This window comes from Acinetobacter shaoyimingii (assembly GCF_011578045.1).
GTDB classification, from domain to species: Bacteria; Pseudomonadota; Gammaproteobacteria; order Pseudomonadales; family Moraxellaceae; genus Acinetobacter; species Acinetobacter shaoyimingii.
Map to the genome: position 1 here is coordinate 2,076,169 of NZ_CP049801.1, position 115,343 is coordinate 2,191,511.

The 115,343-nt window shown below is 38.4% G+C and carries 105 protein-coding genes, 1 tRNA gene and 1 pseudogene (2 of these 107 only partly in view); 45 read left to right on the forward strand and 62 right to left on the reverse strand.

The window, feature by feature from the left end; all coding sequences use genetic code 11:
• The 3 genes in view from G8E00_RS09295 to entS are tightly spaced (at most 2 nt apart) and all read left to right on the forward strand, a layout consistent with a single transcriptional unit that may run on beyond the window.
• Positions 1–141: the 3' portion of an MbtH family protein gene (locus tag G8E00_RS09295; protein ID WP_166223970.1), read on the forward strand. Its footprint begins 84 nt before the window's first position; 141 of the gene's 225 nt are visible here — the last part of the coding sequence; the start codon falls outside the window, past its left edge; it ends in the stop codon at positions 139–141.
• A 2-nt stretch (positions 142–143) separates the two neighbouring features.
• Entirely contained in the window at positions 144–7,349 is a 7,206-nt protein-coding gene (locus tag G8E00_RS09300; protein WP_166223973.1) for a non-ribosomal peptide synthetase, read from the forward strand.
• Positions 7,349–8,602 carry an enterobactin transporter EntS gene (gene entS / locus G8E00_RS09305; RefSeq protein WP_166223976.1) on the forward strand — a complete coding sequence of 418 codons (1,254 nt, stop codon included), beginning with the start codon at positions 7,349–7,351 and terminating at the stop codon, positions 8,600–8,602. The genes G8E00_RS09300 and entS overlap by 1 nt, the downstream gene beginning before the upstream one ends.
• 75 nt (positions 8,603–8,677) lie before the next feature.
• Here entS and G8E00_RS09310 read toward each other — a convergent pair whose 3' ends face one another.
• Positions 8,678–9,418: a 4'-phosphopantetheinyl transferase family protein gene (locus G8E00_RS09310; protein ID WP_166223979.1), complete on the reverse strand. Its 741-nt coding sequence runs from the start codon at positions 9,416–9,418 to the stop codon at positions 8,678–8,680.
• Between the two features lie 163 nt (positions 9,419–9,581).
• Here G8E00_RS09310 and G8E00_RS09315 point away from each other — a divergent pair, with 163 nt between their 5' ends.
• The 4 genes from G8E00_RS09315 to G8E00_RS09330 all read left to right on the forward strand — a co-directional run bounded on the left by G8E00_RS09315 (position 9,582) and on the right by G8E00_RS09330 (position 12,701).
• Entirely contained in the window at positions 9,582–9,836 is a 255-nt protein-coding gene (locus tag G8E00_RS09315) for a hypothetical protein (RefSeq protein WP_166223982.1), read from the forward strand.
• Positions 9,836–10,135, forward strand: a complete 300-nt coding sequence (locus G8E00_RS09320; RefSeq protein ID WP_166223986.1) for a hypothetical protein — start codon at positions 9,836–9,838, stop codon at positions 10,133–10,135. Before G8E00_RS09315 ends, G8E00_RS09320 begins: the two co-directional genes overlap by 1 nt.
• A complete protein-coding gene (locus G8E00_RS09325) occupies positions 10,132–11,739 on the forward strand; it encodes a PepSY-associated TM helix domain-containing protein (RefSeq protein WP_166223990.1) in 1,608 nt (535 codons plus the stop codon). The genes G8E00_RS09320 and G8E00_RS09325 overlap by 4 nt, the downstream gene beginning before the upstream one ends.
• 218 nt (positions 11,740–11,957) lie before the next feature.
• Entirely contained in the window at positions 11,958–12,701 is a 744-nt protein-coding gene (locus G8E00_RS09330; protein WP_196781982.1) for a thioesterase II family protein, read from the forward strand.
• Positions 12,702–13,237: 536 nt separating this feature from the next.
• Here the strand turns inward: G8E00_RS09330 and G8E00_RS09335 are convergent.
• Entirely contained in the window at positions 13,238–15,154 is a 1,917-nt protein-coding gene (locus G8E00_RS09335; protein WP_320077578.1) for a TonB-dependent receptor plug domain-containing protein, read from the reverse strand.
• 415 nt (positions 15,155–15,569) lie between these two features.
• Between G8E00_RS09335 and G8E00_RS16420 the strand changes: the two genes are divergently transcribed.
• Positions 15,570–15,719, forward strand: coding sequence for a TM2 domain-containing protein (locus tag G8E00_RS16420; protein WP_227591431.1), 150 nt, complete (start codon positions 15,570–15,572; stop codon positions 15,717–15,719).
• 270 nt (positions 15,720–15,989) lie between these two features.
• On the opposite strand, the gene G8E00_RS09345 is transcribed toward G8E00_RS16420, so the two are convergent.
• Positions 15,990–16,066 (reverse strand) — tRNA-Ile (locus G8E00_RS09345).
• Positions 16,067–16,413: 347 nt separating this feature from the next.
• Here G8E00_RS09345 and G8E00_RS09350 point away from each other — a divergent pair.
• The 4 genes from G8E00_RS09350 (at position 16,414) to G8E00_RS09365 (ending at position 18,888) form a co-directional block, all read left to right on the forward strand.
• Positions 16,414–16,974, forward strand: coding sequence for a 1-acyl-sn-glycerol-3-phosphate acyltransferase (locus tag G8E00_RS09350; protein ID WP_166009558.1), 561 nt, complete (start codon positions 16,414–16,416; stop codon positions 16,972–16,974).
• Between the two features lie 120 nt (positions 16,975–17,094).
• Positions 17,095–17,790, forward strand: coding sequence for a hypothetical protein (locus G8E00_RS09355; protein WP_166223993.1), 696 nt, complete (start codon positions 17,095–17,097; stop codon positions 17,788–17,790).
• 21 nt (positions 17,791–17,811) lie between these two features.
• A complete protein-coding gene (locus G8E00_RS09360; RefSeq protein WP_166223996.1) occupies positions 17,812–17,991 on the forward strand; it encodes a hypothetical protein in 180 nt (59 codons plus the stop codon).
• Positions 17,992–18,138: 147 nt separating this feature from the next.
• Positions 18,139–18,888 (forward strand): YebC/PmpR family DNA-binding transcriptional regulator, encoded by a 750-nt coding sequence (locus tag G8E00_RS09365; protein WP_166223999.1) that lies wholly within the window; start codon positions 18,139–18,141, stop codon positions 18,886–18,888.
• Between the two features lie 90 nt (positions 18,889–18,978).
• On the opposite strand, the gene G8E00_RS09370 is transcribed toward G8E00_RS09365, so the two are convergent.
• Together G8E00_RS09370 and G8E00_RS09375 are read right to left on the reverse strand one after the other, a co-directional pair.
• Positions 18,979–19,449 carry an Lrp/AsnC family transcriptional regulator gene (locus tag G8E00_RS09370; RefSeq protein ID WP_166009552.1) on the reverse strand — a complete coding sequence of 157 codons (471 nt, stop codon included), beginning with the start codon at positions 19,447–19,449 and terminating at the stop codon, positions 18,979–18,981.
• A 632-nt stretch (positions 19,450–20,081) separates the two neighbouring features.
• Positions 20,082–20,846, reverse strand: a complete 765-nt coding sequence (locus tag G8E00_RS09375) for a glutathione S-transferase family protein (RefSeq protein ID WP_166009549.1) — start codon at positions 20,844–20,846, stop codon at positions 20,082–20,084.
• A 387-nt stretch (positions 20,847–21,233) separates the two neighbouring features.
• Between G8E00_RS09375 and G8E00_RS09380 the strand changes: the two genes are divergently transcribed.
• The 8 genes from G8E00_RS09380 (at position 21,234) to ychF (ending at position 30,068) form a co-directional block, all read left to right on the forward strand.
• Complete coding sequence (locus G8E00_RS09380) at positions 21,234–22,436, forward strand: SfnB family sulfur acquisition oxidoreductase (protein WP_166224002.1); 1,203 nt, start codon at positions 21,234–21,236, stop codon at positions 22,434–22,436.
• 11 nt (positions 22,437–22,447) lie between these two features.
• A complete protein-coding gene (locus tag G8E00_RS09385) occupies positions 22,448–23,683 on the forward strand; it encodes an SfnB family sulfur acquisition oxidoreductase (protein ID WP_166224005.1) in 1,236 nt (411 codons plus the stop codon).
• A complete protein-coding gene (locus tag G8E00_RS09390) occupies positions 23,683–25,098 on the forward strand; it encodes an LLM class flavin-dependent oxidoreductase (protein WP_166224008.1) in 1,416 nt (471 codons plus the stop codon). The genes G8E00_RS09385 and G8E00_RS09390 overlap by 1 nt, the downstream gene beginning before the upstream one ends.
• Positions 25,099–25,154: 56 nt before the next feature.
• A complete protein-coding gene (locus tag G8E00_RS09395) occupies positions 25,155–25,997 on the forward strand; it encodes a MetQ/NlpA family ABC transporter substrate-binding protein (protein WP_166009541.1) in 843 nt (280 codons plus the stop codon).
• Positions 25,998–26,009: 12 nt separating this feature from the next.
• Positions 26,010–26,861, forward strand: a complete 852-nt coding sequence (locus G8E00_RS09400) for a MetQ/NlpA family ABC transporter substrate-binding protein (RefSeq protein ID WP_166224011.1) — start codon at positions 26,010–26,012, stop codon at positions 26,859–26,861.
• A gap of 11 nt (positions 26,862–26,872) precedes the next feature.
• Positions 26,873–27,943, forward strand: a complete 1,071-nt coding sequence (locus G8E00_RS09405) for a methionine ABC transporter ATP-binding protein (protein ID WP_166224014.1) — start codon at positions 26,873–26,875, stop codon at positions 27,941–27,943.
• Positions 27,924–28,583, forward strand: a complete 660-nt coding sequence (locus G8E00_RS09410) for a methionine ABC transporter permease (protein ID WP_166009535.1) — start codon at positions 27,924–27,926, stop codon at positions 28,581–28,583. Before G8E00_RS09405 ends, G8E00_RS09410 begins: the two co-directional genes overlap by 20 nt.
• A 393-nt stretch (positions 28,584–28,976) precedes the next feature.
• Positions 28,977–30,068 (forward strand): redox-regulated ATPase YchF, encoded by a 1,092-nt coding sequence (gene ychF, locus G8E00_RS09415; RefSeq protein ID WP_166009533.1) that lies wholly within the window; start codon positions 28,977–28,979, stop codon positions 30,066–30,068.
• A gap of 57 nt (positions 30,069–30,125) precedes the next feature.
• Here the strand turns inward: ychF and G8E00_RS09420 are convergent, their stop codons facing one another.
• Entirely contained in the window at positions 30,126–30,731 is a 606-nt protein-coding gene (locus G8E00_RS09420; protein WP_166224017.1) for a hypothetical protein, read from the reverse strand.
• A 224-nt stretch (positions 30,732–30,955) separates the two neighbouring features.
• On the opposite strand from G8E00_RS09420, the gene G8E00_RS09425 reads away from it, so the two are divergent.
• Positions 30,956–31,567, forward strand: a complete 612-nt coding sequence (locus G8E00_RS09425; protein ID WP_166009529.1) for a superoxide dismutase — start codon at positions 30,956–30,958, stop codon at positions 31,565–31,567.
• An 84-nt stretch (positions 31,568–31,651) separates the two neighbouring features.
• Here the strand turns inward: G8E00_RS09425 and G8E00_RS09430 are convergent, their stop codons facing one another.
• Positions 31,652–32,131, reverse strand: coding sequence for a hypothetical protein (locus tag G8E00_RS09430; protein WP_166224020.1), 480 nt, complete (start codon positions 32,129–32,131; stop codon positions 31,652–31,654).
• Positions 32,132–32,322: 191 nt separating this feature from the next.
• On the opposite strand from G8E00_RS09430, the gene G8E00_RS09435 reads away from it, so the two are divergent.
• The 5 genes from G8E00_RS09435 (at position 32,323) to dapC (ending at position 38,633) form a co-directional block, all read left to right on the forward strand.
• On the forward strand, positions 32,323–33,009 hold the full coding sequence (locus G8E00_RS09435) for an AzlC family ABC transporter permease (protein WP_171522921.1): 687 nt from the start codon (positions 32,323–32,325) through the stop codon (positions 33,007–33,009).
• A complete protein-coding gene (ygaH, locus tag G8E00_RS09440) occupies positions 33,009–33,350 on the forward strand; it encodes an L-valine transporter subunit YgaH (protein WP_166224026.1) in 342 nt (113 codons plus the stop codon). The genes G8E00_RS09435 and ygaH overlap by 1 nt, the downstream gene beginning before the upstream one ends.
• Positions 33,351–33,494: 144 nt before the next feature.
• Positions 33,495–34,715, forward strand: a complete 1,221-nt coding sequence (purT, locus tag G8E00_RS09445; RefSeq protein ID WP_171522897.1) for a formate-dependent phosphoribosylglycinamide formyltransferase — start codon at positions 33,495–33,497, stop codon at positions 34,713–34,715.
• A gap of 36 nt (positions 34,716–34,751) precedes the next feature.
• A complete protein-coding gene (gene glnD, locus G8E00_RS09450; RefSeq protein ID WP_166224032.1) occupies positions 34,752–37,418 on the forward strand; it encodes a [protein-PII] uridylyltransferase in 2,667 nt (888 codons plus the stop codon).
• A gap of 39 nt (positions 37,419–37,457) precedes the next feature.
• Positions 37,458–38,633, forward strand: coding sequence for a succinyldiaminopimelate transaminase (gene dapC / locus G8E00_RS09455; RefSeq protein WP_166224035.1), 1,176 nt, complete (start codon positions 37,458–37,460; stop codon positions 38,631–38,633).
• 70 nt (positions 38,634–38,703) lie between these two features.
• Here the strand turns inward: dapC and pyrF are convergent, their stop codons facing one another.
• The 28 genes and pseudogenes from pyrF to G8E00_RS09595 form a co-directional block, all read right to left on the reverse strand.
• Complete coding sequence (pyrF, locus tag G8E00_RS09460; protein WP_166009515.1) at positions 38,704–39,399, reverse strand: orotidine-5'-phosphate decarboxylase; 696 nt, start codon at positions 39,397–39,399, stop codon at positions 38,704–38,706.
• Positions 39,400–39,568: 169 nt separating this feature from the next.
• A complete protein-coding gene (locus G8E00_RS09465) occupies positions 39,569–39,931 on the reverse strand; it encodes a LapA family protein (protein ID WP_166009513.1) in 363 nt (120 codons plus the stop codon).
• Between the two features lie 18 nt (positions 39,932–39,949).
• Positions 39,950–40,255, reverse strand: coding sequence for an integration host factor subunit beta (locus G8E00_RS09470; protein ID WP_166009511.1), 306 nt, complete (start codon positions 40,253–40,255; stop codon positions 39,950–39,952).
• A gap of 160 nt (positions 40,256–40,415) precedes the next feature.
• Positions 40,416–42,092 (reverse strand): 30S ribosomal protein S1, encoded by a 1,677-nt coding sequence (gene rpsA, locus G8E00_RS09475; protein WP_166009509.1) that lies wholly within the window; start codon positions 42,090–42,092, stop codon positions 40,416–40,418.
• A 105-nt stretch (positions 42,093–42,197) separates the two neighbouring features.
• Entirely contained in the window at positions 42,198–42,887 is a 690-nt protein-coding gene (gene cmk / locus G8E00_RS09480) for a (d)CMP kinase (protein ID WP_166224038.1), read from the reverse strand.
• Between the two features lie 11 nt (positions 42,888–42,898).
• A complete protein-coding gene (locus tag G8E00_RS09485; protein WP_166224041.1) occupies positions 42,899–43,333 on the reverse strand; it encodes an SRPBCC family protein in 435 nt (144 codons plus the stop codon).
• Positions 43,334–43,419: 86 nt separating this feature from the next.
• The gene (gene tadA, locus G8E00_RS09490) at positions 43,420–43,947 is read right to left on the reverse strand and encodes a tRNA adenosine(34) deaminase TadA (protein ID WP_166224043.1); all 528 of its coding nucleotides are present in this window, start codon (positions 43,945–43,947) and stop codon (positions 43,420–43,422) included.
• A gap of 6 nt (positions 43,948–43,953) precedes the next feature.
• Entirely contained in the window at positions 43,954–45,075 is a 1,122-nt protein-coding gene (locus G8E00_RS09495; protein WP_166009501.1) for an enoyl-CoA hydratase/isomerase family protein, read from the reverse strand.
• Entirely contained in the window at positions 45,072–45,785 is a 714-nt protein-coding gene (ung, locus tag G8E00_RS09500; protein WP_166224046.1) for a uracil-DNA glycosylase, read from the reverse strand. Before ung ends, G8E00_RS09495 begins: the two co-directional genes overlap by 4 nt.
• A 36-nt stretch (positions 45,786–45,821) precedes the next feature.
• Complete coding sequence (locus G8E00_RS09505; protein WP_166224050.1) at positions 45,822–46,418, reverse strand: 6-pyruvoyl trahydropterin synthase family protein; 597 nt, start codon at positions 46,416–46,418, stop codon at positions 45,822–45,824.
• Positions 46,419–46,579: 161 nt separating this feature from the next.
• On the reverse strand, positions 46,580–47,539 hold the full coding sequence (gene gspK, locus G8E00_RS09510) for a type II secretion system minor pseudopilin GspK (protein WP_166009495.1): 960 nt from the start codon (positions 47,537–47,539) through the stop codon (positions 46,580–46,582).
• A gap of 69 nt (positions 47,540–47,608) precedes the next feature.
• A complete protein-coding gene (gene gspJ, locus G8E00_RS09515) occupies positions 47,609–48,292 on the reverse strand; it encodes a type II secretion system minor pseudopilin GspJ (protein ID WP_166224053.1) in 684 nt (227 codons plus the stop codon).
• A gap of 2 nt (positions 48,293–48,294) precedes the next feature.
• A pseudogene (gene gspI, locus G8E00_RS09520) lies at positions 48,295–48,663 on the reverse strand (type II secretion system minor pseudopilin GspI); the annotation flags it as partial.
• A gap of 292 nt (positions 48,664–48,955) precedes the next feature.
• On the reverse strand, positions 48,956–49,537 hold the full coding sequence (locus G8E00_RS09525) for a type II secretion system protein (RefSeq protein ID WP_166224056.1): 582 nt from the start codon (positions 49,535–49,537) through the stop codon (positions 48,956–48,958).
• A gap of 10 nt (positions 49,538–49,547) precedes the next feature.
• The gene (locus G8E00_RS09530; protein ID WP_166009486.1) at positions 49,548–50,159 is read right to left on the reverse strand and encodes a TetR/AcrR family transcriptional regulator; all 612 of its coding nucleotides are present in this window, start codon (positions 50,157–50,159) and stop codon (positions 49,548–49,550) included.
• A gap of 44 nt (positions 50,160–50,203) precedes the next feature.
• A complete protein-coding gene (locus G8E00_RS09535; protein ID WP_166009484.1) occupies positions 50,204–50,980 on the reverse strand; it encodes a TatD family hydrolase in 777 nt (258 codons plus the stop codon).
• A gap of 33 nt (positions 50,981–51,013) precedes the next feature.
• On the reverse strand, positions 51,014–51,355 hold the full coding sequence (locus G8E00_RS09540) for a PilZ domain-containing protein (protein ID WP_166009482.1): 342 nt from the start codon (positions 51,353–51,355) through the stop codon (positions 51,014–51,016).
• A 27-nt stretch (positions 51,356–51,382) separates the two neighbouring features.
• Positions 51,383–52,363 (reverse strand): DNA polymerase III subunit delta' C-terminal domain-containing protein, encoded by a 981-nt coding sequence (locus tag G8E00_RS09545; RefSeq protein ID WP_166009480.1) that lies wholly within the window; start codon positions 52,361–52,363, stop codon positions 51,383–51,385.
• Between the two features lie 15 nt (positions 52,364–52,378).
• Positions 52,379–53,143, reverse strand: coding sequence for a 3-deoxy-manno-octulosonate cytidylyltransferase (gene kdsB / locus G8E00_RS09550; RefSeq protein WP_166224060.1), 765 nt, complete (start codon positions 53,141–53,143; stop codon positions 52,379–52,381).
• A gap of 16 nt (positions 53,144–53,159) precedes the next feature.
• Positions 53,160–54,170 carry a tetraacyldisaccharide 4'-kinase gene (gene lpxK, locus G8E00_RS09555; RefSeq protein WP_166224063.1) on the reverse strand — a complete coding sequence of 337 codons (1,011 nt, stop codon included), beginning with the start codon at positions 54,168–54,170 and terminating at the stop codon, positions 53,160–53,162.
• 5 nt (positions 54,171–54,175) lie between these two features.
• The gene (gene msbA, locus G8E00_RS09560; protein ID WP_166224066.1) at positions 54,176–55,900 is read right to left on the reverse strand and encodes a lipid A export permease/ATP-binding protein MsbA; all 1,725 of its coding nucleotides are present in this window, start codon (positions 55,898–55,900) and stop codon (positions 54,176–54,178) included.
• The gene (locus G8E00_RS09565) at positions 55,900–56,322 is read right to left on the reverse strand and encodes an ExbD/TolR family protein (protein WP_166224069.1); all 423 of its coding nucleotides are present in this window, start codon (positions 56,320–56,322) and stop codon (positions 55,900–55,902) included. The genes msbA and G8E00_RS09565 overlap by 1 nt, the downstream gene beginning before the upstream one ends.
• A gap of 17 nt (positions 56,323–56,339) precedes the next feature.
• The gene (locus G8E00_RS09570) at positions 56,340–56,972 is read right to left on the reverse strand and encodes a MotA/TolQ/ExbB proton channel family protein (RefSeq protein WP_166224072.1); all 633 of its coding nucleotides are present in this window, start codon (positions 56,970–56,972) and stop codon (positions 56,340–56,342) included.
• A gap of 37 nt (positions 56,973–57,009) precedes the next feature.
• Entirely contained in the window at positions 57,010–57,900 is an 891-nt protein-coding gene (locus G8E00_RS09575) for a ParB/RepB/Spo0J family partition protein (RefSeq protein ID WP_166224075.1), read from the reverse strand.
• Positions 57,897–58,679 carry a ParA family protein gene (locus G8E00_RS09580; protein ID WP_166224078.1) on the reverse strand — a complete coding sequence of 261 codons (783 nt, stop codon included), beginning with the start codon at positions 58,677–58,679 and terminating at the stop codon, positions 57,897–57,899. The genes G8E00_RS09575 and G8E00_RS09580 overlap by 4 nt, the downstream gene beginning before the upstream one ends.
• A 25-nt stretch (positions 58,680–58,704) precedes the next feature.
• Entirely contained in the window at positions 58,705–59,337 is a 633-nt protein-coding gene (gene rsmG, locus G8E00_RS09585) for a 16S rRNA (guanine(527)-N(7))-methyltransferase RsmG (protein WP_166224081.1), read from the reverse strand.
• An 87-nt stretch (positions 59,338–59,424) separates the two neighbouring features.
• Complete coding sequence (gene murU, locus G8E00_RS09590; RefSeq protein ID WP_166224084.1) at positions 59,425–60,114, reverse strand: N-acetylmuramate alpha-1-phosphate uridylyltransferase MurU; 690 nt, start codon at positions 60,112–60,114, stop codon at positions 59,425–59,427.
• Positions 60,114–61,127, reverse strand: coding sequence for an aminoglycoside phosphotransferase family protein (locus G8E00_RS09595; protein ID WP_166224087.1), 1,014 nt, complete (start codon positions 61,125–61,127; stop codon positions 60,114–60,116). Before G8E00_RS09595 ends, murU begins: the two co-directional genes overlap by 1 nt.
• Positions 61,128–61,247: 120 nt before the next feature.
• On the opposite strand from G8E00_RS09595, the gene G8E00_RS09600 reads away from it, so the two are divergent.
• Together G8E00_RS09600 and G8E00_RS09605 are read left to right on the forward strand one after the other, a co-directional pair.
• Positions 61,248–63,692, forward strand: coding sequence for an LPS-assembly protein LptD (locus G8E00_RS09600; protein WP_166009458.1), 2,445 nt, complete (start codon positions 61,248–61,250; stop codon positions 63,690–63,692).
• On the forward strand, positions 63,692–64,996 hold the full coding sequence (locus G8E00_RS09605) for a peptidylprolyl isomerase (RefSeq protein ID WP_166224124.1): 1,305 nt from the start codon (positions 63,692–63,694) through the stop codon (positions 64,994–64,996). Before G8E00_RS09600 ends, G8E00_RS09605 begins: the two co-directional genes overlap by 1 nt.
• A gap of 327 nt (positions 64,997–65,323) precedes the next feature.
• Here G8E00_RS09605 and hfq read toward each other — a convergent pair whose 3' ends face one another.
• The 4 genes from hfq to tsaE all read right to left on the reverse strand — a co-directional run bounded on the left by hfq (position 65,324) and on the right by tsaE (position 69,422).
• Positions 65,324–65,842 (reverse strand): RNA chaperone Hfq, encoded by a 519-nt coding sequence (gene hfq, locus G8E00_RS09610; RefSeq protein WP_196781983.1) that lies wholly within the window; start codon positions 65,840–65,842, stop codon positions 65,324–65,326.
• Between the two features lie 88 nt (positions 65,843–65,930).
• Positions 65,931–66,875, reverse strand: a complete 945-nt coding sequence (gene miaA / locus G8E00_RS09615; protein WP_166224130.1) for a tRNA (adenosine(37)-N6)-dimethylallyltransferase MiaA — start codon at positions 66,873–66,875, stop codon at positions 65,931–65,933.
• Between the two features lie 6 nt (positions 66,876–66,881).
• The gene (mutL, locus tag G8E00_RS09620; RefSeq protein WP_166224133.1) at positions 66,882–68,873 is read right to left on the reverse strand and encodes a DNA mismatch repair endonuclease MutL; all 1,992 of its coding nucleotides are present in this window, start codon (positions 68,871–68,873) and stop codon (positions 66,882–66,884) included.
• A gap of 72 nt (positions 68,874–68,945) precedes the next feature.
• The gene (gene tsaE, locus G8E00_RS09625) at positions 68,946–69,422 is read right to left on the reverse strand and encodes a tRNA (adenosine(37)-N6)-threonylcarbamoyltransferase complex ATPase subunit type 1 TsaE (RefSeq protein WP_166009448.1); all 477 of its coding nucleotides are present in this window, start codon (positions 69,420–69,422) and stop codon (positions 68,946–68,948) included.
• Between the two features lie 264 nt (positions 69,423–69,686).
• On the opposite strand from tsaE, the gene G8E00_RS09630 reads away from it, so the two are divergent.
• The 3 genes from G8E00_RS09630 (at position 69,687) to G8E00_RS09640 (ending at position 71,554) form a co-directional block, all read left to right on the forward strand.
• Positions 69,687–70,604, forward strand: a complete 918-nt coding sequence (locus G8E00_RS09630) for a pseudouridine synthase (protein ID WP_166224136.1) — start codon at positions 69,687–69,689, stop codon at positions 70,602–70,604.
• Positions 70,605–70,711: 107 nt separating this feature from the next.
• Complete coding sequence (locus tag G8E00_RS09635; protein WP_166009444.1) at positions 70,712–71,017, forward strand: type II toxin-antitoxin system RelB/DinJ family antitoxin; 306 nt, start codon at positions 70,712–70,714, stop codon at positions 71,015–71,017.
• Between the two features lie 93 nt (positions 71,018–71,110).
• Complete coding sequence (locus G8E00_RS09640) at positions 71,111–71,554, forward strand: GNAT family N-acetyltransferase (protein ID WP_166009442.1); 444 nt, start codon at positions 71,111–71,113, stop codon at positions 71,552–71,554.
• A gap of 179 nt (positions 71,555–71,733) precedes the next feature.
• Here G8E00_RS09640 and G8E00_RS09645 read toward each other — a convergent pair whose 3' ends face one another.
• Positions 71,734–72,465, reverse strand: a complete 732-nt coding sequence (locus G8E00_RS09645; protein ID WP_166224139.1) for a pseudouridine synthase — start codon at positions 72,463–72,465, stop codon at positions 71,734–71,736.
• Positions 72,466–73,147: 682 nt separating this feature from the next.
• Here G8E00_RS09645 and G8E00_RS09650 point away from each other — a divergent pair.
• The 3 genes from G8E00_RS09650 to G8E00_RS09660 all read left to right on the forward strand — a co-directional run bounded on the left by G8E00_RS09650 (position 73,148) and on the right by G8E00_RS09660 (position 74,954).
• The gene (locus G8E00_RS09650; RefSeq protein WP_166009438.1) at positions 73,148–73,399 is read left to right on the forward strand and encodes a hypothetical protein; all 252 of its coding nucleotides are present in this window, start codon (positions 73,148–73,150) and stop codon (positions 73,397–73,399) included.
• Between the two features lie 57 nt (positions 73,400–73,456).
• Positions 73,457–74,341 carry a hypothetical protein gene (locus G8E00_RS09655; RefSeq protein WP_166009436.1) on the forward strand — a complete coding sequence of 295 codons (885 nt, stop codon included), beginning with the start codon at positions 73,457–73,459 and terminating at the stop codon, positions 74,339–74,341.
• Positions 74,342–74,495: 154 nt separating this feature from the next.
• Positions 74,496–74,954, forward strand: coding sequence for a DUF441 domain-containing protein (locus G8E00_RS09660; protein WP_166009434.1), 459 nt, complete (start codon positions 74,496–74,498; stop codon positions 74,952–74,954).
• Positions 74,955–75,049: 95 nt separating this feature from the next.
• Here the strand turns inward: G8E00_RS09660 and G8E00_RS09665 are convergent, their stop codons facing one another.
• The 3 genes from G8E00_RS09665 to G8E00_RS09675 form a co-directional block, all read right to left on the reverse strand.
• Positions 75,050–76,252, reverse strand: coding sequence for a mechanosensitive ion channel family protein (locus tag G8E00_RS09665; RefSeq protein WP_166009432.1), 1,203 nt, complete (start codon positions 76,250–76,252; stop codon positions 75,050–75,052).
• A 353-nt stretch (positions 76,253–76,605) separates the two neighbouring features.
• Positions 76,606–77,523: a LysR family transcriptional regulator gene (locus G8E00_RS09670; protein WP_166224142.1), complete on the reverse strand. Its 918-nt coding sequence runs from the start codon at positions 77,521–77,523 to the stop codon at positions 76,606–76,608.
• A gap of 604 nt (positions 77,524–78,127) precedes the next feature.
• Entirely contained in the window at positions 78,128–78,478 is a 351-nt protein-coding gene (locus tag G8E00_RS09675) for a hypothetical protein (protein WP_166009428.1), read from the reverse strand.
• Positions 78,479–78,792: 314 nt separating this feature from the next.
• Between G8E00_RS09675 and G8E00_RS09680 the strand changes: the two genes are divergently transcribed.
• Positions 78,793–79,941, forward strand: coding sequence for an aldose epimerase family protein (locus G8E00_RS09680; RefSeq protein WP_166224145.1), 1,149 nt, complete (start codon positions 78,793–78,795; stop codon positions 79,939–79,941).
• Between the two features lie 80 nt (positions 79,942–80,021).
• On the opposite strand, the gene gltS is transcribed toward G8E00_RS09680, so the two are convergent.
• Entirely contained in the window at positions 80,022–81,236 is a 1,215-nt protein-coding gene (gene gltS / locus G8E00_RS09685; RefSeq protein ID WP_166009424.1) for a sodium/glutamate symporter, read from the reverse strand.
• Positions 81,237–81,847: 611 nt separating this feature from the next.
• Between gltS and mqo the strand changes: the two genes are divergently transcribed.
• The gene (mqo, locus tag G8E00_RS09690) at positions 81,848–83,488 is read left to right on the forward strand and encodes a malate dehydrogenase (quinone) (RefSeq protein WP_166224148.1); all 1,641 of its coding nucleotides are present in this window, start codon (positions 81,848–81,850) and stop codon (positions 83,486–83,488) included.
• A 237-nt stretch (positions 83,489–83,725) separates the two neighbouring features.
• Here the strand turns inward: mqo and G8E00_RS09695 are convergent, their stop codons facing one another.
• Positions 83,726–83,941, reverse strand: a complete 216-nt coding sequence (locus tag G8E00_RS09695) for a hypothetical protein (RefSeq protein WP_166224151.1) — start codon at positions 83,939–83,941, stop codon at positions 83,726–83,728.
• A 458-nt stretch (positions 83,942–84,399) separates the two neighbouring features.
• Here G8E00_RS09695 and G8E00_RS09700 point away from each other — a divergent pair, with 458 nt between their 5' ends.
• On the forward strand, positions 84,400–86,352 hold the full coding sequence (locus G8E00_RS09700; protein WP_227591353.1) for a multicopper oxidase family protein: 1,953 nt from the start codon (positions 84,400–84,402) through the stop codon (positions 86,350–86,352).
• Between the two features lie 90 nt (positions 86,353–86,442).
• Here G8E00_RS09700 and G8E00_RS09705 read toward each other — a convergent pair whose 3' ends face one another.
• From G8E00_RS09705 to G8E00_RS09740, 8 genes are all read right to left on the reverse strand, one after another.
• Complete coding sequence (locus tag G8E00_RS09705; RefSeq protein WP_166224157.1) at positions 86,443–86,655, reverse strand: hypothetical protein; 213 nt, start codon at positions 86,653–86,655, stop codon at positions 86,443–86,445.
• 27 nt (positions 86,656–86,682) lie between these two features.
• Positions 86,683–87,213, reverse strand: a complete 531-nt coding sequence (locus tag G8E00_RS09710; protein WP_166224160.1) for a 3'-5' exonuclease — start codon at positions 87,211–87,213, stop codon at positions 86,683–86,685.
• Positions 87,213–87,992 carry a hypothetical protein gene (locus G8E00_RS09715; RefSeq protein WP_227591354.1) on the reverse strand — a complete coding sequence of 260 codons (780 nt, stop codon included), beginning with the start codon at positions 87,990–87,992 and terminating at the stop codon, positions 87,213–87,215. Before G8E00_RS09715 ends, G8E00_RS09710 begins: the two co-directional genes overlap by 1 nt.
• A gap of 74 nt (positions 87,993–88,066) precedes the next feature.
• Positions 88,067–90,706, reverse strand: a complete 2,640-nt coding sequence (locus G8E00_RS09720) for a bifunctional aconitate hydratase 2/2-methylisocitrate dehydratase (RefSeq protein ID WP_166224163.1) — start codon at positions 90,704–90,706, stop codon at positions 88,067–88,069.
• 369 nt (positions 90,707–91,075) lie between these two features.
• Positions 91,076–91,345: a hypothetical protein gene (locus tag G8E00_RS09725; protein WP_166009408.1), complete on the reverse strand. Its 270-nt coding sequence runs from the start codon at positions 91,343–91,345 to the stop codon at positions 91,076–91,078.
• A gap of 219 nt (positions 91,346–91,564) precedes the next feature.
• Positions 91,565–91,930, reverse strand: a complete 366-nt coding sequence (locus G8E00_RS09730) for a hypothetical protein (protein ID WP_166009406.1) — start codon at positions 91,928–91,930, stop codon at positions 91,565–91,567.
• Positions 91,931–92,099: 169 nt separating this feature from the next.
• On the reverse strand, positions 92,100–96,638 hold the full coding sequence (locus G8E00_RS09735; protein ID WP_166009404.1) for a translocation/assembly module TamB domain-containing protein: 4,539 nt from the start codon (positions 96,636–96,638) through the stop codon (positions 92,100–92,102).
• A 53-nt stretch (positions 96,639–96,691) separates the two neighbouring features.
• Complete coding sequence (locus tag G8E00_RS09740; RefSeq protein WP_166224166.1) at positions 96,692–99,430, reverse strand: autotransporter assembly complex protein TamA; 2,739 nt, start codon at positions 99,428–99,430, stop codon at positions 96,692–96,694.
• A gap of 175 nt (positions 99,431–99,605) precedes the next feature.
• Between G8E00_RS09740 and G8E00_RS09745 the strand changes: the two genes are divergently transcribed.
• Positions 99,606–100,928 (forward strand): MFS transporter, encoded by a 1,323-nt coding sequence (locus tag G8E00_RS09745; protein ID WP_166224169.1) that lies wholly within the window; start codon positions 99,606–99,608, stop codon positions 100,926–100,928.
• 1 nt (position 100,929) lies between these two features.
• A complete protein-coding gene (gene coq7, locus G8E00_RS09750) occupies positions 100,930–101,565 on the forward strand; it encodes a 2-polyprenyl-3-methyl-6-methoxy-1,4-benzoquinone monooxygenase (RefSeq protein ID WP_166009398.1) in 636 nt (211 codons plus the stop codon).
• A gap of 69 nt (positions 101,566–101,634) precedes the next feature.
• Here the strand turns inward: coq7 and G8E00_RS09755 are convergent, their stop codons facing one another.
• From G8E00_RS09755 to G8E00_RS09785, 7 genes are all read right to left on the reverse strand, one after another.
• A complete protein-coding gene (locus G8E00_RS09755) occupies positions 101,635–102,177 on the reverse strand; it encodes a DUF2799 domain-containing protein (RefSeq protein WP_166224172.1) in 543 nt (180 codons plus the stop codon).
• A 183-nt stretch (positions 102,178–102,360) separates the two neighbouring features.
• A complete protein-coding gene (locus G8E00_RS09760; RefSeq protein ID WP_166224175.1) occupies positions 102,361–103,251 on the reverse strand; it encodes a MaoC/PaaZ C-terminal domain-containing protein in 891 nt (296 codons plus the stop codon).
• Between the two features lie 243 nt (positions 103,252–103,494).
• Positions 103,495–103,941 carry a 2-amino-4-hydroxy-6-hydroxymethyldihydropteridine diphosphokinase gene (locus G8E00_RS09765; RefSeq protein WP_166224178.1) on the reverse strand — a complete coding sequence of 149 codons (447 nt, stop codon included), beginning with the start codon at positions 103,939–103,941 and terminating at the stop codon, positions 103,495–103,497.
• On the reverse strand, positions 103,898–104,278 hold the full coding sequence (gene folB, locus G8E00_RS09770) for a dihydroneopterin aldolase (protein ID WP_166009390.1): 381 nt from the start codon (positions 104,276–104,278) through the stop codon (positions 103,898–103,900). The genes G8E00_RS09765 and folB overlap by 44 nt, the downstream gene beginning before the upstream one ends.
• A 121-nt stretch (positions 104,279–104,399) precedes the next feature.
• Positions 104,400–105,698: an ABC1 kinase family protein gene (locus G8E00_RS09775; protein ID WP_166224182.1), complete on the reverse strand. Its 1,299-nt coding sequence runs from the start codon at positions 105,696–105,698 to the stop codon at positions 104,400–104,402.
• A 39-nt stretch (positions 105,699–105,737) separates the two neighbouring features.
• A complete protein-coding gene (locus G8E00_RS09780) occupies positions 105,738–106,481 on the reverse strand; it encodes a HesA/MoeB/ThiF family protein (protein ID WP_227591418.1) in 744 nt (247 codons plus the stop codon).
• Between the two features lie 376 nt (positions 106,482–106,857).
• Positions 106,858–107,628, reverse strand: a complete 771-nt coding sequence (locus G8E00_RS09785) for a 3-hydroxyacyl-CoA dehydrogenase (protein ID WP_166224188.1) — start codon at positions 107,626–107,628, stop codon at positions 106,858–106,860.
• 378 nt (positions 107,629–108,006) lie between these two features.
• On the opposite strand from G8E00_RS09785, the gene G8E00_RS09790 reads away from it, so the two are divergent.
• Both G8E00_RS09790 and G8E00_RS09795 read left to right on the forward strand, forming a co-directional pair.
• Positions 108,007–108,966, forward strand: coding sequence for an aliphatic sulfonate ABC transporter substrate-binding protein (locus G8E00_RS09790; protein WP_166224191.1), 960 nt, complete (start codon positions 108,007–108,009; stop codon positions 108,964–108,966).
• The gene (locus tag G8E00_RS09795) at positions 108,963–109,808 is read left to right on the forward strand and encodes an ABC transporter permease (RefSeq protein WP_406741439.1); all 846 of its coding nucleotides are present in this window, start codon (positions 108,963–108,965) and stop codon (positions 109,806–109,808) included. The genes G8E00_RS09790 and G8E00_RS09795 overlap by 4 nt, the downstream gene beginning before the upstream one ends.
• A gap of 292 nt (positions 109,809–110,100) precedes the next feature.
• Here the strand turns inward: G8E00_RS09795 and prmC are convergent, their stop codons facing one another.
• Both prmC and prfA read right to left on the reverse strand, forming a co-directional pair.
• A complete protein-coding gene (gene prmC, locus G8E00_RS09800) occupies positions 110,101–110,925 on the reverse strand; it encodes a peptide chain release factor N(5)-glutamine methyltransferase (RefSeq protein WP_166009379.1) in 825 nt (274 codons plus the stop codon).
• Positions 110,925–112,013, reverse strand: coding sequence for a peptide chain release factor 1 (prfA, locus tag G8E00_RS09805; RefSeq protein WP_166009377.1), 1,089 nt, complete (start codon positions 112,011–112,013; stop codon positions 110,925–110,927). Before prfA ends, prmC begins: the two co-directional genes overlap by 1 nt.
• Before the next feature lie 398 nt (positions 112,014–112,411).
• Here prfA and G8E00_RS09810 point away from each other — a divergent pair, with 398 nt between their 5' ends.
• The 4 genes from G8E00_RS09810 to yiaA form a co-directional block, all read left to right on the forward strand.
• Positions 112,412–112,825 (forward strand): hypothetical protein, encoded by a 414-nt coding sequence (locus G8E00_RS09810; RefSeq protein WP_166224194.1) that lies wholly within the window; start codon positions 112,412–112,414, stop codon positions 112,823–112,825.
• A 381-nt stretch (positions 112,826–113,206) separates the two neighbouring features.
• Positions 113,207–113,662 carry a hypothetical protein gene (locus tag G8E00_RS09815; protein WP_166224197.1) on the forward strand — a complete coding sequence of 152 codons (456 nt, stop codon included), beginning with the start codon at positions 113,207–113,209 and terminating at the stop codon, positions 113,660–113,662.
• 162 nt (positions 113,663–113,824) lie between these two features.
• Positions 113,825–114,829 (forward strand): LLM class flavin-dependent oxidoreductase, encoded by a 1,005-nt coding sequence (locus G8E00_RS09820; protein ID WP_166224200.1) that lies wholly within the window; start codon positions 113,825–113,827, stop codon positions 114,827–114,829.
• Positions 114,830–115,003: 174 nt separating this feature from the next.
• A protein-coding gene (yiaA, locus tag G8E00_RS09825; RefSeq protein ID WP_166009369.1) for an inner membrane protein YiaA crosses the window boundary here: on the forward strand, positions 115,004–115,343 show its 5' portion. The gene runs 143 nt beyond the window's last position; 340 of the gene's 483 nt are visible here — the first part of the coding sequence; the start codon lies at positions 115,004–115,006; its stop codon lies off the right edge, out of view.

Below are 115,343 nucleotides of genomic sequence, written 5' to 3' on the forward strand. Positions count from 1 at the left end.
TATAGCTTATGGCCAACCCAACATCCGACTCCAGAGGGATGGGATATTCAATTTGGTCCAGATTCAAGAAAAGCATGCATTGAATACGTAGAAAAATACTGGACATCCATTAATCCCTTTCAAATGAATGTAGGAGAATAACGATGAATCATCCATCCAACTATGCTCTGAAACCTGATGAATCAGCCTCTGTGCAGTATCCGCTCTTATCTACTCAACAGGGTATTTTCCTAGCCGATCATTTAAATGAAACTGAAGATTTATATGCCATAGCTCATTGTATTGAACTGCCCAATTCAATTCAGCTCAATATTTTTAAACAAGCTATTCAACGAGGTATCACTGAAGCACAGACCATTACAGCAGCCTATTCAAAAGAACCTGAACAGGCTTATTTCAAGACATCCACAAATGTTCAAATTGATATCGAGATGCTGGATTTTTCACATCTTTCTACTGAAAAAGCCAAACAAAGGGTTTGGGACTGGATGGCGACCGACCGTAATCAGGCCAAATCGCTTAAAACTCAAGGAAAACGTCTATATCGACAAGTCATTTTTATCACTCAAGACAAACTTTATTGGTATCAGCGTTACCACCACATCATGTTGGACGGCTATAGCTTTATTCAATTAACCAAGCGTATTGTCGAGTTATATCAAAAGTTGTCTCAAAATGAGAATGTTGATGCTTCTCCGTATATTGCGATAGATGAGGTCATTCAGGAAAGACTTGACTATGAACAGAGCGAACAATTTCTGCAAGATCAATTGTTCTGGAAAGACTACTGCAACAATCTCGCTACACCCGTCACCTTAAGTATCCATCATAGCGCACCCAAAACGACGGCGCGATTTATTAAACATCAGTTGCGTATCAGCACTGGAATTTTAAAAAATATTCAGTCGCTTGCAAAAAACCATAAAGTTGCTTTGCCTGATTTGATGATGTCCTTGGCATTACTTTATCTCAACCAAATGACCGATAAAAATACTCTCGTCGTTGGTGTGCCATTTATGCGTCGTTTGGGATCAAAAGCGCTTCGCTCTCCTCTACCGACCGTCAATGTTTTGCCCGTTGAATTTAAAGTCAATGAACAAGATTCATGGATTAGTCTAGCGCAGCATATTAAAGCACAGCTCAATATCATCCGCCCACATCAAAAATATGATGCTGAGCAGATCCTTCGTGATCTTAAAGCTGTCGATATCCATGAACGTATCTACGGTCCAATTCTTAACTACAAGGGTTTTGATCAAGACCTGACCATTGAGAACCAGCCTTTATATACCCATCATATTTCAACAGGACCAATAGATGATTTTGAATTTTCGTTTATTTTACAAAATCAGGAACTGATTATTGAATTACGTGCCGATGCAATCCGTTATCAAGCTGATGAGCTGGCGATGCATGGCGAACGAATCAGTTTATTGTTGCAATCAATTTTAGCTCAGCCTGAACAGCCATGTCTTCAGGTCAATATCACCTCAGCGAATGAACAGACTTTACTGCTCCAAAATGGTACTGGTCCTGACATTCAACATGTCGAAAAATACAATAATATTCTCGATATTTTCTACGAGCAGGTCCATCAACATCCTGATCGTGTAGCTTTAGTCAGTGGCAATATTGATGCCCCTGATCAACTCACTTTTTCAGAATTAGCATTAAAAATTAATCAATTCACGCATTATTTAAAACTGCATGGAGCTGGGAAAAATACAGTCATCGCAGCAGCCATTCCACGCTCTGCCGAGTCGATTGTTGTGATGTTATCGGTATTGAATTCAGGTGCCAGCTTCTTGCCTCTGGATTTAGATTATCCGATCGATCGTATGCAAATGATGTGTGAGGATGCCCACCCCCTATTTGTTTTGACCACTCAGGATATTGCCACACAACTTCCTTCCACGCTAAAAAAGGTATATCTGGATGACACTCAGACCATTGCTGATATAGCTGCTCAGAGTACCGCTGAGATTCCAGCCTCTGAACGTCAATTTGGATTTAAAGATGTTGCATACGTGATCTTTACGTCGGGCAGTACGGGTCGTCCCAAAGGGGTCATGAATACCCATGGCTCATTATTGAATCTCATATTATCCCATCAGCATACCATTTACTGGCCAGTGCTTCAGGCCGTGCAGCAACGTTACCCACATCGTCCTTTACGCGCTGCACATACACATTCATTTTCTTTTGATTCTTCTTGGCTACAAGTGTTCTGGATGATTTGGGGACAAGAACTACATATTTTTGATGAGAATATGCGCCGTGACGCATGGGGATTGGTACAAGAAATCCAAAAACGTCACATTGATACCTTAGATTTACCACCATCATTCTGCGCACAAATGATGACCAATGGTTTATTTGAAGCAGGCAAGCATCATCCCAGTCTAATTCTTATTGGAGGTGAGGCTGCGCCTCTTGCTTTATGGCAACAACTCAATGCACAACCTAACCTGTTCGCCCATAATCTATATGGACCAACTGAATATACGGTCGATACCTTCCGCGCAGAACTCAAGTTGACTGAACGTCCCGTAATTGCCAATCCAATTGGAAATACACACGCTTATGTGCTGGATCGACATTTAAAACGGTGTCCTATTGGCGTTATTGGTGAGCTTTACATTTCTGGATATGGTATTGCCAATGGTTATCTAGGACGTGCCGATTTAAGTGCAACACGCTTTGTTGCCAATCCATTTCAATCTGGTGAGCGTATGTACCGAACTGGAGATCTGGTACGTTGGAATTATGACGGTAAGCTTGAATTTATGGGTCGATGTGATGACCAGATCAAAATCCGTGGTTATCGTGTTGAAATTGGTGAAGTCGAAAATGCACTTTCAGTTTTACCAGATATTGAAAGTGTTGTAGTGATTGCTGAACCCATCAATAACAGTCACCGTCTGCTTGGCTATTGTGTTGTGAAAAATCTGCAGTGGGATGAAGAAAAAGCGGAAATGCTCAGTGAATATTACCTCAGCATATTACGCCAAAAAATTCCTGAATATATGGTTCCATCCGCTTTAACTGTGCTCGATCAATTTCCTCGTAATGTCAGTGGTAAGGTAGATAAAAAAGCACTCCCACGCCCCCAAATCCGTACTGGTAGCCGTCAGGCACAGACGCCTCAACAACAGTTGTTATGTAAGATCTCTGCCGAGATTCTGAAATTGGATCACATGGGTATCGATGATGATTTCTTTATGACAGGTGGTGACAGTATTTCAGCGATTATGTTGTGCACACAATTACGTCAACATGGTTATCTTTTAAAACCGAGTGATGTATTTCAATTGAAAACCATCGCGGCAATTGCTACGCAGCTCAAACAGCTTGAAACTCTATCGCCTGCTGTGTCCCGCCAAATTGTGGATGATGAATTACAACAGCATGTACGCTTGAACTACGGTCAACACTATTACGCTTTACCTTTACTGCCCTTACAAAAAGGCATGTTATTTCATACACAGGCTGAACAACATGCAAATTACCATGCATTTACCCAGATCAGTCTAAAAGGCGATGTTAATTTTTCACGTCTTCAGCTGGCGCTTAACCGTGTTCTTGAAAAGCATCCTCAGCTGTCAGGCTGGTTTGATCACCAGACTAGTGAAGAACCTATTTTTGTTTATGCAACGCAGCCACAACAAGCTTGGCCTTTACAATATATTCCATGTGAAGCACAACATCTTGAAGCCAAAATACAAGAACTTCTGAACGTGCCGATGCATATTGATCAGGAAAATGGTTTGATTCAAGCCGCTTTGCTTCAACATCAGCCTGATCAATATGAATTACTCCTGCTTGTGCATCACTTATTAACTGATGGCTGGTCAACCCCGCTCTTTATGCAAGATCTCATTGAGGCATACCAAGATCCAGAAACTGAGCTACCTGTATTGCAATATAGTTATCAGTCTGTGATTGAACAATTGGCTGGTCGTGACCAGCAAGTTGATCTAGAGGTCTGGCAACGTGATCTTGCCGATGCTCAAGCACTGATTCTATTTGATGGCTATGAAAAACAGGCGGTGCAAGAACATAGCATTCAATTGAGTCCTGAAACATCAAAGTCCTTACAACAGCGTTTGCGTCAATCTGGCATCACCTTAAATGTCTATATGCAAATGATCTGGGCAATGACCTTGCACATGTATGCACATCGAGATGATCTTATTTTCGGAACACCAGTTTCTGGGCGTACCGCTGCTATTTCTGGATTGGAACAACAGATTGGTTTATTTCTAAACACCATTCCTGTGCGTGTTCAGCTCAACATGCATCTCAGTCTATGGCAACAATTGGCAGAACTTCAAAATCTACATAGCCAACATTTGGAACACGATGGCGTGGGACTCAGTGCTATTCAACAGCATTTGGGTATGGGTCCTTTATTTGACACACTATTGGTGGTTGAGAATTATCCTGATCATGGTTATTTACAGCAACAATTCGGCGAAGCACGGATTCAACAATTGCTGAACCGTGGTTACAGCCACTATCCATTAACATTGCTGGTGATTCCTGATGAATCGGTTGAGTTGTTATTGGAACAACGTGGGGTGATAACGGCGCCAGAACAATTCTTGGCACGTATGGTTCAGATGATTGAAATTTCATTACAGTCACCAGAGAAAATGCTATCTCATTATCCTTTGCAGGATAAAACCGAACAATTATTAATCCAAAAAATCAATTCGACTTCACATCCTGTACCTAGGACTACACTACAACAATTGCTACGTGATGCCATGCAACAGCATACCCATCAAATTGCACTCATTGAAAATGACAATGAGTACAACTTTGCTGACGTTGAGCAACAGGTTTTCACTTTAAGTCAAAAATTGCAATCTTTAGGTGTTCAATCTGGTGATCTTGTTGCCATTGCTCTGCCCCGTTCTGCACGACTCAGCATTGCGATTTTGGCAATCATTGAGACTGGTGCTGCGTATTTGCCTATCGATTTACAGCATCCAATCTCTCGTATTCAATATATGTTAGAAGATGCACAGCCACGTCTTTTAATCACTGCTTCAGGATTGCTTGAAGAGACCAGTATCAAGCGTTACGACTTCGATGAAATCTTAGCTTTACAGCATTTACAAGTTTCAACAGCACCTGCGATCAGTCCATCACATCCGGCTTATATGATCTATACGTCTGGAACAACAGGACAACCCAAAGGTGTATTGGTGTCTCATCAAGCCATTGTAAATCGGATTTTGTGGATGCAAGCGCAATATCCATTAACCGTCAAAGATCGTATTTTGCAGAAAACCCCTTGTACTTTCGATGTATCAGTCTGGGAATTTTTCTGGTCCTATTTGACAGGTGCACAACTGGTTATTGCGCCCGTCGATGCACATAAAGATCCAATCATGCTCCTAGATTTAATTCAGCATCATGGCATTACGACATTGCATTTTGTTCCTTCCATGCTCAGTGTATTTGAAACTGCCGTAAGTGAGGTTTTATCAGAAAATCAAATCCAAGCTTTACAACTGAAACGTGTATTCTGTAGTGGTGAGGCTTTAACTACGGCCGTTGCGAAACGTTTCAAAACTCAATTTAACTGCGAATTGCATAATTTGTATGGTCCAACGGAAGCAGCCGTCGATGTTAGCTCGATGGAAGTCACTCAGGAGCAGATTGCCAAATATCCGCATAGTATTCCGATTGGCTATCCAGTTTGGAATACCGAGTTATATATACTTGATCAATATTTACGCCCTGTTCCAATGGGTGTTGAAGGTGAACTGTATATCGCTGGGTCGCAATTGGCGATGGGTTATTTAAACCGATCAGAATTATCCGCAACACGTTTTGTGGCCAACCCATTCCAGCTTGGGCAACGCATGTATAGAACGGGTGATATTGCACGCTACAATTTAGATGGCAGTATTCAGTATATTGGACGTACAGATGATCAGCTGAAAATTCGTGGTCAACGTATTGAACTGGGTGAAATTGAACAGCAGATTCGTCAATTTAGCGGTATCTCCAATGTTGTTGTCCAGCCAGTGTCTTTGAGTGGCAATGCATCAAGCGATCATGAAACGAAAAATGATGCAACGGGAAATAAAACAACTCAAAGTAATCCAAATAGCGATACAGATATACAGCTCGTCGCTTATTTGCAGACCCATGAACAAATTGATATCGCAGTACTGAAGAAGAAGTTAAAACAGAGCTTGCCTGAATACATGTGTCCAGCTGAGTTTATCTGCTTAGAAAAATTTCCACTGAGTCATAACGGAAAACTAGACCGTAAAGCCCTACCGAAACCAGATCGAAAAGATCAAACCAAATCACAGCGTTTTGCTAGCAGTGAACTCGAACATCATGTTTGCGAAATTTTCCAAAAGTTACTCAACATCGATTCACCCATTGCAATTGATGAAGACTTTTTTGCAATAGGCGGTCATTCAATACTGGTCATGCGTCTAGCGATAGAAATCAAAAAAGCGTTCCATCAAACTATTTCCATTGGCGAACTCATGGTCAATGCCAGCATTGAGAGAATTGCGGCTTTACTCTTGTCTAAAGAGCATTTGGCTGAAGTTGAAAAGACAGGAATGCAGGACATCTTACCTATTCGTTCAGGTTCAAGTACGCCATTGTTTTGTTTCTATCCGGGTTCTGGCTCCGCTTGGCAATATACGGTATTAAACCGTTATCTAGATCCTGAAATTCCAATTATTGGTTTTCAATCATCACGTCCAAACGGTTTATTAGCAAAATGTAAAAGCATGGATGAATTGATTGAAAAACAAATTGCCCTATTGTTTCTACAACAGCCACAAGGTCCATTCCGATTACTCGGCTATTCTCTTGGAGGAACAATTGCATATGCAATTGCTGTCAGACTACAAGAGTTGGGTTATGAGGTTGATTATTTAGGATTACTAGATACTTATCCAGCTGAAATTCATCAGTGGCAAGAAGAATCCGTGGAAGAAAAAAATGCTGAAGCGGAACAGATGCAGTTTTTTGCAGACTTAATGGCAGATGCTGATAGTGACTTTCATCAACAGGCAGTAAAAATTCAAGAAGATATTTTTGCGAATTATAATGATGCCGTACGTCTGCTCAAGCCATACAAGATGCAGAAATTTAATGGCAAAATGCATTTATATGTCGCATGTAAGGACCTGCTTCCTTATATACAACCTCAAGCACAATGGACACCTTTGGTCAATGAACTCGAAATTACCTATTTAGAGCATGTTGATCATACCAATATTTTGTCACCTGAAAAATTAGTCCATTTAGGTCCAATTTTAAATCAACATATAAAAAATGAGATGTTAAACGTGGAGCAAGTGTAATGAAACTTGCTTCTCTGCTCACAGATTTCAGCTTGCTGAAAACCAACGCTAATTTTCGCAATGTATTTATTGCTCGGACATTATCACTACTCACGATTGGTATGCTGGTGGTTGCAATTCCCAAGCAAATCTACGATATGTCGGGCAGTTCATTTGATATTGCTATGGCTGTTGCCCTCGAAGGGATTGCCATGTTTATTGGCTTATTGTGTGGCGGTGTACTATCGGATCGTTATGACAGAAAAAAGTTAATCCTGCTCGCACGTAGCCTGTGTGGGCTTGGTTTTATTGCTTTGGCCATCAATGCCATGCTCTCTGAAGCCTCCTTATCCCTGATCTACATTTTAGCGGCATGGGACGGTTTTTTTGGTGCTTTGGGGGTAACGGCCATGATGGCCATTATGCCCATGATTGTAGGACGCGAAAATGTCACACAAGCACGTGCCATTAGCATGTTGTCTGTGCGTTTAGCGACGGTTATATCGCCCGCCATTGGAGGTATATTGATTGCCTTTGGGGATATTTCGAGTGTCTACTGGATTGCTGCGATAGGCACATTACTTACCGTCATCACTTTATTGGGTCTACCTGCGCTAAAACCTCAACATACCCGTGATCAAGAATCGCCTATACAGCAGTTAATAAAGGGCTTTAAGTTTGTATTTCAACATAAAATTGTTGGTAGTACGATTTTGATTGGCACATTACTTGGATTTAGCAGTGCCATTCGTATCTTTTTCCCTGAAATGGTAGAAAAGCAATTTCTGGGTGGCGCTTTTGAATTGGGATTGATGTATTCAGCAGTACCTCTGGGCGCAACATTAGGGGCACTGTTAAGTAAATGGGCCATTCATTTACAACATCCGGGTAAGATCATGCTCTACCTGTGCCTAGGGGTATTTAGTTGTATTATCTTGATTGGACTAGTTCCCTGGTTCTATCTCTGTTGTATGTTATTGATTGTCTTTGGTTATTTGATGTCTATTGCCAACTTATTGCAATATAGCATTGTACAAGGTCATACACCGGATGATTATCTGGGCAGAATAAATGCCATTTGGTTAGCCCAAGATGCATCATCAGACTCTATTGCAACCACAGGGATTGGTTTATTAACACGCGTTATACCTATCTCGACGGCGATCCTTTATATGGGAGCTGTGAGTCTAGTATTAGGCTTAGTCTGTCTAATTCAGCTCAAAAGTATTCGCCAAGCGCCATTAAATGATCCTAGCTTACAAGACAGTCCTTAATCATTGTCAATCGATACTCAAAGCGTTCACACCAAGATCGCTTTGAGTATTTATCGTTGAGTATCATCTTTCTGCTTAGATATCTGTAATCCATGTCAAAACATAGTCTTCTTCACTTCGCCAAAACCCTTGGTACTCGTGCTTTAAATAAAATTTCTTTTGTAAAACAGGGTCAAATTTTAGTGTTATTTTTTGCTTTAAACAGTCTATCTCAGTGATATGAACTTCCAAAAAATCAATATATTGCTGCACTTTTTCATAGACAGCTTTATACAAACTCTCTTTTATAGAAAAACTTAAAGTCAGAAATTGAACAAAGTTTAATTTTGCGCCAGCTTGTAATTCCCAAAGCAGTATTTCCGTCTGATTTAGAATTAAATGTACACTTTGCTCTGCAAAATCTTGATCTACCCAATGCTCAATATCTATTCCTAAATCATGTACTTGAGTTGAAACAACTACAACCACTTTATTTTGGGAATGGCTGATTGAACCTTTAATTCCTAATGGCCACTGTGGCAGCTTCTCAGTCAATGACGTAATCGAAGTCGTAACTTTGAAATGACGTCTTAACATCATCTGTGCCAGCAATCTTGCACTACAGAATTCAATGATTCTTTTTTTACAGGCCTGTCTTAAATAGGTTGGATGATGTTCATCAAAGTTAAGACTTAAAGTATTTAAACTTTCTAAATCAATTTGGTAAGTGATAAATGAAGGATCAAGTAAAATTTCTTCTGCATAATGACCTATCGTATCAATGAATATCGGATCAAAAATTAACCTGTTCGTCGTCATGATTGCACGCTCTTTCACTCCTTAAACAAACCCAAAAATCACTTTTTCTTGCGCAAACAGCCTGTGTACAGGATTATGTGTCGTTATTCATATAATTAATAGTAAATAATTATTATATACATTTGATAATGATTATCAATTCTATATACTATACAACGAAATTGAATAATACGCTTATAACATGAATATCTTGGGTATCTTCCTGACTACTTTGGGCGCAGTGCTGTTCTATTTTAGTCATCCAAATCAGTATTTACTGAAACAACCTTTGCCATCTTTTTTTAGAATTTTGGCAATTTCCAGCTTGCTCATGGGCTTGGTTTTACTACTTTTATGCATGTCAAAAGTGACTGCTGTATTCCTATGGTTGGTATTGATGATCTGTATTTGGTCATTCTTTCCATTTATTCCCCTTTTTAAGCGGAGTATTCAGTAATGGCAAAGCAAATCAAAAATCATATTCAACCAGACTGGATCAGTAAGACCATCGCTGGTGGTGTTTTAGGGCTCAGTTTCTCAGTTGCTATTGCAAATTTACTCGTGCTTTTCGGCAAAGATTACCTTGAACTTAGCCTGATTAGACAGTTTGGCATGTGGACCATTCCATGGCTGTGGATGACGATATTTTTCGCCACATATTTTATTCCTAAAGGTAAAACCGCTTTATACATCTTTGTGGTGGCGAATGTCATCGCTTATGTATTGTTATTCAGTTTTCGGGGGCAATCAGCATGAAAGTACGTTCAGATGTAATGAAGCTTTCGAAAAGTATGCATACATGGGTGGGTATTACATCAGGTATCTTATTGTTTATCTGTTTTTTTGCTGGTGGATTGAGTATGTTCCAATATCAATTCAGCAAATGGGCCACACCACAGCAGCAAGTCCTGAATAAGATTCAACCAGATCAATATCAGCAACTTATTGATAAAGTGCAACAGCAATTTCCTGAAACTCAACAATCTTTCAGCTTAAGTTTTCAAGACAATGAGTTTTATTATGCGCCTCTGAGTTGGAAAGAAAAACGTGGCAGAGGGTTCAACCGCGATCAGACCTCATGGCTAGCATCATTGGATGAAAATGGCGAGCTTGTGACACGGCAGGAAAATTTGTCAAAAGCAGGCTGGCTCATCGAGCAACTCCATGAAACCGCTGGTATACCAGGCATTATTGGACATGAAGGTTTGGGTGTCTATGTCATGGGCGTTGTGTCTGTGCTGTATTTTCTTGCCATTATGTCGGGTCTATTTATCTTGCTCCCGACATTGGTGAAAGACTATTTTGCCATCCGTCCTGGTAAAAATAAAAAACGCTTCTGGTTAGATACACATAATGTTGTAGGCATTACCAGTTTACCCTTTCACATTATCATCAGTATTACAGTCATCGTATTTGCTTTCCATGATTTGTTTTACGACTCGATTAACCATCTTGCTTTAAATAATGCCAGCAGACCTAAACCTCCTGTGGCAGAGCGCATGATTGAAACAAGTCCCTCGCAGCTAAGCATTGAAAAAATTCTACATAAAGTTAAAGAAGTTTCACCAGAGTATACAATAGATTATATTGAATTCAGTGACTTAGAAAATCCTGAAAAAGCCAATGCGCGTATTGCACTGTATAGTGGTGAACAAATGCTACGTGGTGCGAGCAATGACTTTATGCGTATGAACCCATATGAGGTTGATCGTTATAATCATAGTGGCATCCACACCCAAGCTGGTGCTGGTGAAACCGCCATCAATGCAATGTTTAGCCTGCATTTTGGTAGTTATGGTGGCAATCCTGTTCGCTGGATTTATCTAATCTTAGGACTAGGTGGAGCATTCCTCTTTTATTCAGGCAATATCTTGTGGATTGAAACACGTGCACGAAAACAAAAACGTCCCCAAGATCCGATTCCGACTCAGCGCAAAGATGTGGTGTTCATGGCCAATCTCACCATTGGAACTTGCTTAGGTTGCATTATCGGGATTATCGGCGCACTCGTCATTGGACGATGGGTTTTGGCATTGTGGTCAGTTCAAAGTGCCAATCACCTGTTTATGAACAGTTATTATGGTCTTTTTTTCTTGAGCATCATTTACACCTTTATTACGGGCTATGCCAAAGCGCTTCCACAACTATTACTCAGTATTAGTATCCTGTTATTTGCGATGCCTATAACATCTGCGATTGCGGTTATTTTTCCCGACTTAGGTTTGGGCTCATATCATGCATATTTAAGTACTTTAGACATTGTTGCCTTGTTATTTGCCCTCGCCTTTCTACGTTTCTATCAACAGGCGAAAGACCGAAAACAAGCTGCGACGGCAGGCTCTTTATGGGCGGTTAAATAATACCTGCATTCCTAAATCACAACTTCTTAAATATAGATCGAAGTCACCAGTCCTTACATTGAATGATTATCCATTTTGTAAGGGCTAGTTGATCTCGATAGTGATTAACCAAATTGGAAATGCGCATTTGGGCGCTCATAAATGTGAATCACTGATTCAGCATTTTTCAATAGGTCAGGCTCAGTACATTATTCCTCATAAGAATGGAGAACGATGCTATGCAAGATACATGCTTTAATATGTTTTGCCTTCCTCCTGCAGGATGTAACGCAAATATTTATTTTCCATGGAAAAAACAAGTTTCGGATGACATCAATATTATTCCGCTGGAATATCCCGGTCACGGTACAAAACTTTCTCAACCCTTCATCAATCATGTTGATTTACTTGCAGAACACCTTATGAATGAGATGTTGGCCTATTCAGATACGCCCTTTATTCTGTTTGGACACAGTCTAGGCGGTGGTCTAATCTGGAAAATTCTGGAAAAGCTTCAGCATCACCCCATGCTACAACAACTCAAACTCATAATGATCAGTAGCCGACCTGAACATGATTATGCTCAACATCTGACTCAAAAGCATCTGCTGAATGATCAAGATATTTTACAGGAAATACGCAAGTACAATTACTTACCTGATCAGGTCTTAAATAATCCATCACTGTTACAGTTTTGTCTCAAGGTCATTCGTCATGATTTTGCTTTAAGTGATCAGCTGATTGCCGAAAAGGTTAAGCAAACTTCGATACCCTTAATGGCATTTTATGGAAAGGACGATCCAGATATACCGAATGCCATCATGATGGAGGCATGGCAAAAACATACGACCGCGTGGTTAGGTTGCCAAATACTATCAGGAAATCATTTTTATTTTACTGAACCCAGGGTACTCAAACAACTGCTCCAATATATTCAAGATATTGTTCAACAACATCTAATGCCACCCCAATCCATCCTTTGAAATATCAATCTATATAAATCGATATAATTTGAGGTCATCTCGACAAGGGAATAACCCTTGTTATCAATTCATGTCTTATTTGTGTTGTTTATACCTAAAACACTTTGTTTATACCTAAAACACGTTGTTTATACCTAAAACACAAGGCATGGTTGAAACACCAACAAGCGCTAGATTCCACATTGATGCATTCGATGTATTTATTCAAAAATTCACAATAATAATCGGGCTAAACATTCAAACCTTAAACATTCAAAATGCATTCAGAGATAATTTAAAGTGTAAAAACCTTCATGATACCCCCACTCTGAGCCGGATGTGGCGCAGAACAAGGGAGTATCATTGATCATTTAGATACGAGTCAATGAGCTTTGATTTGAAAGGATTCTATTGCTAAACAAATGAAATAATGAATAATTTAATCATCTTTTATAGCCTCAAACATTCCTGCTTTTACAGCTAATAAACCCAAACTTCATTATTTATCGATAAAAAGAATATCATTCTATCAAATTGATTTTTATATTTTTTATAAATCAGAAACTATAAGCCAATTTAGCAAAATAGTTACGACCATAAACTTTGGTATTAAAGGCTGTATCTTTATCTTCAAGATCTACATCTGATAGATTTTTAATACCATAATCCAACTTCAAATTTTGGCTTAAATTTGAAGAGAAAGCTAAATTATAGAGGGTATAACCGCCAAGTTCTTTACCTGTATTGGCATTAAGGGTTTGTTTACCAATATAATTGGCATCTGCAACAACGCGGAAATTATTCACTGGTTCCCAGTTTACTGCCAAGTTCGCCATCCATTCAGGTCGTTCAGTTAAATCAACTTTTTTAGGTTTAGAGACATCTTTCGCATCAAGATAAGTCGCATTTGCTTTAAAGTTCAGTTTGTCATTGACGTTATAACCACCCGTTAATTCCACGCCTTTAATTTTAGCTTCAGAAATGTTTTCCCAGATATTGGGGAAAAGATCTTCATAACGTGGATCAGACTTAGCCAAACTTACACGACTAATTAAATTATCTACTTCATTCTGGAAGAGTGTAACTCCTGCATTCCAGTTCTGACGTTTGATCAATAGTGAAGCTTCATAGTTGGTACTTTCTTCAGCTTCTAAATCTGGATTTCCACGAATTTTACATGTACCGCCACAACTCACCATATTATAGTCATAATTTAATTGGTAAGCTGAAGGAACCTTATAGGCTTGACCAAATCCCCCCTTGGCAACGATACCATCTGCAATTTCATAGCTCAAATAGCCTTTACCGGTAAATTTACCATCAAAATTGTCATAATCATCATAGCGACCACCTAAAGTCAACGTCAGACGATCGTTAATATGGGTATCATTTTGAACAAAAACACCGATGTTTTCTTGCTCAGTACCACCTGATAAATAAGAGACTTTATCTGTTATTTCTTGTTTTTTATAGTCAGAACCTACAGTCATGTTGTTATTTAACCAATTAAAGTTGGTAAACAAACGTGCATTTAGATTGTCTTGTTTATAGTGACGTTGCTGAGGATTATCATATTCACTGTCATAGTCATCAATTTTACCGGACTCTTTACCAATATAGGCTTCCGTTTTACCCCAAGACCAGTTCCCCCGATGGGTAATACCAATATTGGTCCGCTCCATTTCCATTGCTTGCCAAGACGTTAGACTATCTCGAGTCAGTGGGCGCTTATCTTTATTATAGGTTAGATCCAAATCGAGACTTTGTTGGTCATTCACATCCCAAGTCAAAGCACCTTGAATATTTTGAGTGTCTTTTTCAACAAAATAATATTCTTCAGGGTCTGAACCAGGACGATTCCACGCATCACGATGGTAGACATCTCCAGATAAATTAAAACTAAGCTGATCTGTTAAACCACCACGCAAGTTAAATCCGTAGCGGTGTTGATTTTTACCTTCGCCATTTTCAGCACGATTAAATTGAGTAAAGACTTGACCGTTAAGTTGTCCAACCTCGCCCTTTTTGGTAATGATATTGATGACCCCACCCATAGCATCAGAACCATATAGCGATGACATCGGACCACGAATCACTTCAATACGTTCAATACTATTCAGCGGAATCGAACTCCAGTCAAAATCATTACCACGCCACATCGCACCACTGGAAGTAGTCCGTTTACCATTGACTAAGATCAACGTATAAGAACCAGAAGTATCCTGCATTCCTCGAATAATGATTTTGTCTTGTCCAGAATTGTAGTTATACACCCCAGCTTCTCTGTTCAATACTTCAGCAATATTGGTTGCAGCACTTTTTTCAATATCCTCAGCCGTGACCACGCTGATCGAAGCAGGTGCTTTCGTCAGATCCTGTTCTGCTAAAGAAGCTGAAACGACAATGGTTTCCAGACGTTGAGAATCGCTTGGAACATCAGCAAAAGCATGTGCAGTAATAAGCCCGACACACACAGCTAAAATTGAACGTTGAAACACCAGAAGCTCTCCCTTTCATTGTAATTTGAATGATAATGATATTAATTATCATTTACTAAATGCGCAGATAATACCCTTATCATTTTTTAAAAACAAGTGAAAATGCGTTGAGTAATTGATCAAATCATCAATAATGTGATGGTTCTGAATCAATATATGAAACTGCAAATTTGAAATACAAACTGGAAATCAAGTAAATATGTTAAATGATACAAAAATAGGGCTATAAACTACCGAAAGCCTAGCATCTTCGAATTTCAATGAAAAAATCTACGTGAACATTGGGACAATAACTCAAGAACCAACGAGATCCCAGCGTTACCCTCTTATCAAAAAAAGGTTGTTGCTAAAGTGCCTTATATTTTATTGGCATTATTTTTAGGTGGATTTGGTGCTCATAAGTTCTATGCTGGAAAAAATCGGCTTAGGTATTCTTTATTTAATTTTCTGTTGGACGTATATTCCATCAATTTTTGCTTTTATTGAAATGATTGTTGCATGTTGCAAAACATCTGAAAGTAATGGTCAAATTGTTGTTTAATTCTAAATTAGCCTGAAAATGTTCAGGCTATTATTTTTTGTAAGATTGGGGTCTATTGAAAATTCACAGAAGGTTGCGATGACCAACATTTCGAAAATGACTTCATTCAATAAGCCAAACACTTGTAAAATAATTTTATAAGAATTTGAAATTCCAGAAGATTCCGATCTGGGTTAATCCCAACCTTCAATACAAAATAAAAAACCTCAACTGCATAATTCAAAGCAATTGAAGTTTTAGAAATCATATAAATGATACGATTATAAAATTTGGTGGGCCCACACAGACTTGAACTGTGGACCAACGGATTATGAGTCCGCTGCTCTAACCAACTGAGCTATAGGCCCTTTAAATACTGATATATCAAGTATTTCGGCTTCAGATACTAGCTAAAATAAAAATGAAATACAAGAACTTTCATAGACAAAGCGACATTATGACTAAATTATAAACAAAGAATTTACGCTTTGTTAAATGACTGAAAAAAAATCGTGCAGATGCTCTTTTTTCAACATCATAATTGCTAATTTTATTGCTGTTTTTGTAGCTCAACTTTGCTTTCAATATCCTAAAATATATAGCCAATGACGATATTTTGTCTGAGAAATGCGTAAATTTGATTTCTTTAGTTGTAATTTCTCAGACTTCATTTCAAACTTAGCCCGAAATTTTCACTTGCAAAAATGTAAAGGTTATGAAAAAACAACTCGGTGAACTTGCTTTTAAACTTGCTGGTGTTCAATACCACGTCGAACCTAATGTACTTGAAAATAAACAAGTGATCATTGGTTTCGAACACACCACAATGATGGATGCAGTACTTTCAATTGCATTGTTCCAAATTCATGGTATTAAAATTCATACCCTCATCAAAAAAGAGCTGTTTAAAGGTCCATTTAAGCCATTATTAGAAGGGATTGGTGGAATTGCAGTTGACCGTAAGTCAAATCGCGATATCGTGACTCAAATGGTTGAGCAATTCCAAAATAATGACACCTTTAACTTAGTGATTGCCCCTGAAGCTACACGTGCAAAAAATGGTGAAGAACGTAGACCGATCCGTACTGGATTTTGGCATATTGCCAAAGCAGCCAATGTCCCTATTGTGTTTTTATTCGTCAATCAAAAAACCAAAAAAGGCGGAATTTTTGGGAAAATTTACCCAACAGATTTAGATTCTGATTTAGCCAAAATCAAAGCCATGTATAAAGAATATACAGGCCTAGATATTGTGATACCAGAACCTAAAAACTAAAAGTATTTGACATAGTTCTCTATTTTTATTAGTATTTTTAAATAGAGCTCATTCTCTGAGCTCTTCTTTTGTTAAATGTTAAAAAACAATAATCAAAAAAAAATAAAATAGAGAATAAACATGGCTAATATAAGCCCCCAAATACAGTATGAAACATTACAACTTTTCCTAAACTCTATAGGTGCCTCTGATTTACCAGATCGCTTAACCGATCTTTTACTTCAATACAATTATGATCTCATCGACATCAATGGTTTTTTCCCAATCACTGTTCAAGATGCAGATGACAAAATCCATTCAGCGCAATTTATGATATTGGATGGTAAAAGTCATCATATGCAACATGACCTGCATATTTTACCATTTCACCAAAAAGGTACAGAAACCAGTCTAACCGATTCAAGCCAAAGTGCTTTGGAGCATGCAAGTCTTTTAGAATTGAATGAAGCGCTCAAAAGAGCAATTACAGATCACCCTCATGATCATTGTTATTTTCAACTCACTTTTAATTTAGACAATACCAAGAACAATCCGAATGATCATACACTTATGGTGTCTTTTCAGCAGATGACTGCTTATGCCCGAATTATTTATAGTCTGATGAACATCTCCTCTCCTCATGATCTTTTGACCGATCGATGGAAAAAAACGCCACTAAAAAAAATTCGTTCAAAGCTTTATCAATATGCGTTAGATCATGCTGAAATTTCAAAATTATGGGTGTGTATTATTTCAACATCGCTGTTTGTTTATTATGAAATAGAGGGGCATCAGAATGAACATATACATCAGCATAAAATGGAAAGTATTTTATAACCCTATATTCATGATCCATTATTGTTTGTGATTTCCCCTATTACTGAATGTTTTGACCTAGAAAGTCCAGAAGACCAAGAATGCTTAAAACACTACGCACTCTTGTACGATCGGTCAAAATGGCAATTTTGGCTAATCAACTGGTTCCGTATACATAAAGCCACCACCATTGTTGAAATTGAACGAACCCAAGCCGCCTAATCTGCTGAATATTGCACCAGCTTGGTATTTTTTTTGTGGTATATGTTCAAATCAAAAATGAAGTACTTTCTCTCAAAAAACCCCTTATGATAGAATTCGGTTTATTTTGATTCGGCACAACGCCAATCTACAAGGAGCATATTTCGCATGGCGGGTCATTCCAAGTGGGCTAATACTAAGCATCGTAAAGCAAAACAAGATGCGAGTCGCGCTAAAGTATTCACCAAATTTATTCGTGAGATCGTTACTGCTGCTCGTTTAGGAGGGGGTGATGTTGCATCTAACCCACGCTTACGTGCTGTGGTTGAAAAAGCATTAGTAGCAAACATGACACGCGATACGATCAACCGTGCAATTGCACGTGGTGTTGGCGGTGAAGAAAACGATGACTTAAAAGAAGTCACTTATGAAGGTTATGGTGTTGGTGGTGTTGCCGTTATTGTTGAAACAATGACAGACAACTTAAACCGTACTGTTCCAGATGTACGTCACTGCTTCTCTAAAACTGATGGTAACTTAGGGACTAATGGTTCGGTTGCGTTCTTGTTTACTAAGCGTGGTGAAATTACATTTGAAGATGTATCACTTGAAGACCAAATCATGGAAGTGGCGCTTGAAGCTGGTGCAGATGATATTGAAGTCGATGAAGATGAAATCTTAGTCATCACTTCACCTGAAGCTTTCGGCGCAGTTCAAGATGCATTAACCGCTGCAGGTCTAAAATCTGACAATGCTGAAGTGGTCATGAATCCATCGACAAAAGCAGAAATTACAGACATCGAACAAGGCAGAAAAATCATGAAAATGATTGATATGCTTGAAGACCTTGATGATGTTCAAAATGTATATACCAACGTTGAATTTTCTGACGAAGTCTTAGCTGCTTTAGATGAATAAAATATTCTGACTTAAAAAACGCACCACATGGTGCGTTTTTTATTTATTCAAACAATGATGTATGTAAGAAGCTGAATGTAATTAAAAAAATTAAACTCTGCTCAACAAACCACTACAGTTAAACACCTTATATTCTTTAATCACAAAACTAGAATGTAGCGCCACGACAAATTCAATTTTACCTATGCGTTTAAGTAAAATTTCACTGTAATTTTCCATATCTCGTGCGACCACTTCCACAATAAAATCTGCCGACTGCCCTGTCACCAAAAAAGCATTAATCACTTCTGGAATGCTTTCAAGCTCTTCTAAAAATTTGGCAAAAGTGTCTGTATCATGCTTACTTAAAGAAACTTGCAGCAATACATGTAGGCTAAATCCCAATTTTTGATAATTAATATCACGCTTTAAATTGGTCATGATATTGGTTTCAATAAGATGTTTGATCCGACGATGTACAGAACTCACAGACAAGCTAATCCGTTCAGACAGTTCATTCAGGTTTAAATCTTCGTGGGTCAATATTTCAAGAATTTGTTTATCGTAACGATCAAGTTCCATCACAGGCTCCAATAGGTCATTGTATTTACTTGGATGATGAAACATAGATGATGAAGTTTGATCTTCAAATGCATTCAACTAAATCAAAAACAGTCAAATACGTTATTGTATTTTTAGGGTCAGGGGAAAACTTTACGTTTACTCCAACAACTATACGTTTATAACCTATAGCATATGCCTATAAACTTATGGTCTATAGCGTCCAAAGCCGAATTGAGATCTTGTGGATATATGAACATATTGTCTCCCAAAAACATGTTCAAAACTCGCTTCGATCCCCTTCTCACCCTTGGACATAAGGTTAGCAACATCCGTTGTATATTATTTCTCTAAAATGCAATAATTTCTAGTCAATCTTATGATTATTTTTCACTAACTAGCATTTTGACGATATATTTTCCCAAATAAGAATATTTATTGAATTTTAATTGCAAATAATAAAGAAACCACGCAAGTTTTTTCTTTAGTTAAAATCAAAGTATTTATCCTTTTTTAGATGTAGCAACAACATACTAAACAGTGTTCAGGAGAACATTTTAATAAATAAAAAAGATCTGAAAAAATACATATGCAATTTAAAAATGTGTCAAAGATTAATCAGACTTTCTATGCACACGCAATGCGGAGTGATTTTAGATACCACGCCAATCGACTCGAGCATTTCTTTCATTGGCATAGATACGTTTAATATATTGCCCAAGGGGTAAATCCAATAATTGCATTTTATATTCTTGGTATTCTGTCTCGTGCGTAGCATCGATATCACGCTCCCAAGGCGTGCCTTCAATTTCTAAAAGTGGTGCTAACATTGAGCAAACCGCAATATCTGCAAGTCCCAAACGATCACCAACCAAATAACGACCGCCATTTTCAATCAGGCGCTGATTTAAATCAGCAACGATTTCATCCATTTTCGTTTTGGCTTCACTGACTTTTTCCGAATCCAACTTGTAGCCCTTCGCCACCAAATTTTTAATGATCGGTTTGGAGAAACGTTGAAATTTACGTAAATAACCCTTTTCACCAATCATAATTTCCAGCGGTTCATCACTCACTGTGAATGTATGTGCAAGTCCCCAACGGCGTACATAGCGTCCGAGTTCATTGCATATTTGATTGATGTCTAAGGCTTGTTGACGCAATTTTGGATCAAATCTGAGTAAGGCGTGCTCAGGATATGTATCATCTAAATACAATGCAATTTGCGTTGAATCTGCAATCCAGCGGTCATTATCTTTTAAAATAGGAAGTGTATTTTGACCTGTTTTTAATTGTGCAAATGCCCGATGCACACCCGGAATTAAATTATGCGCCACAAAATCAAGCTCTTTGTGGTCCAATAACCAGCGGGCTTTCTCACAAAAATGTGATAGAGGAAACTGGTAAAGTAATCGCATAAAATCTCCCGATAAGTTTTTGATTTAAAATACAACAAATTGATCTAGCTGTGTACTTTAGAGAGCCAATATTAAAAAGGCAATGAACTTTTTGTTCAATTTTTCACACAAAATGCGCAAGCCATTATAGAAATACTTATTTAAGATTATATATTTTCAGCAGTAGCTTATCTTTTTTAAAAATATAGCAAAGCAATTATAAAACTCCAATTGAGTTGTGGTTGTATTTTATTATTTTAATTCAATTGCTTAGTATATTACATTTAAAACCAAACTTAGCAGATTAAATCTTAAACATTTTTTTTGCATTGTACATCTTTATCTTTCATTTAAATTTTTATAGTGACAGCGTTAGCGTGATACATAGATTTAACCATGGGTATTATCATGTCTCGCTTAATCACTGAATCTGTTCATATTATTGAAAATGATCAAGATGCAATAAATGCAGCCTACCAGGTTGCAGATTTTGCACTAGAAGGTCGTAACCAACGCGATCAAAATCGCAGTCTGCCCTTTGCAGAAGTCGATTTATTCAGTCAAAAAGGCTTAGGTGGTATTCGTATTCCGAAACAATACGGCGGCGCCTATGTATCCAATAAAACCCTTGCGCACGTGTTTCGTATTATCAACAAAGCGGATTCAAGCTTGGGGCAAATTCCGCAGAACCAAATTGCACTTTTAAATATGATTCAGATCATGGGCACCGAACAACAAAAGCAATTTATTTTTAATGAAATTTTAAACGGTAAACGTCTTGCCAATGGTGGTCCTGAACGCAATACCAAAGACACCAAAACTTTAGCGACCACACTCACAATTGAAAATAATCGTCACTATGTTGATGGTGAAAAGTTCTATTCAACTGGCAGTTCATTCGCTCATTGGCTGGCGATTAAAGCGGTACATCCAGAAGGTCATGTGGTGCTGACATTGGTCGATCGTCATGCAGCTGGCGTTGAAGTCATCGATGATTGGGATGGTTTTGGACAACGTACAACATCAAGTGGCACAGTCAAACTGAATCATGTCGAAATTGATCCATTTTTAATATTTGATGAACGCTTATTGGCAAATCAAACCAATTACCGTGGTGCGTTTTCTCAGCTCATGCAAGTGGCGATTGATATTGGTATTGCTGAAGCAGCTTTTCAAGATACCTTATCTGCTGTACACAAAGCCCGCCCGATTATCGATGCGCAAATCGATAAAGCCAGTGATGAACCTTACACTTTACAAGAGATTGGTAAATCAAATGTGTTACTCGATGCTGCCATTTTACTCCTCGATGAAGCTGCTGAATATTTAGATGAATTAGATCAACTGGAAGATGTCAGCGATGAACAAGCGGCCAAAGCATCGATTTTAGTGGCTGAAGCCAAAGTCTATGCCAATGATGCTGCTTTAGAGATTTCAGAAAAACTGCTTGAGTTAGGCGGTAGTCGTTCCAGCCTCAGTATCCATAATCTAGATCAGCATTGGCGCAATGCTCGTGTACACACCTTACACGACCCTGTGCGTTGGAAATTTCACATTTTGGGGGATTACTACCTCAATCATAAATTTCCTGCTCGTCATGCATGGGTTTAAGGAGAATAATCATGACTTCCTATTTAGATCTTCAAGCATCAAAAGCTCATCAAACTTCATTTAATCTTGCAAAAGCACATATTATTCAGTCCGATGAAGAAGCCTTAGAAATAGCTCAAGCTCTGGCTGAACAGTTTAAAGCGGAAGCAATCAAACGTGATGCAGAACGGGTTTTACCTTTCGATGAAATTGAAGCCTATAGCCAATCAGGACTTTGGGCAATTACTGTACCTCGGCAATACGGTGGTGCAGAAGTATCAAGTTTAACTGTTGCAAAAATCATTGCCCTGATGAGTGGTGTCGACGGATCAATTGGGCAAATTCCGCAAAACCATTTCTATGCCTTAGAAGTGCTACGTAATACAGGCTCTGAATCTCAAAAACAACATCTATATGCAGAAGTATTAAAAGGCGCGCGCTTTGGTAATGCCTTGGCAGAATTCAAAACTAAAAATTCAACTCAGAAACATACCCTACTCAGTAAAAATGAACAGGGCTATGTGGTCAATGGTGAAAAATTTTATTGCACAGGCAGTTTGTTTGCACATCGCATTCCAACCCTAGTCAAAGACGAGCAAAATCGTGAGTTTTTGGTGTTTATTCCGAGAGAATCAGAAGGCTTAGAAGTGGTAGATGACTGGTCTGGTTTTGGACAAAAAACCACGGGTAGCGGCACGGTTAAATTCAATCAGGTTCAAGTTGCTGAAGACGATATTATTCCTTTCGATAAGGCATTTTCCGAACCTACGCTGGTGGGACCATTTGCACAAATCATGCATGCAGCGATTGAAGTCGGTATTGCACGTGCAGCATTTGAAGAAACCTTAGTTCGGATTCGTCAGGCTCGTCCTTGGATTGATTCGGGTGTCGATCATGCCACCCAAGATCCATTAACCATTTATGAATTGGGTCGAATTGGTGCAGATGTTCGTGCCAGTGAAGTATTACTTAAACAAGCAGCACGCTCTATTGATACAGCCAAACCTACACCAAATGCTGAAAATATTGCACGTGCATCCATTGATGTCGCAAAAGTTCGTGCCCATAGCACACAGACCGCTTTAAAGGCATCTTCAAAGTTGATTGAACTGGCGGGTAGCCGTGGCAGTCAACGCCGTGATGGTCTAGACCGTTTTTGGCGTAATGCCCGTGTGCATACCCTGCATGATGCTTCTCGCTGGAAATATTACTTCATTGGGAATTACGTATTGAACGGCACATTGCCTCCACGCCGAGGGACTTTGTAATGTCGAATCTAAACCCAACACCCAAGAAGATCTTACTCAATGCTTTTGACATGAACTGTGTCGGGCATATCAATCATGGTTTATGGACACATCCACGAGATGAATCGCACCGTTTTAATGAGCTGAGCTACTGGACAGATTTAGCCAAAACGCTTGAAGATGGTTTGTTTGATGGATTATTCATTGCAGATATTACTGGGGTTTATGACGTCTATCAAAACAATATTGATCTCACTTTAAAAGAATCAATCCAACTGCCTAGCCATGATCCGAGTACTTTAGTTTCAGCCATGGCTGCCGTAACCCAGAATTTGGGATTTGGTATCACGGTCAATTTAAGCTATGAATCGCCTTATCAATTTGCTCGACGTTTTGCGAGTCTCGATCATTTGACTCAAGGTCGCATTGGTTGGAATATTGTGACGGGTTATTTAGATAGCGCACAACGACTTATTGGGCAAAGTGGCTTAAAAGATCATGACCTTCGCTATATACAAGCCGAAGAATTCTTAACACTTTGCTATAAGTTTTGGGAAGGTTCTTGGGAAAATGATGCGATTTTAAAAGACAAGAAAAATCGTATTTTTACTGATCCTACTAAAGTGCACCAAGTTCAACACAACGGTCAGTTTTATCAAAGCCAAGGTGTGTTTCAAGTTTCACCATCGGTACAACGTACCCCTGTTCTCTTTCAGGCAGGTGCTTCACCTCGTGGTCTTGCTTTTGCGACAGGTCATGCAGAAGGCATTTTCATTGGTGGCGACCAACCTGAAAAAATTAAGAAGCAAGTTGATCAAATTCGTCAATTGGCAAAAGAACAAGGGCGCAATCCTGATGACATCAAAATCTTTGTTGGTATTACTGTTGTTACAGATGCAACCGATAAGTTAGCGCAAGAAAAATTGGCTGAATATCAGCGTTACGCAAGTCCTGAAGCAGGACTCGCTCATTACTCGAGCTCTGTGGGAATTGACCTTGCAAAATTTGCAGATGATGAAGCCATTCCCTACCAAAAAACCAATAGCATTGCTTCAGTGAATAACAAATTCAAAGAGCAAAAAATCACACGCAATGATTTAAAAGCACAACACAGTTTAGGTGGTCGCTATCCGCTGATTGTTGGTAGTGGAACAACTGTAGCTGAAAAACTGATTCAGTTGATTGATGAAACAGGTATAGATGGTTTCAATTTGACCCGCACAGTTGCCCCAGAATCGCATCATGATTTTATTCGTTTTGTTATTCCAGAGTTGCAACAGCGAGGTCGTTTTAAAACTCAATATGAACACGGAAGCTTACGTCATAAATTAATTAATCATGGCGATCGACTCCCTAAAAATCATCCAGTCGAACAATTCCGATGTCCATCATCAACAGGATTATTACGACAAACTGTACAGACTGAATCTGCGTAGACATAAATCAAAACGTATTGAATGACATATTAAGCTTAAACATTTTGAGGTGCATCATGGCACAAATATCGAAAACAAAATTTGCAATTTTCGGGGTAATTTTCGCCTTTTTTCTTGTGGGGATTGTGGCGTGTTCACAAAATAAAAAAAATGAGGTGGGAGAACTTGTGATTGGCACCAGTCCGTCATTTGCAACACCATTACAAGTGGCTGTTGAAGAGGCAAAAAAGCAAGGGATTCAGGTTAAATTGGTGGAATTTTCAGATTGGAATACACCGAATATTACCTTGAACCACGGCGATATTGATGCCAACTATTTTCAGCATCAACCCTTCTTAAACAATGTGTTAAAAGAAACAGGATTCAAGCTGAAATCATTAGGTACAGGCATTGCCACTCATGTTGGTTTATATTCTTTGAAATATAAATCTTTAAATGATGTGCCTGAAAATGCACGTGTCGTTATTCCAAATGACCCTGTGAATCAAGGGCGTGCTTTATTGTTATTACAACAAGCAAAACTGATTACACTAAAAGATTCGAATAATCATTTGTCTAAAATCAGTGATATTTCTAGCAATCCTAAACACTTCAAATTCATTGAGGTTGAAGGACCGCAAACTGCACGTGCTGTAGATGATGCAGATTTAGTCTTTAGCTACCCACATTATTTACGTTTGGCGAAGACTATAGATCCAAATGATGCTTTAGTTTTTGATGACAATACCAACACACGTTATGCCATTTTATTTGTGGTTCGTGATGATTATGAAACAAAGTCGCCTGAACGTGCAGAACAACTGAAGAAATTTATCCAGATCTATCAAACTTCGCCTGCTGTGAAAAAAGCGATTGATAATGATGTGGGTGACAAACTTTGGTTTGCGGACTGGAAATAAGGAGTTACTCATATGACTCAGCAATCAACTGCAAGCCAAAATCAAAAGCGTAAGCTTTGGATCATTATCGCCTCTGTGATTGTAGTCGTTGCAGCTTTAGCAATTTACAAATACATTCATAAACAAAATCAGGATGATGTGCTCACTATTGGCATAAATACACCTACAGCAAAAACCATGGGAATTGCAGTAGAAGAAGCGAAAAAACAAGGGATCAATGTCAAGTTGGTGGAATTTTCAGATTGGAACACCCCTAACATCACTTTAGAGCATGGTGATATTGATGCGAACTATTTTCAACATCGTCCATATTTAGACAATACCACTAAAGAACGTGGTTATAAGTTTAAGATTGCGGGTGAAGGCTCTTCTACACATGTGGGACTATATTCAAAAAAATATAAATCTTTAAATGATTTACCTCAAAATGCGAAAGCAGTCGTTCCCAATGACCCTGTCAATCAAGGTCGTGCATTATTGCTCTTTCAACAAGCCAAGTTAATTACATTAAAAGATCCAGACAACTATCTTTCGAGTTTGAAAGATATTCAATCCAATCCTAAAAACCTGCAATTTATTGAAGTTGAAGGTCCACAAACTGCACGTGCCCTTTCAGACGCTGATGTCGCTTTTGGATACCCAAATTATTTAATTCTAGCGAAAAACCACGATCCTCATGATGCTTTGATTTTTGATCCTGCAACGGGTAATCGCTATGCCTTGTTATTTATCACTCGTGATAATTATGTCGATAAAAATCAAAAACTTGAGAAATTCATTCACATCTTCCAAACATCAGCAAAAGTCAGAGCATCAATTGATGAAGACTCAGGCCATGATCTTTGGTATGCGAGCTGGAAATAAGGAGTATGAAGATGGTTAGTTTTGGTTCACAAATTGAATTTGCAGTGCCACATATCACCATTCGAAATTTGGAAAAGTTTTATCATGTGCAGGGCAAACAAGTTCATGCCTTAAAAAATATCAATCTGGACATTCCTGAAGGCAAAATTTTTGGAATCATTGGAAAAAGTGGTGCAGGAAAATCATCCTTAATTCGCACATTAAATGGTTTAGAAAAAATTGATGAGGGCAATATTCATATTCATCAACAATCCTTATCTGAACTTAATCATGGCGATTTAATTCAATTACGTCAGAAAATAGGCATGATTTTTCAACATTTTAATTTAATGTCTGCCAAAACAGTGTATGAAAATGTGGCGCTGCCTTTAAAAATTGCCAATTACAGTACTTCTGATATTCAACAACGGGTCACTGAAGTTCTAGAGTTGGTAGGTTTAAGCGATAAAGCACAGAATTACCCTTCTCAACTTTCGGGTGGTCAAAAGCAGCGTGTCGGCATCGCGCGTGCTTTGGTCAGTAAACCTGAAATATTACTCTGTGATGAAGCAACTTCTGCTCTAGATCCAGAAAGTACTTCTGTCGTTTTAGCATTATTAGAAAAGATCAATCTCGAACTTGGACTCACAATTGTTTTAATTACCCATGAAATGCAAGTCATTCGTGAAATTTGCGATCAAGTCGTGGTGATAGATGCGGGTGAAATTGTGGAGTCAGGTCAAGTCTGGTCTGTATTTTCCAATCCTCAGCAAGCCATAACTCAAGAACTTTTGAATTTGGAACAATTAGATCTGCCTTTTACAGTTTATGAAGAATTAAATGATCTCGTTACTCACAGCATCGTGAAACTTAAATATGCCACTGAGGCGAAATTTTCTCCTAACTTGACTGAAATACTGTCTAGCTTTGGTCAATCGGTACATCTGTATCAAAGTCATATTGATAGCATTCAAGATCATTTAGTAGGCACACTCATTGTTGGTGTTCCAGATTTAAGTATTGACCTTCAAATTTTAAAACAACAATTGAAGCATAAAATTGCACATGTAGAGGTATTGGGCTATGCACGACCAACTCATTGATCTATTGATTACAGGAACCATCGATACCTTAGTGATGGTTGGGGTTTCTGCCTTTTTTGCATTACTGATTGGTCTGCCAATGGCAGTGATTTTAGTGAATACTTCTGAACATGGGATTTATCCATCAAAAACGATTAATCAAGCTTTGGGCTGGGTGGTGAATATCACACGATCTATTCCCTTCTTGATTTTGATGGTGGCTTTAATTCCATTGACGCGCTTTATTGTGGGAACGAGTTATGGCGTTTGGGCTGCAGTCGTACCATTAACACTGGCTGCCACACCGTTCTTTGCTCGAATTGCAGAAGTCAGTTTACGTGAAGTCGATCATGGGCTCATTGAAGCCGCCCAAGCCATGGGCTGTAATCGAAAGCAAATCATTTGGCATGTGCTTTTACCTGAAGCCTTACCTGGCATCGTAGCAGGTTTTACCGTAACGTTAGTCACCATGATTAACTCATCTGCCATTGCAGGTGCCATTGGTGCAGGTGGTTTGGGTGATATTGCCTATCGCTATGGCTACCAACGTTTTGATATGCAAATTATGCTTGCAGTGATTTTAGTTCTGGTTGTTTTAGTGATGTTGGTACAGGCAACGGGCGATGCGTTATCAGCACAGTTAGATAAACGGAAGATTTAAGCGCACATTATAAATAAGAGACTATCGAAAATGAGAAGAATGCTGTGTTTGAGTATTCTTCTCTTTTACTTTTATCAACTTTCAACAAAATCGGATTTTAAAAAATTCATGTATAAATTCTGAACCTAAGGTCACGCTAAGCAAGTCTTAAAGTTTAATATCATCAAAAATATAAAAAATGAATTGGTCTATTTTGAAGATTAACAACACGATAACCAAAAGTATAAAAGTAGCGATAACTTGAATCACAACTAAAATAAGTGTTCACGCTCAGGCATTGATTCAGCACGCATTCATCTACAAACGAAAACTTAAACGCTTAGACCTGACTTTGTCATGGCTTTCATGTAAAATCATCAACAATTTTTATATAACACTTTGTGAGTTTTTTTCATGGGTTTTAATTGCGGTATTGTCGGCTTGCCGAACGTTGGTAAATCTACACTTTTCAATGCATTGACTAAGGCTGCTATTGCTGCAGAAAACTTCCCATTCTGTACCATCGAACCAAATACAGGTATCGTTCCTGTACCTGACTTACGTATGGACAAATTAGCAGAAATCGTTAAACCACAGCGTGTTGTGCCAACTGCAATGGAATTTGTTGATATCGCAGGTTTAGTCGCTGGTGCATCTAAAGGTGAAGGTTTAGGTAACCAATTCCTTGCCAACATTCGTGAAACGGATGCGATTGCACACGTGGTTCGTTGTTTTGAAGATGAAAACGTGATTCATGTAAATGGTAAAATTGATCCATTAGATGACATTGCAACTATTAACACTGAACTTGCACTTGCTGACTTAGAAGCGGTTGAAAAAGCAATTACGCGTTTAGCAAAATCTGCTAAAAGTGGCGATAAAGAAGCGATTGCGGTTAAAGCGATTTTGGAAAAAATTCAACCATTATTAAATGAAGGTAAGCCTGCCCGTGCAGCTGACCTTGATGATGATGAACGTAAATTGGTACGTGGTTATGGTCTGATGACTTTAAAACCAACCATGTACATTGCCAACGTTGCTGAAGACGGCTTTGAAAATAACCCGCATTTAGATGCTGTTAAAAAATTAGCTTCTGAAGAAAATGCGATTGTTGTTCCCCTTTGCAACCAAATTGAAGCTGAAATTTCATTACTTGATGACGAAGACCGTGCTGAATTTTTAGAAGCAATGGGCATGGAAGAACCAGGTCTAAACGTGGTGATTCGTGCAGGTTACTCACTTTTAGGTTTACAAACTTACTTCACTGCAGGTGTACAAGAAGTTCGTGCTTGGACAGTGAAAGTTGGAGCAACTGCGCCTCAAGCGGCTGGTGTGATTCACACCGACTTCGAAAAAGGTTTTATTCGTGCTGAATGTATTGCTTATGATGATTTCGTTCAATACAACGGCGAAGCGGGTGCGAAAGAAGCAGGCAAATGGCGTTTAGAAGGTAAAACTTATGTCGTTCAAGACGGGGACGTTTTACACTTCCGTTTTAATGTTTAATTTGCATTAATCAGCTAAAAAAAGCCTCACATTGTTGAGGCTTTTTTATGATTTCGATCATAGCCATTTCAGTAACCAACGATAGATTTTTTGAAAAATGGATAAATCATTTTGCGGTGAGTTTAACTTTGGAAAAGCAGCCTCTAATGCTTTGCAGGTTGGATATCGATTTTGCAGTTGTTTTAGATAATCGCTTTGATCGCCATTTAAAAAGCCATCTAAAATACCGATATGATTTGTAGTACTTAATTTACATTGATTTTCTTTTCGATCCCAAGCTAAAAACGATCCCAATGTTTTACCAATGAATAACTGATCATCCTTACAGTTTAATTGGGCTAATGCAGAAAGTGTATACAATTCAGGTTTCCGTCCATCAACTGCATAAGCTAAGCCTATGACTAAATCATTCGGATTCAATTCTTGAGGTTCGAATTCACTGTACATAATTTCTGGATGACCCATCGCGAACCATTGATAAAACGACCGAAAAATAAATTTCTGCTCAGTAAAATCTATATCAAATTTTACTGGATCTGCCATTTTGTTCTCAATAGATAGATAACGTGCAATGAAAACATCATTTTGACTATGTGGCATACATGCTGAAGCGTACTGAGTATCAATAAATAAAAATATCGGCATAAAAACCATATATTTCATCATTAGCCCCATTTTCTTTACTTTCAAACGCTTTCCTTTCAAATTATTAAAACAACATTTCATATAAATTCTATTTATATCACCTGAATATATAGCATTTGTATCAATAAATGAACTTATAAATTAAAACAATAATGATAATAATTATCATTATATTTACATTAATTCTATCTTATCTTAAACTCATCTCTACTTAATGTGAAAAGTTTAAAAAGGATTTAAAAATGGCGTATACCCTTCCTCCCTTACCTTATGCTTATGATGCGCTTGAACCACATGTAGATACCAAAACAATGGAAATTCACCATAGCAAACATCATCAAACCTATATCAACAATATTAATGGTGCAATTGCAGGTACAGAATGGGAAAAATCATCTGTAGAAGAATTGGTTCGCAAAGTCAATGAAGTCCCTACCGATATCAAAAATAATGTGATCAATAATGGCGGTGGACATGCCAACCACTCCCTTTTCTGGACAGTTATGAGCCCACAAGGCGGTGGCAACCCAATTGGACAAATTTCATTGGCCATCGAACAAGAATTAGGTGGTTTTGAAAAATTTAAAGAAGTATTTACCAAAGCTGCCATTAGTCGTTTTGGGAGTGGTTGGGCTTGGTTGAGCGTAACGCCTGATAAAAAAATCGTGGTTGAAAGTTCTGCAAACCAAGACTCACCATTGATGCATGGCAATACACCTATTCTTGGATTAGATGTTTGGGAACATGCCTATTATTTAAAATATCAAAACCGTCGTCCTGAATATATCAATGCATTTTATAACGTGATCAATTGGGAAGAAGTCAATCGTCGCTATTTAGAAGCCATCAAATAAGTAGTGTCTCAAACGTTTAATTCATAAAATTTAAAACAAAAAAAAAGCGAGATTTATGATCTCGCTTTTTGAATCAAACTGATTTTAAAAAAGATCCGTATAGGCCTCGGTATTTCCTAACGCTGGATTATCTATTGCATCCTTACACTGCGTTTTATCACGTTCATACGTTGCTTTACGCTGCTCAAGTTGACCTTCATTTTCAACGATCGCACGTGCCCATGAATCAATACTGGTCAAGGCTTTACGACACAATGCATATTTTCCTTCAGTCACAGAGTCAGTCATTTTCACATTGATACGCCAATCTAAATTGAGTTTGCGTACAGGCTCACGTACATCTTTATTGATCTGAGCAACTTGGTTTTGGTACAAAATTGGATCGATCTGATTGATCAAATCCCATGCTTTTTTCGCATATACCGTGGCATCATTGGTTATTTTTGGTGCAGTCTTAATTTCTACCTTTTTCTCAGGTTCATTTGATGATTGACCACAACCTTGCAACACGCTCGAAGCAAGCAATACACACAAGAGTCCAGAACCAGATTTTAAAGTAAACATACTTCAGCCCAAATAAACAATTCGGCACTATGCTAGTAAATTCGGCTACAATACTCAATCTAGATTTTACCTTTTGTTTTATTCTTTACTTTTGTTTCATTTTTTGAATTAGGTGTTTCGTGTCTGAGCACAGTTTTTCCACGGTAAAACCTGCTGGTTTTTGGCAAGGTGCTAAAGACAGTCAAGCCATCATGTTTACTTATCTTCCTGTTTCATTTGCATTCGGTGTATCTGCATCGCAATTTGGTTTCAGTGCATGGGAAGCTTTGTTTCTGTCTTGCTCAATGTATGCTGGAGCGAGTCAATTTCTAGTGGTTGCATTACTCGGTAGTGGCACATCTATTTGGATGACGGCTTTAACTGTAATTGCGCTTGATATTCGACATTTGCTGTATGGCCCTGCTCTACAAAATTTAATCAACGATCGTTTAAATCTAAAAAAAACGGCTATTTGGGCTTGGGGACTGACAGACGAAGTTTTTGCAGCAGGTATGATTAAATTATCGCAACGTCGTCAAGAATGGTCTGAATCTTGGATGCTGGGTGTCAGCTTGTTCAGTTGGCTGTCTTGGGCTTTTGGATCGTTTTTAGGCGGCTTATTTGCCGATAAAGTCAGTCATATGCCACAGTTTCTTCAAGCGGCACTTGATTTCCTACTCCCTGCACTGTTCTTGAGTTTCTTATTGGCTGCTTTTGAGAAAAAACATAGTTTTGTCGTTATCGTCAGTTTAGTGGTTGCTGCAATCGCATGTTACACGATCAATTTATCCGCAGCGATCTTTATTGGTATTGCTTCTGGTATTTTGGCAGGTTTATTTAAACATTATGTGCTTAAGCAAGATGACCATGACTTAGAACAACGTACGGGAGAATTTTAATGAACTTAGACATTATTCTCGTTGGCATTATTGTCGGTATCGCCAATTTTGCTTCGCGTTTTGGACCATTTTGGGTCATTCAAAGACACCATGACAATGCTCAAAAACGTGGTTCAGTCTGGATTAAAATTGCACTAGGTTCAATTGGAATTGCTGCAATCAGCTCAATGCTCGTGGTCGCAACACTTCCACCATTAATGGAAACACCAAATAAAAGCTTTGCTATGTTGGTCGGTTTTGTGGTTTTGGCGGGTATTTATTTTAAATATCAGCGTATTGTATTAGCGACACTGACCGCAGCCTTTGTGTATGGGATGGTGTATACCTATTTTGATATCTAATTTAACTTTAGTTATTCATAGATAAAGAAATTTAAGAATTTCTTTATCTAAAATAGTGTTAGACAATATCATTATTTTATGTGAATCAAAGCTTAACTCGTGTGCCAGTTCTGCTATGCTAAAAGCCCATAACTTCAAGCATGGATGAAACGCATGAGCATCACAATTGGCACTCCACTTCAAACTTCAGCCTTTAAAGTCTTATTATTGGGTTCTGGTGAACTTGGAAAAGAAGTGGTGATCTCGCTACAACGTTTAGGTGTGGAAGTACACGCCGCAGACCGTTACGACCATGCGCCTGCCATGCAAGTTGCCCATTATTCTTATACTTTAAATATGGCTGAACCAGTCGAACTCAAAAAATTAATCGAAAATATTAAACCCAATTTAATTGTTCCTGAAATTGAAGCGATTGCTACACAAGTCTTAGTCGAAATAGAAGAACAAAACATTGCCACAGTCATTCCTTCAGCAAAAGCAGTGAACTTGACGATGAACCGTCAAGGCATTCGTAAACTAGCAGCTGAAGAATTGGGGCTTCCTACATCGGCATATCGTTTCGCTGACACATTAGAATCATTCCGTGCAGCGTGTGATGACATTGGCTATCCGAATTTTGTCAAACCTGTAATGTCATCTTCGGGTAAAGGTCAATCTCGTGTTAAAGAATTTTCCGAAGTCGATGCGGCTTGGGAATATGCACAAACAGGTGGTCGGGTCAATCAAGGTACGGTGATTGTCGAATCGCAAATTGATTTTGACTTTGAAATCACTTTACTCACTGTTCGTGCAAAAAATCCAACAACAGGCGAAATTGAAACACATTTCTGCGACCCCATTGGGCACCGTCAAGACTCTGGCGACTACGTGGAAAGCTGGCAACCTCAGGCAATGACACCTGCTGCATTAGAAGAAGCGCAACGCATTGCACATAAAGTGACCGTTGCATTAGGTGGATGTGGTATTTTTGGTGTAGAACTCTTTGTTAAAGCTGATAAAGTGTGGTTTAGTGAAGTATCACCTCGCCCACATGATACAGGGCTTGTGACTTTAGCTTCTCAGTTCCAAAGTGAGTTTGAACTGCATGCTCGTGCGATATTAGGCTTACAAGTCAATACACAACGACACAGTGTAGCTGCCAGTGCAGTGATTTATGCAGGTGTAGATGATACTAATCTATCATTCTCTGGCTTAGAACTTGCTTTGGAAAACCCAAATACCGATTTACGACTATTTGGCAAACCTGAAGGTTTTGTTCGACGTCGTATGGGCGTTGCAACTGCACGTGCCGAAACAACAGATCAAGCGCGTGAGTGGGCATTTGAAGCAGCATCCAAAGTGCGTGTTCAACAAAACAATAGATAGTTAATTTTTAATTTTTTATGGACGGATAATACATTCATGATCAACACGTCTCCACTGTTAAACTACGTTTCAAGTAATCATGACATCAAAGCGATTAATCAATGGCGAACGGATGTTGAAAATCAATTACAAGAACAGTTTGAACAGGGACAACCGATTCGTGAAATTATCCGTGCTCGAGCAAATTTAATTGATGAAGCCTTAGTGTTTCTATGGAACCATGCAGGTTTAGATCAGACGCAATTGGGTTTGTTTGCAGTTGGTGGTTATGGGCGTCGTGAAATGATGCCCTATTCTGATGTGGACATTATGGTCTTATCAGAAGATGAGCTTACCCCCGATCAAGAAACCAAAGTCACCCATTTTATTTCCTCTCTTTGGGATGTGGGAAATTTTAAACCGGGTGTCAGTGTACGCACCATTCAGTCCTGTTTTGAACAAGCAAGCAGTGATTTAACCGTAGCAACTACCCTTATTGAAGCACGCTTAATTGCAGGTTATGAACATTTAGCCAAATGGCCACGTCGTGTTGTGTCACAAACATGGACCGATAAGACCTTTTTTGATGCAAAAATGGATGAGCAAGCTCGTCGTTATGCTCAACACAACAATACAGAAAGCAACTTAGAACCTGATATTAAAAATGCCCCTGGCGGTATCCGTGACATTAACCAAATTGGTTGGATTGCAAAGCGTCATTTTAGAGTCAATCGTATTTATGACTTGGTTCATTTGGGCTTTATATCCGAATTTGAATTGGCTGTTTTAGAAGAGGCTGAAAATTTCCTTTGGGAGATTCGCCATTATCTACATCGTATAACCAAGCGTGATGAAAATCGTCTGTTATTCGATTATCAACGTGAAGTCGCGGCGAAGTTTGGCTATCAAAAGGTCGAAGGCGAACATATCAATTATCCAATTGAACAGTTCATGAAGCGTTATTACCGTGCAGCACAACAAGTATCTACACTGAATGAAATGCTTTTGGCTTATTTCAATGAATCGGTGATTACCCCTCGACTACCAGATTACGAACGTAAAATTGAAGAAATTAATGAAAATTTCAAATTGGTCGATGGCAAGCTGGCTGTTCAACATCATAAAATTTTCGCTGAAAGACCAAGTGCGATTTTAGAAATTTTTTACTTACTCGCCAACCGTCCTGAAATTGAAGGTATACGTGCCCGAACATTACGATTATTGACTCTCGCAGCAAAACGCATCGACCAAAACTTTAGAGACAATCCAACACATCAAGCCTTATTTATGGCCATCATTCGTTCACCACACCGTTTGTACGAAACCATGGTGGCAATGAAACGTTATGGTGTACTGGGCAAATATATTCCTGCCTTTGGTCAGATTATGGGGCTCATGCAATATGATCTATTCCATATCTATACGGTCGATGCACATACATTACTTTTGGTCAGAAATTTAAATCGATTTAAAGAACCTGAATTTGCCAAAGACTATCCTGTTGTCAGTTCTGTATTCCAACGTCTTGCGCGTCGTGACATTGTCTTTTTAGCCGCAATATTCCATGACATTGCCAAAGGTCGAGGTGGCGATCATAGTGAATTGGGTGCAATCGATGCGATCGAATTTGGTCGTGCTCACGGTTTTACTGACCGTGATTGCAATTTGGTCGCATGGCTCATTCAAAACCATTTACTTATGTCGATGACCGCACAGAAAAAAGATATTTCTGACCCTGATGTGGTGAAAGAGTTCGCAGAAAAACTCGGTGATATGGAGCATTTAGATTATCTGTACTGCTTAACCGTTGCAGATATCAATGCCACCAATCCTAAATTGTGGAACACATGGCGCGCATCTTTAATGCGTCAACTCTATACCCATGCGCGTGATGTCATCCGTAGTGGTTTAGGTCGTCCTGTTGAATATCAAATGCTGATTGAAGACACTAAATTTGCTGCCAGTGAAATTTTAGTCAATGACTTCCCGCTTGATGCTGTGGAAAAAGTATGGCAAGAATTAGGGGATGAATATTTCTTAAAAGAATCTGCCGATGAAGTGGCTTGGCATACACGTGCGATTTTAGAGCATGGTGATAATCCTGAACCATTGGTGTTGATGCGTGCACATCGAAAAGCTGCTCAAGATGCCGTACAGATTTTTATTTATACTCAAGATAAACCCAATCTGTTTGCCACAACTGTTGCTGTACTCGACCGTATGAACTTAGATGTTCAAGATGCTCGTATTATCACAGCAACAAAATCATTTAGCTTAGATACCTATGTGGTCCTTGACCGTTTTGGCACTTTGCTAACAGATCGAGATCGCGAAGAAACGGTCAAAGAAGCTTTGGTTACCGCGCTCTGTCAATCAGACAAATATCCTGGACTGATGCAGCGCCGCATTCCACGTCAATTGCGCCATTTTGACATTGAAAATACGGTGGATATTACGTTAAATGAGGCATTGCAACAAAATATGGTTGAAATCTCAACGCTCGACCAACCTGGTCTGCTGGCTAAAATCGGTGGATTATTTATGATGCAAGGTTTAGACATCCATTCAGCGCGCATTGCCACTTTAGGTGAACGTGCTGAAGATATTTTCTTTGTCACCAAAAAAGATGCTACACCTATGAATGATGCTGAAGCTCAAGCTTTTGCAACACAATTAACTGCAGCATTAGATGAGGCTTCAAATCTTGTTTCGAGTCATCATTAATTTTTTTAAGATTGGTTTTTATCACACGGTAATTGTTTCATGAATTCTAGTTTGTCTTTATTACATCCTTATCCTTTCGAAAAATTGAATCAATTGTTTAAGGATGTCAAACCCGCAGATTTACCTTTGATTCCTTTATCTATTGGGGAACCAAAGCACCCTGCACCTGAGTTTGTGAAACAAGCGATTATTGACAATTTCAACCATCTTTCTACTTATCCAAACAGTAAAGGCTTGCCTGAACTTCGTGAAAGTATTGCAACATGGTTAACACGTCGTTTTAAACTCAACACAATCAGTGCTGAAGATCATATTCTTCCTGTCACAGGAACACGTGAAGGGATATTCTCTTTCGTTCAAGCTTTGATTAACCGTGAAGAAGCACCTTATGTTGTGATGCCGAATCCGTTTTATCAAATCTATGAAGGTGCAACCTTACTTGCTGGTGCAAAGCCTTATTTCATTAATTGCACAGAAGAAAATGATTACCTAGGTGATTTTGATGCTGTGCCAGCTGAAGTATGGAAAAAAACTGCATTACTTTTTGTTTGTACACCTGGAAACCCAACCGGTGCTGTTCTTTCAAAAGATCAATTTAAAAAATTAATTGCGCTCTCAGATCAATACAACTTTGTTATTGCTTCTGATGAATGCTATTCAGAGCTTTGGTTCGATGAAGCGCCAGTCGGCTTACTTGAAGTCTGCGCAGAACTCGGACGAGATGATTATAAAAATTGTATCGTTTTCCATTCATTATCAAAACGTTCAAACCTACCCGGTATGCGTTCAGGTTTTGTGGCTGGTGATGCAAATCTACTCAAACCGTATTTAAAATTCCGTACTTATCATGGTGCTGCAATGCCTGTTCAGCATCAGTTGGCTTCGATTGCGGCTTGGAATGATGAAGCTCATGTAGAAGAAAACCGTAAGCAATACCGCGCAAAATTTGAATTATTCCAGCAAGAACTCGGTGATCTACTTCCATTAAAAAAACCAGATGCTGGTTTTTATTACTGGTTAAAAGTCGATAATGATGAAAATTTCGCAAAAATGTTGATGGAACAAGCACACATTAAAGTGCTTCCTGGGCGTTATTTATCACGTGAAACTGAGCAAGGCAATCCTGGTGAAAACCATGTTCGCTTAGCCTTGGTCGCTGATTTAGCACAATGCGAAGAAGTGGTAAGTCGCTTAAAAAGCGTATTAACCAAATAATTGATGTATAAACAAAAATCCACGCTTATGCGTGGATTTTTTATGCTGAGATAAAAAGATTGCTATACATTTAAAGCGTAGCCAGAATATCTTTAAGCGTTTGATTCATATTTTGTGATTGCGTGATTGGTCGACCAATCACCAAATGTGTTGAACCATCCAGCATTGCTTGTTTTGGTGTCACAATACGTTTTTGATCATCTGCATTCGAGCCTTCAGGACGAATCCCTGGTGTCACCAATGCAAAGTCTTGACCCAATGTTTCACGTAGCATTTTTGCTTCTTGCGCAGAACAAACCACACCATCTAAACCTGAATCTTGAGTGAGTGTTGCTAAACGCTTAACATGCTCAAAAGGCTCAATATCTAAACCAATATCTTTTAAGTCTTCACGACCCATTGAGGTAAGTACCGTCACCGCAATCAATTGTGTATTGTAGTTTCCTGCTTTTAAACGCTCTACACAGGTTTCCATCATTTTACGACCACCAGAAGCATGGACGTTCACCATCCATATGCCTAAGTCAGCCGCCGCACACACCGCTTGTGCAGTTGTATTTGGAATATCATGGAATTTTAAATCTAGAAATACATCAAAACCTTGATTTTGTAAAGATTTTACAACAGTTGGCCCTTCATGCGTAAAAAGCTCTTTACCAACTTTAACCCGACATAATGATGGATCTAATTGTTCTGCAATTTTTAATGCATCGATTTGGCTTTTTGCATCTAAGGCAACAATGATACTCAAGAGTCTATCTTCCATCACGTTAAGTTGCGTAATTATAAAGATGTTTCATCTTGGCTGCAAAACTATCATCTCAGATTGTTAAACTTTTAGTTAAAAAATGCTCAAGATGTCAACATCAAAACAAGAACATAAAAAAACGCCTCACTGTGTGGCAATGAGGCGTTTGAGTCAGTTTATGACATGATCACAATGGTGTGGATCTATCTTGTGATTGCACATCTAAAACCGTTTTTTCATGTCTTGCACTTGCAGCAGCTTCTGCAGCAGCAAATTGTGCAGATTGAATCTGCTCTTTACGGAGGTGTTCAATATCCTTGCGCAAACGATTGATTTCCCACCTTGTTTGGAAAACTCTAAACAACTGGACACCAATCAGCAATCCTAGAACAATACCAATCACTAAGGTCAGCAATAATAACAAACCTAAGCGCATAGCTGGGACTTGTGTAAACCATAAGTCTACTGGTAATTCAGTACCGTTAATGAGTACCAAAGCCAGAGAATATACAAATACTGCTACTAGAAGCAGCCCTAAGATAAAGCGCATACGCACCCCGCATTTATTTTATTTATTAATCGTTTCGTTCACCGCATCACGCAATGCTTTACCTGGTTTAAAATGTGGTACTGCTTTAGCTGCAACTTCAACAGATTTACCTGTTTTTGGGTTACGACCAATACGTGGTTCACGGTGGTGTAAAGCAAAACTGCCAAACCCACGAATTTCAATTCTGTCATCTGACGATAACGATGCAATCATTTGATCGATCATTATTTTAACAGCTTCTTCGACTAATGGTTCAGCCAAATGTGGATTTTTGATAGAAATACGTTCTATTAAGTCAGACTTATTAAGTGCTTCAATAGTCATCTGCGACCTCTTTAATTATCAAGCTACTTGAGTAGATTGCTTGATAATAACCTGTTTAAATACAAAACGGTAGCGCAATAAGTTACTACTACGCTACCGTTTACAGTATTTGTGTAAAAAGTATTGATTAAATTACATTAACAATACAATAAACACAGACTTAGTGGTTCATTTGAGCTTTGATCAAATCACCAATAGTCTTAGGACCATTTTCTTGGCCAGCTGCTACAGTTTTCAAGTTAGCAACAGCTTCTTTCTCTTCAGCTTCGTCTTTCGCTTTGATCGACAAGTTGATTGCGCGCGATTTACGATCAACGTTGATGATCTTCGCTTCAACTTCTTGACCAACTTCTAAGAATTTAGTTGCATCTTCAACGCGGTCGCGGTTGATTTCAGATGCTTTCAAAGAAGCTTCAACTTCGTCAGCTAACTTAATTGTTGCGCCTTTAGCGTCAACAGCAGTTACAGTACCTTTAACCAATGCACCACGTTCGTTGTTCGCAAGGAAATCATTGAACGGATCGTTGTTCATTTGTTTGATACCAAGGCTGATACGGTTGCCTTCAGCGTCAACAGAAAGGATAACAGCTTCTACAGTGTCACCTTTTTTGTAACGACGAATTGCTTCTTCGCCTTGTTCGTTCCAAGAAATATCAGACAAGTGAACTAGACCGTCGATACCGCCTGGTAAACCGATGAAGATACCGAAGTCAGTGATAGATTTGATCGTACCAGAAACTTTTTCGCCTTTGTCGTGATCTTTAGCAAACTCTTCCCATGGGTTAGCACGAGTTTGTTTGATACCAAGAGAAATACGACGACGCTCTTCATCAACTTCAAGAACCATAACATCAACTTCGTCACCGATCTGAACAACTTTAGATGGGTGGATGTTTTTGTTTGTGTGATCCATTTCTGAAACGTGTACTAAACCTTCAACGCCTTCAGCGATTTCTGCGAAACAGCCGTAGTCTGTTAAGTTAGTTACGCGAGCTTTAACGATAGAACCTTTAGGGTAACGGTTCATGATCGCTAACCATGGATCTTCGCCTAATTGTTTAAGGCCTAAAGATACGCGGTTACGTTCTTTGTCAAATTTAAGTACTTTAACAGTAACTTCTTGACCAACTTCAACCACTTCTGATGGGTGCTTGATACGTTTCCAAGCCATGTCAGTAATGTGTAGAAGACCGTCAATACCACCAAGGTCAACGAATGCGCCGTAGTCAGTAAGGTTTTTGATTGTACCAGTAACTGTTTGGCCTTCTTCCAATTGAGAAAGAAGCGCTTCACGGTCAGCTGAAGATTCAGCTTCCATAACAGCACGACGAGATACAACAACGTTGTTACGTTTAGCATCAAGTTTGATAACTTTGAATTCTAACTCTTTACCTTCAAGGTGAGTTGTGTCACGGATAGGACGAGTGTCTACCAAAGAACCTGGTAAGAACGCACGAACTGGACCGATGTCAACAGTGAAACCGCCTTTAACCTTACCAGAGATAACACCAGTAACGATTTCGCCGTCTTCAAAGATTTTTTCAAGTTTAGTCCAAGTTTCAGCACGTTTCGCTTTTTCACGTGATAAAACAGTTTGGCCCATACCGTTGTCAAGCGCTTCAACAACAACATCTACTGTGTCGCCAACGTTTACTTCAAGCTCACGTTGTTCGTTTAAGAATTCAGAGCGAGCTACTACACCTTCAGATTTAAGGCCAGTATCTACAGTTACCCAGTCAGAATCGATGCTAACAACGATACCTTGGATGACTGCACCCTTTTCAACGTTTAGATTTAATTCGCTTGCTTCAAAGAGGGCTGCAAAAGATTCGGTCATGATTTACCTAGAAAAGTCAGCGGTCTTGGATCAGACAAGGCCGGTTTAATTAAGTATCCACATAGTCCATATAAACTGATCAAGCTATGCTTCCACTAGTATTTGTTATTTAACCAACTGTGAATCGATATAATCCGTCATCAATTTGAATACTTCATCGATGTTCAACGCTGAACTATCAATGATGTAAGCATCTTGTGCAGGCTTAAGCGGAGCCACTGTTCTTTCCATATCACGCTTGTCACGTGCCTGGATGTTAGTCAAAATGTCGCTTATTTTAACATCTAGCCCCATGCCCTGCAACTGCTTTACACGTCGTTCGGCTCTAGATTCAGCTGAAGCAGTCAAATAAATCTTCGCTTGTGCCTCTGGAAAGATTGAAGTTGCCATATCTCGACCATCTGCAACCAAGCCCGGAGCTTGTGCAAAAGCACGCTGACGATCAAAAAGCGCAGACCTAAGTGCAGGAATTGCAGCAACTTTTGAAGCAAATTCGCCTACACGTTCGGTGCGGATTGTTTCAGTCACATCTGCACCATCTAAATAAATACGAGTGCCTTCTGCCCCAGATACAAATTTAATGTCCAAATTTGTTGCAATATTTGTACTTTGCTCTAGCTCTGTAGGTTGATCTAAAACTTCAATCAACTCACGTTGATGTAATGACAATCCAAGTAAGCGATAAATTGCACCTGAATCAAGTAAATGGAATTGATAATGTTGTGCCAGCTTAGCCGCAAGCGTACCTTTACCTGAACCACTTGGTCCATCAATCGTAATAATCTGAATGGTCATTGTCTATCCAATTAAGCCAAAGTCTTTGCCAATTTCTTGAAGCCAAGTGTAATCGCAAGTTTAAGCTGTGCAAGTATTAATTGACTCACAAAGGGTGCTCTTGCTTGCAATTCAATCGTATAACTCACCAAAGTTTTATTTGCAGCAATCGATTTAAATTCAATAATCCCTAAATGATGCTTAATCAAAGGATTTTTAATAATTTTATATTCAATACGCTCGTTCACTTCAAGCAAGGTTATTTGCTCTTTTAACGGTTTAACAGGTCCAATCCCCATTTTACGTACTGAACCCACACCATCTGGACGCTCAGGATCTGCAGAATCTTTGATTCGAACCACTTGAACAGGCGCAAACACATCATTATATGTCGCATGTTTAGACAAAGCTTCAAACACCGTTTCTAATGGCGCATTAAACTCTTGATTGACCTGAATAGATTTCATGTTCTTTCCTTGATTTATAAATATGAGTATAAATGAGTGAGTAAATTGTAGAATCGAGAATATTATTTGAGCATTTTACATAATCTTCAATTCTTTGAAGATTCATTTTCTATTTTTTGTTGTAAACGCAATTGTCTTTTTTCTTCACGGCGTTTTTTAAAGAAATTTGAGAGTTGCTGTGAACACTGTTCCTGTAAACATCCAGATACAAATTCAAAGACATGGTTATAATAACCATTATTGCTTAAGAGCTGTCGAGCACTGATCAAAGATCCAGCTTTAGGCTCAGTTGTGGCAAAGACCACGCGACGAATACGAGCATGTACTAATGCACCGACACACATGGTACAGGGTTCCAAGGTGACATATAGGGTGGCATCTTCAGGTAACCGATAGTTGTTAATGCTTTGACATGCTTGACGTATTGCAACAATTTCTGCATGAGCAGTAGGATCGTGACCAGTAATTGGTTGATTGAAACCCTGACCAATCACTTGCCCCCCACTCACGATGACGGCACCTACAGGAATTTCATCCTTATCAGCAGCCAATGCAGCCTGCGCATATGCAAGCTGCATCCATTTTTCATCGTCTGTATTAAAACTTTCAGTCATTAGGAATTAAATAACACCATAATGTTTGAGCAATTCATTCCAACTTTCATTATTAGTGACTGGTGGATTTTGACCCAAAATCCCCTTCAGTGACATTGACTCAACTGCTTGCCATTCAGGTGATAGGTCTTTATCAACCAAACGTGCTCGAACACCTTCCACAAAATCTGGATGACGAATTTTCCAATCTGAAATCTGCTTTTCTAAATCAAATACTTCTTGCCAAGGGTGAACTTGACGTCCCCATTGCCACAACAACCAAGTAATTGCAGCAGTACTTGGAGAACCTTTGACTAAATTTTCACTCGCTTGGCGCAACCAGTCACTTCGCGCATCGCTTAAACCAACAATTGCATCATAGTCGGTTTCAAAGTTGGCGCCACGGCAAACACTATGAATTGTATCCAATGAATTCTGTAAAGGCCCTGGAGATACAGGACGATGTAAACTATTTAGAGTGTCATCCAATGCTCTAAAATCGCCTGCTGGGTAATGATCCCAATCAATATTGATCATCTTCTGCAACACGATATCACGCTGTGCATCACAAATGTGAGTTGCCCAACCAATACCATATGCGCCTGCAGCAGTCATAATTGAACCCGTTAATCCTGTAAATAAACCAACAGGTCCACGGTCAGCAAGGAATCGACTTGCGCCCACATCAGGATATAGCCCAATATTTACTTCTGGCATCGCTAAACGAGAATATGGCGTAACTAAACGAAATGGTGCAGCCATAAATAGCCCCAAACCACCACCCATGACATAACCTTCGCCCCAAACAACGACAGGTTTAGCATAATCATGTAGCAATAAATCTAATGCATATTCTTGTTCAAAGAATTTATTCGCTGAATCCGCTTCGTTATTAATCACCAACTGGCGCAATTTACGTACATCACCGCCTGCACAGAACGCTTTTGGTGTGGTTGAATCTAGCCAAATTGCACGCACTGACTCATCAGTGTGGAAATCTTCAAAGACTTGAAGTAAAGCCGTTACAATGGACTCATCAAGAGCATGTAAAGATTTCGGTCGGTTTAAGCGAATGACGCGCCAACCATTGGCTGCTTCTTCGATAATAAGATCGGGGTGATATTGGTTCATCTCGGGAGAAATTGTCATGCGTCCAGCTGCCAGTTTATTGGCTCAATGCCATTTTGTTTAAGATAATTATTTGTTTTAGAAAACGCCTTACAACCAAAGAATCCACCTCGGTTTGCTGCTAAAGGAGATGGATGTGCTGCTTTGAGAACCAAATGCTTATTTTGGTCGATGCGTTGTCCTTTTCGTTGTGCGTATGCACCCCAAAGTATAAATACGATGTGTTCACGTTGCTCATTGAGTACATCAATGACTGCGTCGGTAAAATCTTCCCAGCCACGCTTTTGATGGGATGTAGGTTGACCTGCTTCGACTGTCAGTACACTGTTCAGCAACAACACACCTTCTTGAGCCCACTGTGTTAAGTCACCGTGCTTCGAAGCGGGTATACCCAGATCCGAATTTAACTCATGAAAGATATTACGCAAAGATGGAGGCAATGCAAGCCCCTTTTGCACAGAAAAGCTTAAGCCATGTGCCTGATCTGGACCATGATACGGATCTTGTCCCAAAATCACAGCTTTAACTTGGCTTAAAGGCGTCGTGTTCAGCGCATTAAAAATAAGAGAACTTGGCGGATAAATCACTTTGTCCGCTTGAATTTCTGTTTTTAAAAAATCGCGTAAATCATCCATGCGTTTGCTTAAGAGGAATTCAGATAAGCTATATTTCCAGCCATCTTCCAAACGAACTTGATTGAGTTTCAGCATCTCTTGTTCAGTCAATTGCATTTTGCATTCATCCTAAATATGTGCATCCACGCTTACTTAAATTTTAACTTGTAAATCTACTTCAGGATTTTGAAACCGAATGCCTTGCTGTAAATGGTTATACATTTGAGGATCATTCCATTCAGATTGAATTTGCTCTGAAAAAATAATTTGATCCAAACGCAATAAACCCATTTGTTCGTTATCAATATCTTCTAAAAAGCTTTGTGCGTAACCTGTATCCGTTTCATGCACAATCACTGAATAGACTTCAACATCACCTTCACCATTTTGTGTGATGGTCGAATTCAATACTTGTTGAGCCAAGTAAAAGAAAATACGTGAAAACTGTTCGGCTGAAGGCGAAACAGGGAGTGAAACCCAGCGTGCACTAAATGTTTTGCAGGCTTGGATATACTCTGCACTGTCATTTTGCCAGAAACAAATTGCATGATCGAAACTATCGTATAGGTCTTTGATCACACCTTTGAGCAAGCCAAAGTCGTATACCATTTGTCCATGATCTAGCTTTGATGCTTTAAGTAATAATTCAACTTTGTAGCTATGACCATGAATCGAACGCTTACAACGATCTGACGTGCAATTACGCACAATATGCGCATTTTCAAATTTAAATAATTTACGAATTAACATGTGCCAAAGCTATCAATAAATCGTTAAGAAATTTAATTATAGAGCAATTTTTTCAAAGTCTTCATTAATTTTATCGTTTTTGACAATAGGCAAAAGGTATTAAACAATATCATAACCTAAAAATTTTATTTACTGATTAAAAATCAACACTTTGATTTTATCTAATTAAATGAATTAAATGGCGCTAAACTTCTGGCATAGGTGTAAACATTTTTATCTTCACGCATAAGATAACTGCTAAATTGTCTTTGACGGTCGTGTAGTTTGACCAAAACTTGAATTTTAAACAAACTCGATTTCACATCTAACAATGTCTCAACCTTTGCCCTAGACTCTGTTGAGATTTGATCAAATGGTGCGACATTCCATAAATCGCTCACATTTGAAAAATATTCCATATTGGCCTGTCGTTGTTCAATCATATTTTGAATTTGATTTACATCCAATTTATCATCCAATGCTGCTAAAACCAAAGCAGGCGCCGTATTGATATTGATCTTCATGCCTTGTTTAGGTATGGCTGTGACATAGGGTGCGATTAGCTCATAGTTTTTCCCTTCAAAACCACGAACTTGTTTAAGCTCTTCTGCACTTAAAAAAGGTGCATTGGCTGCCATGTAGGATGATCTTAGGCCTTGATAATAATTACTTTCAGCTCCAGCCGCGCCAATGGTTAAATCATCTGGATCTTGCCAATCAATCACGGCCTCGCTTAAACCAGCAGGTAATCCCACACGTTTTAATAAACGCTCAAAATATGCCTGTGCTTCTGGTTCTGGCGTTCCATCTTCCTTTAAAAGACTATTTAAATTAAATTTTCCAGTTTCATCTTCTAATTTTCCTGCAACCACACCACCCTCTATGGGAAATGGCGGTAATGGTTTTGCCCAAGATTCTTGCAAATAATCTGCATTCGAATTTGATCGAGCATCTTCAGCCAAAAGCTCTGTATAAAATGCTTCGGCACTCTTTGCATAGAGTAAGCTCTGATTTTGACGCATCAAGTAGGCTGTATTTTCTGAGGTAAACTGCTGATGTTTTGCAATAGATGCGGCCAAAATCGTCGCTAAAGCGACCATCACCAATATGGTAATTAATGCAATTCCACGCTGCTGCCCCATCATGACATCCTTGTTCAGTTACTTTTGCATAGACTAAATTTTGCTTAGGCTATATTCATTATAAATCGATTAATTAGATTGTTTGGCTTGAGCTTTTAAGAATTGTGTATTTAACAAACTCATCATCCATTCATATTCAACATCTTGTACTGTGAGCTTTATTCTTAAGCCCCTTGGTAATACTCGTAAATTTTGCAGATTATTCACATCAGTATTTACATCTGGCCATTGAGTTAATGTGTCAGGATTGAGCACTGTAATCTCAAATTGATCTACATTAGACAATAATTCACTTGATACGGGTTGCTGTGTTTGACTGACGTTAATATTGGCATATTTTAAACGATAAAGTTTCTTTTGCTGTGTATCGTATCGGTATTCTATGCGCTCATAGGGTGACAAGCCTTGTTGCAAAGGATCAGACACACCTGACTTGGTAAAGGATAAAGTCTGATTATTCAGCACTAATGCAGGCTGTACCGTTCCTGCAATGTTTGCTGTTAATGGTACAATTTGCAAACTATCTCGTTGAAATTGCAAATATGCATCTTGTAATGCTGCCAAATGTTCTTCATGAACTGCATTACGGTCTCTCACCTTGAGTAAATAATCAAAAACCTTCCAACCCAAAGCAGATAACACGGCAAATATTGCGATTGAGACCAATAACTCAACCAAGGTAAAACCGAGCTCTTGAGTTTTGTGCTTATTTTTATTGTTTAGGGTTTTATTGCTATGTTTAAAATCATTCACAGTTAAGTTTCTTTTATTGGATGGTTATAAAACACCATATTGGTAATACCTGATTCCACTTTTCCCAATTCAGTATTATATAAACTAATCTGAATATCTATTTTTTGTACATTAGGACTCAGCGTCGCTTCAGATTTTTTATCAATTTGCCAAGTTTCACCTTGTGATGTCAATTGCTTAGATTGTGTCCCTTCTAACCATTCACCATTAATCTCCATCTGTGCCACTTCATTTTGTGCCACCATTTGCGCCTTGGTTCTGAGTATGGCATTGCCCGTCGATTGTGTATATTGCTGTGCAACTTTGGTTAAAGCCATAGCCGCAACCGCAAATATAGCCAATGCCACAACCACTTCAATCAATGTAAATCCTGAACGAGGATGAGCAAAACAACGTTTTGCCCGAGTGCAAGATGAGAAACTATGTTTCGAATCATTCAATCGAGCGCTGCTCGATCGTGTCGCAAGACCGAAAGCTGTGCTTGAGGTATGAGAATAACTAGAACAACGTTTTGCCCGAGTGCAAGATGAGAAACTATGTTTCGAATCATTCAATCGAGCACTGCTCGATCGTGTCGCAAGATCGAAAGCTATGCTTGAGGTACGAGAATAATCAGAACAACGTTTTGCCTGAGTAGACGATGAAAAAAGCGGAACTGAATCTTTACTTTTCATCAATGACTTTCCCCAAATAATCGATTTGAATTAAATCGCCTATGGGCTGTTGATCATAATAGATTTGAATACTGACAGGCTTAGCCTCACCATTGCCAAACCAAATCAATTTTGGCGCATTTGAACCCACTAAATCTGTATTTTGAGCATTTTCAAAACGATGATCCTGAGGCTCGATGCTAAAGCTCACATGCTCAGGTAAAGTCTTGTCTGCAAATTCCTCTAAATGAATCCATGTTTTTTGCACATCATTTTGTTTTTGATGGTTTAATAATCCAGATGCATTTCTCATTTGAGCAGGTTGATATTCCTCAACATGATAACCAAATGCAGTTACATCGGTTGCTGGCTCTGTTACTAATGCATAAATACGAGATTGATCATTGGCTTGGCGTGCGATTTGCTTTAAATCCATCATCAACAGTTCACGTGCCTGCATGGCTTTACGCTGATCAACACCGTCAATATTCATCATGACCAAAGCAGCAAGAAGACCAATAATCACAATCACCACCATAAGCTCAATTAGGGTAAACCCTGTTTGCTTATAGGCCAATGATTGCGATTTCATCTATACCGACCTAAGCCATTTCTTCAGCAACAACATGCTTAGGTAACATCAGCGCTTGCTCAATTAATGCGACTCTGAGCGTATCTCGCGAACCTAAATAGCGTTGATAGAAGCTCGAATTGAGTATTGCTCCACCACCATGGGTAATAGACCAAATCGAAGCTAAGTAGTCTCGTGTACTCATTTTGCTACCGATCGTCTCAAGATATTGATCCGTCATACGTATAATTAAACGCAGACGGCTTTTTCGAACTTGATACATTTCATTAAACAGATGATGAAGCCCTTGGCCTGTTGTAGAAAGACGTTCCTCAATTTGATGGAACAATACGGTACGTTCAGGATGATGCAGATGATGCAACATAAAAAAGGCTAAGTGTTCTGGAAATTCTTTTTCAGTATCACGTACCATTTCAAGCAACATGCGCTCATTTCGAATAATGAGCAGCATATACAATTCATCTTTACTCTGAAAATGTTTATAGAGTGTACCCTTTGCCAAATCAAGTTCTGCGGCAAGCGCATCAAGCGTCATGCCTGATTCACCATTTTCTAGAAGAAGTTGCTCAGCTACCTGAAATATTAATGCTTCTCTTGCTCTAAACTGAGCCTGACGATCCATCTTCACTCTATAAACTCTCTTCTTAATATTTTATCCATTAAAACTTAATGCTTCATTTTAAGGAGATTTTCAAAATTTTGCGTCGTAATGAAAGCAATCTCCTCAAGGCTTTTATGATATACATCACTTAAGGCTTTGGCTACATAGGGAACGTACTTTGGTTCATTAGACTTTCCTCTATAGGGCATTGGTGCCAAATATGGACTATCAGTCTCTATGAGTAAACGATCGAGTGGAACTTGCTTCGCAACATCACGCAAATCTTGGGCATTTTTGAAAGATACGATCCCTGAAAATGAAATGTAATAACCACAATCAAGTACCGCTTTAGCTGTATCCCAGTCCTCAGTAAAACAATGTAAAATACCGTGATCTGAGCCTTCAGCACGAATGATATCAATGGTGTCATGCTTAGAAGAGCGAGTATGAACCACCACAGGTTTCTTGACTATTTTTGATGCTTGAATATGTCGTGCGAAACATTGTTTCTGATCTTCCACAAATTCAGTACTGTGAAAATAATCCAATCCTGTTTCACCAATGGCCCAGACTTTATCGAAACGTGCTAGTTCGACTAATGTCTCAACCGTTGCACGATTCATCACAGATGGATCTTCGCATGGATGCACTCCAACACTGTAACCAACATCTGTGTGTCGTGCTGCAATTTCAGATAAAGCGATATGGTCATCTAAGTCGACAGAAATTCCCATCATCTTAGACACACCTGCATCGCGCGCTTGTTGAATTGCCATATCCAAATCTCCCCCATAAGGTTCAAGATTGAGCATGGTTAAGTGACAGTGAGTATCAACAAACACGGAATTACCTCATAGTTTCAAGCGTAGTAAAGCCTACATTGTAAAACTAGGATGGTTCAAAGACATACTCCCTGCAAGTAATTTTTCTGCTTCCATTTTGTAAAAGGCGCCTTTTTCACCAGTCAGCTGAATAGCAAAGCCTTGTGGTTTATCGACATTTTGCTTATATGAGATCCAAATCACTTTACCGGTCAGAGGAATTTTTTGTGATTGTTCTGGTAATGTTGCCAAAACAAAGATTTCTTGACCCATTTTGACTGCTAAATTGGATGGAATAAATAATCCACCCCCATTTACAAACGGCATATAACTCGATTGTAAAATTTTGCGATCTGAAATATTGACTTGGATAATTCCGCCAGTACGTGGATTCATGATTTCCCCTTAGTCATAAATCAAAGCTTAAACATTCATCAGTTGAATAAAAATCTGATCAATGATTAGATTGCTTTGCACATTTTGTTCAACTTGTTTTTTAAAAGCCTGCAATTCTTCGTTGATATTGAACAATACCTCTAAGCTATATTGCTCAACCAATGTCTCTAATTGTAGATCAATATTTTTAATCGGTTGATTCAGCTTGACACAAATTAAGTCACACAACAAGTATTCAAGCATATGAATAAAATCATTGAAACTTAATTCTTTGTTCCATTTTGTCGCATATAACATTGGCATATTTTTATTGATGACCAGCTTTTGCCAATCAACGATAAATTCTGCACGACGTTTGAGCCACTCACTTTCTGCCAACTCCACTGCTTGCAAAGGCATATCATTGGCTAAATTCATCAATAATGGAATGTGTGAAACCTGTTCAGCGGCTAAATGCTGTTTCAAATACACTTCCGCTTGCTCATCTGAAATACGATCCATGGCAAAATGCTGTAATCGACTGCGAATGGTTGCTGGCAATTTTAAGTAATGGTCTGCCAGCAAGATAATTAAAGTACGCTCGCCAGGTTCTTCTAATGTTTTTAATAAAGCATTAGATGACGCGATATTTAATGCTTCCGCTGGCTCGATCATAATCACGCGCCAACCTTCTACAGTCTGTTGCACAAAAGGCTGTAAATCGCGAATTTTTTCAATTTTAATTTTCGCGTTTTGCTTTTTATTGTCTTCATCCGTGGAGATGTAGACATAATTAGGATGGGTATCTGATTTGAGCCATAAACAACTACTACAGACACCACAAGCACCTTGTTTTTGTTTATTGAGACAAAGCACCCAAGTTAAAAAATGTTGAGCGAATGCTTGTTTACCACAACCTTTTTTGCCATAAAACAATAAGCCATGACCCAATTGGGGAAAGCGTTGCGTCAGGCTTTCCCACACAGATTGTTGCCAAGGATAAACATATGAAGATGGTATTTCGCTCATATCTATTGGGCTGTCCTAATCTTCAAACTTTGAAAGCGGTAGCGCATTGAGACGATCTAAATCTTCCTGCGTATCAACACCCGGCGGTAAGTTCACTTGTGCAATATCAATGGCAATGCGATGACCATTTTCCAATACACGTAATTGTTCCAAACTCTCAAGCTTTTCAAGCAAGCCCATATCCCAAGTTACATATTCTTGGAGGAGTTTCACGCGGTAGGCATATAAACCCAAATGTCGAAATGCTTGATCATGTAATTGAGGTTCGATTTGTTTTGCCCCATCACGGTCATATGGAATTGTTGCACGGCTAAAATAGAGCGCTTCATTTAATTTTGACTTGACCACTTTCACAATACTGTCACGATGGAATTCTTCAAGCACGCGAATAGGTTCACACAAGGTTGACATTGAACAATGTGGTTTTGCCACCAAAAGATCAGCAACTTGCTGTACTAAAGCTGCAGGCAATAGAGGCTCATCTCCTTGCACATTGACAATGATATCGTCCGCATCCCAACCTTTAATCTTGGCCACTTCGCTTAATCGATCTGTCCCTGATGGATGGTTTGGATTGGTCAATACTACATTGACCCCTTCAGCACGACATACTTCAGCAATTCGTTCATCATCTGTTGCCACACAGAGATCATCAAAACCTTGCACTTTTTTAGCCTGATCAACAACACGTAAGATCATTGGGCGACCATGAATGTTTAAAAGTGGTTTTCCAGGCAAACGAGAGCTTGAAAAGCGTGCTGGAATAACAATATGTTTCATTCATATCACCTTAAAATTAATCTTTGTGTAAACCGAGTTGTTTCAATTGCTGATTGAGCAAGGTATAACATTCATCAGATAAAATAGCCTCAACAGGCACCACCCAAATGTCTCGGTTAAATTCAGGATGTTGCTTGAGCAATGGCAAGAGTTTTACTGCATCTTTTTCAGTGGTGATGATCGGATTTGCATCTTCAAACTGAATATCATCAATTTCATAATCATAATGATCTGGAAATTCATGACATTGAAAACGCTGAACCGACAAACTCTTTAATGTTTCATAAAACCGTTGTGGAAAACCAATGCCAACGACTGCATAAAAATCTTGCTTTGCATCAAAGATTTCCTCTGCGTCAAAAGCAGGATTGAGCAAATAAGGTTTTCCAACTTGAAGATGCATATGCAAATTCGTTTGTGGATTTTGCGCATGCTCAATCACAGTACTACGCTCTAAACGTTGTACTGGTTCACGCAGATAGCCTTCAGGCAATAAGCGCTGATTGCCTAAACCCCGATTTTTATCCAGTACGATCCATTCAAGTTGCCGATTCAATGCCCAATGTTGTAGACCATCATCACTAATGATCAGATCCAGCTCGTATTGACTCAATAGAAGTTCAATACTGGCTTGACGACTTGGCCCAACAGCCATTGGCACACCTGTTGATTGAACGATTAGACAAGGTTCATCACCAACGGTATTGGGCACCGAGTCTAAAGTCACCATCGCAGGAAAAGGACCCTTTCCTCCATAACCACGACTGATCACACCCGCACGGATATTCTGTAGTTGCAAATATTTGACCAGCTGAATGAGCAGTGGAGTTTTACCACTTCCACCAACCGTAATATTGCCAATCACCATGACTGGAACAGGCGCTGTATACGTGTGTTTTAAACCAGATTTAAACAAGGACTTATTCAAGACAAATCCTGTTTTATACAACCACGACAATGGACGCAAAAGCACCAACCACTTTGCTTGCTTATTCCAAGCATCTTGAATGATTTGCGCAACTGACATGCAAATTATTCCTCAAAATTACGTTGATGTAGTTGATAATAACTACCACGTAATTCCAATAACTCAAGATGTGTCCCTTGCTCAACAATGCGACCTTTATCCATGACCACGATTCGATCTGCATTTTCAATGGTTGAAAGTCGATGTGCAATCACAATTGTGGTTCTATCTTTCATAGCTGCTTCGAATGCACGTTGAATATAAAATTCAGATTCGTTATCAAGAGCACTGGTTGCCTCATCCAAAACAAGGATCGGTGCATCTTTTAAGATGGCACGTGCAATCGCAATACGTTGACGTTGCCCACCTGACAAATTCAAACCTTGTGCACCCAATTGCGTATTGTAACCTTGAGGTAAAGCCATGATAAAGTCATGTGCATAAGCTGCTTTCGCTGCTGCAATCACTTCTTCATCCGTTGCATTTTCAAGCTGTGCATAGGCAATGTTTTCACGAATTGAACGGTTAAATAGCACAACTTGTTGGTTCACCATCGCCACTTGTGTACGTAAACTATTGAGTTCGATATCTTGAATGTTGTAATCATCAAATAAAATTTTACCTGATGATATTTCTTGAAAACGAATCAATAAATTTACCAATGACGTTTTACCCGCACCAGACCGCCCTACAACAGCAACTGTTTCACCTGCATTCACCTTGAGTGAAAAATCTTCAATCGCTTTATGACCATCCTCATAAACCATAGAGACATGATCAAATACGATATTGCCTTTGAGTACTGGTGTTAATGTGCCTGAATTATCTTCTTCTGGCATATCAATCAATTCAAATACTGAATGAGCAGCAGCTAAGCCACGTTGCAGTTTTTCATTAATTTCAGTTAATGCTTTAATCGGCTTACTCAGCATACCTGCCGCAGTGATATAAGATACAAATTGACCTGCATTAGTATCTTGTAAAATCTCAGGTCTAAGAGCAATCCAAATCACCACAGAAAGTGCCATTGCCATGATCAACTGAACAACAGGACTGTTTAACTGTGAAATTGCTGTCATTTTCAGACCACGTTTCAAGTTTTCCAGTGAATGCCATTTAAAACGTTCTTGTTCGTAGGATTGTCCACCAAAGCCTTTGACCACCATATTACCAGCAACGGTTTCTTGTACCACATGGTTTACATCGCCCATGGTATCTTGAACAAGAATGGATAACTTACGCATCTTTTTACCCGCTTTACGGATAAGCACACCAATGAGAGGCGCAAAGATGATAATACATAGGGTTAACATCCAATTTGTATAGATCAAATAACCCAACAAACCTATCGTGATAAAACCTTGTGAAATCAATGTACGAAGTGATTCTGTAGAAGCAGCGGTTAGCTGTTCAACATTAAACATAATTTTCGCAGTGATATGACCACTACTATTGTCTAAAAAATATTGCGAAGGTAATCGCAAAATTTTTGCAAAAACTTCCTGCCGAATATTAAAAACAAGATTCCGTGAAATCACAGAGGTAAAGTATCCGCCGATAAAAGATCCAACGCCTCTAAAGAAAATCAATATCACAACAAAAAGTGGAAAGAGCGAGGTGAAATCAGTATCACGATTTTGAATCGCGTTAATGATTTTCTCCAAAAGCTTCGCCACAGCAACTTCTGTGGCAGCACTGATCGCAAATCCTAACACTACAAGTAATGCTAACCCCCAGTAAGGAGTTAAATATTTGAGAAGACGGCGATAGACCTTAAAATCTTCCTTCACTAATAACCTCGAGTTGGTACCTTGGTACTAATATTGATATTCACAAAGCCTAATTGCCCTGCAACATCCATGACACGAATTACATCTTGATGGGATGCTTTTGCATCTGCTGCAATCACAAACATCAAGTCACGGCGATCATTCGCCGCTTGTTTTACAGCTGCGCTTAAATCCGACACTTCCTTTGTCGATAAAGCCTGACCATTTACAGCGTAGTGACCTGTTGAGTCGACCATCACTTCAATTTTATGATCGAATTCTTTAGGTGGTACACCTTGAGCATCAGGCAAGCTTAAATTTAATCGACTTTGCTGTTGAAATGTAGTACTAAGTAACAAAAACACCAATATAAATAAAATACAATCAATCAATGGTGTTAAGTTAATATGAACATCTTCAACCTGTTTCCGCCTAAATTTCATTGAAGCATTCCTTCAAGTTAACTCGCATTCAAATTTTTTGTTTGATGGCCAGCTTGATAAAACAATGCTGAATGAAATAAAGTCGCTTGCTGCTCCAATTCTACGACATAGTCCTGAACTAAGCGCTGAAAATAGCGATACGAAAAAAGCGCTGGAATTGCGACTGCCATCCCTGCCGCAGTCGTTATTAACGCCTTTGACAGACCAGGAATCATCATTGCTGGATCAGTTCCTGAAGCTAAATCGATCGTTAAAAACGACTCAATTATACCCACAACCGTTCCCAACAATCCGAGCAATGGAGATACAGCACTTAAAGTCCCTAAAAAATTGATATTTTTTTCTAAATAGCCAATTTCACGAGATGCTGCAACTTCCATTTGTGCACGTGCATAAGTTTCACCTTGCGCATATGCTTCTGCACCTTCATTAAAGATTGTGCCCAACGCCGTGTTTTGATAAATCTTATTGGATTGCAATTCATTGATGACGGTTTCAACGTTACGGTCTTTATGCATCAACAAAACATTAGGCATAACCAGTCCACGTTTCAGACGTATAAAGCGTTCAATCGATATCGCTACCGTAAAAATAGAACACAAAACCAGTGGTAGCATTAACCATCCACCTGCCTTAATTAGCTCCCACATTTTTAATTCCCCAAAATTAAAAAATTGTATCGATATCTTACTTTTCAGCCAGACAAATATTTAAAATGCCATCCAATTCATCTAAAGAATGATATTGAATCGTCAACTTACCTTTTCCTTGTTTATTGTGATCAATTTTAACATTGGCACTAAAACGTTCTGAAAGTCGTTGCGTTAATTGCTCCAAATCAGGCGAAGATTTGCTTTTCTCTTTTTCCTGCTTTGGTTTATTCAAATCACGAACCAGTTGCTCTGTTTGACGTACAGATAAATTTTTATCAATCACCGTTTTGGCAATTTGATTCTGATCGGATGCCTTAAGCGTCAAAATTGCACGCGCATGCCCCATATCTAACTGACCGTGCTGAATATGATCTTTAATCGCATCATCCAAACTAAGCAAACGTAGTAAGTTACTCACAGTTGTACGTGCCTTACCTACGGTTTCTGCAATTTCTTGATGGCTTAAACCAAATTCTTCATGAAAACGTTGCAATGCCATCGCTTGATCAATTGGATTTAAGTCTTGGCGCTGGATGTTTTCAATTAACGCCAATGCAATTGCAACTTGATCCGATAAATCACGAACAATAGCTGGAACTGTCTCTAAACCTGCAATTTGTGCAGCACGCCAACGACGCTCACCCGCAATAATTTCATACTGATGTACTTCATCTTCAATCGGACGAATGACAATCGGTTGCATCACCCCATGCTTTTTGATTGAAGCAGCAAGTTCTTGCAAATCTTCTTCTTTAATAAAGCGACGTGGTTGATAATTACCACGTTTCAACACTTTTACGTCAATCTGTTTCAGCTGACCATGATCTAGTGCTTGCACTTCAAGTTGTAATTTTTCTTTTTGGATTGAGCCCAATAACGCATCCAAACCACGACCCTTTGCCAAGCCTCTTTTTTTTACGGTCATGCTTTATTTCCTTTTCTCACATTGGTTTTTTTTAACATCTCAGCTGCAAAGTTTAAATAAGCAACCGCACCTTTTGAACTTTTTTCAAAATAAATAATCGGCAATCCATGTGCAGGTGCTTCAGCTAAACGCACATTACGCGGAATCACCGTTTTGTATAATTTCTTCCCGAAATATTGTTCTAACTCATCTGACACATCACGTGTGAGTGCATTACGTGGATCAAACATGGTTCTCAGCACCCCGACAATTTCTAACTCAGGATTCAACGCTTGCTGAATTTTATCGATGGTTTGGGTTAGATCTGCCAAGCCTTCTAAAGCATAATATTCACACTGCATTGGAATAATCACGCCATTAACAGCCGCCAAAGCATTGACGGTAATTAAACTTAAACTTGGAGCACAATCGACAATAATAAAATCAAACTGATGTTCAATTTCTTTTAAAGCTTCACGCAAAATAAATTCACGACCGTCCAACTCAGCAATTGCAAGCTCTGCACCTGCCAAATCACGGTTTGAACCCAAAATTTTATAGCCGACTTCAGACTTATGAATAGCAGTTTCAATAGGAATCTCACCCAAAAGTACATCCGTCACAGAATAGAGCAAATCATTTTTTTGCACACCTGAACCCATGGTGGCATTACCCTGAGAGTCCATATCCACCAACAATACGCGCTTTTTCAACACTGCCAAAGAAGCAGCTAAATTGACCGCTGTCGTGGTTTTACCTACGCCACCCTTTTGGTTCGCAATTGCAATAATTTGAGCCATGGTAACCCCAGTCCTTAGAAATTTTTTAAATCTGTTTTAATAAAAGTAAATGGCGTTGTTCATCTAATCGTGGAACACTTAACGCAATAATCTGACAATCAAATTCATTTTTCAATTGTTCAACTTCCTCATGCGGGATCAGCCCCTTCATTGAAGCAATTTGACTTTCTGCATGCATAAATGGACGAGATGCAGTGACAAAATCAGTCAAAGACGCAAAAGCACGACTAGTAATCACATCGAACTTACCCAACTCATGAATACTTTCTTCATTTTCTACACGGGTTTGTACAGCAACCACATTTTTTAATTTTAAGTCAGCAATAAACTGCTTCAAAAATCGAATTTTTTTACCATTCGAATCCAATAATACACATTGGCGCTCTGGTTGGCATAAAGCAATGATCATGCCCGGCATACCACCGCCAGTACCAATATCCAATAAACGACCTTCTGGTAAGTCTTTCAAAATACTCAAACTATCAAGTAAATGTTTAACCAACATTTCTTTTGGATCACGAATCGCTGTCAAGTTATATGCTTTATTCCAAAGCACCAAAGCATCTTGATACTTTAGTAATAAACCCAATGCTTCATCACTGAGCGTCAAGCCAAGTTTCTGACTACCTTGTTGTAAGTCTTGAAAAAAAGGATGCATAAAAAGAAAACATCTGAATAAAATTTAAATCAAAGTATACCTATTTATGCACCGTGGAACACTATTTAACGATTAGCGATTACACACTTAATCATAGAACCCATCACGAATTTGCAAATCTAAGTGACTTAATCGTTCAGGCGTACCCACATCGACCCAAGCACCTTGCATTTTTTCTGCTGAAATTTGAGTATTTTGCATCGCTTGAATCAGTAAGGGAGCAAGTGGACGTTTACCGGGTGCCAAGCCATCAAAGAGTTTTGGATCAATCACCGCCACACCGCTATAAGTTAAATTCTCACCGTGTTGATTTTGATCAAAACTATAAGCACGACCATTGGCCAAAGTAAAATCACCATTTGGATGTTGTGTAGGATTATCCACCAAGATTAAATGCGCCAAATTACCCTTTAATTGCACATCCAAGAGTGGAGCAAAATCCATGGTGGTCCAAACATCACCATTGACCAGTATAAATGGCTCAGTTCCCAATAACGGCAATGCGTTGATAATGCCTCCTGCGGTTTCTAAGCCTTCATCTTCTCGCGTCCAACGTATGTCTACACCAAACTGTGACCCATCTCTCAACTTGGCAATGAGCTTATCTGCAAGCCATGCAGAGTTAATCACAATTTCAGTCACACCAATTTTTTTTAATTTTTCGATATGCCAAACAATCAGCGACTTCCCGCCCACTTCTAGCAAAGGTTTCGGTGTATATAAAGTCAATGGACGCATGCGGTTGCCTAAACCAGCTGCTAGAATCATGGCTTTCATTAAGCAACCACCTCATATTTTCCAAATTTTTCTTCGAATTTTGGCAATACTGCCGTACGTATAAAATGCATAAAGTCATCTAACTCAGCATACGGCTGGCTTTCTTCAAGCAAGTACCACATCACACGTGGTAAGTCTTTGAGATAACCTGACTTCCCGTCACGCTCATACAAACGCACAAAGATACCTAAAATTTTAATATGACGTTGAATCGCCATTAAATCTGCATCACGTTTAAATTGTTCAAAGTCACGATCTTGCTTAGCTGACTCTGGTAATAAGTCATAGAACACTTTAAACCACCCGTATACACGTTCCGCATTCCACTGTACGTAGGCATCACGTGTAATTGAAATAAGATCATAAGTGTCTGCACCAATCACAGCATCTTGAAAGTCAATCACACCCTGCTCAACTTCACCTTCAATCACCATCAAATTACGGCTATGAAAGTCACGATGTACAATCACCTGTGGCTGTTTAAGTGCAGCATTTGCCAAAAAATCGAATGTTTTTTGAATGAGACTTTGTTCTTGTTCATTTGGGGTGATTTTCAGTGAAGGCAATAGCCATTCTGTCAGCAATTGCATTTCACTGATCAATTTTTCGCTAGAGTATTTTGGTAATTGATTTTTTCCATCAACACTTTGTAAATGGATCAACTGTTTAAAACTTTGTGCATAGTGAGCATCAACTGTTTCATCATTTAACAAATTTGCCAGCACCACATCACCAAAATCTTCAAGTAAAAGAAAACCTTGAGCTAAATCTTGTGCAATAATATGCGGAACACGCACGCCTTGCTGATCAAGAAACTGATCAATTGCTACAAATGGACCACAATCTTCCTTTGGTGGAGGCGCATCCATGAGCATAAATGTTTTATTATTCAACACAATTCGTGCATAACGACGGAAGCTCGCATCGCCTGCCAGAAAATTTATTTGTATTTGATCTGATTGAAGAACAGATTCAAGCCATGTTTGTATCAATGTTTCACGTTGTGTATTCATTTGCAATAAATTCTAGTACAGGCAAAATATTTGAAGGACTAAGTGTAGCCACTTATCAGTTTTTTCTCTATCATGCGAGTATAATTAATTGCGATTAAGCATACTTGGTTAAAGAGACAAATGAAGCATCAGTTCAATTTTAATCCGTTAGCAGCCGCTATCCTTAGCTTTCTTTGTGGAAGCACTGTATCAAGTTATGCCGAATCAAATACATCTGTTTCGGACATTGACAACAAACAGTTAAAAGCATCGCTCAAAGAAAGCTACCCTGGTCAGAACTTCTTTGAACAATACTATGTCGACAAAGATTCGCCAGAAGCACGACAGCGCGACACAAAAGTTCCTGGTGCTCAATTTTGCCAAAATACATTTGTCACCCCAATTAGCCCAAACACCAAGGCACTTAATCCAGATGAAGCAACATCTGTTCTCACCGCAGAGCATGCTTATTACAATCCAAATGGCGACACTGTTTTAGAAGGTAATGTCATCATTGACCAAGATGGTCGAATGGTGCGTGCAAACCATTTAACCATGGATAAAACCCAGACCTTTGCTAAAGCCTCAGGTAATGTGCAAATGGCACAGGCAGGTTTAATCTCTCAAAGCGATAAAGTTAATTACAACCTTAAAACACAAACAGGTGACTTAACTGACAGCTACTATATTGCAGAACAAGCCCGTGCACATGGTCATGCTGACTTAATTTCTCGTACTTCACCTGATGTGCTCCTCTTAAAAAATGCGTCTTATACCACATGCCCACCTGATGAGAAGCCTACGTGGAAAATTGAAGCTCGCGAAATCGAACTTAACCAAGAAACAGGTCGTGGCAAAACCAAAGGTGCAAAAGTTAAGATTAAAGATCACACTATTGCTACCGTTCCATATTTTAATTTCCCAATTGATGACCGTCGTGTCACCGGGATCTTGACACCAAGCTTAGCCTATACCAACAATGGTGGTTTACAACTTTCAGTTCCAATCTATTTAAACTTAGCTCCAAACTATGATGCAACGGTTACCCCACGTTATATGGGTGACCGTGGTGCAATGGCTGAAGCTGAATTTCGTTTTATGACTGAAAATTTTGGTAGCGGTAATATTCGTGGTGCCTACTTACCTTCGGATGAAAAATATAATAACGAAGACCGTAAAGATTTCCATTTCTTATATGATTGGCAAATCAATAATCAATGGTCTACCAACATTGATTATAACTACGTATCCGATAAAGATTTCTTCAATGACTTAGACACCAACCCAAATACGCGAACTCGTCTAAACCAAAGACAAGCTTGGGAATTAAACTATCAAAATGGTTTGCCAGGTCTTAAAGCCAAATTAAAGATTGAAGATTTCCAAACCCTTGACCCTTTGACTCCATATAAAGACCGCCCTTATGCACGTTTACCACAATTACTTGTTAATTATGTAACTGGCGATGCACACGGCTTAGAATTTGAGTTCAATAACGATACGGCTTACTTTAAAAAAGATTTTGATAGTCAAGCCAATATCTCACAACCAAGTGGTGTTCGCCTTTATAACCAATTTGCAGCACGTTATAACTTCCGTAACCCTTGGGGCTTTGCGATCCCAGAAGTCTCTGTGCGTAGTTTAAATACTTATTACGATCAAGATACACGTGACAATGCAAATTTTAACTCTGATTCCGAAAATAAATCTGTAGTCGTTCCACAATTTACTTTGGATACAGGCTTAACTTTTGAACGTGAAGGTAAGTTTTTACAGACTTTATCTCCACGCGCGTTCTATGCATATTCACCGTATCGCCAACAAAATGGCTACCCAAACTTTGATACAATTTCTGCATCTTTAAATTACGATCAGTTATTTAGCCCATATCGTTTTTACGGACATGACCGCTTAGATGACAATAATTTCTTGTCTTTAGGTCTAAGTTATAGTCTATTTGACACCATCGGTTTAGAACGTTTACGAGCAAGTGTTGGTAAAAGTTATTTCTTTGATGATCGTCGAGTTACATTAAACGATAGTCAAAACAGCAGAACCAGCACTGAAGATGATACTGGCCCTGTGGTCAGCTTATCGAGTCAACTTTCTGAAAATTATACCATTCGTGCCAATTCATATTGGATGTCAAATGGTGATAATGCTCAACGTGATATTCAGCTGTATTACACTGGGGACAAAGGAAACCTCTATAATTTCGGATATTTCAAACGTAGCTATTTAGAAGATAGACAAGATCGATACGATCAAGTAACAGCATCTTTCATTCAACCGATTAAAAATAATTGGAGAATGATGGGACATGTTCAATATGATATGGACAATAATGTTGCGCGTGAATATCTCTTAGGTCTAAATTATGAATCTTGCTGCTGGGGCGTGTCGGTTTACGGTCGTTCATACTACAACGATTTGGATAACGTCAATGATTCAGGCGTTAAAGCAAAACGTGCAGTAATGGCTGAATTTACACTTAAAGGATTAGGTGGTTTAAACAGTAAACTCAGCTCATTCCTTGAAGACCGTGTTCTAGGCTACGATAAGGTTAATCAAAACTGGACAAATTAATGACGACGAAAAACTTAAAAAAAATTTTTAAAGCGACTGCATTGGCATGTGCTCTTTCCATGAGTATGCCGTTATTTGCTGCCCCTACTGATCACGTTGTCGCGATCGTAGGGAAAAGCGTTATTTTAAAAAGTGATTTAGAACAAGGGGTTGCAGAGATTACTCATCAATTGAGTGCACAAAAAAAAGAAGTGCCTCCGCAAAGTATTTTAGAAACTCAAGTTTTAAACCAACTGATCACGCAAAATGCACAGCTTGAACTCGTCAAACGTTATGGCATCCAAGCCGATGAAAAAACGTTAAATGAAGCTGTACTAAAAGTAGCGAATCAGTCTGGAGCAAATAGCCTTGAAGCTTTTCAACAAAAGCTCGATAAAATTGCACCAGGGACTTATGAGTCATTGCGTAGCCGCATAGCACAAGACATCGCAATGCAACGTCTACGCCAACAGCAAGTCATGTCACGTATTAAAATTAGCGACCAAGATGTCGACAATTTCCTAAAATCACCTGAGGGACAAGCTATTGTAGGTGGTCAGGTTCATATCATCCATGTGCGTGTATCAGGTGATGTAGATCCTACTCAGTTGAATCAAACGGCAGAGCAAGTCAAAGCTGCGCTTAGTCAAAGCAATGATTATAAAGCGATTGAAAAACGATTTAATAAAGATGGTATTACCATTACTGCATCGGATACAGGCTATCGCCCACTTTCAGAAATCCCTGCAGAGTTATCGACTCGTGTAAGCTTAATTCAACCAGGTCAAACTACAGATCTCATTCGTGTGAAAGATGGTGTTCATGTTCTTAAGCTGATTGACCGTAAGTCAAATGATCAAAAAGCTTTGGTTCCTCAATTCAATACACGCCATATTTTGATCAAAACTTCAGAAGTGGTTACACCTGAAAATGCGAAGCAAATCATTGATAACTTGTATGAACGTATTAACGCAGGTCAAGATTTCGCAACGCTTGCAGCAACCTATTCCAACGATCCTGGTACTGCACGCAATGGTGGTAGCTTAGGTTGGGTGACACCTGGAACAATGGTACCTGAGTTTGATAAAACCATGCAGTCAATTGCTGTGGGCAAATTAAGTCAACCATTTCAAACACAATTTGGTTGGCATATTCTGCAAGTGACAGATAAACGCGATCAAGATATGACTAAAGAATATCAACGCAATATGGCACGTCAAGTTCTTGGTGAACGTCAGTTTGAAACTGAGCTAGACAGCTGGTTACGTGAGTTACGTGTTAACACTTATGTAGAAATCAAAGATCCAAATTTAAAAATAAACTAATCCTTCTTTAAAAATAAAAAACCTCATCATGTATGAGGTTTTTTATTTGGTTTTAATTCAATTCCATGCTTAGACATATAAAAATCAAAATAAGATGAATACCATGTATTTCTAGAAAACTAAAATTCACTTTGATTATATTTGGATGATATTCGGCAGTGATAATATCTGCTATCACCATAACGAGTACAACTACCCATCTTTCCAAAACCCATCTGTTTGAATGGATTTTCATTGAAAACACTGAAAATAAACATCAAGACTAAGCATAAAAAAAGACGCCAAGTGGCGTCTTCTTAAAAAAATAACTTTAATTAAAATAATTAATTAACGATTATTTTCGTCGTCTTGTGCATCATCAAATTTAGTTTCGCCATCAAAACCAGCACCGCCAGCTTGACCACCAAAACCAGGTTGTTGACCACCGAAGCCACCTTGACCACCGAAGCCACCTTGACTACCGAAACCACCTTGACTACCGAAACCGCCTTGAGCGCCGAAGCCACCTTGACCACCGAAGCCACCTTGGCCACCGAAGCCACCTTGACCACCGAAGCCACCTTGTTGGCCACCGAATCCACCTTGACCACCGAAGCCACCTTGACCAGCAGCAGGAGCGCCAGCAGGAGCACCAGCAGGACGTGGGTTACGTGCAGGAACAACAGTTGAAATCGCGTGCTTGTAAACCATTTGGCTTACAGTATTCTTTAAAAGAACAACATATTGGTCAAATGATTCGATATGACCTTGTAGTTTGATACCGTTTACAAGAAAGATTGAAACAGGGATACGTTCTTTACGGAGAGAATTTAAGAACGGATCTTGTAAAGTTTGACCTTTAGACATTTTATACTCCAAAAATTTAAAATCAGCGCAAAAACTATCTTTGTTTTTCACTTAAAAATTATAAAAAAGATAGTGTGTAAATTTTGCTTTATCCATGTAAGTTTCGCAAGTCTTCTTGAGCTTGCTTGATCGTTAAAAAGTTTTGCATGCTGTGCACTTCTTGCAAAGATCTCAACCAAGTGTATTGACGTTTCGCAAGTTGTCGTGTTGCAAATAAGCTCTTATCCTCCATATCCTGTTTAGATTTGTGACTCCTATCACTATTTGTAAGAAAATCTAAAGCTTGACGATAGCCAACAGAACGAGCTGAAGGCAAATTTTCATTTAAATCGTATTTTTCAATAAGATATTCGACTTCACTCAAAAAACCGATATCCCACATATTTTTCAATCTAATTTCGATTCTATTATGCAATTCTAAACGATCAGGTACTAATGCATAATTATGATAATTGTAACGATATGATAATTGTTTGGGCTGTTCAGCTTGCAATTGCGTAATGGGCTTCCCTGTCAACTTAAAAACCTCTAAAGCACGAATGATCCGCTGACGATCCGACACTTTAAATTTTTCTCCAGCCACTGGATCTACCCGCTTTAACTCTTCAAAAACGGATTCCCAGCCATTTAATGCAGCATTAGCTTCAATTTCTTGACGTACATCAGGACTCGCATTGGGTAAATTAGTCGCGAGACCTTCAAGTAGGGCTTTAAAATACAACATCGTGCCACCCACCAAAATGGGTGTTTTTCCACGTGCGTGAATCTCATCGATGAGACGTGTTGCATCTTCAACAAATTGAGCAGCCGAATAGACTTCCAAAGGACTAATAATATCAATTAAATGATGAGGATATCGTTCCTGCTCTGCTTTAGATGGTTTTGCAGAACCGATATCCATATCCCGATAAATAAGTGCAGAATCAACTGAAATAATTTCATATTCACCACGCTCATAGAGTTCACATGCCAAAGCGGTTTTACCACTTGCCGTTGGTCCCATTATGTTAATGACTGGCATTTTATTTGACATGTACAACTACTCTCCCCGAGCAAATAATTTATCTAATTGAACCAATGGAAATGCACGCCATGTTGGACGACCATGATTACATTGACTGGCAAATTCTGTTTGTTCCATTTGTCTCAATAACGCATTCATTTCTGAAAGACTGAGCATACGATGAGCACGTACTGCACCGTGGCAAGCCATACCAGCAAGGATCTGATCACGCTTTTGTTGCAACATTTGCGCTTCATCATTAGGATCTAAATCATTTAACAATTCATTTAACAAATCCGTCAGATTTGCTTTTTGCAATACCGCAGGAACACCCCGAATAATGACTTGATCATCGCCATACAAATCAACTTCCAAACCCAATCGTTGAAATTGAGGTTTTAAGTCATCAATACGCATTGCTTGCATACGTGTTATAGAGATCACTTTAGGAATCAATAATTGCTGAGATGCCCAAAACTCAGGCTTATCCCATGCAGCTTTCATCTGTTGCAATAAAATACGCTCATGTGCTGCATGCATATCGACAATGATGAGCCCTTCGGTATTTTGCGCCAAAATATAAATACCATGTAATTGCGCTATGGCGATTCCCAAAGGATATTCATCAACTTTTGAAGGGGCGTGATTTGGATCGTTCTCCAAAGATTCATCACCCAACTGCTGTTGTGATTTTAACGGCGCCAAATAACTCTTTAGCGCATTATTCATTTGTGCCGTACCCGAATAGATACTTGGCTGTGCATAACGAATCGATTGAGGCTGACGATCACTAAAATCACTTAATCCATCACCCGATTCTACTTGCGGATCATTATTCTGTAATTGTACAAGAGGTGCTGCATTTGAATGATGAGCATGTAGCGTGGAGTTGTCTTTATGCAGTTGAAACTGTTCTTGATATCGTGGTTGGGGATTTAACTCCACTTGCGGAGCAGATTGCCCATCCAACTTCATCGCTTCTGCTAAATCTGCAGTTGCTGTTTGAAACTGAGACAATGTGTCTTTGGCAAAATGGCGCACAAACTCATGTACTTCTCGCTGATTCAGAAAACGAATTTCATGTTTCGTCGGATGCACATTCACATCAATATTTTCAGGGTCGACTTCTAAAAACAGCAAATAGGCTGCATGTTGATGACCATGTAAAATACCGTCATAGGCCATTCGAAGGGCATGAGAAATGGTTTTATCTTTAACGATGCGTCCATTCACATAAACATACTGTAAATCAGCTTGTGCTCTGGCATCTGATGGATGCCCTAACCAACCAGATAAACGCATACTGATGCTTTCAGCATCGATCCAATAGGCATTTTCAGTAAATGATCGACCCAATAACTGTTGCACACGCTGAAAACGGAGTTCACCGCTGTCTGCTATGGGTAAATTGAGTCGAATGTTCTGATTGTGTTCTAGCACAAAACGGATATCAAAATGCGTCAAAGCTAAACGACGAACGATTTCTTCAATATGTCCAAATTCGGTATTCGGCTTCTTTAAAAATTTACGGCGCGCAGGCACATTAAAGAATAAATCTTGAACACGAATATGTGTTCCGCGTTGCGTTGCAATCGCTTGAATCTCTTGATGATCAAAAGCGGTCCCATTCACTTCAACTTGATAACCAATACCTGACTCATCCTGGCTACTGCTCAGCGTTAAACGTGATACAGCAGCAATAGACGCCAATGCCTCTCCACGGAAGCCGAGACTCACAATTGCATGCAAATCTTCAGCACTTTGGATTTTACTGGTCGCATGTCGCATGACAGCCAAGGGTAAATCTTCTGCATGAATTCCTCGACCATTGTCGATAATCTCAATGAGGGTACTGCCACCTTGCTCTATACGAATAATCAGCTCCGTCGCACCCGCATCAATAGAATTTTCAAGCAACTCTTTGACCACTGATGAAGGACGTTCAATCACTTCACCCGCTGCAATTTGGTTGGCTAAAGCAGGATTTAAGGTTCGAATACGACGTAAACTGATTTCTTCGCGCTGCATATTAAATAGACCTAACTTCTTGTTGCTCTAATGACGTGATATTCGATGTTGCAAATCATCAGAAAATCGTCCCTATCCTGCGGTGTATTCTTGATTTAAAGCATTTTGAAAATCAATCGAATCAAAACTCAGTGTGACTTGACGGAGATCTTCATCATCCATTTTTTCAATTTGAATCACATAGTCGGCTTGTGGAATTTCATCTGCACCTTTCGAAGGCCACTCAAACAAAAATAAAGCATTGGGAGTGTCTAGATAATCACGAATTCCCATAAGTTCAAGTTCATAGGGGTCATTTAAACGGTACAAGTCAAAATGAAAGACGTCTTGTTTTTGAATGGTATACGGCTCAACCAAGGTATAAGTCGGACTTTTTACAGCGCCAGTATGACCCAAGGCTTGCAACCAATAGCGCGTCAAAGTCGTTTTACCTGCACCCAAATCCCCAATCAAATAAATTACACCTTGTGCAATATGTTGACCCAAAAAACTCGCTAATTTTTGAGTATCTTGTTCGTTGGTCAAATTCAATTTAAATGAGTACTGCATAACACCCGCAACATGATTCAATCAAACGAATATGATAACATTGCATTGCTTTAAAACCTACTTTGTGATGATCCAATACTTGCATTTAGCGTATCACTTTTCATGCAATACATTCATTTGCTAGATTTAACGCAATTGTCGCTTGAACGCTTTAATCATTTGATGAATCTTTGGATGATATTTTCATTTAGAAATATCGAATTGAAGATATTAAATCGAATGCTTTTGCGTGATCTAACAATACCTTTTTGATTTAATTTCTATATGCCCAATTTGACAATGACCTCTGAATTCAAACCACCTATGATCAATGGGGTTACTGCCAGCAAAGTCTATTTGCCACATTTAGAGCAAATGCCGAATACATTATTGGATTTTTTATGTCATGAATTTCCACATATTGAGGCAAAAGAATGGCAACAACGTTTTGATGATCAACTCATTATGGATTCAAACGGTCAAATTCTTCAAAAAAATACGGCTTATATCGCCAATCAACATATTTATTACTATCGCTTTTTAGCCAATGAAATTCACGTTCCTTTTCAGGAAAAAATCTTATTTGAAAATGATGATTTACTTGTGGTTGATAAACCACATTTCTTGACCATGAGCCCAACAGGTCAGTATGTGCAAGAAACTTTATTGGTCAGACTTAAAAAAACAACACAAAATGCAGATCTTACGCCGATTCACCGCCTTGATCGTGAAACAGCTGGAGTGGTTTTATTTTCTAAAAGAATTGAAACTCGTGGTGTTTATCAGCAAATGTTTGCTGAGCGAAAAGTACAAAAAATCTATCATGCTATTGCACCTTACAATCCTAAACTTCATTTTCCAATCACTTTAAATTTAAGAATGGACAAAGGCGAACCCTTTTTTACCATGAAAATTGTTGAAGGCACTGCCAACAGTGAAACCCAAATTGAACTGCTAGAACACAATGATCATTGGGCGAAGTACCAACTGAACCCTAAAACAGGGAAACAACATCAATTGCGTGTACATTTAAATTACTTAAATATTCCAATAAAAAATGATGCTTTTTATCCGACTATAAAAAATCGCGATAATACAGATTTTACTAAGCCATTAGCACTTTTAGCGCATCAAATTTCCTTTATCGACCCCATAAATAAACAAGAAATGTGTTTTAATTCCGAAATAGTGTTGACGCTATAATTTCATTGTAATGACAAAAAGTGGAATAATTTAGTGTTTAGACATTGAAATTACATTCACAATGATTAAAATAGAGTCTTAAACTACTCTGCCTTTTGGTTTTATTAATGAGAAAAACAGAAGTCTATCAAGTCCGACTTGACTCACAAGAAAAAAAACAAGCCTTTGCCGTATTTAAAAATTTAGGGATTACACCTGCACAAGCTGTACGTCTTTTTTTCAAGCAAGTGGTATTAACGAAATCCATCCCCTTCGCAATTGAAAACCAGAACATCAACATGGAACAATTGTTGAAACTTAAAAAACTCAAACAAGATCAACAGTCAGAACCTACAGCCAGCAATGTACATTTAGATGATGATGATTTTTTTGCTGAGTTAAATGCCCTTTTGGGTGAAAGTGACAAAACTTAACACTGTTGCATTTTTTCACAATCTTTTCTCCATCAAAACATCGTTTTATGATTAGCTCTATGGCATTGATAACAATAATGCAAGGTGCTGTTCATGATTGTAAGACGAGCTAACTTCGAAGACTTAGAGCAACTTTCTGTATTATTTGATGAATATCGTCAATTCTACGGCGCTTCATCCAATCATCAATTATCTTATGATTTTCTAAAACAACGCTTTTCAAATCAAGAAAGTGTCATATTTATTCATGTGAAAGATGATGTGATTACTGGATTTGTTTTACTTTATCTGGGGTTTTCCTCAGTCGCATGTTCAACCTATTATATTTTAGATGATGTTTATGTCTCGCCAGTTTATCGTCGGCAAGGTTCGGCAAAACAGCTCATTGACACCGCAATTCTATTTGCTCGTCATCAAAATGCCTTACGCATTACCTTAGAGACACAAAAAAATAATTATCAATCTCACAAACTCTATGAACAAATGGGTTTTGTCAAAGACGATGAATTCCAAACCTTCCATTGCTTCTTAAAGTAGCTTCATGTGCAAGAAGCATGTCTAAACCATGCTTCTCCAAAAATCTGTAGATTCAATATTTCAAAGATTATTCAATGCAGCCTATCTAATGCATTGGATATCATATGGCAGAATGAAGGATCTCAATCCTTCAGTGCATCCTTATTTAATTGTTTGAATTTCAACCAAACTCAACAATTTTACAATGTCACATCAGCAACAGGTTCATTACATTGATTTTTAGCAGCCAGTATTTGCGTTTCTGTTAAATACACCCATTCACCTTCCGCTAAGGCTTGAAGTCTTAATTGTCCAATTTGCTGACGGTGTAACCGCTCAACTTTATTCCCGACCGCGGCAAGCATTCGTTTTACTTGGTGATAAACCCCTTGATGAATCGCCATTTGTAATTCATGCAAGGCTAAACGTTCTACATCTGTAGCTGCAAATACGCCTTTCTCATTCCTAAGCTCAACCCCTTGTGTCAGCTGCACAATTTGTTCATCCGTTACAGGGTCAGCCGTTTGCATACGATAAACTTTGGGTACATGTTTCTTCGGATGCGTCAGCGCTTGTAAGAATTGCCCATCATCAGTAAGAAGTAGCAATCCAGTTGTGTCTTGATCTAAGCGACCAACCGTCTGTAGTCCACGATTCATCAGTACGTCATCAAACAAATCAAACACACTAAAGTGATGTGTTGATTGGTGTGAACATTCATAACCAGCGGGTTTATTTAACGCGACATATACTTTCTCGCGGTATTGGTAGCTTTCTCCATACACCTGAAACTCTAGATCATTCAAAGCTAATTTATATTTTGGATCGGTGATGATGAGATCCTGAATTTGAACCGCACCGTTTTTAATCAGTTGTTGGCAGTTTTTTCGAGAACCAAAACCCTGAGACTGCAACATTTTTTCCAACAACATAAATGATCTACCTGAAAATGACGATTTATTCTAATCGAACAATACAACAAACCCAAGTTCTACCAATCCCATAGCGCACGAAACAACGAGTTACTGTACTTTGTTTTAAGTAAAGATCTAAACGCTAGAAAGTAATGCATTTTAATTGATCAAATTTGGCTGTTGTGATCCCTCAAAATTTATCAATATACATATTTATAGTTGGTCTTTTGTTTACTTATTCGTCTTAAAATCAATCAGAATAATCCTTCCATAATGTCTCAAAATTCAGTTTTATGATGAAGATAAAATTTAATCATTATTGTTGAAGTTAAGAAAAATAAATGATAAATCAAATTCCTATGATATTTATCTCTAATTCACGTGAATTTAAATACTTTCTATTGTCACAAAAACATGCATCTTTATCATTGTTGTTGATTACAATTTTTTGCAAAATGTGCAGGATTTTTTGAGCATTGGTTAACATTTTAATCATAGTCAATCCCCTTACAATCTACATAATCATAAGGGCTTAAAAGTCGAAGACATATCAAATGAAACAATACTCAATTTATGTGCTAAGTCTTTAAGTAAAAACAATTCCATTTATACGTGACAAATACCATAACAAATTATTCATCACAAAAAAAAATGAATTCTTCTGTAGTGTATTTGTCATACTTTAAAAGAGAAAAATGCAATGAAGACACTCAATATTAAAGAAATTTATGCTGTGAATGGTGCTGGATTAAGCTTGGGCTTACCACCATTACGCCTACCAATCAAATGTTTTCCACCGATCTCTACTAGAGCTGTCGGTGAAGAAGAAGGCACACCGATCAAAGATCCATGCTTCCCTAAACTTACCACATTGGCCTTAGGCGAAGAAGGTGACTCTGGTTCTTCGCTTCAAGATCTTAAAGTTCAACAGTCTCCTTTTGGAAATTTTTAATTTAAACAATATCGCTGAACAAATCTAAATCTTCGTGATTTTAAACAAGGGTTTTATATGAGTCTTCTGATTGTTGGTGGAGATCGTGACTATAATTTACTAGCACTTGTAGATGCTGCACGCCTTTTACAGCAACCCTGTCAACCCTTTCTTATTCCAGCAAAATCGAGTCCTGAATTTAGCTGGAGCTTTGAAGATAGTCGACATTTGCCTTCAGGCTTAAATTTGTCTGAAAAACCTCAGGCAGCGTTTATTCGTCAAGATGTATTTCACTATTTTGAAGATGCAAGAAATGAAGTCACCAATCGAGCCAATGCTTGGTATGTGGCTTTAAAAGGATGGATACTTAGTCAAAAAGATATTCGTACTTTTAATCGAGACATCCATCAGATGGCTTCATATAAACCCACCGCCCTGTTTTTAGCACAACAATTGGGTCTAAACATTCCGCGAACTTCCATTAGCAACAGCATGAATCTATTGCAATCACTTGATGCGCTACAGCACATTGCTAAACCCGTCAATGGTGGTGGGCATTGTATAAGTCTAGATCAAGCCATATCCGAAATAAAATTAGATTTTCTCCCTGCTCCTGCAATTATTCAGAACAAACTCATTTCACCAGAATATCGTATTTTTATTATTGGAGATTATGAATTTACCTTTCTGGTCGACAGTCCATCTTTGGATTATCGAGAACTTCAAGATGCAAAACTTGCACTGGTTAATAATCCACACCATGAAGTTGGCTTATTACGACAGTTAATGCAGCAGATGCGTATGAATTTCGGTGCAGCTGATTTTAAAACTGATCCAACTACAGGTGAATTGGTTTTTCTAGAATTAAATACTTCGCCGATGTTTGCACTGTTCGATCAAATCAGTCAGGGAAAACTTTGTCAGGCCATGGTGCAACACTTATTGACAGTGTCAGATGCATAGACCTCATCCAATTAAACGAGCCCAGACCAACATAATGTTTAATGGAGCATTTTCCCACTGAAATTATCCTTATCACACAGGATTGAATAGAGTTTTTTTCTCGTCTCTCGAAAGCTTGTATACTTGTTTTAATATTCAAAATTTAGCGTCCTGCATGAGCCTTTCCAGTCTAGACATCAATCTTATCGTTTTGCTTATCCTGCTTGCATGTGGGATATTTAGCCACAATACAGCTGTGACTATTGCTGCTGCTGTTTTAATTGTTTTTAGAATGACCCCATTGAGCGAGTATTTCCCACTTTTACAGCAACATGGACTCAGTATCGGGATTATTATTCTGACCATTGGAGTACTTACCCCTATCGCCAGTGGCACGATCCCAGGACAAGACATTTTAAAGTCTTTTTTGAGTTGGAAATCTTTAGCTGCAATCGCTGTTGGTGTATTCGTGGCATGGCTCGGTGGTCGTGGTGTGACTCTTATGGCTAAACAACCCAATGTTGTAGCAGGACTGCTCATTGGCACTGTCGCAGGGGTAGCATTGTTACGTGGTGTCCCTGTAGGACCTTTAATTGCCGCGGGTATTCTTTCCCTGATTATTGGTTCATCATGATTGAATTCAAACCATCTTAAAAATGCATGACCCATAAAAAAAGCATAGGCATCCCTATGCTTTTTAGCTAAAAGTAGATTGAAATTTTATCGTTGTTACGCGATAAATTTACGTACATCATCACCAGATGGCGCTTGATACACTTTCAAACCAAACTCAGGTGCCATCGCAATAATATGTTCAAAAATTTCAGATTGAATATTTTCATAATTCGCCCATACCGTTGTAGAAGCATAGGTATATAATTCTAATGGCAAACCCTCTGCTGTGGGTTGCTGATGACGAACAATAATGGTCTGATTCTGTGCAATATTGGGATGATGATCTAAATAATCTTGTAAATACTGACGGAAAAGTCCCAAATTGGTTAATCGATACGGATTATTTTCATCCAATTGTTTTGGATCATCACAAATCGATTGATTCGTAGGGAAAAACTTTTTCAGCATGCCCAAACTTTCAGCACCTAGAAAACCAATAGAAGTTTGATCAAAGGTCACAGATCGTAAAATACGTCGACAGCCCGATTCACGCATACCACGCCAGTTTTTAAAACTGTCTGTCACCAATTTATTGGTTGGAACCGTACTTAAAGTTTTATCAAAGTTTTGCACCACAATCGTGTGTAATGAAATATCAATCACATCACCATTGATCCCTAAATTTGGCATTTCAATCCAATCCCCGACGCGAACCATATCGTAAGATGAGATTTGTACGGATGCGACCAGAGACAAAATGGTATTTTGAAAGACCAACATCAGTACTGCAGCCATGGCACCAAAACCTGCCAATAAGGTAAAGACATCTTTCTTTAAAAACGTCGCTAAAATCAATAAACCACAAATCACAAAGATAATCAGTTTAATTAGCTGCAAATAACCTTTGATTGGTTTATTTTTTGAAGCAGGTTTCTTTTGATAAACTTCATTAAATAAATCTAAGAATTCTGCAATTGAACGTGCGATGGTGATAAAAATAAAAGCTTGCGCTAACATTTGAATAATCGAAACGGCACTTGCACTTAAAAATGGAACTGTATGTATTCCATTTAAAATCACAATAGCGGGCACAAGGTTTGAAACCAGATGAATCACGCTATATTCTGCAAAAATGTCTTGATCAATAAAGGGCATTTTTTTGAGTAATACACGAATACCGCGTACCACCACTTGCTTTACAATAACATTCGCAATAATTGCCACACAAATTAATATACTTAAAGATGTCGCCATTTCAAGCCAAGGAAATTGATCTGCCCAAGCTTTAATATGATCAACAAATGGATAGTCTTTCATTTACCAAAATTATTCACTGCCAAAATGAGTCAACAGTTTAGGACGATGTGAACTAAAGTCTAATAAAAGGCTGTAATTTGACGAACAACTTTCTATTTTTTAATCATTGTGTTGAGTATTTATGCAAAACCCATTCTGCTTTGAAACATATTGTTGAAATGCTAAACAATCATAAATTTACTCCATTTCCATATCAATAAATTAAATGTCGTTTTATATAGAGCTGAATAAGATCAAACTCATCCTCAAGCATTTTGACATTCCATTTGATGAGTCTGAAATATAAAACTGCTTATCTCTGGCTAAAATAGAGACTTTTTGAATGTGAAATAAAATGATGTGAATCACAAAGATTAAGCATAATAGTGTTCACGTTTACTTGAAAATTTTTCCAATTGCTTTAAAAAACCTTCGAAATAACTTTTCTGTTTATCCTCACTGCGATACCCCGCATACAGCGTACGGCGTAAACCCTGTTCAGAAACACAGTCTAAACGACGTGACACAACCCAACCTTTTTGCTCGTATTCACGTACCACCCAATCGGGTAAAGCCGCAATACCACGACCACTGGCAACCAATTGAATGAGCATTTGGGTTAAGTCTGTCGTCCGAATCGCCTTGGGCATAATATTCGCTGGAAGAAATAACTTTGCCATAATATCTAGACGATGTTTATCGACTGGATAAGTGATAAAAGTTTCTTCTGCTAAATCTTGTATTGTGATCTGTTCTGCCCGAACCAATGGATGTGTATTGGATAAAACCAAGCGTGACTCATATTCAAAAATGGGGAAATATTCAATCCCTTTCAGTGCGATCGGATCTGCTGTAATCAGTAAATCAAACTCATTATTTTGTAGTAACTCATGAGGATTGGCTTCAAAACCAGAGGCAAAGTCTAAATCAACATCTGGGTATTGTGAGCGGTATTGATTCAATAACGGCATCAGCCAATCAAAACAACTGTGGCATTCTGATGAAAAAATAATACGCCCAGTCTGACCATGCACAATGCGGGTGATATCAGACTGTGCAATTTGAATTTGTGGCAACACATCATCTGCTAACTTTAACAAGCGTTGTCCTACATTAGAAAAGCTCACAGGGCGAGTACGGCGGTTCACAACCTCTACCCCATACCAATGATCCAACTCTTTAAGCTGATGAGAAATGGCCGATGGAGTAAGACATAAATCACTCGCAGCTGCCACCAATGAACCATGTTCACGTAATGCAGTAAGTGTTTTTAAATGACGTATTTCGAGCATGAATGGGTTCCAACAAGTTGCGTAAGAATACGCATTACACTTATGTTTGAAAGTTCAAAAATTTAACCGACATGGTTTTGCTTAAGATTGAAGCTATATAAAGCTTCGATGATCTAATTTGACCTTCAAATTCCACGGTAAAATCTAAGCCTAAAATTCTAGAAACAATAAGATTTGGCATGATCAAATGCGATTAAGAAAATCTATTGATCATCTTAGCATTTGAAACAAAAAATGAATTAAATTCACCATATCATAAATATAATGAAGAATACTAAACAATTCAACTTCATGATCAAGACTGAACATGAATTAAGCTCAATTCAATTCTAAGCAGAACTTTTGCTCAATTTTAATCAATACCATTCAAGGAAATACGAATTTACATGAGATGAATATTAAAAAACCTCTCACATATGCAGAGGTTTGTGTTTTTCTGTTGCTGTTTTTCTATTTCTGTCCTTTCTATTACCAATCCAGTTATCGATCAAAGTCTAAACCATAATTGTCATATCATTTAGTGTTTGAATAAATCCCATTGATCAGTTGAAATCTACATATTGACAGTCTATCTGTATCCAATCCGCTCCAATTCATATCTTATTTATTTTTTTAATTTGGATATACATGCAGCATTCATGAGTAATGCCGATGTCCCTTGCGGTGAATAAGCAGATTTATTGTGTGTGTTAATTTTCGATACTTTGCCATTTTTATAATAGTAAGTCTTCGCATTTTCAAGCAATTGTTGAGTTTGACAATTGAGCTGATTTTCAACAATCAAAGTCTTATGCTGACGAATTTTAGGATCACAATCTACAGCCTTTGCATAATCATATTTCTCACGCAGCTGATTATTTTTCAAGGCATCTTGATCATAAAATACCTGAATATGACAGACATTTTCTTTAGAAGGTACAAAAATCCACTGCTCAGCAACCGACTGTTGGCTCACAGTTAATCCGACTAAGCTTAAGAGTAAAACTAAATTTTTATTTATCATAAATATTTAAAGCACATAAAAATAATGAAATGTTTAATTAAGAAATATTCAATCCTTTTACCCTACTCAAGTTCACTCGAATTTACAGTAAATTAATCGTAATTGCTCTAACTTAAGATTGACGCAATGCTTTTGCATAAAAAACAATCAAACATACAACATAGAGCTTAATTTTATAAGAGTACAGGCATAAGATAGCGTATATGTTTCCGTCGCGTCATCTCTCCCACGACATTCTTAAAACCCCATGCAAAATGGACAACATTATGAAATATCTATTGCCCCTCTCCCTATTGGCATTGAGTATTCAATCCGTTTCAGCAGCAACTGTCACTGCTGCTCCTTTTGGTATCACTGCCAAAGGACAACAAGCAACCGAATACACCTTTAAAAATAACAATGGGATGAGCGTTAAAATCATCAATATTGGCGGTGCAATTCGTGAAATTAATGTTCCAGATCAAAAGGGTCAAACAGCCAATGTCGTGCTTGGTTACTCAGATGCAGAAAGCTATGCAAGCAAAAATGACGTATATTTGGGTGTGTTGATTGGTCGTTATGCCAACCGCATTGCCAATGGTAAATTTATGTTGAATGGTCAAACCTATCAACTACCATTAAACAATGGCAATAATACCCTTCATAGTGGTCCTTCTACTTTTGCGCAAGACTTCTGGGAAGCTAAAATTCTTCCACAGAAAAAAGGCAATACCACAGCGTCTGTTGAAATGTCTTACCTTTCACCAAATGGACAAAATGGCTTCCCTGGCAACGTCAAAACGACTGTTGTTTACAGCTTGAATGAACAAAATGAGTTGTCTATTCAGTACAAAGCCACCACTGACCAAGACACTGTGATTAACCTCACCAACCACAGTTACTTTAATTTAGCCGGTGAAGGCAGTGGCACTGTTGAAAAGCAACAAGTGCAAATTTTAGCATCTAAATACACTCCAACAGATGCAGGTTCAATTCCAACAGGTGAACTCGCTTCTGTCACTGGAACACCTTTTGATTTTCGTCAAATGAAAGCCATTGGCCAAGATTTACGTAGTAATCATAAACAAATGATTCTTGCTCACGGTTTTGACCATAACTTCGTACTCGATGCTTATGATCCAAAATCAAAAGAACCTAAACTTGCGGTGAATGCGATTGACCCTGAATCTGGTCGTTTTATGCAAGTCTTCACCACTGAACCAGGTGTACAGTTCTATACATCAAATTTCTTAGATGGTTCAATCGTGGGAACTTCGGGTAAAGCTTACCGTCAGACTGCTGCTTTTGCTTTAGAAGCAGAACATTTCCCAAATTCGCCTAACCAAGCCAACTTCCCTTCTACAGTGTTGAAAAAAGGACAAACTTTCCAAGCAACCACTGTGTATAAATTTGGCGCGCAATCAGTGACAAAATAAAATTAAATAGCTAAAAAAGCCTCGATTCAGATCGAGGCTTTTTATTTTTAGCGGTACAATGAATCTATCGATAAATACAACTAGAAAAATTTAATAATGGTTTGAATCACCACGGCGTTAATGATATCAATAAAGAACGCGCCACATAGCGGAATAATCAAGAACGCTTTATGCGAAGGCCCATAGGTATTGGTTACTGCTTGAATATTGGCAATCGCTGTAGGTGTTGCCCCCATACCAAAGCCACAATGACCTGCCGACAGAACCGCTGCATCGTAATCACTTCCCATCACTTTAAAAGTCACGAAAATTGTAAATAACGCTAGAGTTGCTGTTTGCAACAACAAGATAATGACCAATGGACCTGCTAAATCTGCCAATAGCCATAATTGCAAAGACAAGAGCGCCATGGATAAATACAGAGATAAAGATGCATTGCCAAACACATCGATGGCACGGTCGAATATATTCACTTTCAATCCATGCTCTAAAGTGTTACGGACCAATACACCACATGCCAAAGCCCAAACAAAGGTTGGCAGTTCAAACCATTGGCCTTTGCTAAATTCAGTCATGCCGTTGGCAACAAAAATGCACAATGCAAACATCCCTAAGGTCGACACTGCATTATTTGAAGTGATTAAACGGGTTTTTCTTGGATACTCAAATGCCGCTGAATTTTGATGTGCAGGTTGATCATCATCCTCATCGTTGACTTGATCAGCTAAATGATGGCGTTTAATTAAAAATTTCGCCACTGGACCACCAATCACTCCCCCAATAATTAAGCCAAAGGTTGCACTGGCCATACCCAACACAATAGCACCTTGAATCCCATGCTGAGTTTCTAAAATTTGCCCCCAAGCACCTGCTGTACCATGACCGCCAGTCAGTGTAATTGAACCCACAATAAGACCAATCAAAGGATCCAAACCAAGCATAGTCGCTAAACTCATCCCCACTACATTTTGCACAAGTACAAATGTTGCAACGCAGACTAAAAACAGTAATAAGCTTTTACCGCCTTCTTTGAGTTTAGAAAAACTGGCACTTAAACCAATAGAGGTAAAAAACATGAGCATCAGGACATTTTGGATTTGCGCATTGAAATTTGCACTTATTCCAAAAAATGAATATAAGGCATAGGCACATAGCGCTGCAATCAGACCACCCACCACAGGTTCTGGAATATTATAGTTTTTAAAAAATGAGATTTTTTGAACCAGATAACGACCCAAAAATAGAAAAACAACGGCTATGACCAATGTACCAAAAGCATCAATTTCTATATTCATTCAATATTCCTGTTATTGTCCATTTTTGTTGTTGTGAATTAAACATGAGAGCAAGCACTTGTTACAGCACTATAAATGTAAAAATTTACATGTGATGTCTAAGGTTTAAACTCAGCATGCATACTCAAATATTTTAACGCTGAATCGTATAACCACAATATATAACTACTGCACAATAAACTACAAAATAAGTTGAGCTACATGTGAAAAGCCAATTCAGAATATATAGATCAATCAACCTCCTTTAAATAAGACATATTTAAATCGATCTTGATCATGTTAAAAGTTTTATATATTTGACAAAATTTATAAAAATTGTGAATTTTCTTGAGTTTAATGATCTATTTATGTTCTAATAGATGCAGTTTGAGATGAGCCTCTTACAGTATTATGGCTTGACCCTAATACGACTAGCCCCTAACCATGGGGCTTTTTATTATTTAAATAAAAATTTCGGTTCAAATTTGAGCCAATAAGTACATGTTGAATCATTAATTTCTCTCCTAAATTGTTTAATTTTTATCTGAAAAAAGTCGAATGATTAAAATTTTTGTTTAAGCTCTGATACAATTGATTAAAAATTATACAATTTAAATGAATAAGGCATATTTATGAAAAAATTTTTAAAATATTTACTCATCATACTGGTCATCCTATTTATTATTGGATTGATCTTCTTATTTAGACCAATTGCCTCGAAACCAGTTAAAACAAATCAAAATGAACCTATTGCAGATGTTGTATTGATCGGTGGTGGAATCATGAGTGCGACTTTAGGTGCTTATCTCAATGAGTTAGAACCAAACTGGGACATCCGCATGTATGAACGCCTAGACCAAGTCGGTCAAGAAAGTTCAGCAGGTTTCAACAATGCGGGAACAGGCCATTCTGGCTTTATGGAAATGAACTACACCTCTGAAAAAGACGGTAAAATGGATATCACCAAAGCGGTTGATACAGCTTCTCAATTTGAAGTGAGTAAACAGTTTTGGGCACATGCGGTGAAAAATGGAGTTTTAGATGAACCTAAAACATTTATCAATCCCGTTCCTCATATTGCCTTTGTCTGGGGCGATGGTGTTGATTTCTTGAAAAAACGTTATGCAGCCATGATCCAAAATCCGTTGTTTGAAGGAATGGTCTATAGCGATAACCCAGAAGAAATTAAACAATGGGCACCTTTAGTGATGCAAGGTCGTGATGCTTCACAAAAGATTGCTGCAACACGTATGGATGTCGGTTCTGATGTCAACTATGGTGCGATTACCACACAGTTGGTTGGTCACTTAAACAAACAACCGAAATTTAAACTTGAAACTCAAACTGAAGTCACGGGTATTAGCCCAAATGCCGACAAGACGTGGACTGTTTCCTTTAAAAATTTAAAAACCAACGCAACCAGCCATATCAAGACACGTTTTGTGTTTATTGGTGCAGGTGGTGCAGCAGTGAAACTATTGCAAATGACAGGTCTTGAAGAGTCTAAGCAATATGCTGGCTTCCCCATTGGTGGCGTATTCCTAATGACTGATAATCCAGAAGTGACATCAAAACATACCGCTAAAGTGTATGGCCGTCCTGAATTGGGTGCTCCTCCTATGTCTGTTCCACATATTGATACGCGTTATGTGGATGGGAAAAAATATGTCTTATTTGGACCATTTGCAACTTATTCAAACAAGTTCTTAAAAAATGGATCTCAGTTTGACTTGATGGATGCGACCAATAAAAACAACGTCATTCCTATGGCAACGATTGGTTTAGAAAATCTAGATTTGGTGAAATACTTGATGAGCCAAGTGGCGATGTCTAAACAAGATCAATTCAATGAATTAAAGAAATATTATCCTGATGCGAAAATCGAAGACTTTACAGCACGTCAAGGTGGTCAACGTGTTCAGATTATTAAGAAAGTTCCAGGTAAAGAAGCCACTTTACAGTTTGGTACTGAAATCTTTGCCTCTAAAGATGGTTCTGTAACCGCATTATTGGGTGCATCCCCTGGTGCTTCGACTTCTCCATATATCATGCTGAGCTTGATGGAAAAAGCCTTCCCAGAGAAAGTAAAAGGTGAATGGAATCCGAAGTTAAAAGCTATTGTAAAATCGTATGGTCAAGATTTAAGTAGCAACCCAGCTTTACTGGATCAGATTCGTACTGAAACCAGTTCTACTTTAGGTTTGAACTACACACCTCGTCGTCAAGCTGCAAATGATGCGACTGCGACTACTCCTGTAGCTAAAGCCAACTAATAAAATCCACGACATATAAAAAAAGCCACGTCATGTGGCTTTTTTTATAAATGTTTTTTGATAGTTAAACTCAGACCGATGCTTTATCAAATTAACATCAATAGTCGAATAACCATTTAAAATCTAAATTTTTAAACAAACATCGAAAAGATAGCTCTAAATTTACTTTATAAATTTTTTGAATTTCAAATAAAATTTAAATAATCAATCTTGACCGCATAAAATTCCAAGCAGAATTTATTGACGATTTTTCTTGTAATTTGGCTGTGCAGGAATTGGGCCTAAATGATGTTCAGAATAGTATCGCTGTTTTTCAAACTCTGACATATTGGCGGTATTTTCACGAATGCTTTGGTTTTTTAAATAGGTATCCATATTTTCTTGTTCTGAAGGAAGACTGGAACAGCCGATCAGTGACAGTAGAAAACCTGAAGTGATGATGATTTTCAACATTTTTATTCGCCTTTTATAAGTTTTAAGTCGTATGCGGAAGTGTTGTATTTGGGAGAAAGCTTCTGTGTTGCAGATTTTAAACAGCTCGCGCTTATATGTTGAGTTTTACTTACACAAAATTACGTCATAGATTGATTCAAGATTCCATAGCCAGATCATGCCCTTATCCTATTGATCAATTTATAAATACGACAAGCCATTAGATGATCTGATCATATTAAAGAAGTGATAGCGGTTAAAGCAATTAAAACTTTACACATAATGTATTTTATAAGAATATAACTCATTAATATTTAAATAATTTTTTTATATTTTTATAACAAAGAGTATGAACATGGAAAAAGTTATACCGTTATGCATTGTGTTTTTTCACTTCATCAGCTTATGCCGCTATTCAAAACCCACCTGTATTTAAGAATAGTAATGCACAGTCAAATGTTGTTTCGATTGATTTAAAGGTGACGGAAAAACAAGGGGAAATGTACAATCCAAGCAGCAATCTCACCGACAAAGTAATTCTTCGTCAATATATTGATCCTAACAATCCACTCAAGAATCAATTCGTTGCACCTACTATTCAGGTTAAGCAAGATTCTGTTCTAAATGTAAACTTAATCAATCAATTGCCTTTGTATGAATATAAAAATGCTCAAGGCAAAATTGAAAAAACTCCAATTTGTAGAGATGCGCATAATACCATTGGCTGTATTAATACCACCAACTTACATACACATGGATTACATGTAAATCCTGGCTACACCATTCCGCCAAATCCAAACAAACCCAATGATCGTGGTCTTGCAGCAGATAATGTCTTTATAAAAATTAATCCTCAAGAACAACAGCAATATCAATTTCATATAAATAAAGATCACCCTGCTGGCACCTATTGGTATCATGCGCATTTACATGGTTCAACTGCCTTACAAGTCACCAGTGGCATGGCGGGTGCATTGATTGTTGAAGGAAATCGAACCCCTTTTTTTGATGGCAAGTCATTTAATCAAGTTGGTGATTTTGATGTGCTTTGGAAAGCAAAAGGATTAAAAGAAGCTTTATCGGACAATATGCATGTACTATCACCAGATGAAAATAATGATCTGGTGACGGTATTCCAACAGATTCAATATGTGTGCGGTAACCAAGAACCCTATAAAACCACATGTTTGAATAATCAAATTGGGCATCTGCAAGGTGATGTTAAATTTATAAACGATGATAATCTCACTGATACTCTACTCAGTCCTACAGGTTGGAAAAAGTCAGGACGCTATACCTCCATCAATGGTAATGTCTTGGGTCAAATTTTTGTAAAACAGGGGGACTATTATCGCTGGCGTATGATTCATGGTGGCGTTCGTGACACTATCGGATTACGTATTTATAAGCTAGACAGCCCAATTCATCCTGATAAAAAACAAGAATTTATTACTGCATGTCAGAACGCTGCAAAAAATGGTAAACCGATGGAATATGCCATCGTTGCGCAAGACGGATTAACCACCTATTCCATCCAAAAGACCAATGGCACATTATTGCAACCTGGCTATCGTTACGATGCAATTTTAAATTTCAATCAAGATGGTCAATACTGTGTTATTGATAATGATCAATTTTCTAATGCATTTAAAGTCAATGCGAACATTAACAATGAAACACTCAATGCTGCAAATGATCCAGACAAAGTTCTGGCAATGATTCATGTAAATACTGCATATCAAAAACCAGTACCACTTCAAGAGTTTTTGAAAGATAAGGTAGATTTAATCAGACAAAGTAATGGTCAATCTTTAGATGAAAGAACTAAAGCCAAAATCAAAGCTGATTTAGATGAAGGTTTACTCACTGCTTTTGCACCACTACAATCTTTGCAAAACATTGAGGCGAATAAACTTGGTCAACAGGAACTGAATTTTAATATTGGTGGTGCAGGTTTTGGCATTAGTAATCAAAAATATAATGCAGATACTGCTCTTCCCTACGGTCAAAATGAAAATCGTTATTTAAGCTTAAATGGTATAGATGAGTGGACTTTAACTTCTACTCTGGCAGGACACCCTTTTCATATTCATGTGAATCCTTTCCAAATTCAATCTGTATATAAAAAGGGAGATGCAAAAATTGAGAAAAATGATATCACACGTCAGGTTGGTACTGACCCATTGTTCAATGGTTTAAATGGGGTTTGGAAAGATACCTTGTTTGTTCCTAAGGATTATGAAGTAATTGTTCGTACTCAATATGAAAATTTCACTGGCGACTTTGTTTTGCACTGTCATATTTTAGATCATGAAGATCAAGGGATGATGCAGAACGTTCGTATTTGTGATCCTAACGATAAAGACTGTAAATCCAGACCATTTGGATCTGAGGTTCCAAAAGCTCTTCAATCACATACGCATGCTCACTAAATTCAGCCAGTTTTGAATTGGATTTATCAAAAATAAAAAATACCCTTAATGGGTGTTTTTTATGTCTACAGACCTATCAAATTTTATTGCTTATTTTCCATAGACCCATTTTTTGGCTTGTTCATCCGTTATAGATTCACAGACGTAGTAATCATGATCCCATTCGTCTTGATGGTAAATCTCCATTTTTCGATAGGTGACTTGTTTAGCATTTTCAGTGCAGACAAAGCTGTCACCTTGGTCTTTAACTTGAGTTCCGTTTAAGAAACCACCAATACAGAGGAATCGAGATTGTTTTGCCATTTTACGTTAACTTTTTAAATTAAATTATTATTTCAATAACATTAAATTTTTAAATACCTTATAGGTAATATCTGCATCCTCAAGTGCACTATGATAATTACTACGCGGTATATTAAAATGTTTGCATGCATCATTTAATGATATTAAATCGTTTAATCCCCTCTGTTGACAATAGAAAAAGAACATTGTTTGTAGATCTAAATGCCTATAATTAACTCTGTCAAATTCAGCACCAAAGCCATTTTCAAAACACATCTTCTTAAAAAAACCGATATCAAATGTCATATTCCAAGCTATAAAACGAAAATTTGTTCCAAATTTTCGAAAAAAGTCTTCTAGAACTTGTTGTTGATCTGGTTTACCTTTTAAAAATATTTCTTTAAGCCCATGTGTTTTTTTAGCAGAATCACTGAATTTTAAATTTTCTGAAATTCGGATATATGAATGAAATTTATCAACAATTTGAAATTTTTGATCTACCAGTATTGCACCAATTTCAATCGGCTGATCAACGAACTGATTAATACCAGTGGTTTCTAAATCTAATACGCAATACATTACACTTTCTCATCTGGAAATATCTTTACCAACTCACCACTATTGATCATATGATCTTTTTCTCTAGTCATTCTTTCATAAAGGCAATTTGAATTCGTCGTTTTGCTAGCATGAATAGTAATTGGTTTAAAAGATTTTTCAGCAACAGCCTTATTTGGCACAAAATAAATATCATTATCTATCTTATAATAACTATATGTAAAGCAACCCCGTGTGTATTTGTATATTTCTAAATCACAGCTTTTTTCATCACTGATTTCACCATGCCATTTTTTTAAGGTGTCGATTGTACTATTTATACTTTTATCAAATTTATCACTTTCATATTTCCAATACGCTTCATACATAGGTAAAAATTTATTATTACTATCAGCAAGCATAACAATTAACTTACTATTTTTTTTATTCATTAACTTTTTTATTACAGAACTATTTGCATTTAAGAATGTACTTCCATACATAAAAAAAATTTCAACATTTTTTGCAGTTTCAATTTTTTTAGCTAAATTTATTTGAACTTCTGAAAAATCATCAAAATAATCTCGAATCCCAGATTTACTATAATGCTGGGTATGATCAAATATTACTTTATTCCATAAAAATGACACCATTACACTAGCACTTAACGCTATTAGGGTATTTGAAACTGCACCGTACCAAACTTCTGGTAAACTTTGTTTAAAAAAATTTAATAACAAGGCAATAATTATTGCAGCAAAACAGCAGATTAAGAGACCATATCTAAGTTTGATCTCTGAAAACCATATGATTAATTTCACTATTATTATCCAAAAAATAAGGGCTGATTTCTCAGCCCTTATATTTAACTCAAATTACTTAACTTTTCAATCAATTAGCTTAATTGAGCAGCAGCAATTTTCTTGGTATCAACATCTTTAGCAGCGTCAGTATAGTCGCCCATCTTATCGAAGTTCATGTATTGGTAAATATCACCAGACATGCTGTCGATTTGAGCTGCATACTGTTGATATTCTTCTGGAGAAGGTAATTTACCCAATACAGCAGCAACAGAAGCAAGTTCAGCAGACGCTAAGTAAACGTTCGCACCTTGACCTAGACGGTTCGGGAAGTTACGAGTAGAAGTCGATACACACGTTGTGTTCGGCGCTACACGTGCTTGGTTACCCATACACAATGAACAACCTGGCATTTCAGTACGCGCGCCAGCTTTACCATAGATGTTATAGAAACCTTCTTCCATCAATTGACGTTCATCCATACGTGTTGGTGGAGCAATCCACAAACGAGTTGACAATACGCCACCAGGAACTTTCTCTAACAACTTACCAGTTGCACGGAAGTGACCGATGTTTGTCATACATGAACCAACGAATACTTCGTCAATTTTCACGCCTTGAACGTCAGATAACAATTTCGCGTCATCTGGATCGTTTGGACAGCAAAGAACAGGTTCAGTGATTGTAGCAAGATCGATTTCATACACTTTAGTGTATTCAGCATCTGGATCCGCTTTGATTAAGCTTGGGTTAGCCAACCATTTTTCCATGTTCTCAACACGACGAGCCATTGTACGCGCATCGCCATAACCTTCAGAAATCATCCACTTAAGCATAGTGATGTTTGAACGAAGGTATTCAGCAACTTTCTCTTCAGAAAGTGTGATCGAACAACCAGCAGCTGAACGTTCAGCAGATGCATCAGACAATTCGAATGCTTGCTCAACCGTTAAGTCAGTTTCCATTTCTGTTAAGTCGATTTCTAAAATACGACCAGAGAAGATGTTTTTCTTACCTTTCTTCTCTACAGTTAAGTCACCTTGCTGAATCGCAACGTAAGGAATTGCATGTACAAGGTCACGAAGCGTGATACCAGGTTGCATTTTACCTTTGAACTTAACAAGTACAGATTCAGGCATATCCAGTGGCATAACACCAGTTGCTGCAGCGAACGCTACAAGACCAGAACCCGCTGGGAAAGAAATACCAATTGGGAAACGAGTATGTGAGTCACCACCAGTACCAACAGTATCTGGAAGAAGCATACGGTTTAACCAAGAGTGAATAATACCGTCACCTGGGCGTAAAGACACACCACCACGGTTCATGATGAAATCAGGAAGCGTGTGTTGCATTTGAACGTCAACTGGTTTTGGATACGCAGCTGTATGACAGAATGATTGCATAACAAGGTCAGCAGAGAAGCCTAGGCAAGCCAAGTCTTTCAATTCATCACGAGTCATTGGACCTGTTGTATCTTGAGAACCAACAGTCGTCATCTTAGGTTCGCAGTAAGTCCCAGGAAGAACACCTTGACCTTCAGGAAGACCACAAGCGCGACCAACCATTTTCTGTGCTTGAGTGAAGCCTTTACCCGTTGCAGCAGGCTGAACTGGAGTACGGAACAATGTAGAAGGTGCAAGACCTAATTCTTCACGCGCTTTAGTCGTTAAACCACGACCAACGATTAAGTTGATACGACCACCCGCACGAACTTCATCTAGAAGAACTGGAGTTTTAAGGTCAGCTTCAGCAATTACAGCACCGTCTTTAGACGCAGAAACTTTCGCAGCAGCATGATCAATCTTAAGAACGATTTCGTCGCCCATGTTCATGTTTGCAACGTCAATCTCGATAGGTAAAGCACCCGCATCTTCCATTGTGTTGAAGAAAATTGGCGCAATTTTAGAACCTAAGCAATAACCACCGTCTTTTTTGTTCGGGATGTGAGCAATCTCATCACCAAAGAACCAAAGAACAGAGTTCGTTGCAGATTTACGAGATGAACCTGTACCAACAACGTCACCTACGTAAGCAACTTGGTTGCCTTTCGCAACTAATGCTTTAATTTGGCTTAATGGACCAACTTCACCTGGTTTTTCAGGGTTGATACCATCACGTTCGTTTTTAAGCATTGCATTTGCGTGCAATGGAATATCTGGACGGCTCCAAGCGTCTTGAGCTGGAGACAAGTCATCTGTATTTGTTTCGCCAGTAACTTTGAAAACAGTCAATTTGATTTCAGATGGAACATCTGGACGGCTTGTAAACCATTCAGCATCAGCCCAAGATTGAAGAACTGCTTGAGCGTTTTTGTTACCAGATTTTGCTTTATCAGCAACGTCATGGAACGCATCAAATACAAGTAAAGTCTTTTTCAATGCTTCAGCAGCGAGTTCAGCAAGCTCTGCGTTGTCAAGAAGTTCAACTAAAGGAGCAACGTTATAACCACCAAGCATAGTACCTAGTAAGTAAACCGCACGTTCTTTAGAAACTAATGGTGAAGTCGCTTCGCCTTTTGCCAATGCAGCTAAGAAAGCAGCTTTTACATATGCAGCCTGGTCAACACCTGCAGGTACACGGTTTTCAAGCAAATCAACTAAGAATGCTTCTTCGCCTGCTGGTGGATTTTTTAATAATTCAACGAGTGCAGCTGTTTGAACATCATCAAGTGGCTTCGGTGGGACTCCGAGTGCGGCACGTTCTTCAACGTGTTGGCGGTAAGCTTCTAGCACGGTGTAATTCCTCTTTTTTAAAAAATTATTTATGAATTCCTGCTTATAACAAAGCTTCACAAATAATATGGACTGCTAAATTTTACTAAAGTTCTGAGCAAAAGTTAATGCAACTACAGTGTTTCTTCGTGATGACCATTATTTAATAAATAAATGTATCTATAATTCACGATTTTCACACAAATATTAAGCAAATTTATTGACTTAGATTGTTCAATCAATACATCCAAGATGTGTTCAAATCACTGCAAATTGATCAGTTTAGCCTGTGAACCGATCATTTGATTTTGAAGTGTAAATTTGGTCTTAAATTGATACAAAAAAAGCAACATCATGTTGCTCTTTTTTTAAAAAAATGAATATACCACCTTAGTGTACTGTGGTTTTTGTTAAATACTCATCTAGCGATTCACGAGTGCCTTCAAAACGGATCTGAATTTCATCTTCATGCATCATACTATGGTCTGTACAAGCAAAACTGATGTGAACTTGATAAATCTTGGCTTTTTCATCAATCACTTCTTTAATCAAGACCCGATCACCCAAACTGAGCACGTAATGGCTACCATTGATGATTGCAACGCGATGTTCATCTTGTAATAACAAGTCTGAATTATGCATATAAGCGACAACTTCCATCATTCTGCTCCTTTTCATCATTATTGTTATATTCAATATTTATATATGCTTTTCGTTTTTTTTGCTATAGATATTTAATATAACGAAACTCAATCCAGATAGTTTTTTGAATATGCCTTGGTTTTAAATCGTTTTTTCCGTTTTATTCATTCTTAACCCATTTTTTAAATTTCAGCAGATATTGAATAACAGCAGATTTGAGCATAAAAAAACCGCTCCTTAGAACGGTTTGTAATCTGGCATCTTTTTAGGATCATGAGGAGTATTTAAACATTCATCAGTGGTTTCCTGTTTAAACTTCAATTGTAATGCTTCGCGATCTGTATTTAATTGATCTTGCGGGTAGGCATATACTCGCTCAATAATTTTATCTACAAAGCCTTTGGTCGTTGCATCGGTCAGTTTTGAAGCATGCTCAATGGCCGCTTCTTTCGTGATCGCATTTTGACGATCTAACATGATTGAACGTGCTGCATTACCAATACTGGTACAGTAACCATGCCACTGCTCTTCAGGGGTTAATGGTTTCTTTTCAGCACAACCTGCCATCATCAACACTGCACTTAGAATAACTAACTTTTTCATTACACTTCTCCTGCTGCCCAATATGATACTGAAAATCACATTGAATAGCAGATTTATTTATATATTCACGGCACCCAATTCAGCTTAAGATTTTGTTCTAGAAAATCATTTTTTTATCAATCAAAACAGAAAAGAGCACTTAAAGTGCCCTCCTCTGTAATGACATAAATTAGAATTTCCAGTTATAGAACACGTCAATCGCTTTTTCCAAAGATTGACTCGCCTCTAAATACAACCGTTTATTCATCTGATAACGCAAAGTCAGTTTATTGACGGGTGTGAATACTCCCACACCGTAACGTAAGAACAAGTCTGGTGTAATATAACCCGTTACACTGACTTGAGTGTCATCACCTGTTCCTTGCGCATCCAAAGCCAAACCGCTTAGACCAAAGCTTTGACCAATCTGATTGGTAAAGGCACGTGTTCCACCTAAGCCCAAACTGATCCCTGCTGCTGCAATGGTATTGTTTACGTCAGATTTAAAGCCTTGTTCGTTGCTTAAACCACTTGAACCTTCATTAATACGACCACTCACCAAAGCATTCATCGCTTCTTGTTTTGATAGTCCTGCATCGTTATAAACATCAATATTTGGATTATTTGCAGTACCCGTAACTCGAACACCAACGATTGAACCCGAAATGGACTTATTGGCATCGACATCCAAAGTAGGATTGGACAATGCACCGTTAAAACGAGCAATCGCGCGATTTAAATCTAAAGATTGCCCATATGCTTCAATTTTCACACGCTGTGCTACACCAATAATACCGTTAGCACGCATTGCCGTTTCTCTACCACGTTGCGTTAAATAAACACGTCCAAGCAAGTTAATTTTACTGTTAAAGCCTTGGAAGATTACTTTGGTTCCGAGTCTTACATCGACATCGGCACGGATATCCCAAGGTTGCGCTGCCTTAAGCAGTGCCAATTGATCATCACCCGCACGAACCACACGTACATCGGCTGAAAGCGGTACAACTGCAGCTGTTGATTCTGGCATTGAAATCAGCGCTTCTGGAACTTCAATTGCACCTTTGACGGTAAGTTTTTTACTATTCGGCCATACATCGAGTGTAATGCCTTCATCGTTTTTATCGACGATTTTTAATTTGGCATCAATGAGCGGTGTTTGGCGTATACGTAAGTTATCACCTTTTAAATCAAGGAAAATATGCGGTTCATCTTTCCACTCAAATTTACCTTTGAGTTTACCTACACCTGCACCGCTATTAAATGCGCCATCAATGGTTCCAGAGTCATTATTGATGGCAGAATACAGTTCAATATTGGTTAAGTTTACAGGCAATGAAATCATGCTCACTGAACCATTTCTAAGTCTTAAATTACCGTTGAAGGAAGGTTTATTCAATGTGCCACCGACTTTACCGGCCACAGACAATACACCATCAATCGAACGTAAATCTGCAATAAATGGTTTTAAAATTTTCAACTGAACTTTATCGAAGGCAACTTCGCCACGCATAGGTTTAGCATCTGAGTATGGATCGATCACCACATTGGCATAACCTGTACCAATATTCGGCGCTTTAAGATCCAGACGCATAAGCAATCCTTCCTGAACACTTTTTGCAATCAGGCTGACTTCTTCATAATCCATGGTAGAGCCGACATCATCAGGATTTTCAGCCGAGATCCCTAATTTTCCTGAACGTGTGACTAATCGTGCATCTAACTTCGGTTTGGTTCCATTTGCCCAAGAGGCTTTTGCATACCCATTAAGCTTACCTGTAATTGCAAAACCTTCTGGCATAAAGGCTTGGAAATCACCCAAATCTAAATTTTGAGTTAAAAATGAGATGTTGCCGTGAGTTTTACTCGCACGAATCGGCTGATCAAAACAAATTTTACTTTGTTTACTCGACCAGCAATGTTGCCCTACATAAACTTCAGATTTTTGACGATTAAAAATGACTGGTGCATTTTGTGCCTGTGTCAGTTTGGCACGCACGGAGTCAAACAAACCATGTTGAATCTGACCAACCCAATCATTTTTTGCATTAAAACCACCAGCCAGCTGAACATAGAATTTTGAATAATAATTCCAACCACGTAAGTACAAGATATGTGCTTTACGAGTCCCTGAAATTGACAATTCACCGAATTGGATCTCACGACCGCCACTGCGTAAGCTATCCATACTGGCAGTCATTTTCGATGTCACAGTGTCAGAAGTGGGTAACTCGCCTTGTAAACTTAATTTTTTAATACTGAATGTATTGTTAAAACCAAAATTGTACACATTCAAATTTGCTGTCGCACTTAACCTTGGACGCGATTGCACATTAATATAACCTTGCGCCTTACCACGAAGTCCAGGATAAATCTCATAAAGTGCTGGTGCATTAATTTTTAAACGTAAATTTTGAGCATTCCCCGTTGCTTGCAATTGGTTCTGAGCAAAGGAAACGAAAAGATTATTGGCTTCAAATTGTTGTGGTAAGAAACCTTTCTGATCATTATTGATCAGTACAGCCAGATTTCCTTGTGCACGTAAAGGCTTTTTATTGATCACACCTGCCAAGTTTAATCGACTGACATTAATTCGTTTAATTTGATCTGACCACAAGCCTTTGCTTTGTAAATTACCCGAAAGCTCACCATTCACATTGGCAACAAAATATTGAGGTTTAAAGCGTACCAATGAAGCATTGATATCCCAACCAATACCTTGGCTTAAATTCAACAAACCACGAGCAGAAATTCGTCCTGCAATACCGTTGTGCTCAAGTTCACTAATATTAATCAGCTCTGGTGTACCTGAAACACGCAGTTTCAGCACTCCGTCCCCTTGAGGTAATTGGCTGGCTTGTAAATGCCCATCATAATTCACACCAAAGCTTTTAAACGCACCACCAGACTTTTCATCATGGAATAAAAGCGCTGCTGTGCTTCGTCCTGTAAGTTTTACAGTTTCAGATTTTGCTTGATTGGCCAGACGACCTGTTAAATTAATTGAATCCAAGACCACAATTTGCTGATTCGGCAAGGCATAACCATTGGCTTTGACTTGACCATTGAGCAAATTAATTGGTGCTGATGCGGTAATAGACTGCGGATTGAAATCTTGGGCATTGAGCAACGCATTCCATTTCAATTGTCGCTTTTCATCAGGAAGCTCAACCACTGCACTGCCATTTAATCCACCTTTAGCCGCACGATATTGGAAAGCTGGAACATTTAAGATATTGCCTTTTAAATCAAGCTTTGCCTCATAATGACCTTCAGGTAAATAGCCTTTTTCATTTTGCTTAACTTGAGTTGCCACTTGGATATCTTGCTGATTTTCAATCAGGGTTAATTTCGCCTCACCTTGATCACTACTTAACCAACCGATATATGGCATTGCACGGTCGATATTTTTCCATGACACATCAAGCAACATCGGTTCAGGTTTTTTAGTTTTTTGCTCTGCCTGATTGAGGGTGACATTCCATGTTTCATATTTGTCAAAATCAAGTGATCCATTGACCGTCATACCTGTTTTGAGGTCACCTGTTGAGGCAATATTGCCATCTAAACTTGGCGGTAGAAAATCACGTATCGCTTGTGGAATAACTTTGTCTTCTGGACTAATTTTATCTAAACGTCCTTTTAAATCCCAATGTACAAAATCTTGCCAGCTCACCACACCGGACACGTTGACCGCACCTTTCATGAGCTGACCATTGAGATTAGAGATATCCAGTTGATTGACTAAATCTGTATGCGCCAATGCCGTGTATTGACCTTCTGGAATATTTTTACCACTAATATCCGTATTGATATCTAGATTTAAACGGTCAATATCTCCTTGGAATTTAGCAATCCCTTTTTTTGACAATAACGCTTGATCAACAAGTAAGGGCCAATGGTAATCTTTAAAATTTAAAGCACCTTTCATCGGCACTCGATCACGTACAGGATGAACCACTACCCAACCTGTCAACAAATCTGGTGTATTTGTCGCTACACCTGCTTTGATCGTATCCAGTGATCCCCGTGCATCTAAATAGATATCTTTAATATTTAAACTTTCTAATGATGGTAAATTGACAATACCTGTCGCATTGAGCGGATATTTTCCTTCAAAATCCATTCGCCCTTTGGCATCTCTGACAGACAAATAGCCCATGTCTAATTTGGTATCTTCAAAGGTCAATTCTGTACCTGACCACAACCCATTTTTTAAAGCGACATCATCAAAATTGACTTGTGTAGTCGAAGTTTGAATAACAAGATGATCTACTTCAGCCTTATCGACCCGCAGTATAAAAGGCAATTTAATCGTGCTGAATTTAAAAGGTTCATTACTTGGAGGAGATTTATTGATAATTCTTAAATTTTTCACATCGGCATGACTTAAATGGACTTCTTTGTCAAAAATCGCGCGCCACCCCAAAGACACATCGGCACGATCAATTTTGACATCGACTGTTTTTAAGCTCACCAGCACATTTTTGAGAATAATCCCTTGCAGTAAATTACCTGCTTCATATTCATATTTAATAATTTGCTGCGCTGATAATGCACGATCAAGTAGAAATTTACTACCTTTATCCGTTGAAAACATCACCGCTAATGCTGCAACAAACAATACAATAAGCATCAGTAGCCACAGTAAAATACTCCGTAGCCACCGTCTCTGCTTTTGCATTTGTTCTGGTGTGTCTTGATCTTTTAAAGGTTCTACTTCATCCGACATAAATATTCCAAATTAAAACTTATTTTTTTCATGAAATCACAATAAATATCAAATTATAACTGTGAACCAATAAAGAAATGCATGCGTATAGGACGATCAGGATCAGAAAGACCAGCCGCTACATCTAAGCGTATAGGTCCAATTGGTGAAGTCCAACGTATACCCAAACCTAAGCTATATTCTGCTGGATTGGAAAAACTTTTATCAAATGCATTTCCATAATCCCCAAAAACGGCGGCTCTCCAACCTTCTTTGAATTGATAATTGTATTCCAAAGTTCCCACTGCCAATGCTTGACCACCAATTTTAAATCCTGAATCTTCAGGAGATAAACTCTTATAATCAAAGCCACGTAAGCTTTGGTCACCACCGGCAAAGAAGCGTAAATTGTATGGAACTTTCTCAAATTCATTGGTAAAAATATAGCCTGCATTTAAACCACCTACAAATTGGTGGTCATTATTTTCACCCAGAGAATATAAAAACTTCCAATTCGCATTGGCAATCACCATATCTGCATCAGATAACAGACTTTTACTGCCTGCCTGAATTTTATAGTTTTGTTTAAAGCCACGTGTTGGATTGACACGGTTATCACTGATAGTTTTGGTGGCTTCATAACCCAATAAAAGTGACTGCTGTTTTGTACTCGCACCAGGTGCAAGAAATGCATCAGGAATATCATCAATATCAATTGGCGCATCCAAATCGCCATCGACCGATACACGGTCTAAACGATAACGTACACCCAAAATATGTTGCCAATCTTTACGTGCACCTTTAATAATGCGGTCAGCCCCCAAAACAGCCGATTCTACGACTAAATCTAAACCGTTCCCCAGTGTGTCACGGCTTTCTCGTTCATAACCTGCAACCAAGCCAAAATAATCATTCAAAGGATGTTTATAGGGAATGTTATAACGGGTATCAATCGATTGACGAATTTGTGATAACTCTAAGTTGGCGTCAAAGGAATGACCACGATCATTGACTATGGCACGACGATACTGACTACGTAATCGAACACCCGTATCTGTTCCATAACCGATACCCGCCTCTAAGCTATTTAATCGATCAGCATTTAAAGTCACAATCACTGGGATTTTTTTATCAGCTCGGGCTTTGTCTTGTAAACTCTCAGTCTCTGTTTGTTTCTGCTTTTGAAGCGCTTGAGCTTCTCGAGCACTCTGGTCCAATTCCTGGTCATTAACGCCTGCAAATTGATTTTCATCTGCAGCAACCTGTTTACCTTGTTCTGTTTCAGGTGCAAGTTTTTTCTTTTCTTTATTTTGTGTGAGTAACGATTCAGAGATATTTTGATCATCGACCAAAGCCTGTAAATCTGGTGGTAACTCTAAAGGTTTATCTATTGGATCAGGTTTTATAGCATCGACCATGGTGTAGTTAAAATAACGGGTATTGGTCAGATTACTTGCCAACACATTCACACGCCAACCAGTGTAATCAGCACCTTCTTTCCAAGGTGCAAGTGTTCTAAGAATTTCTTCACGTATAGGCAATTTTTTCTTAGGATCACTCATACGAAATTCGACATCACCCATTTTATAACGTGAGCCAGTTTCATATTTTAAATTGATATCTGCTTTGTTATCGGGGCGAGCGACCATAACATCGTGCATACGCCAATAACCATCAAAGAATCCGTTATTGGTCGCCGCATCACTTATTTTAGCTTTGGTTTGTTCATAACTACCGTGATTAAAAATATCCCCCGGTTCTTGGTCAGGAAGAACCTTAATCACTTGAAACTGTGCTAATTTTGATCCAGCACCTGTAAAGTCAATATTTTGTTCACGAATCAGCACTGGACTGTTGGGTGTTACTGTCACTTTGACGCCAGAGTCTCCATTCACATTAAATTTGAATTCGGCCTCATAATATCCCACAGCTTGGGCTGCCTGATTGGCCAACGTTCTTAATTGAGGAATTGCTGCTTGCGGATCTGCCTTAAAAGACTCCTCAGGGAAGCTAGACAGTTTTGCTTTAATATTGGCATTTAATAGTTCTGAACCACCCGTTACACTCACTGAAATACGTGGAATTTGAACTCCATTCGCTTTTCGTGGATTTAACTTACCTATGAGTCTTTGAAAGAAATTCTTATCTTTATCTTCTTTAACTTCGCCAATTTCTGAATCATCAATATTTGCGTCTTGTGCAGTTGCAGAGACCTTATTATCAGCTTGAATCTCTTGGATTAGCTGATCAATATTGACTGGTGCCTGTGAAATTGCGGTGAGTTCTGTTTGATTTGCATCACTGACTGCTACTTCTGCTGCTTGAGATATACCTGCACGAAATGCTTCAGCCTCAGCTTTGGCTTGTTCTGCTTCTTGATTAATCTGAGCAGCTAAATTTGGATCGACTGCCGTTTCAGGTAAATTTTCTAATTCATCAAATTGAATGGGTTTAAATTCATTACCCAAACCGACATTACGCTCTTGTTGTTGAAGCATTTTTAAGCTATCAACATGCGTGCCATTTTGTAGCGATTGAACTTTTTCATCAATTTGATCAATTTTATTGTCTGGTAAGCCTTGTTGTTGTGCAGCTTTTACCAATGCTTCTTTATTTTCTTCTGTTGCAACTGGAGCATTACTAGGAGTAAGTGTGACTTCATTTTCTACATTTTCTGCTGCATAGAGTGAAGGTGTAGCAAATACACTCAAAAAAACACTAGCACACAACAATTTATTGATATCATTCGTGTTAAATATATGATGTATACAATGAGCAAGCATTGATTTCTTAAATTTAATTTTTGCAGGCATACCACGCTCTAAAACATATTATGTTTTCAATAGAAAATATCATTTCAATATGATCCTTCATTTTGAATTAAAAATATTTTCATCCGACCTCAGGACCAAAACATGATACATGATTTTAAGGACTTGGTACGCAATCCTCACATTTCTTAATACAAATTCATGAAGTCGGAAGAAGATGGAAAAAAATGAGCAAATATTAGGATCACGTCGCTTTTTACCGATGTTCCTCACCCAGTTTTTCGGTGCTTTGAATGATAATGTCTTTAAACAATCGTTATTATTGGTCATCACTTATGGCTTAATCCAACAACAAGCAGGCAGTGTAAGTACTCTGAACAATCTTGCAGCTTTATTGTTCATTTTGCCCTATTTTATTTTTTCTGCCACAGCAGGTCAAATTGCTGATAAATATGAACGTTCTTCTCTGATCCGTAAAATTAAAATACTCGAAATTGTGATTATGCTGATTGGTACAGCAGGTTTTTTATTGGGTCATTTGTGGTTACTTTTATTTGCCTTATTTTTAATGGGTGTTCACAGTACCTTCTTTGGCCCCATTAAATACGCCATTTTGCCAGAAATTTTAAAGCCTAATGAATTGATGTCCGGCAATGCCTTATTTCAATCTGGTACATCTATTGCGATATTGCTTGGGATGATCTTGGGTGGAACCGTCATTTCCAACTCGCACGGCAATTTACTGTGGATTAGTTTGACAGTAGTGGCGATCGCATTGATTGGCTATATTTGCAGTCGATTTATTTTAAAACAAAAAGTTGCGGCTCCAGATTTGCAAGTCGATTGGAATTTCTTTCGTACCAGTTTTCAAACCTTGAAATACGCTAAAAGTTTACCGCTTATTTTTCTGATTCTATTGGGCAACTCTTGGTATTGGTTCTATGGTGCAACCTATTTGACCCAAATTCCACAACTCACACAGCAAAACCTGCATGCGTCTGAAAATGTTGTGAGTTTACTTTTAACTTTCTTCTCTGTTGGTATTGGTGTCGGTTCATTACTTTGCCGTAAAATTGGTGGTGCAGAAGTCAATATTAAGATGGTGCCCATTGGTGCAATAGGCCTAACCCTGTTTGCCTTTTACTTAGCAGCAAGTTTAGCATTTGTTCCTGAACGTACTGGCGACTTTATTGGCATTGTGGACATGTTTACACTGGGCGCAAGCTATTACCATGTCATGATTGCGGTGACTTTACTCGGGATTAGTGGCGGTTTTTATATTGTTCCCTTATATGCCATGATGCAGGCTTACTCCCCTCGTTCACATCGTGCGCGAGTGGTCGCAGCCAATAACATTTTAAATGCTGTATTCATGGTATCCTCAGCAATATTTTCAATCTTAGTACTGAGTGTACTGAAAATTGATATCAAAATATTGTTTAGCATGACCGCAATTCTGAGCGCTATCTTCTCAATTTGGTTGCTCATGCGTCTTAAGCCTATGCTCAAAACAGAAAAGATCGCTTTGGAGAACGAATAATATGCGTCAATATACGGGTCTAGACAAATTTATCCATTCTTTTGATCAAGCATTGCGAAGCCTTGTACCTGGAACGACATCTGCTCAACGAAATAACCCAGGCAAGGATGCTGAAACACAATTGGCTGTGAGCGAAGCACGTCACGTCGCAGGTTTAATGCGTGTCAATCATAGTGGCGAAGTGTGTGCTCAAGCGCTTTATCATGGGCAAGCCTTAACTGCTAAGCTCCCTCATGTGCGCCAAGAAATGGAATTTGCAGCCATTGAAGAACAAGATCATTTAGCATGGTGTGAAGATCGATTAAAAGAGCTCGATAGTCATACCAGTCTACTGAATCCTGTTTGGTATGGTCTGTCCTTTGGTATGGGTGCAATTGCAGGTATTGCGGGAGATAAATACAGTTTAGGCTTTGTGGCTGAAACTGAACGTCAAGTCAGCATGCATTTACAGCATCACATTAGTCAGTTGCCTTCACAAGATGAACGTTCACGTAAAATTCTGGTACAGATGAACGAAGATGAATTACATCATCGTGATACAGCACTCAATGCAGGTGGTGTCGATTTGCCTGTTCCAGTCAAAATTACCATGACGGCGATTTCGAAATTAATGACCAAAACCAGTTATTACATCTGATTGATTACAATACTCATAACAATAAAAAAGTGGCGCGTAGCCACTTTTTTTTGCACATTGATTTTTTAATCAGAGATTATTTTGACGCTCAAAACGATTAAGACGTCGTAATGCATCATCATAATCATCTTCAACACGTGATTTTTCAGATTTCAACTCACGAATTTTATTGATGTAGAAATTGCGTTTTTCTTGAGTCAGTTTTTTATCAAGCAAATAATCTTGATATTTATCCAATTCTTTTAACACAGAATCACGTTTATTTTTGGCTTGATAATAATCATTTGGAATATCGTAAAAAGGGCGTAAATCTGCTTGCTGATCGACTGGGCAAACGCGATATCCTCCTGAACCTTTCAACGCATACTCATAAATCACATGGGGCTGACAATAATATTTTTGTCCTTGACGATATCCCGACTCATACAAACTCTGGTTGGGCACAATATTCACTTTTGAACAGGCTTTATAATGTTGAGCCAAACGGTTTGGACGTCCCGCTTGACCATCTTTTTCACCAATCTGTTTCCAATTTGCTGTTTGGCACTCTTGTGGAGACAAAGTCGCACATCCACTGATCATCACCATAGCAAACAACGGTATTATTCTCATTAAATTTTTCATATTTTAATCGTATTACAAAAGTCAGCCTAATATTTTAAAGGCTATTTTATAAAATGAAATATAATCGTTTCAAAATTAACAAGATCAAAACATAGTCATTGGCATAAATCATTGTTTTACATCTTTATTATACTTAATTTTAAATATAGTTAACCCGCATATTTATTCGTCTCATTCATAATGTCCGATCATGTGAACTTGATCTTGAGCCCCCAGTAATCTGAACTGTACCTGATTGTCTTGTGATGCAATTTGTACACTTAATTCTGCTGAAGGTAAGGTCACAGGCTTGGTAAATCTGACATCTAAATATTTTATTTCATCGGGTAGACATTCATAGCTTCGAACCAACATCCCAAAACCATGCAGTACCTTATTTTTAAAAGGTGATAACATCCCAACCAGTTTAATCCAGTGAATCGGATTAAAGTCACCTGTTAACATTGCAAACTTTAATCCATCGTGTGCACTTGCCCGCCAATGCCCCACCGTTTTCCATTCAAGCGTTTGTATAGATTTATTTGATTTTGACTTTTTAAAATTTGGTAATAAGAAGGCCATATGAACAATGGTATCTACTAAGTGAGGCTGTTTTTCAGTGCCCGTGGTGATTTTCACCGCAATACGTGCAATTCCTTCTATTTCTTGAATCGATTCTATATTGGCATGTATTTTTAAAGGTGTATCACGCGGTAATTCGCCATAAATATGTAGACTTAAGCCTTGATTGATCACATTGGCAAGCGGATAAACACTTTGTAGAACCAAATCTGATGCAATGGATAATCCCCATTGTGAAACCATATGTGCAGGTAAGGTCGTAAGGTATTTTTCAATCGATGCACCACTCCAGTGAATATAAGCATCGACCAAATCATTTTTGGGTGCAGCAATCACTTTGTCTACTGCAGGAATATCTTTCCAATCCGGTGAGTGTTGCTCAGATTGTGGTGTTTTGAATATTTTAAGTTTAGCGGTTTGAACAGCAACTTGAGCCAATGTTTTATACATATCAAAATGTTCTAACATCAGACGGACTGGGATATTTTGATTATTTTTCATATTGAACGTCCACGTGATTGACGGATCGTGACTCAAGCTAAAAACTGAATCTATTTCTGCATTCAATTAGCTCAATCTGTCTTATCAATATAGATTCCTTTTTGAGACTTATTATGGCTTAAGTTCAAATTTGTTTAAAAATTGAGTCAATTGCTTTAAGTTTTTATAATCAAAATAATGCTTAGGCTATTTTTATGAGCTTTTTATATTCACATTCATATCGCTTGTTCTTACCTATGGGTATTAGATGCAAATACTTTTAAAAATGACTTTTGGAAATGAATGTGGTGCATGTTGAAATAACTCATTTTGCCAAAGATCCCACATTGGAATCTTCACATCCAACGCCAATGGGAGTTTTTTCGGATTAAACTGCATTTGATCTAAATCACTGCCCCAAGCAATTAAATCGATATCTAACGAGATGTGATGAGATGGACGCACACGACCAGATACATTTTCCATCTGCTTTAGACGGCACATAATTTCTTGCTCAGACAGCGTGCTTTTGAGTAAACAACATGCATTCCAGTAATCTGCACCCACACCATCTCTACATGGAATCACGTAGATTGGGGAAAACACAACATCTCCCCACTCAGCAATCTGATGAAATGATGTTTTAAAATGCTGTTCTGGAGATTGATTACTCGCCAGTGCTAGGGCGAAAATCTTTACGGTGTCGTTCAAGACGAATTCCTACTGAATTTGCTTGCGCGATAATGGCAGGCTTACGAATGGTAATCATAATAGATTCAATCGCTGCAAAGGTAGTAAAAAGTGCATTGATCACAAGCTTTGCTGCATGTTCGATCAATTCAGGCTGAGCTTCTTGAATGACTTTGGCTGAAATTTCGCAAATTTCAGCATAATTTAAGGTATCTGCCAAAGCATCAGAATTTGAAGCTTGCTCTAAATCCGTTTGAATCGTCAAATCCAACATCAGCGGTTGAACAATCTGACGTTCCCAATTGAAACAACCCACCACTGTCTCAACTTTTAAGCCTTCAATAATGATGGCATCCATAACTAAACCTTAAATTGAATAATATGATCTGTTCCAGCATGTTCTGAATGAAAAGCAGGAACTTTAAATCCCCTTTTTTAAGAGGATTTAATATTCTTTGTTGTAAATACGCTATAGATGATTAACTTTTTAATGTTGTAGTGACATCAAAAGGCTGAAGCATTTGTAAGCGTTGATCTGCATAAATATCGGTATATGGCGCCAAAATACGCATAAAACGATCGAAATACAGCATCTGCTTAAATAATAAAGCAAAATCACGTGGGAATCGAATACCGTGACGCTCACCAACACCCACAATATCCATCATAATATCGTTTAAATCAGCAGGATTGGTCGAGAGTATTTGTTGTGGATCTGACATCAACACACCGCTAAATAAGCGCTCTAAATCTTGAGCCAGAACTTGAGTATCGACTTTCTTATCCGTCATACCCATTTTCAACATGTTGTCTGCCATAGCGGCATAATCGGTTTTTTGTAATGCGTCCATAAAGGCAAGACTCGCCTGCCAGACTTCAGGATTCAACTGGCCGACAATACCAAAATCGATGAAACCAATGCGTCCATCTTCAAGTAGCATCAAGTTTCCTGCATGTAAATCTGCATGGAAACTTTTACATACCATTAAACTACCAAACCATGTATTCATGGCAGTAATCAGCACTTGTGATGGATCTTTAGCGACTTTTTTCACTACATCGAAATCTGTTAAAGGTACGCCATAAAAACGTTCCATCGTTAAGACACGACGGGTTGAAAAATGATGATAGACCTTCGGTGCAGTAGCTTGGGTATTTTGGGTAAGATGCAAATAATTGACGAAGTCATCTAAATTTTGAGCTTCTTCAATAAAATCAACTTCACGCACCATACGGGTTTTAATTTCTTCAACAATATCAGCCAAAGATGCAAACTTCACTTTAGGTACAGCTTTTTCTAAAATTTTGGTTGCCCAATGCAAAACGCTTAAATCGGTATAAAGAATGGTTTCAACACCTGGTTTTTGCACTTTAATGACCACATCTTCACCCGTGACCAGTTTCGCCGCATGTACTTGAGCAATAGATGCTGAAGCCAAAGGTGTTTCATCAATCGATGCAAAAATTTCGCCTAAATCACGTCCTGCAAATTCAGATGCTAAAACCCCTTGAACATAACTAAAATGCAAGCTTGGTGTTTGATCTAAACAGCCCTGAAATTCTTCGACGTATTCACGTGGGAAAAGTGATGGTGTACTGGCAATAAATTGTCCCAGTTTGATATACGTTGAACCAAGTGATTCAAAAGTTTCACGCATAAGCTTGGCGTTACTTGGTTTTTCTGTTGCGTATTTGATCCCTGCTTTTGCAGCAATCACGGCTGTCTCACCCACACGGGCAACTGAACGTAGTCCATCTAACCAAATATTGTTTTTCATAATGTCTGAATAGAATTAAATTTGTTTGAGTGTAGCAAATTAAACATCATTTGCGGGTGGTCTTGCCTGACAGATTGGACAATCTGTAGCAGTTTCGAAAGCTAAAATTCGTTGTTTCATTGTTAAACCATCCCAAATCAACAGTTTTTCTCTGAGTGGCATTTGTTGTAACCCTAAGTACAAAAGCGCATGATGGGCTTGTAAACTCGCCATAACAGATGGAGTGGTTGCTAAAACACCCGATTCAGCACAATTTTGTTGTTCTGAACTATCGCTCTGTGGAAATAGACATTCATAGCAGGCTGAATCACCTTCGACCATCAACAATTGACCTGTAAAACCAATGGCTGAGGCACTAATTAAAGCAACATTTAATTTTTTACAGTTTTGATTCACCAAATAACGAGTAGCAAAATTATCACAGCCGTCCAAAACCAAATCCTGAGCGCTGATCAGGCTAGCTGCATTGTCTTGAGTCAAATGATCAATATATAGATCAACCTCAATATGCGGATTGATTTGATATAAGCGTTTTGCCAAAATATCAGCTTTATAAAATCCAATATCTTGTGCGGTAAATCCAATCTGGCGTTGCAGATTACTCATTTCAATTGTATCAGGATCTATTAAAGTAATTTGTCCGATACCTGCACGTGCCAAAAGCTCTGCCGTCGTACAGCCAATGCCGCCACAACCAACAATCAATACATTAGAAAGCTTAAGCTTTTCTTGTGCATCCATGTCCCAGCCATCCAATAAAATTTGACGGGAATAGAGATGCATTTCAGCTTCGGAGAGTTCATCAGTAACATCAAAATGAGACAAAGTGGCAAAGTCCAATTGATTAAATTCCCTCAAGTATAAATAACATGGCCTTGAGTTAAAGCCTTTTTTCATCCTTAATTTACTAGATGAAATAACGACTCTCCGACCAATAGAAAATATGTGCAAATGACAGTGAAATTACATTGTAATTACATTTGACTTTTCGAGATGTTTAAATGTTAACGCTATTTATATAAATATATTATTCAAAAATATTCTGCTCTTTTCTAAAAGTGCTTAACTTCCATACTAGGATAAACCATATAGATTACTTTATTCATAAAAAAGACTGTTGAATTTCAACAGTCTTTTAGCAACTTAATCAAGGAAAATATTATTTTGGCGCCATTCGAATTGCACCATCTAAACGGATGACCTCACCATTTAAATATTGATTTTCAATAATATGACCCACCAAATGTGCAAATTCTTCTGGTCGCGCTAAACGTGGTGGAAATGGCACCATCTGCCCTAAAGCATCTTGAACATTTTGTGGCAGTCCTTTTAACATTGGCGTTTCCATGATACCTGGCGCAATGGTCATCACACGAATTGCTTCACGTGATAGTTCACGTGCTAATGGCAACGTCATTGCAACCACAGCACCTTTCGATGCCGAATATGCCGATTGGCCAATTTGACCATCAAAGGCTGCGACTGAAGCCGTGTTCACAATCACGCCACGTTCTTCTTCGCCATTTTTCATTTCATATTTAGCAATGATTTGAGCAGCAAAACGGAGCATGTTGAATGTTCCAGTTACATTAATATTCAGTACTTTTTGGAACAATGCCAGTTCATGAATCCCATCTCGGCCTAAAACTTTGGCTGAAGGTCCAATCCCTGCACAGTTGATTAGACCATTTAGCTGTCCATACTCTTGTTCTACTTTTTGAAAAAATGCCTCTACTGCAGATTCATCGGTCACATCCAATTGAACAAATTGTGAATGTTCGCCTAGACGTCGTTGTAATTCTTCTCCCAGTGCATGATTCATATCGACCATAATCACTTTAGCGCCCTGACCGATTAAGTGTGTTGCTGTTGCTGCACCCAAGCCAGAAGCTCCACCAGTCACAACAAAGACTTTTCCTTGAATTTTCATTTTTTCATCCACTGTTTTGATTTATTTATACCCATTTGAAATATATTGAAGATTCCGTTCTACAACAAGTACAGATCTGCTAAATTACACAAATTAGTCTTAAATTAATCCAGTCTTTTACTGGTAAATTTCAACTAATATCACTTTTAATTTTTTATTTTATCAACAACTTAATCATAAATATGATAATTAAACATTTAATTATTATAAGTCAAAAATGCATTTCCATATGATAAATTAATTAATTTAAATCAATAATTTAAATAAAAAAATTAAACATTTTCTGTTTTTTGATTTAGTTATATGTTTTTGTTTTTTGCTTAGCTATCATCTTTTCCTTAAAAATCAGATTATTATTTTATTGTTTTGATTTTTGCCATGAAAACCATTTCTAAACTTGCTGTTTCAATATTCGCGCTAAGCGCAGTTTCATCCGCTACGCTTGCAGACATTCCTAAAGCGTTGTCACTCGATTACGCTTATTATGCACCAACAAGCCTCGTGGTACGCGAGCAAAAACTATTGGAAAAGGCTTTACCTAAAACACAAATTAAGTGGGTATTTAGCCAAGGGAGTAACCGCTCACTTGAGTATTTAAATAGTGGCAGCGTTGACTTTGCATCAACTGCTGGTCTAGCAGCAGTTTTAAGCCGAGCCAATGGCAGTCCAATTAAAACCGTTTATGTTCAAAGTCAGCCTGAATGGACAGCACTTGTTGTAGCAAAAAATTCCCCAATTAAATCACTCAAAGATTTAAAAGGTAAAAAGATTGCGGCAACCAAAGGGACAGACCCTTTCTTGTTTACCCTTCAAGCTTTAGATACGGTAAGTCTAGGAAAGCGTGATGTACAATTGGTCCATTTACAACATCCAGATGGTAAAACAGCCCTTGAACGTGGTCAGGTCGATGCTTGGGCTGGCTTAGATCCACTCATGGCTGCTGCTCAGGTTCAGTCCGGTGCAAAATTGCTCTATCGTAATGTAAAATTTAATAGCTATAGTGTACTGAGTGTCAAAGAAAAATTTGCTCAACAAAGCCCAGAAGCCGTTGATGCCGTGATTAAAGCCTATGAGCAGGCCCGTAAATGGGCAAAGGCCAATCCAGAAAAACTGGCTGAACTCTTAGCACGTGAATCTAAGCTTCCATTGGACGTTGCAAAATTACAACTCAGTCGCACTAACTTTGAACAAAACATCCCCTCAAAACAGCATATTACTGCTTTAAAAAATTCAGCGAATATTCTGGTTGAGGAAGAATTGGTACGTAAAGGAACCAATGTTACGACTGTTGTTGATCAACTTTTTGATGCCAAATATGCACAAAAGGCTGTGAAATGAAGATGACTTCTCCAGCAATTATGGAAAAGACAAAATCCGATGGTTTAGATTTACCGATAGAGAAAAAGGAAAAATCACCAATTTCTCTTCAAATTAAAAGTTGGATTAAGGCAATTACACTTCCCATCATTGCCTTAGTTCTATGTGAATATTTAGTCCGCACTGGTCATATTGAAGCCTATCTGTTGCCAGCACCTTCAAGTTTATGGGCATCATTGGTTGAACTTGCTCAAGGTGATTTATGGCAACATGTATATACCAGTACATGGCGTGTATTTTTAGGCTTTTTTATTGGTAGTGGCTTAGGCTTACTATTTGCAATTTTTGTCGGATTAAATAAACAGGCAGAAGAATTTCTTGAACCGAGTTTTTCAGCAATCAAATCTATTCCGAGTTTGGCATGGATTCCTTTATTACTGCTTTGGTTTGGTATTGATGAAACATCGAAAATCATACTCATTGCGATTGGGGCATTCTTTCCAACCTACACCAATACCGTTGCAGCCATACATGGGGTGGATCGCAAACTCATTGAAGTGGCTCAAGTTTATCGTTTGAACTATTTAGCGACTGTAAAGCATGTCATTTTACCTGCTGCATCACCTGGCATTTTAACAGGCTTAAGAAACAGTTTAAGTCTGTCATGGATGTTTATGATTGCGGCAGAACTGATTGCTGCCACGCAAGGAATTGGCTATATGCTCAGTGATGGTCGAGAAACTTCAAGACCAGACATTGTGATTATTGCGATTATTTTACTGGCGGTATTGGGTAAAATTACTGATCAAATCATGAAGCTCTTTGAGACTTGGTTGTTACGCTGGCGTGATACGGTGAAATAATCTTAGAGTGATCTAAATTTTAAAGTGATCTAAACCATAAAGTGCTTGATGCACTTTATGGTTAAATATGAGTATTTACACTTTCCTTTAGTCTTAAATCCATCTTTGGTCGTCGTTTTGAATCATTTACACAGCCTACGTACAAGATCAATTGTTATGACAAAAAAAAGCAATTGCCCCCACTTGATGAAGCAATCGCTTTTAAAAAGTCACTTTTATAGATGAAGCTTTTTGATGTTCAGATTTTCTGTCAATTAAAACTAACAATAACTTTTAACATCAGAACTGAAAATTAAGCGGTCTTCAGCTGAGCTAAAGTCACACGATCATTTCCACCATAATCTTTGACAGTTCGAACTGAACTAAAACCATATTTTTTAAATAGTTGCTGTACAGCTTCAGCCTGATCATAACCATGCTCAAGTACAACCCAACCATCTTTAGTCAACCATTTTCGACCATGTTGAATAATCAGCATGATATCTGCCAACCCACGATGCTCTGCAACCAATGCACGACGAGGTTCTGTTGCTAAGTCTTGCATATGCTCATCATCAGCATCGATATAAGGTGGATTCGATACAATGGCATCAAAATATTGATTACGCTCTAAAGCATCAAACCAAGATCCTAAAGCGAATTTCACCTGTGTTAGATCATGCTTTTCAGCATTAAATTGTGCTACATCCAGTGTAGGTGCATAAATGTCAGTCGCTGTAACAGACCAATCAGCACGCTCACTGGCTAATGACAATGCTACAGCACCCGTTCCTGTACCTAAATCCACAATTCGTGCATCTTTAGGTAAATCTAGATGCAAAACTGTTTCCACCAAAACTTCAGTATCAGGCCGAGGTACAAGCGTATCTTGAGTGACCTTTAAATCAAGCGTCCAAAAAGGTTGAGAACCTGTGACATATGCCAAAGGTTCACCTGCTTGAATACGTTTTAAACCATCTACATATGCCTGCTCTTGTTCAGCTGTAAGTTCTTGATCTTTTTTCATGATCAAATCAAAAGAATCAATCTTGGTGATATGTTCGAGCAACCAAGCATTTTCTTGGCGCTCATAACTTTCAGGTTCACCACGGAAGGCCAAAGCCTGTGCAATATTCATTAACCACCGTTCTGCGTAGCAAGCATAGCCAACTGATCTGCTTGATATTCACGATGCAAACTGTCTAAAAGCTCAGTCAAATCACCTTCCATAACAGCATCTAACTTATACAACGTTAAGTTAATACGATGATCCGTCATACGACCTTGCGGATAATTATAAGTACGAATACGTTCTGAACGATCACCCGAACCCACCAAGTCACGGCGCATTTCAGAAGTCGCAGCATCAGCAGCAGCACGTTTGGCATTTTCTAAACGAGAAGCAAGTAAAGCCATGGCTTTCGCTTTATTTTTGTGCTGAGAACGTTCATCCTGACATTCAACCACTGTTCCAGTCGGAATATGGGTAATACGCACTGCCGAATCTGTTTTGTTAATGTGCTGACCACCCGCACCTGATGCACGGTAAGTATCAATACGCAAATCAGATGCATTAATTTCAACAGATGTATCGACATCTATCTCAGGCAAAATTGCTACTGTGCATGCTGAAGTATGTACACGACCTTGTGATTCTGTTGCAGGTACACGTTGCACACGGTGTGCGCCACTTTCAAATTTCAAGCGACCATATACCCCTTCACCATTGATTAGGCAGATCACTTCTTTATAGCCACCGTGTTCGCCTTCATTCTCAGACAAGACTTCAATACGCCACCCTTGAGTTTCAGCGTACTTCGAATACATACGATATAAGTCACCTGAGAAAATCGCAGCCTCATCACCGCCAGTTCCAGCACGAATTTCTAAATAGGCAGAATTGGCATCATTCGGGTCTTTCGGGATCATCAAGATATTTAAATCTGCTTCAAGCTGAGCAAGTAAAGCTTTGTTTTCTTGAATCTCTTCTTGTGCCATTTCCTTGAAATCAGGATCTGACAACATTGCCTCAGCAGTAATAATGTCTTGTTCCGCTTGTACAAACTTTTTCCAAACGGTTGTAATCTCAGTTAAATCATTATGCTCACGTGATAAATTACGAAAGCGTTTATTATCTGAAATAACTTCAATATCTGCCAATAAAGCATTTAATTCTTCATGTCGATCACACAGCTGATCTAATCGTAAACGTAACGATTCTTTCATTTTAAATAAGATCTCAAGCTAGACTTAAACCATTGCGATAACACACGAATGGATAAGCAAATTTTAATTGCCCATAGTGTAACGAGTCTTAGAGTCAAATGACACATCTACCGATCATTCTATTGACATCCCATTACAAGCAATTGAAAGGGTGTTAACTCATTTTTTACTTTTAGATGATGTCAGACAACAGCATGATTTATTTTGGCTTCTTCATTATTTCTCCATATTGTTAAGCCAATTGAGTGCTTGTTCACCACTTTTTAATATAAAACGAACATCGAGATACCAAACGATAAAACTCTAGTGAAACATCTCCACATTTCATGGAAAAATTTTTGTTACATTTGTCTCATCCGAAAAATTGAATTTGTCCATCATAGGGACATGGAGTGACCATGAAACTGAATGCTTTATTCATCAGTGCAACATTAGCCGCGGCATCTATGCTGACTGCAAATGCACATGCAGACAACTCAACTCGTGTTGCTTTAACTTCTGCATTAGGAAGTGTTGCAGGTACAGCCGTTGGTAAGCAAATGGGTGGTAATACGGGTGCAATGATCGGCTCTGCTGTCGGTGGTGCTGGTGGTGCTGCTGTTTCATCAAATCGACGTGACCGTACTGGCGCTGCAATTGGTGGTGGCTTAGGTGGTGTGGGTGGCTATACTGTGGGTAAAAACATGGGTGGTAGCAATGGTGGCTATATTGGTTCAGCCTTAGGTGCTGCTGGTGGTGCTGTACTTGGTAAAAAAGTGAGCCAAGATCGCCATGCTGATCAACGTAAATACAGAAAGCATCGTCGTCGTTAATCTCGAATTGATGAAGATTGATTATTTAACGTCGTTTTTCTTAACTTAGTTTTTTGAGTTGCCTTTTTTACTCAGCACCTTCGGGTGCTTTTTTTTTTATATTTTAATCATTACATATCTTTTCGCTATAGATGAAAGCAGCAAAGTAGGTTGTGAGTCTGTATCAAGATGCTCACCGATTTAATATGTTTTTCGCTTATGAAGATCTCATCCAATAAATAATCAAAACCCCTAATGTGAACACGATCACACTGTAACAAAATATGAATAAATTAAGGAGTCATTTTCTACAATTGCATTACGTCTTATCCATGATATTTGCAGTTTTAGACCTTAAATTGAATATCAAGATAAAACAAAGCTTCAAATGAGGAGTTTGACATGAAAATGAATTCAATGATTTTAGCAACATTGGTTGCAACTTCTGCTTTAACAATGACAAATACACAAGCAGGCAATTCAACCAATACAGCACTCACTTCAGCACTAGGTGGTGTTGTCGGTGCCGCAATTGGTAAACAAATGGGTGGCAATACGGGTGCCATGATTGGTTCTGCTATCGGCGGTGGCGCAGGTGCTGGTGTTGCAGCGAATAAACGTGATCGTAATGGTGCGATTATCGGCGGTGCCTTAGGTGGTGCTGGTGGTTATACTGTAGGACGTAATATGGGTGGAACCAATGGCGGTTATATTGGTTCAGCGATTGGTTCTGCAGGTGGTGCAGTTTTAGGTAAAAAAGTCAGTGAAGATCGTCGCTATGAGGATCGCTACGACCGTCGTGGCAATTACCGTAACAATCGTTATAACAATGGTCGTTATTCTAGCTGGAATCGCTAATTTATCCTTTGCTTTTCATTTAAGCACCTTCGGGTGCTTTTTTTGTTTTTACACCTAACAGCCTCATAGTTTGATTCTGGCTTTTACTTATATCGGTTTTTTTCGATATACAAATATGATTTATGATCGTATGATTTAGACATATTTCTAGCGAGTATGATCATGGGTACATTACAAGAAACCAAATTTTCTGTATTAGAACTTGCCCCAGTGCGAGATGATAAAACCGTCGAGTTTTCTTTAAAGCACGCCTTGGAACTGGCACAACACATTGAAAAGCTAGGCTATGACCGTCTTTGGCTTGCAGAACATCACAACATGGATGGCATTGCCAGCTCTGCGACAGCAGTATTATTGGGTTATCTTTTGGCAAATACTTCCACTTTACGTGTAGGTTCAGGCGGTATTATGTTGCCAAACCATGCGCCACTTGTTGTGGCTGAACAATTTGGAACTTTAGCAACCCTATATCCAAATCGAGTTGAACTCGGTCTGGGGCGTGCCCCTGGCACAGATCAAATGACCATGCGTGCTCTGCGTCGTGGTCGACAAGAAACTGAAGATCAATTTCCACATGATGTGCTTGAAATTTTAAGTTATTTTGATGATGCCAAACCTCAGCAAAGAATTACTGCTACACCAGGCCAAGGTACACACGTTCCTGTTTGGTTATTAGGATCCAGTTTGTTCAGTGCCCAATTGGCGGCAAAATTAGGTCTACCCTATTCTTTTGCATCACATTTTGCACCGCGTATGTTGGGACAAGCCATTCAGCTGTATCGTGAAAATTTCCAACCTTCTGAGTATTTAAAACAACCCTATGTTTCGATGGGTGTACCCACTGTAGTCGCTGAAACTGATGCAGAAGCAGAATACTTAGCGACCAGTGCATACCAGCGTGTACTTGGTTTAATGCGTGGACATAGCCTAAAACTTAAACCACCAGTCGAGAGTATGGAAGGATTATGGAATGCCGCTGAAAAAATGTCAGTCGATAATTTTTATGCCATGGCACAAATCGGCTCCAAAGCCACTGTAAAAGCTGGATTGAAAAGCCTATTAGAGCGATATGAGGTGGATGAATTTATTTTCACCTGTGATATTTATGACACTGAAAAAAGAATTCAAAACTTTGATTTGCTCATGCAAATTAAAAAAGAAATCTAGGCTAAATAAACACGAGCGCCCTCCATCAAATACTTACACCCGAAACATTTAAGTTTCGGGTTTTTTATTGGATTTTTTTGAAAAAATATTTTTTGTTGCACAAGCATGACTGACATGCATAATAGAATTAATAAAAAATTAGAAAAATATCAAAAACCTACAAAGGGATTTATCATGAACCACTTTATCAACAAACCTTCATCTGCCTTTATTGCTGCAAGTTGGGTCGCATTATTGATTGGGGCTTCGGCTTATTTCATTGGTTTATTTAATGCACAAATGCTTTTGAATGAAAAAGGCTATTATCTGGTGATTATCCTTTACGGCTTATTTTCAGCTGTATCACTGCAAAAAGTGGTCCGAGACCGTTTAGAAGGCTTGGCTGTCACACAAATTTATTATGGATTATGTTGGGCATCCAGCGTGATTTGTGTGGTTTTGCTGGCGATTGGTCTTTGGAATGCAACACTAACTTTAAGTGAAAAAGGCTTCTATATGATGGCTTTTTTACTCA

What these genes read in the sequence shown, in the direction of transcription:
- G8E00_RS09300 (WP_166223973.1), top strand. Translation starts at nt 144, where the DNA reads ATGAATCATCCATCCAACTATGCTCTGAAACCTGATGAATCAGCCTCT.
- entS (WP_166223976.1), top strand. Translation starts at nt 7,349, where the DNA reads ATGAAACTTGCTTCTCTGCTCACAGATTTCAGCTTGCTGAAAACCAAC.
- G8E00_RS09315 (WP_166223982.1), top strand. Translation starts at nt 9,582, where the DNA reads ATGAATATCTTGGGTATCTTCCTGACTACTTTGGGCGCAGTGCTGTTC.
- G8E00_RS09320 (WP_166223986.1), top strand. Translation starts at nt 9,836, where the DNA reads ATGGCAAAGCAAATCAAAAATCATATTCAACCAGACTGGATCAGTAAG.
- G8E00_RS09325 (WP_166223990.1), top strand. Translation starts at nt 10,132, where the DNA reads ATGAAAGTACGTTCAGATGTAATGAAGCTTTCGAAAAGTATGCATACA.
- G8E00_RS09330 (WP_196781982.1), top strand. Translation starts at nt 11,958, where the DNA reads ATGCAAGATACATGCTTTAATATGTTTTGCCTTCCTCCTGCAGGATGT.
- G8E00_RS09350 (WP_166009558.1), top strand. Translation starts at nt 16,414, where the DNA reads ATGAAAAAACAACTCGGTGAACTTGCTTTTAAACTTGCTGGTGTTCAA.
- G8E00_RS09355 (WP_166223993.1), top strand. Translation starts at nt 17,095, where the DNA reads ATGGCTAATATAAGCCCCCAAATACAGTATGAAACATTACAACTTTTC.
- G8E00_RS09365 (WP_166223999.1), top strand. Translation starts at nt 18,139, where the DNA reads ATGGCGGGTCATTCCAAGTGGGCTAATACTAAGCATCGTAAAGCAAAA.
- G8E00_RS09370 (WP_166009552.1), bottom strand. Translation starts at nt 19,449, where the DNA reads ATGGAACTTGATCGTTACGATAAACAAATTCTTGAAATATTGACCCAC.
- G8E00_RS09375 (WP_166009549.1), bottom strand. Translation starts at nt 20,846, where the DNA reads ATGCGATTACTTTACCAGTTTCCTCTATCACATTTTTGTGAGAAAGCC.
- G8E00_RS09380 (WP_166224002.1), top strand. Translation starts at nt 21,234, where the DNA reads ATGTCTCGCTTAATCACTGAATCTGTTCATATTATTGAAAATGATCAA.
- G8E00_RS09385 (WP_166224005.1), top strand. Translation starts at nt 22,448, where the DNA reads ATGACTTCCTATTTAGATCTTCAAGCATCAAAAGCTCATCAAACTTCA.
- G8E00_RS09390 (WP_166224008.1), top strand. Translation starts at nt 23,683, where the DNA reads ATGTCGAATCTAAACCCAACACCCAAGAAGATCTTACTCAATGCTTTT.
- G8E00_RS09395 (WP_166009541.1), top strand. Translation starts at nt 25,155, where the DNA reads ATGGCACAAATATCGAAAACAAAATTTGCAATTTTCGGGGTAATTTTC.
- G8E00_RS09400 (WP_166224011.1), top strand. Translation starts at nt 26,010, where the DNA reads ATGACTCAGCAATCAACTGCAAGCCAAAATCAAAAGCGTAAGCTTTGG.
- G8E00_RS09405 (WP_166224014.1), top strand. Translation starts at nt 26,873, where the DNA reads ATGGTTAGTTTTGGTTCACAAATTGAATTTGCAGTGCCACATATCACC.
- G8E00_RS09410 (WP_166009535.1), top strand. Translation starts at nt 27,924, where the DNA reads ATGCACGACCAACTCATTGATCTATTGATTACAGGAACCATCGATACC.
- ychF (WP_166009533.1), top strand. Translation starts at nt 28,977, where the DNA reads ATGGGTTTTAATTGCGGTATTGTCGGCTTGCCGAACGTTGGTAAATCT.
- G8E00_RS09420 (WP_166224017.1), bottom strand. Translation starts at nt 30,731, where the DNA reads ATGAAATATATGGTTTTTATGCCGATATTTTTATTTATTGATACTCAG.
- G8E00_RS09425 (WP_166009529.1), top strand. Translation starts at nt 30,956, where the DNA reads ATGGCGTATACCCTTCCTCCCTTACCTTATGCTTATGATGCGCTTGAA.
- G8E00_RS09430 (WP_166224020.1), bottom strand. Translation starts at nt 32,131, where the DNA reads ATGTTTACTTTAAAATCTGGTTCTGGACTCTTGTGTGTATTGCTTGCT.
- G8E00_RS09435 (WP_171522921.1), top strand. Translation starts at nt 32,323, where the DNA reads ATGTTTACTTATCTTCCTGTTTCATTTGCATTCGGTGTATCTGCATCG.
- ygaH (WP_166224026.1), top strand. Translation starts at nt 33,009, where the DNA reads ATGAACTTAGACATTATTCTCGTTGGCATTATTGTCGGTATCGCCAAT.
- purT (WP_171522897.1), top strand. Translation starts at nt 33,495, where the DNA reads ATGAAACGCATGAGCATCACAATTGGCACTCCACTTCAAACTTCAGCC.
- glnD (WP_166224032.1), top strand. Translation starts at nt 34,752, where the DNA reads ATGATCAACACGTCTCCACTGTTAAACTACGTTTCAAGTAATCATGAC.
- dapC (WP_166224035.1), top strand. Translation starts at nt 37,458, where the DNA reads ATGAATTCTAGTTTGTCTTTATTACATCCTTATCCTTTCGAAAAATTG.
- pyrF (WP_166009515.1), bottom strand. Translation starts at nt 39,399, where the DNA reads ATGGAAGATAGACTCTTGAGTATCATTGTTGCCTTAGATGCAAAAAGC.
- G8E00_RS09465 (WP_166009513.1), bottom strand. Translation starts at nt 39,931, where the DNA reads ATGCGCTTTATCTTAGGGCTGCTTCTAGTAGCAGTATTTGTATATTCT.
- G8E00_RS09470 (WP_166009511.1), bottom strand. Translation starts at nt 40,255, where the DNA reads ATGACTATTGAAGCACTTAATAAGTCTGACTTAATAGAACGTATTTCT.
- rpsA (WP_166009509.1), bottom strand. Translation starts at nt 42,092, where the DNA reads ATGACCGAATCTTTTGCAGCCCTCTTTGAAGCAAGCGAATTAAATCTA.
- cmk (WP_166224038.1), bottom strand. Translation starts at nt 42,887, where the DNA reads ATGACCATTCAGATTATTACGATTGATGGACCAAGTGGTTCAGGTAAA.
- G8E00_RS09485 (WP_166224041.1), bottom strand. Translation starts at nt 43,333, where the DNA reads ATGAAATCTATTCAGGTCAATCAAGAGTTTAATGCGCCATTAGAAACG.
- tadA (WP_166224043.1), bottom strand. Translation starts at nt 43,947, where the DNA reads ATGACTGAAAGTTTTAATACAGACGATGAAAAATGGATGCAGCTTGCA.
- G8E00_RS09495 (WP_166009501.1), bottom strand. Translation starts at nt 45,075, where the DNA reads ATGACAATTTCTCCCGAGATGAACCAATATCACCCCGATCTTATTATC.
- ung (WP_166224046.1), bottom strand. Translation starts at nt 45,785, where the DNA reads ATGCAATTGACTGAACAAGAGATGCTGAAACTCAATCAAGTTCGTTTG.
- G8E00_RS09505 (WP_166224050.1), bottom strand. Translation starts at nt 46,418, where the DNA reads ATGTTAATTCGTAAATTATTTAAATTTGAAAATGCGCATATTGTGCGT.
- gspK (WP_166009495.1), bottom strand. Translation starts at nt 47,539, where the DNA reads ATGGGGCAGCAGCGTGGAATTGCATTAATTACCATATTGGTGATGGTC.
- G8E00_RS09525 (WP_166224056.1), bottom strand. Translation starts at nt 49,537, where the DNA reads ATGAAATCGCAATCATTGGCCTATAAGCAAACAGGGTTTACCCTAATT.
- G8E00_RS09530 (WP_166009486.1), bottom strand. Translation starts at nt 50,159, where the DNA reads ATGGATCGTCAGGCTCAGTTTAGAGCAAGAGAAGCATTAATATTTCAG.
- G8E00_RS09540 (WP_166009482.1), bottom strand. Translation starts at nt 51,355, where the DNA reads ATGAATCCACGTACTGGCGGAATTATCCAAGTCAATATTTCAGATCGC.
- G8E00_RS09545 (WP_166009480.1), bottom strand. Translation starts at nt 52,363, where the DNA reads ATGAGCGAAATACCATCTTCATATGTTTATCCTTGGCAACAATCTGTG.
- kdsB (WP_166224060.1), bottom strand. Translation starts at nt 53,143, where the DNA reads ATGAAACATATTGTTATTCCAGCACGCTTTTCAAGCTCTCGTTTGCCT.
- lpxK (WP_166224063.1), bottom strand. Translation starts at nt 54,170, where the DNA reads ATGTCAGTTGCGCAAATCATTCAAGATGCTTGGAATAAGCAAGCAAAG.
- G8E00_RS09565 (WP_166224069.1), bottom strand. Translation starts at nt 56,322, where the DNA reads ATGAAATTTAGGCGGAAACAGGTTGAAGATGTTCATATTAACTTAACA.
- G8E00_RS09570 (WP_166224072.1), bottom strand. Translation starts at nt 56,972, where the DNA reads ATGTGGGAGCTAATTAAGGCAGGTGGATGGTTAATGCTACCACTGGTT.
- G8E00_RS09575 (WP_166224075.1), bottom strand. Translation starts at nt 57,900, where the DNA reads ATGACCGTAAAAAAAAGAGGCTTGGCAAAGGGTCGTGGTTTGGATGCG.
- G8E00_RS09580 (WP_166224078.1), bottom strand. Translation starts at nt 58,679, where the DNA reads ATGGCTCAAATTATTGCAATTGCGAACCAAAAGGGTGGCGTAGGTAAA.
- rsmG (WP_166224081.1), bottom strand. Translation starts at nt 59,337, where the DNA reads ATGCATCCTTTTTTTCAAGACTTACAACAAGGTAGTCAGAAACTTGGC.
- murU (WP_166224084.1), bottom strand. Translation starts at nt 60,114, where the DNA reads ATGAAAGCCATGATTCTAGCAGCTGGTTTAGGCAACCGCATGCGTCCA.
- G8E00_RS09595 (WP_166224087.1), bottom strand. Translation starts at nt 61,127, where the DNA reads ATGAATACACAACGTGAAACATTGATACAAACATGGCTTGAATCTGTT.
- G8E00_RS09600 (WP_166009458.1), top strand. Translation starts at nt 61,248, where the DNA reads ATGAAGCATCAGTTCAATTTTAATCCGTTAGCAGCCGCTATCCTTAGC.
- G8E00_RS09605 (WP_166224124.1), top strand. Translation starts at nt 63,692, where the DNA reads ATGACGACGAAAAACTTAAAAAAAATTTTTAAAGCGACTGCATTGGCA.
- hfq (WP_196781983.1), bottom strand. Translation starts at nt 65,842, where the DNA reads ATGTCTAAAGGTCAAACTTTACAAGATCCGTTCTTAAATTCTCTCCGT.
- miaA (WP_166224130.1), bottom strand. Translation starts at nt 66,875, where the DNA reads ATGTCAAATAAAATGCCAGTCATTAACATAATGGGACCAACGGCAAGT.
- mutL (WP_166224133.1), bottom strand. Translation starts at nt 68,873, where the DNA reads ATGCAGCGCGAAGAAATCAGTTTACGTCGTATTCGAACCTTAAATCCT.
- tsaE (WP_166009448.1), bottom strand. Translation starts at nt 69,422, where the DNA reads ATGCAGTACTCATTTAAATTGAATTTGACCAACGAACAAGATACTCAA.
- G8E00_RS09630 (WP_166224136.1), top strand. Translation starts at nt 69,687, where the DNA reads ATGCCCAATTTGACAATGACCTCTGAATTCAAACCACCTATGATCAAT.
- G8E00_RS09635 (WP_166009444.1), top strand. Translation starts at nt 70,712, where the DNA reads ATGAGAAAAACAGAAGTCTATCAAGTCCGACTTGACTCACAAGAAAAA.
- G8E00_RS09640 (WP_166009442.1), top strand. Translation starts at nt 71,111, where the DNA reads ATGATTGTAAGACGAGCTAACTTCGAAGACTTAGAGCAACTTTCTGTA.
- G8E00_RS09645 (WP_166224139.1), bottom strand. Translation starts at nt 72,465, where the DNA reads ATGTTGTTGGAAAAAATGTTGCAGTCTCAGGGTTTTGGTTCTCGAAAA.
- G8E00_RS09650 (WP_166009438.1), top strand. Translation starts at nt 73,148, where the DNA reads ATGAAGACACTCAATATTAAAGAAATTTATGCTGTGAATGGTGCTGGA.
- G8E00_RS09655 (WP_166009436.1), top strand. Translation starts at nt 73,457, where the DNA reads ATGAGTCTTCTGATTGTTGGTGGAGATCGTGACTATAATTTACTAGCA.
- G8E00_RS09660 (WP_166009434.1), top strand. Translation starts at nt 74,496, where the DNA reads ATGAGCCTTTCCAGTCTAGACATCAATCTTATCGTTTTGCTTATCCTG.
- G8E00_RS09665 (WP_166009432.1), bottom strand. Translation starts at nt 76,252, where the DNA reads ATGAAAGACTATCCATTTGTTGATCATATTAAAGCTTGGGCAGATCAA.
- G8E00_RS09670 (WP_166224142.1), bottom strand. Translation starts at nt 77,523, where the DNA reads ATGCTCGAAATACGTCATTTAAAAACACTTACTGCATTACGTGAACAT.
- G8E00_RS09680 (WP_166224145.1), top strand. Translation starts at nt 78,793, where the DNA reads ATGAAATATCTATTGCCCCTCTCCCTATTGGCATTGAGTATTCAATCC.
- gltS (WP_166009424.1), bottom strand. Translation starts at nt 81,236, where the DNA reads ATGAATATAGAAATTGATGCTTTTGGTACATTGGTCATAGCCGTTGTT.
- mqo (WP_166224148.1), top strand. Translation starts at nt 81,848, where the DNA reads ATGAAAAAATTTTTAAAATATTTACTCATCATACTGGTCATCCTATTT.
- G8E00_RS09695 (WP_166224151.1), bottom strand. Translation starts at nt 83,941, where the DNA reads ATGTTGAAAATCATCATCACTTCAGGTTTTCTACTGTCACTGATCGGC.
- G8E00_RS09705 (WP_166224157.1), bottom strand. Translation starts at nt 86,655, where the DNA reads ATGGCAAAACAATCTCGATTCCTCTGTATTGGTGGTTTCTTAAACGGA.
- G8E00_RS09710 (WP_166224160.1), bottom strand. Translation starts at nt 87,213, where the DNA reads ATGTATTGCGTATTAGATTTAGAAACCACTGGTATTAATCAGTTCGTT.
- G8E00_RS09725 (WP_166009408.1), bottom strand. Translation starts at nt 91,345, where the DNA reads ATGGAAGTTGTCGCTTATATGCATAATTCAGACTTGTTATTACAAGAT.
- G8E00_RS09730 (WP_166009406.1), bottom strand. Translation starts at nt 91,930, where the DNA reads ATGAAAAAGTTAGTTATTCTAAGTGCAGTGTTGATGATGGCAGGTTGT.
- G8E00_RS09735 (WP_166009404.1), bottom strand. Translation starts at nt 96,638, where the DNA reads ATGTCGGATGAAGTAGAACCTTTAAAAGATCAAGACACACCAGAACAA.
- G8E00_RS09740 (WP_166224166.1), bottom strand. Translation starts at nt 99,430, where the DNA reads ATGCCTGCAAAAATTAAATTTAAGAAATCAATGCTTGCTCATTGTATA.
- G8E00_RS09745 (WP_166224169.1), top strand. Translation starts at nt 99,606, where the DNA reads ATGGAAAAAAATGAGCAAATATTAGGATCACGTCGCTTTTTACCGATG.
- coq7 (WP_166009398.1), top strand. Translation starts at nt 100,930, where the DNA reads ATGCGTCAATATACGGGTCTAGACAAATTTATCCATTCTTTTGATCAA.
- G8E00_RS09755 (WP_166224172.1), bottom strand. Translation starts at nt 102,177, where the DNA reads ATGAGAATAATACCGTTGTTTGCTATGGTGATGATCAGTGGATGTGCG.
- G8E00_RS09760 (WP_166224175.1), bottom strand. Translation starts at nt 103,251, where the DNA reads ATGAAAAATAATCAAAATATCCCAGTCCGTCTGATGTTAGAACATTTT.
- folB (WP_166009390.1), bottom strand. Translation starts at nt 104,278, where the DNA reads ATGGATGCCATCATTATTGAAGGCTTAAAAGTTGAGACAGTGGTGGGT.
- G8E00_RS09775 (WP_166224182.1), bottom strand. Translation starts at nt 105,698, where the DNA reads ATGAAAAACAATATTTGGTTAGATGGACTACGTTCAGTTGCCCGTGTG.
- G8E00_RS09780 (WP_227591418.1), bottom strand. Translation starts at nt 106,481, where the DNA reads ATGCATCTCTATTCCCGTCAAATTTTATTGGATGGCTGGGACATGGAT.
- G8E00_RS09785 (WP_166224188.1), bottom strand. Translation starts at nt 107,628, where the DNA reads ATGAAAATTCAAGGAAAAGTCTTTGTTGTGACTGGTGGAGCTTCTGGC.
- G8E00_RS09790 (WP_166224191.1), top strand. Translation starts at nt 108,007, where the DNA reads ATGAAAACCATTTCTAAACTTGCTGTTTCAATATTCGCGCTAAGCGCA.
- G8E00_RS09795 (WP_406741439.1), top strand. Translation starts at nt 108,963, where the DNA reads ATGAAGATGACTTCTCCAGCAATTATGGAAAAGACAAAATCCGATGGT.
- prmC (WP_166009379.1), bottom strand. Translation starts at nt 110,925, where the DNA reads ATGAATATTGCACAGGCTTTGGCCTTCCGTGGTGAACCTGAAAGTTAT.
- prfA (WP_166009377.1), bottom strand. Translation starts at nt 112,013, where the DNA reads ATGAAAGAATCGTTACGTTTACGATTAGATCAGCTGTGTGATCGACAT.
- G8E00_RS09810 (WP_166224194.1), top strand. Translation starts at nt 112,412, where the DNA reads ATGAAACTGAATGCTTTATTCATCAGTGCAACATTAGCCGCGGCATCT.
- G8E00_RS09815 (WP_166224197.1), top strand. Translation starts at nt 113,207, where the DNA reads ATGAAAATGAATTCAATGATTTTAGCAACATTGGTTGCAACTTCTGCT.
- G8E00_RS09820 (WP_166224200.1), top strand. Translation starts at nt 113,825, where the DNA reads ATGGGTACATTACAAGAAACCAAATTTTCTGTATTAGAACTTGCCCCA.